The 112,360-nt window shown below is 63.6% G+C and carries 103 protein-coding genes, 1 tRNA gene and 1 pseudogene (2 of these 105 cut by a window edge); 62 read left to right on the plus strand and 43 right to left on the minus strand.

The genetic code is table 11. From position 1 onward, the window contains the following. Positions 1–852: the start of a S9 family peptidase gene (locus ACR64R_RS02625; protein WP_487360143.1), read on the minus strand. Its footprint begins 1,260 nt before the window's first position; 852 of the gene's 2,112 nt are visible here — the first part of the coding sequence; it begins with the start codon at positions 850–852; its stop codon lies beyond the left edge, outside the window. Between the two features lie 133 nt (positions 853–985). On the opposite strand from ACR64R_RS02625, the gene ACR64R_RS02630 reads away from it, so the two are divergent. Then, positions 986–1,330 carry an SH3 domain-containing protein gene (locus ACR64R_RS02630; RefSeq protein ID WP_487360144.1) on the plus strand — a complete coding sequence of 115 codons (345 nt, stop codon included), beginning with the start codon at positions 986–988 and terminating at the stop codon, positions 1,328–1,330. 421 nt (positions 1,331–1,751) lie between these two features. Continuing rightward, entirely contained in the window at positions 1,752–2,177 is a 426-nt protein-coding gene (locus ACR64R_RS02635) for a Ros/MucR family transcriptional regulator (protein WP_487360145.1), read from the plus strand. Positions 2,178–2,268: 91 nt separating this feature from the next. Here the strand turns inward: ACR64R_RS02635 and ACR64R_RS02640 are convergent, their stop codons facing one another. Continuing rightward, on the minus strand, positions 2,269–2,697 hold the full coding sequence (locus ACR64R_RS02640; protein WP_487360146.1) for a SufE family protein: 429 nt from the start codon (positions 2,695–2,697) through the stop codon (positions 2,269–2,271). A 237-nt stretch (positions 2,698–2,934) separates the two neighbouring features. After that, on the minus strand, positions 2,935–3,324 hold the full coding sequence (locus tag ACR64R_RS02645; RefSeq protein ID WP_487360147.1) for a DUF5330 domain-containing protein: 390 nt from the start codon (positions 3,322–3,324) through the stop codon (positions 2,935–2,937). A gap of 555 nt (positions 3,325–3,879) precedes the next feature. On the opposite strand from ACR64R_RS02645, the gene ACR64R_RS02650 reads away from it, so the two are divergent. From ACR64R_RS02650 to ACR64R_RS02660, 3 genes are all read left to right on the plus strand, one after another. After that, positions 3,880–5,613 carry a sensor histidine kinase gene (locus ACR64R_RS02650; protein WP_487360148.1) on the plus strand — a complete coding sequence of 578 codons (1,734 nt, stop codon included), beginning with the start codon at positions 3,880–3,882 and terminating at the stop codon, positions 5,611–5,613. Continuing rightward, a complete protein-coding gene (locus ACR64R_RS02655) occupies positions 5,588–6,379 on the plus strand; it encodes a peptidoglycan-binding domain-containing protein (RefSeq protein ID WP_487360149.1) in 792 nt (263 codons plus the stop codon). Before ACR64R_RS02650 ends, ACR64R_RS02655 begins: the two co-directional genes overlap by 26 nt. A 72-nt stretch (positions 6,380–6,451) precedes the next feature. Continuing rightward, on the plus strand, positions 6,452–6,799 hold the full coding sequence (locus tag ACR64R_RS02660) for a DUF1491 family protein (RefSeq protein WP_487360150.1): 348 nt from the start codon (positions 6,452–6,454) through the stop codon (positions 6,797–6,799). Positions 6,800–6,804: 5 nt separating this feature from the next. On the opposite strand, the gene ACR64R_RS02665 is transcribed toward ACR64R_RS02660, so the two are convergent. The 4 genes from ACR64R_RS02665 to ACR64R_RS02680 form a co-directional block, all read right to left on the minus strand. Next, entirely contained in the window at positions 6,805–7,815 is a 1,011-nt protein-coding gene (locus tag ACR64R_RS02665; RefSeq protein ID WP_487360151.1) for a DUF2336 domain-containing protein, read from the minus strand. A gap of 395 nt (positions 7,816–8,210) precedes the next feature. After that, positions 8,211–8,759: a DUF1254 domain-containing protein gene (locus ACR64R_RS02670; RefSeq protein ID WP_487360152.1), complete on the minus strand. Its 549-nt coding sequence runs from the start codon at positions 8,757–8,759 to the stop codon at positions 8,211–8,213. Then, positions 8,752–9,336, minus strand: coding sequence for a DUF1214 domain-containing protein (locus ACR64R_RS02675; protein ID WP_487360153.1), 585 nt, complete (start codon positions 9,334–9,336; stop codon positions 8,752–8,754). Before ACR64R_RS02675 ends, ACR64R_RS02670 begins: the two co-directional genes overlap by 8 nt. 179 nt (positions 9,337–9,515) lie before the next feature. Continuing rightward, positions 9,516–11,672, minus strand: coding sequence for a transglycosylase domain-containing protein (locus ACR64R_RS02680; protein ID WP_487360154.1), 2,157 nt, complete (start codon positions 11,670–11,672; stop codon positions 9,516–9,518). 273 nt (positions 11,673–11,945) lie between these two features. On the opposite strand from ACR64R_RS02680, the gene ACR64R_RS02685 reads away from it, so the two are divergent. The 3 genes from ACR64R_RS02685 (at position 11,946) to ACR64R_RS02695 (ending at position 13,716) form a co-directional block, all read left to right on the plus strand. Then, on the plus strand, positions 11,946–12,281 hold the full coding sequence (locus ACR64R_RS02685) for an ArsR/SmtB family transcription factor (RefSeq protein ID WP_487360155.1): 336 nt from the start codon (positions 11,946–11,948) through the stop codon (positions 12,279–12,281). Further along, on the plus strand, positions 12,278–12,802 hold the full coding sequence (locus tag ACR64R_RS02690) for an SRPBCC family protein (RefSeq protein ID WP_487360156.1): 525 nt from the start codon (positions 12,278–12,280) through the stop codon (positions 12,800–12,802). Before ACR64R_RS02685 ends, ACR64R_RS02690 begins: the two co-directional genes overlap by 4 nt. A gap of 86 nt (positions 12,803–12,888) precedes the next feature. Next, complete coding sequence (locus ACR64R_RS02695) at positions 12,889–13,716, plus strand: alpha/beta fold hydrolase (protein ID WP_487360157.1); 828 nt, start codon at positions 12,889–12,891, stop codon at positions 13,714–13,716. Positions 13,717–13,743: 27 nt separating this feature from the next. Here ACR64R_RS02695 and ACR64R_RS02700 read toward each other — a convergent pair whose 3' ends face one another. Next, positions 13,744–14,382, minus strand: a complete 639-nt coding sequence (locus tag ACR64R_RS02700) for a TetR/AcrR family transcriptional regulator (protein ID WP_487360158.1) — start codon at positions 14,380–14,382, stop codon at positions 13,744–13,746. A 109-nt stretch (positions 14,383–14,491) separates the two neighbouring features. Here ACR64R_RS02700 and ACR64R_RS02705 point away from each other — a divergent pair, with 109 nt between their 5' ends. The 3 genes from ACR64R_RS02705 (at position 14,492) to ACR64R_RS02715 (ending at position 19,017) form a co-directional block, all read left to right on the plus strand. Continuing rightward, the gene (locus ACR64R_RS02705; RefSeq protein WP_487360159.1) at positions 14,492–16,900 is read left to right on the plus strand and encodes a GcvT family protein; all 2,409 of its coding nucleotides are present in this window, start codon (positions 14,492–14,494) and stop codon (positions 16,898–16,900) included. 12 nt (positions 16,901–16,912) lie between these two features. Next, positions 16,913–18,466: a trimethylamine methyltransferase family protein gene (locus ACR64R_RS02710; RefSeq protein WP_487360160.1), complete on the plus strand. Its 1,554-nt coding sequence runs from the start codon at positions 16,913–16,915 to the stop codon at positions 18,464–18,466. Between the two features lie 143 nt (positions 18,467–18,609). Continuing rightward, complete coding sequence (locus ACR64R_RS02715) at positions 18,610–19,017, plus strand: DUF3168 domain-containing protein (RefSeq protein ID WP_487360161.1); 408 nt, start codon at positions 18,610–18,612, stop codon at positions 19,015–19,017. A 15-nt stretch (positions 19,018–19,032) separates the two neighbouring features. Here the strand turns inward: ACR64R_RS02715 and ACR64R_RS02720 are convergent, their stop codons facing one another. Next, positions 19,033–19,419, minus strand: coding sequence for an ester cyclase (locus ACR64R_RS02720; protein WP_487360162.1), 387 nt, complete (start codon positions 19,417–19,419; stop codon positions 19,033–19,035). 223 nt (positions 19,420–19,642) lie between these two features. On the opposite strand from ACR64R_RS02720, the gene ACR64R_RS02725 reads away from it, so the two are divergent. The 13 genes from ACR64R_RS02725 to ACR64R_RS02785 all read left to right on the plus strand — a co-directional run bounded on the left by ACR64R_RS02725 (position 19,643) and on the right by ACR64R_RS02785 (position 34,025). Then, the gene (locus tag ACR64R_RS02725; protein ID WP_487360163.1) at positions 19,643–19,942 is read left to right on the plus strand and encodes a hypothetical protein; all 300 of its coding nucleotides are present in this window, start codon (positions 19,643–19,645) and stop codon (positions 19,940–19,942) included. A 63-nt stretch (positions 19,943–20,005) separates the two neighbouring features. Further along, positions 20,006–20,671 carry a response regulator transcription factor gene (locus ACR64R_RS02730; protein ID WP_320246578.1) on the plus strand — a complete coding sequence of 222 codons (666 nt, stop codon included), beginning with the start codon at positions 20,006–20,008 and terminating at the stop codon, positions 20,669–20,671. Next, complete coding sequence (locus tag ACR64R_RS02735) at positions 20,655–22,082, plus strand: ATP-binding protein (protein WP_487360164.1); 1,428 nt, start codon at positions 20,655–20,657, stop codon at positions 22,080–22,082. Before ACR64R_RS02730 ends, ACR64R_RS02735 begins: the two co-directional genes overlap by 17 nt. Continuing rightward, complete coding sequence (locus ACR64R_RS02740) at positions 22,079–22,249, plus strand: hypothetical protein (protein ID WP_487360165.1); 171 nt, start codon at positions 22,079–22,081, stop codon at positions 22,247–22,249. Before ACR64R_RS02735 ends, ACR64R_RS02740 begins: the two co-directional genes overlap by 4 nt. Continuing rightward, entirely contained in the window at positions 22,246–22,683 is a 438-nt protein-coding gene (locus tag ACR64R_RS02745; protein ID WP_487360166.1) for an RT0821/Lpp0805 family surface protein, read from the plus strand. Before ACR64R_RS02740 ends, ACR64R_RS02745 begins: the two co-directional genes overlap by 4 nt. 129 nt (positions 22,684–22,812) lie before the next feature. After that, positions 22,813–23,949: a c-type cytochrome biogenesis protein CcmI gene (gene ccmI / locus ACR64R_RS02750; RefSeq protein ID WP_487360167.1), complete on the plus strand. Its 1,137-nt coding sequence runs from the start codon at positions 22,813–22,815 to the stop codon at positions 23,947–23,949. A gap of 3 nt (positions 23,950–23,952) precedes the next feature. Beyond that, on the plus strand, positions 23,953–24,396 hold the full coding sequence (ccmE, locus tag ACR64R_RS02755; RefSeq protein WP_487360168.1) for a cytochrome c maturation protein CcmE: 444 nt from the start codon (positions 23,953–23,955) through the stop codon (positions 24,394–24,396). Beyond that, positions 24,396–26,381, plus strand: coding sequence for a heme lyase CcmF/NrfE family subunit (locus ACR64R_RS02760; RefSeq protein ID WP_487360169.1), 1,986 nt, complete (start codon positions 24,396–24,398; stop codon positions 26,379–26,381). The genes ccmE and ACR64R_RS02760 overlap by 1 nt, the downstream gene beginning before the upstream one ends. Continuing rightward, positions 26,378–26,842, plus strand: a complete 465-nt coding sequence (locus tag ACR64R_RS02765; protein ID WP_487360170.1) for a cytochrome c-type biogenesis protein — start codon at positions 26,378–26,380, stop codon at positions 26,840–26,842. The genes ACR64R_RS02760 and ACR64R_RS02765 overlap by 4 nt, the downstream gene beginning before the upstream one ends. A gap of 121 nt (positions 26,843–26,963) precedes the next feature. Further along, on the plus strand, positions 26,964–28,514 hold the full coding sequence (locus ACR64R_RS02770; RefSeq protein WP_487360171.1) for a Do family serine endopeptidase: 1,551 nt from the start codon (positions 26,964–26,966) through the stop codon (positions 28,512–28,514). A 371-nt stretch (positions 28,515–28,885) separates the two neighbouring features. Then, positions 28,886–29,560, plus strand: coding sequence for a response regulator transcription factor (locus ACR64R_RS02775; RefSeq protein ID WP_127867194.1), 675 nt, complete (start codon positions 28,886–28,888; stop codon positions 29,558–29,560). An 8-nt stretch (positions 29,561–29,568) separates the two neighbouring features. Further along, complete coding sequence (locus ACR64R_RS02780) at positions 29,569–31,047, plus strand: sensor histidine kinase (RefSeq protein WP_487360172.1); 1,479 nt, start codon at positions 29,569–29,571, stop codon at positions 31,045–31,047. Between the two features lie 11 nt (positions 31,048–31,058). Further along, a complete protein-coding gene (locus ACR64R_RS02785; RefSeq protein WP_487360173.1) occupies positions 31,059–34,025 on the plus strand; it encodes a bifunctional [glutamine synthetase] adenylyltransferase/[glutamine synthetase]-adenylyl-L-tyrosine phosphorylase in 2,967 nt (988 codons plus the stop codon). A 38-nt stretch (positions 34,026–34,063) separates the two neighbouring features. On the opposite strand, the gene ACR64R_RS02790 is transcribed toward ACR64R_RS02785, so the two are convergent. Together ACR64R_RS02790 and pepN are read right to left on the minus strand one after the other, a co-directional pair. Further along, a complete protein-coding gene (locus tag ACR64R_RS02790; protein ID WP_487360174.1) occupies positions 34,064–36,385 on the minus strand; it encodes a PAS domain-containing sensor histidine kinase in 2,322 nt (773 codons plus the stop codon). 178 nt (positions 36,386–36,563) lie between these two features. After that, positions 36,564–39,209, minus strand: a complete 2,646-nt coding sequence (gene pepN, locus ACR64R_RS02795) for an aminopeptidase N (RefSeq protein ID WP_487360175.1) — start codon at positions 39,207–39,209, stop codon at positions 36,564–36,566. Between the two features lie 203 nt (positions 39,210–39,412). On the opposite strand from pepN, the gene ACR64R_RS02800 reads away from it, so the two are divergent. Further along, positions 39,413–40,360, plus strand: coding sequence for a DMT family transporter (locus ACR64R_RS02800; RefSeq protein ID WP_487360176.1), 948 nt, complete (start codon positions 39,413–39,415; stop codon positions 40,358–40,360). A gap of 4 nt (positions 40,361–40,364) precedes the next feature. Here the strand turns inward: ACR64R_RS02800 and ACR64R_RS02805 are convergent, their stop codons facing one another. From ACR64R_RS02805 to ACR64R_RS02815, 3 genes are all read right to left on the minus strand, one after another. After that, a complete protein-coding gene (locus ACR64R_RS02805; protein ID WP_487360177.1) occupies positions 40,365–41,177 on the minus strand; it encodes a helix-turn-helix domain-containing protein in 813 nt (270 codons plus the stop codon). 213 nt (positions 41,178–41,390) lie between these two features. Beyond that, positions 41,391–42,332 carry a uracil-DNA glycosylase gene (locus tag ACR64R_RS02810; RefSeq protein WP_487360178.1) on the minus strand — a complete coding sequence of 314 codons (942 nt, stop codon included), beginning with the start codon at positions 42,330–42,332 and terminating at the stop codon, positions 41,391–41,393. 46 nt (positions 42,333–42,378) lie between these two features. Next, complete coding sequence (locus tag ACR64R_RS02815) at positions 42,379–43,017, minus strand: hypothetical protein (RefSeq protein WP_487360179.1); 639 nt, start codon at positions 43,015–43,017, stop codon at positions 42,379–42,381. A gap of 251 nt (positions 43,018–43,268) precedes the next feature. On the opposite strand from ACR64R_RS02815, the gene ACR64R_RS02820 reads away from it, so the two are divergent. Both ACR64R_RS02820 and ACR64R_RS02825 read left to right on the plus strand, forming a co-directional pair. Continuing rightward, a complete protein-coding gene (locus ACR64R_RS02820; protein WP_487360180.1) occupies positions 43,269–44,948 on the plus strand; it encodes an electron transfer flavoprotein-ubiquinone oxidoreductase in 1,680 nt (559 codons plus the stop codon). A 94-nt stretch (positions 44,949–45,042) separates the two neighbouring features. Then, positions 45,043–45,636, plus strand: coding sequence for a DUF922 domain-containing protein (locus ACR64R_RS02825; protein ID WP_487360181.1), 594 nt, complete (start codon positions 45,043–45,045; stop codon positions 45,634–45,636). Between the two features lie 58 nt (positions 45,637–45,694). Here ACR64R_RS02825 and ACR64R_RS02830 read toward each other — a convergent pair whose 3' ends face one another. The 5 genes from ACR64R_RS02830 to ACR64R_RS02850 all read right to left on the minus strand — a co-directional run bounded on the left by ACR64R_RS02830 (position 45,695) and on the right by ACR64R_RS02850 (position 49,345). After that, positions 45,695–46,705, minus strand: coding sequence for an endonuclease/exonuclease/phosphatase family protein (locus tag ACR64R_RS02830; protein ID WP_487362360.1), 1,011 nt, complete (start codon positions 46,703–46,705; stop codon positions 45,695–45,697). A 128-nt stretch (positions 46,706–46,833) separates the two neighbouring features. After that, positions 46,834–48,294, minus strand: coding sequence for an AMP nucleosidase (locus ACR64R_RS02835; protein WP_487362361.1), 1,461 nt, complete (start codon positions 48,292–48,294; stop codon positions 46,834–46,836). Between the two features lie 127 nt (positions 48,295–48,421). After that, entirely contained in the window at positions 48,422–48,616 is a 195-nt protein-coding gene (locus tag ACR64R_RS02840) for a hypothetical protein (RefSeq protein WP_487360182.1), read from the minus strand. A gap of 62 nt (positions 48,617–48,678) precedes the next feature. Further along, positions 48,679–48,813, minus strand: coding sequence for a hypothetical protein (locus tag ACR64R_RS02845; protein ID WP_487360183.1), 135 nt, complete (start codon positions 48,811–48,813; stop codon positions 48,679–48,681). 190 nt (positions 48,814–49,003) lie between these two features. Further along, positions 49,004–49,345: a DUF2147 domain-containing protein gene (locus ACR64R_RS02850; RefSeq protein ID WP_487362362.1), complete on the minus strand. Its 342-nt coding sequence runs from the start codon at positions 49,343–49,345 to the stop codon at positions 49,004–49,006. Between the two features lie 426 nt (positions 49,346–49,771). Between ACR64R_RS02850 and ACR64R_RS02855 the strand changes: the two genes are divergently transcribed. Next, positions 49,772–50,038, plus strand: coding sequence for a sel1 repeat family protein (locus tag ACR64R_RS02855; RefSeq protein WP_487360184.1), 267 nt, complete (start codon positions 49,772–49,774; stop codon positions 50,036–50,038). Between the two features lie 367 nt (positions 50,039–50,405). Then, a complete protein-coding gene (locus tag ACR64R_RS02860; protein ID WP_487360185.1) occupies positions 50,406–51,527 on the plus strand; it encodes an ABC transporter substrate-binding protein in 1,122 nt (373 codons plus the stop codon). A gap of 153 nt (positions 51,528–51,680) precedes the next feature. Here ACR64R_RS02860 and ACR64R_RS02865 read toward each other — a convergent pair whose 3' ends face one another. The 4 genes from ACR64R_RS02865 to ACR64R_RS02880 form a co-directional block, all read right to left on the minus strand. After that, positions 51,681–53,645, minus strand: a complete 1,965-nt coding sequence (locus ACR64R_RS02865) for an ATP-binding protein (RefSeq protein WP_487360186.1) — start codon at positions 53,643–53,645, stop codon at positions 51,681–51,683. A 49-nt stretch (positions 53,646–53,694) separates the two neighbouring features. Next, complete coding sequence (locus ACR64R_RS02870) at positions 53,695–54,072, minus strand: hypothetical protein (RefSeq protein ID WP_487360187.1); 378 nt, start codon at positions 54,070–54,072, stop codon at positions 53,695–53,697. 119 nt (positions 54,073–54,191) lie between these two features. Next, on the minus strand, positions 54,192–54,722 hold the full coding sequence (locus ACR64R_RS02875) for an O-acetyl-ADP-ribose deacetylase (RefSeq protein ID WP_487360188.1): 531 nt from the start codon (positions 54,720–54,722) through the stop codon (positions 54,192–54,194). Between the two features lie 2 nt (positions 54,723–54,724). Next, positions 54,725–56,332 (minus strand): carboxyl transferase domain-containing protein, encoded by a 1,608-nt coding sequence (locus ACR64R_RS02880; protein ID WP_487360189.1) that lies wholly within the window; start codon positions 56,330–56,332, stop codon positions 54,725–54,727. A 244-nt stretch (positions 56,333–56,576) separates the two neighbouring features. On the opposite strand from ACR64R_RS02880, the gene ACR64R_RS02885 reads away from it, so the two are divergent. Continuing rightward, the gene (locus ACR64R_RS02885) at positions 56,577–56,969 is read left to right on the plus strand and encodes a hypothetical protein (RefSeq protein WP_487360190.1); all 393 of its coding nucleotides are present in this window, start codon (positions 56,577–56,579) and stop codon (positions 56,967–56,969) included. A gap of 17 nt (positions 56,970–56,986) precedes the next feature. On the opposite strand, the gene ACR64R_RS02890 is transcribed toward ACR64R_RS02885, so the two are convergent. The 6 genes from ACR64R_RS02890 to ACR64R_RS02915 all read right to left on the minus strand — a co-directional run bounded on the left by ACR64R_RS02890 (position 56,987) and on the right by ACR64R_RS02915 (position 62,044). Then, positions 56,987–58,150, minus strand: a complete 1,164-nt coding sequence (locus ACR64R_RS02890; protein ID WP_487360191.1) for an isovaleryl-CoA dehydrogenase — start codon at positions 58,148–58,150, stop codon at positions 56,987–56,989. 49 nt (positions 58,151–58,199) lie between these two features. Next, positions 58,200–58,847, minus strand: coding sequence for a TetR/AcrR family transcriptional regulator (locus tag ACR64R_RS02895; RefSeq protein WP_487360192.1), 648 nt, complete (start codon positions 58,845–58,847; stop codon positions 58,200–58,202). Between the two features lie 96 nt (positions 58,848–58,943). Then, the gene (locus ACR64R_RS02900) at positions 58,944–59,225 is read right to left on the minus strand and encodes an acylphosphatase (protein ID WP_487360193.1); all 282 of its coding nucleotides are present in this window, start codon (positions 59,223–59,225) and stop codon (positions 58,944–58,946) included. Positions 59,226–59,308: 83 nt separating this feature from the next. Next, positions 59,309–60,421 carry a pyridoxal phosphate-dependent aminotransferase gene (locus tag ACR64R_RS02905; protein WP_487360194.1) on the minus strand — a complete coding sequence of 371 codons (1,113 nt, stop codon included), beginning with the start codon at positions 60,419–60,421 and terminating at the stop codon, positions 59,309–59,311. 95 nt (positions 60,422–60,516) lie between these two features. After that, entirely contained in the window at positions 60,517–60,804 is a 288-nt protein-coding gene (locus tag ACR64R_RS02910; RefSeq protein ID WP_487362363.1) for a hypothetical protein, read from the minus strand. A gap of 262 nt (positions 60,805–61,066) precedes the next feature. Continuing rightward, positions 61,067–62,044: an AraC family transcriptional regulator gene (locus ACR64R_RS02915; protein ID WP_487360195.1), complete on the minus strand. Its 978-nt coding sequence runs from the start codon at positions 62,042–62,044 to the stop codon at positions 61,067–61,069. A 249-nt stretch (positions 62,045–62,293) separates the two neighbouring features. Between ACR64R_RS02915 and ACR64R_RS02920 the strand changes: the two genes are divergently transcribed. The 7 genes from ACR64R_RS02920 (at position 62,294) to ACR64R_RS02950 (ending at position 71,589) form a co-directional block, all read left to right on the plus strand. Beyond that, a complete protein-coding gene (locus ACR64R_RS02920) occupies positions 62,294–63,334 on the plus strand; it encodes an OmpA family protein (protein WP_487360196.1) in 1,041 nt (346 codons plus the stop codon). Between the two features lie 403 nt (positions 63,335–63,737). Continuing rightward, entirely contained in the window at positions 63,738–64,193 is a 456-nt protein-coding gene (locus ACR64R_RS02925) for a hypothetical protein (protein ID WP_487360197.1), read from the plus strand. A 629-nt stretch (positions 64,194–64,822) separates the two neighbouring features. After that, positions 64,823–65,620, plus strand: coding sequence for a hypothetical protein (locus ACR64R_RS02930; protein ID WP_487360198.1), 798 nt, complete (start codon positions 64,823–64,825; stop codon positions 65,618–65,620). A gap of 424 nt (positions 65,621–66,044) precedes the next feature. Next, positions 66,045–67,550, plus strand: coding sequence for an arylsulfatase B (locus ACR64R_RS02935; protein ID WP_487360199.1), 1,506 nt, complete (start codon positions 66,045–66,047; stop codon positions 67,548–67,550). Positions 67,551–67,561: 11 nt separating this feature from the next. Next, positions 67,562–68,506, plus strand: a complete 945-nt coding sequence (locus tag ACR64R_RS02940) for a formylglycine-generating enzyme family protein (RefSeq protein ID WP_487360200.1) — start codon at positions 67,562–67,564, stop codon at positions 68,504–68,506. A gap of 69 nt (positions 68,507–68,575) precedes the next feature. Then, positions 68,576–69,802: an alpha/beta hydrolase gene (locus ACR64R_RS02945; protein WP_487362364.1), complete on the plus strand. Its 1,227-nt coding sequence runs from the start codon at positions 68,576–68,578 to the stop codon at positions 69,800–69,802. A 107-nt stretch (positions 69,803–69,909) separates the two neighbouring features. Then, positions 69,910–71,589 (plus strand): tetratricopeptide repeat-containing sulfotransferase family protein, encoded by a 1,680-nt coding sequence (locus ACR64R_RS02950; RefSeq protein ID WP_487360201.1) that lies wholly within the window; start codon positions 69,910–69,912, stop codon positions 71,587–71,589. A gap of 398 nt (positions 71,590–71,987) precedes the next feature. Here the strand turns inward: ACR64R_RS02950 and ACR64R_RS02955 are convergent, their stop codons facing one another. Further along, positions 71,988–73,148, minus strand: a complete 1,161-nt coding sequence (locus tag ACR64R_RS02955) for a porin (RefSeq protein WP_487360202.1) — start codon at positions 73,146–73,148, stop codon at positions 71,988–71,990. A gap of 442 nt (positions 73,149–73,590) precedes the next feature. Further along, positions 73,591–73,681: transfer RNA gene (locus ACR64R_RS02960), tRNA-Ser, on the minus strand. Between the two features lie 449 nt (positions 73,682–74,130). On the opposite strand from ACR64R_RS02960, the gene ACR64R_RS02965 reads away from it, so the two are divergent. Together ACR64R_RS02965 and ACR64R_RS02970 are read left to right on the plus strand one after the other, a co-directional pair. Further along, positions 74,131–75,300 carry a porin gene (locus ACR64R_RS02965; RefSeq protein ID WP_487360203.1) on the plus strand — a complete coding sequence of 390 codons (1,170 nt, stop codon included), beginning with the start codon at positions 74,131–74,133 and terminating at the stop codon, positions 75,298–75,300. Positions 75,301–75,541: 241 nt separating this feature from the next. Beyond that, positions 75,542–76,618, plus strand: coding sequence for a tyrosine-type recombinase/integrase (locus ACR64R_RS02970; protein WP_487360204.1), 1,077 nt, complete (start codon positions 75,542–75,544; stop codon positions 76,616–76,618). Between the two features lie 77 nt (positions 76,619–76,695). Here the strand turns inward: ACR64R_RS02970 and ACR64R_RS02975 are convergent, their stop codons facing one another. Then, the gene (locus tag ACR64R_RS02975) at positions 76,696–77,589 is read right to left on the minus strand and encodes an alpha/beta fold hydrolase (RefSeq protein ID WP_487360205.1); all 894 of its coding nucleotides are present in this window, start codon (positions 77,587–77,589) and stop codon (positions 76,696–76,698) included. A gap of 102 nt (positions 77,590–77,691) precedes the next feature. Further along, a complete protein-coding gene (locus ACR64R_RS02980; protein WP_487360206.1) occupies positions 77,692–79,725 on the minus strand; it encodes a lytic transglycosylase domain-containing protein in 2,034 nt (677 codons plus the stop codon). 411 nt (positions 79,726–80,136) lie between these two features. Between ACR64R_RS02980 and dapA the strand changes: the two genes are divergently transcribed. From dapA to ACR64R_RS02995, 3 genes are all read left to right on the plus strand, one after another. After that, entirely contained in the window at positions 80,137–81,018 is an 882-nt protein-coding gene (gene dapA, locus ACR64R_RS02985; RefSeq protein ID WP_487360207.1) for a 4-hydroxy-tetrahydrodipicolinate synthase, read from the plus strand. A gap of 25 nt (positions 81,019–81,043) precedes the next feature. Continuing rightward, on the plus strand, positions 81,044–81,523 hold the full coding sequence (gene smpB, locus ACR64R_RS02990; RefSeq protein WP_041002108.1) for an SsrA-binding protein SmpB: 480 nt from the start codon (positions 81,044–81,046) through the stop codon (positions 81,521–81,523). An 87-nt stretch (positions 81,524–81,610) separates the two neighbouring features. Beyond that, positions 81,611–82,348, plus strand: a complete 738-nt coding sequence (locus ACR64R_RS02995) for a glycoside hydrolase family 25 protein (RefSeq protein ID WP_487360208.1) — start codon at positions 81,611–81,613, stop codon at positions 82,346–82,348. Here ACR64R_RS02995 and ACR64R_RS03000 read toward each other — a convergent pair. Beyond that, complete coding sequence (locus ACR64R_RS03000; protein ID WP_487360209.1) at positions 82,317–82,973, minus strand: uracil-DNA glycosylase; 657 nt, start codon at positions 82,971–82,973, stop codon at positions 82,317–82,319. The genes ACR64R_RS02995 and ACR64R_RS03000 overlap by 32 nt on opposite strands. 12 nt (positions 82,974–82,985) lie before the next feature. Further along, positions 82,986–83,567, minus strand: coding sequence for a LabA-like NYN domain-containing protein (locus ACR64R_RS03005; protein ID WP_487360210.1), 582 nt, complete (start codon positions 83,565–83,567; stop codon positions 82,986–82,988). A 302-nt stretch (positions 83,568–83,869) separates the two neighbouring features. Between ACR64R_RS03005 and rpoZ the strand changes: the two genes are divergently transcribed. The 4 genes from rpoZ (at position 83,870) to ACR64R_RS03025 (ending at position 87,730) form a co-directional block, all read left to right on the plus strand. Continuing rightward, on the plus strand, positions 83,870–84,271 hold the full coding sequence (rpoZ, locus tag ACR64R_RS03010) for a DNA-directed RNA polymerase subunit omega (protein WP_487360211.1): 402 nt from the start codon (positions 83,870–83,872) through the stop codon (positions 84,269–84,271). 125 nt (positions 84,272–84,396) lie between these two features. Beyond that, positions 84,397–86,628 (plus strand): RelA/SpoT family protein, encoded by a 2,232-nt coding sequence (locus tag ACR64R_RS03015; RefSeq protein WP_487360212.1) that lies wholly within the window; start codon positions 84,397–84,399, stop codon positions 86,626–86,628. Between the two features lie 87 nt (positions 86,629–86,715). Then, positions 86,716–87,294 carry an orotate phosphoribosyltransferase gene (gene pyrE, locus ACR64R_RS03020; protein ID WP_487360213.1) on the plus strand — a complete coding sequence of 193 codons (579 nt, stop codon included), beginning with the start codon at positions 86,716–86,718 and terminating at the stop codon, positions 87,292–87,294. 67 nt (positions 87,295–87,361) lie between these two features. Then, positions 87,362–87,730 (plus strand): VOC family protein, encoded by a 369-nt coding sequence (locus ACR64R_RS03025; protein ID WP_487360214.1) that lies wholly within the window; start codon positions 87,362–87,364, stop codon positions 87,728–87,730. Here the strand turns inward: ACR64R_RS03025 and ACR64R_RS03030 are convergent. Continuing rightward, the gene (locus tag ACR64R_RS03030; protein ID WP_487360215.1) at positions 87,723–88,238 is read right to left on the minus strand and encodes a GNAT family N-acetyltransferase; all 516 of its coding nucleotides are present in this window, start codon (positions 88,236–88,238) and stop codon (positions 87,723–87,725) included. The genes ACR64R_RS03025 and ACR64R_RS03030 overlap by 8 nt on opposite strands. Positions 88,239–88,452: 214 nt before the next feature. Between ACR64R_RS03030 and ACR64R_RS03035 the strand changes: the two genes are divergently transcribed. The 5 genes from ACR64R_RS03035 (at position 88,453) to era (ending at position 91,917) form a co-directional block, all read left to right on the plus strand. Then, complete coding sequence (locus ACR64R_RS03035) at positions 88,453–89,040, plus strand: DUF2062 domain-containing protein (protein ID WP_487360216.1); 588 nt, start codon at positions 88,453–88,455, stop codon at positions 89,038–89,040. After that, positions 89,037–89,438, plus strand: coding sequence for a holo-ACP synthase (acpS, locus tag ACR64R_RS03040; protein ID WP_487360217.1), 402 nt, complete (start codon positions 89,037–89,039; stop codon positions 89,436–89,438). Before ACR64R_RS03035 ends, acpS begins: the two co-directional genes overlap by 4 nt. 91 nt (positions 89,439–89,529) lie before the next feature. Next, on the plus strand, positions 89,530–90,279 hold the full coding sequence (gene lepB / locus ACR64R_RS03045; protein ID WP_487360218.1) for a signal peptidase I: 750 nt from the start codon (positions 89,530–89,532) through the stop codon (positions 90,277–90,279). Further along, positions 90,266–91,000, plus strand: a complete 735-nt coding sequence (gene rnc, locus ACR64R_RS03050) for a ribonuclease III (protein ID WP_487362365.1) — start codon at positions 90,266–90,268, stop codon at positions 90,998–91,000. The genes lepB and rnc overlap by 14 nt, the downstream gene beginning before the upstream one ends. Further along, positions 90,985–91,917 carry a GTPase Era gene (gene era, locus ACR64R_RS03055; protein ID WP_487360219.1) on the plus strand — a complete coding sequence of 311 codons (933 nt, stop codon included), beginning with the start codon at positions 90,985–90,987 and terminating at the stop codon, positions 91,915–91,917. The genes rnc and era overlap by 16 nt, the downstream gene beginning before the upstream one ends. 231 nt (positions 91,918–92,148) lie before the next feature. On the opposite strand, the gene ACR64R_RS03060 is transcribed toward era, so the two are convergent. Continuing rightward, complete coding sequence (locus ACR64R_RS03060; protein WP_487360220.1) at positions 92,149–95,013, minus strand: tetratricopeptide repeat protein; 2,865 nt, start codon at positions 95,011–95,013, stop codon at positions 92,149–92,151. A 360-nt stretch (positions 95,014–95,373) separates the two neighbouring features. On the opposite strand from ACR64R_RS03060, the gene recO reads away from it, so the two are divergent. Then, positions 95,374–96,132 (plus strand): DNA repair protein RecO, encoded by a 759-nt coding sequence (gene recO, locus ACR64R_RS03065; protein WP_487360221.1) that lies wholly within the window; start codon positions 95,374–95,376, stop codon positions 96,130–96,132. Positions 96,133–96,246: 114 nt separating this feature from the next. Here recO and ACR64R_RS03070 read toward each other — a convergent pair whose 3' ends face one another. Further along, positions 96,247–96,711: an NUDIX hydrolase gene (locus ACR64R_RS03070; protein WP_487360222.1), complete on the minus strand. Its 465-nt coding sequence runs from the start codon at positions 96,709–96,711 to the stop codon at positions 96,247–96,249. A 271-nt stretch (positions 96,712–96,982) separates the two neighbouring features. Between ACR64R_RS03070 and ACR64R_RS03075 the strand changes: the two genes are divergently transcribed. From ACR64R_RS03075 to ACR64R_RS03110, 8 genes are all read left to right on the plus strand, one after another. Beyond that, positions 96,983–99,760 carry a DUF2339 domain-containing protein gene (locus ACR64R_RS03075; protein ID WP_487360223.1) on the plus strand — a complete coding sequence of 926 codons (2,778 nt, stop codon included), beginning with the start codon at positions 96,983–96,985 and terminating at the stop codon, positions 99,758–99,760. Between the two features lie 49 nt (positions 99,761–99,809). Next, positions 99,810–100,052, plus strand: a complete 243-nt coding sequence (locus tag ACR64R_RS03080; protein ID WP_487360224.1) for a type II toxin-antitoxin system VapB family antitoxin — start codon at positions 99,810–99,812, stop codon at positions 100,050–100,052. After that, positions 100,052–100,465 carry a type II toxin-antitoxin system VapC family toxin gene (locus tag ACR64R_RS03085; protein WP_487360225.1) on the plus strand — a complete coding sequence of 138 codons (414 nt, stop codon included), beginning with the start codon at positions 100,052–100,054 and terminating at the stop codon, positions 100,463–100,465. The genes ACR64R_RS03080 and ACR64R_RS03085 overlap by 1 nt, the downstream gene beginning before the upstream one ends. 160 nt (positions 100,466–100,625) lie before the next feature. Next, entirely contained in the window at positions 100,626–101,144 is a 519-nt protein-coding gene (locus tag ACR64R_RS03090) for a sigma-70 family RNA polymerase sigma factor (RefSeq protein WP_487360226.1), read from the plus strand. After that, positions 101,141–101,935 (plus strand): anti-sigma factor family protein, encoded by a 795-nt coding sequence (locus ACR64R_RS03095; RefSeq protein WP_487360227.1) that lies wholly within the window; start codon positions 101,141–101,143, stop codon positions 101,933–101,935. The genes ACR64R_RS03090 and ACR64R_RS03095 overlap by 4 nt, the downstream gene beginning before the upstream one ends. A gap of 207 nt (positions 101,936–102,142) precedes the next feature. Beyond that, complete coding sequence (locus tag ACR64R_RS03100) at positions 102,143–103,240, plus strand: peptidase C39 family protein (RefSeq protein WP_487360228.1); 1,098 nt, start codon at positions 102,143–102,145, stop codon at positions 103,238–103,240. A gap of 4 nt (positions 103,241–103,244) precedes the next feature. Further along, on the plus strand, positions 103,245–104,699 hold the full coding sequence (locus ACR64R_RS03105; RefSeq protein ID WP_487360229.1) for a RimK family ATP-grasp domain-containing protein: 1,455 nt from the start codon (positions 103,245–103,247) through the stop codon (positions 104,697–104,699). Between the two features lie 15 nt (positions 104,700–104,714). Further along, entirely contained in the window at positions 104,715–104,987 is a 273-nt protein-coding gene (locus ACR64R_RS03110; protein WP_487360230.1) for a DUF3303 domain-containing protein, read from the plus strand. On the opposite strand, the gene ACR64R_RS03115 is transcribed toward ACR64R_RS03110, so the two are convergent. Continuing rightward, on the minus strand, positions 104,978–105,931 hold the full coding sequence (locus ACR64R_RS03115; protein ID WP_487360231.1) for a LysR substrate-binding domain-containing protein: 954 nt from the start codon (positions 105,929–105,931) through the stop codon (positions 104,978–104,980). The two genes, ACR64R_RS03110 and ACR64R_RS03115, sit on opposite strands and share 10 nt — an antisense overlap. A gap of 84 nt (positions 105,932–106,015) precedes the next feature. Here ACR64R_RS03115 and ACR64R_RS03120 point away from each other — a divergent pair, with 84 nt between their 5' ends. Continuing rightward, complete coding sequence (locus tag ACR64R_RS03120) at positions 106,016–106,957, plus strand: fatty acid desaturase family protein (protein WP_487360232.1); 942 nt, start codon at positions 106,016–106,018, stop codon at positions 106,955–106,957. 198 nt (positions 106,958–107,155) lie between these two features. Here ACR64R_RS03120 and ACR64R_RS03125 read toward each other — a convergent pair whose 3' ends face one another. The 3 genes from ACR64R_RS03125 to ygfZ form a co-directional block, all read right to left on the minus strand. Next, positions 107,156–109,249 carry a putative bifunctional diguanylate cyclase/phosphodiesterase gene (locus tag ACR64R_RS03125; protein WP_487360233.1) on the minus strand — a complete coding sequence of 698 codons (2,094 nt, stop codon included), beginning with the start codon at positions 109,247–109,249 and terminating at the stop codon, positions 107,156–107,158. 112 nt (positions 109,250–109,361) lie between these two features. Continuing rightward, complete coding sequence (locus ACR64R_RS03130; protein WP_487360234.1) at positions 109,362–110,000, minus strand: HD domain-containing protein; 639 nt, start codon at positions 109,998–110,000, stop codon at positions 109,362–109,364. Beyond that, positions 110,000–110,875, minus strand: a complete 876-nt coding sequence (gene ygfZ, locus ACR64R_RS03135) for a CAF17-like 4Fe-4S cluster assembly/insertion protein YgfZ (protein ID WP_487360235.1) — start codon at positions 110,873–110,875, stop codon at positions 110,000–110,002. Before ygfZ ends, ACR64R_RS03130 begins: the two co-directional genes overlap by 1 nt. A gap of 85 nt (positions 110,876–110,960) precedes the next feature. On the opposite strand from ygfZ, the pseudogene ACR64R_RS03140 reads away from it, so the two are divergent. After that, a pseudogene (locus tag ACR64R_RS03140) lies at positions 110,961–112,293 on the plus strand (dihydroorotase). On the opposite strand, the gene ACR64R_RS03145 reads toward ACR64R_RS03140, so the two are convergent. Beyond that, on the minus strand, positions 112,290–112,360 hold the end of the coding sequence (locus ACR64R_RS03145; protein WP_487360236.1) for a hypothetical protein. 709 nt of this gene lie beyond the right edge of the window; 71 of the gene's 780 nt are visible here — the last part of the coding sequence; its start codon lies beyond the right edge, outside the window — the gene reads right to left on this strand; the stop codon is at positions 112,290–112,292. The pseudogene ACR64R_RS03140 and the gene ACR64R_RS03145 overlap by 4 nt on opposite strands.

A 112,360-nucleotide genomic window follows, 5' to 3' on the forward strand; every position in this document is an offset into this window, starting at 1 on the left:
CGCCACCAGCCTGGGAGTCGCGGATGGATCATTGGCGGGCAGCAGCCGGTATTCGGATGTCTCGTGATCGTTGATGCCGATCATGATCCAGTCGTTGGCGCGCGTGCCGCTGACGTCCATGAAGAAGCCGGGATCGGTCTCCTCATAGATCAGCCGGTCGTTCTCGGGTCTGTCGCCGAGCGCGTGGAAGAATACCTTCGACGGGCGATGGTTGTCGTCGAGGCGGGTGTAGAAGAAACCGTCATCCGAGGCGTTCCACACTCCCCCGCCGCCCGTGTCGGGGATCAGGTCGGCAAGGTCGGCGCCGCCGGCGAGGTCGCGCACGCGCAGCGTAAAGAATTCCGAGCCCTTGTCGTCGAAAGCCCAGATAAGCTTCTTGTGGTCCCCCGAATGATCGACGCCGCCGAGCCGGAAATAGGCCTTGCCCTCGGCTTCCGCGTCGCCGTCGAGCAGGATCTCTTCGGCGCCGCCATCACGCGGCATGCGAAAATAGCGCGGCTGCTGGCCGCCGAGCTTGAATGACGAGCCATAGGCATAGGGGCCGTCCTTCATGGGCACGGTCGAATCGTCCTCCTTGATGCGCGCCTTCATCTCGGCGAACAACTGGCCGCGCAGGTCCGCGGTGCCGGCCATGAGCGTGGCCTGGTAGGCGTTCTCGGCCTCGAGATGGTCGCGGATGCGCCCGTCGAGCAGGGAAGGGTCCCGGAACACGGCCTGCCAGTTTTCGGCCCGCATCCAGGCATAGTCGTCGCTGCGGGTGACGCCGTGATGCATGTCGGAAACGGGGTGTTTCTCAGGCGCCGGCGGGGTGGCGATCGGAAATGGGGAAATCAAGGCGGAGGTTCTGGTCATTACGTCTCGCTGCGGAATTTGCTTGAATGACGAATGAACACGCCGCTCAGCGGCGGTTCAAGGGGCGCGGTTCAAGGTGGTCTACGGAAACCAAGCTGAAGGGGGAAAGATGAAATCCTGTGTTTCTACCGCAATGGCTGCTGCCGTCATCGCCGCGGCTCTGGCGTCTTCCAATCAGTCTCATGCAACCGTCTTTGCCGCCTGGCAAGTGGCGGGCGTGCCGTTCGGCGATACGCTCAACGCGCGAAAATACCCCTCCGACGTGTCGCAGAAGCAGGCCGCCTATCCGAACGGCGCCGTGCTGCAGATGACCGGCCGCTGCACCGGAGGCGTAAATCTGCTCGATATCGCCCGGCAGCCGCATTGGAAGCAGCGTCAGGCAATCCGCTATCGCTGGTGCGAAATCTGGCACGACCCGGCCCGAAACGGTCATTTCGTCACCGGCTGGGTCTACGGCAAATACATCGCGCCCTATTGACGGATTCTCGTCACTTTGCCTTGTCGGCCCGTCCCGCTGGATTGGCCCTTGCGCTCCGTTGCGCCACAGGATTCATCGTGCTGGCGCAACAGGCATCCAAGCATTGACCAAGCATTGATTGCCACGTTGAATGGCGATTGGATGTCTATCATGTGCATGCCGTAACGTCACGGCATGCTGGTTTGACCAGAAAAATCTCGCGAAGTTGCACGACGCACGAATTTTTGAAGCTGAATCGGCAATATTTGAGGAATATCCGCGAACATAAGTCAATATGCGAATTGACTTACTTGTGATGCGGCGTCATTAAGATGACCCGACGCGAATCGCAGGGCTTTCCTGAATGAAATTCGCGCGATGCCCGATCCCGGAAAAAAAAGGGCGCAGTTTTAGAAACAACTCTCGTTGGGGCCTTAGCACTATGGAAATCGTCGAAACACCTTCGAAAAACGGTGATGCGCTGATCGAGCTGACAGCCGATGTCGTCGCCGCTTATGTCAGCAACAATCCGGTGCCGGTTGGGGAACTGCCGAACCTTATCGCCGACGTTCACGCCGCGTTGGGCCGCGTCGGTGGGGCGCCCGAGCAGCCGTCAGTCGAAAAGCAGAAGCCGGCCGTCAATCCGAAGCGCTCGGTCCATGACGACTACATCGTCTGCCTCGAGGACGGCAAGAAGTTCAAGTCGCTGAAGCGGCACCTGATGACCCATTACAATCTCACGCCGGAAGAGTACCGCGAGAAGTGGGGCCTGGACGCCAACTATCCGATGGTCGCCCCCAATTATGCGGCTGCCCGTTCGCAGCTCGCCAAGAAGATGGGCCTGGGCCGTAAGCGCAAGGGCCGGTGATCGGTCTCAGCTCACAGGCAATTCGACGGCGCCCTTGCGGCGCCGTTTCGCTTTCTTGGTGGGAGCGACATCGGCCGGATCAGGGGCCGGATCAGGCCGTCTGCTTCAACGCAGCTTCCGCGTCGCGCTTGATGCGCTTGACCATGGAGCGCAGCCCATTGGCGCGCTGCGGCGACAGATGCTCGTCGAGGCCGAGCTCCTTCAGTGTCGCCTCGGCATCCGTCTTCTGGATTTCGCTTGCCCGCCGGCCAGAAAACAGCGCCAGCATGATGGCGACCAGACCGCGCACGATGTGGGCGTCGGAATCACCCTGGAAGCTGATGACCGGATCGGCGCCCGCTCCTTGCTCGGTGGTCAACCATACCTGGCTGACGCAGCCGGGCACCTTGTTCGCGGCCGTGCGCTCTGTCTCGGGAAAAGGCGGCAGGCCTTCACCAAGCTCGATCACATAGCGATAGCGGTCCTCCCACTCGTCGAGCAGGGAAAAGTCGTCGCGGATCGTCTGGATCGGGGTGGTCATCGCCCCGCATATAGTGGGCCGGCAACGCCGCGTCACGGAAAAAGAAAGACGCCGCGGGCGTCGAGAGGTCGGACGCGCCCGCGGCGTAGAGCAATTCCAGGAAAAGTGCGAAGCGGTTTTCCGTCCGGAATTGCGCTGAAACTGAATAGGAGCAATTCCAGGAAAAGTGCGAAGCGGTTTTCCGTCCGGAATTGCGCCAGAACTAATAAAGAGCCGCGCGAACGGCTGAAGAAGGTCTCAGTTCTTTGCCATCACCGGAATGTTGACCTTGGCGGGCAGCACGATGTCCTCGGCTACGCTGCCTGTGGTCGTGACGGCGCCGTCATCCGCAACGTTGGTCGCGGGCGCGTCTGCCTTCCCGGACTGCTGGTCGTCGATCATGGCCGCGGCGATCTTGGCCGTTTCCTTGGCGCGAACGCTGATGGTGTACATGGCCGACTTGCCGGTTTCGCAGACATCGGGCTTGCGCTCGCAGAGCCCCGCAATGTCGCCGACCGCCTCGCGCGCCGCAAACAGCGCCTGGATCGGCCCGACGCTCTGCTGGCCGTTCTCGCCTGGGCCGACGCCGAGCGGCAGCGCCAGGAGCACCAGTGAAAACCAGAAAGCCATTCTGATCAGAAAGCCCATCTTACTTGCCTCTCATCCGGGATGGATGTTGCATCCATCCGTGACGGATCATGCATCCATCGGCATGACCTCTTTTATGGGCACGATAATGGCACGATCACGCAAAGGACGGCTTGCATCGAAGCAGCGAATTTGTCTCAAATTTTAGGCAAATTCGAAAGGATCAGTTTTGATATCGACTTGTCTCAAATCCCACTGACCGGATTAACTTTACAATAACCATATATCTAATTGTTATTAAACGATATAATCTGAACTGGCGGTTCGCCGGATCACGGTTCTGCCCATTTTGGCACAGGCCTCGCGGCTAACGCGCCGTTTACCATGGCGGCAACTCGGCCTGCTTTGGGCGGCGCGGCGTCACGATATTTGCCCGGGGCGGGCAGCCGGCTTCGCCAGCCTTATCCATTCCTTAAACGCTGGATGCGAGTTTCAAGCCGATTGATGAGTCACCTGCCAGGCAGGGCGTTTTTGCGACCGGGTACGCGTGCGTTGAGTTCTATTTCAGCCAGATACGTTCAATTGCCTGGCGCGGTTGCCGCCGGTTGCGAACGCATGGTTCACCCGACCGTGACGGGTGAGGCGGAACGCCTGCGCCAGCGCCGCTTCATCGGGGTCATGCTGGCCGCGCCGTTTCTTGCCGCGGGTGCCGCGGTCACGCTAGTCACGTCGAGCCTCGGCGCGGCCGTCACGGTGGCCGCGATCTTCGCCGCCTTCGGTCTGTGCTGGTTCGCCGCTCTTCTGGTGGCGGCCACCGGCCGGATGGCGCTCGCCGCCCGCCTGGCCGTGTTGCTGGGCGGCTTTACCCTTGCGGGCGCCATGGCGGCCGCTGGCGGACTGGCTTCGCCGGTCGCCCTGCTTGCCCTCGCATTTCCGGTTGAAGCCTGGTGGGTGTCAGGGTCGCGGCGCGCCGCGTTGTCTGGCGCCCTGGCGGCGATTGTCGCCATCATTCTGCAGCCCTTCGCCGGTCAGTTCCTGCCGCCCGGCGAAATCGCCGCCTGGCATTGGCTGCTGCCGCTCGCCTGGGCGCTGACGCTGTTGCCGCGTGCCGCCGCTTTCGCCAATCCGGCCCATTTGCGGCCGGCCGAGCCCGCCGGCGATCGTCTCGAGGACGTCATCGACGCCGTTGTGCTGCGCATGGGGCGCCAGGGAGAAGTGCTCGAAGCGTCCGCCAGGGCGCGTTCGATCCTGAAACTCGCGCCGGAGCTCCTGCTCGGAACCGGTCTCTTCGATCGCGTTCATCTTTCCGATCGCGTCGCCTATCTCACCGCCTTGGCCGATATGCGCGAAGGAGCGCCGAAGCGCCGGCTCGAGCTGCGCATCCGCCTTCCGCGCGAGGGTGCCGGCGCCGCCGACAATTTTCGCCCCTTCAGCCTCGACCTGCTGGCCGGCGAGACAGATCGCGACATCTTCACGCTGGTCCTGCGCGAAAACGAAGATGTCGCGGCGCTGCGCGAGGAGCTCGTGCAAGCCAGGGAGGCCGCCGCGGCGGCCGAAGTGGCCAAAGGGCGCTTCCTTGCGGTCGTCAGCCACGAGCTGCGCACGCCACTCAACGCCATCATCGGCTTTTCCGACATGTTGCTGCATGAGATGTTCGGCGCTTTCAAGGATCCGCGCCAAAAGGAATATGTCAGCCTGGTCAGGGATTCCGGCCAGCATCTTCTATCCGTCGTCACCTCGATCCTCGATGTCTCGCGCATCGAGGCGGGCGCCTATGCGACCGAGATGGAACCGTTCCGTTTCGTCGAGGCCGTCGACATGTGCCGCTCAATGATGCGGCCGCTGGCTGACGCCAAGAGCATAGTCCTTGCCACGCAGATCGCGCCTGATGCCGGCGAGATCAATGCCGACCGCCGCGCGGTGCAGCAGATCCTGATCAATCTCGCTTCGAACGCCATCAAGTTCACGCCCGATGGCGGCAGCGTGGTGATAGGCGCCAAGCGCGTCGGTTCGCGCCTGCATTTCTGGGTCAGCGACACCGGCATCGGCATCGCCGAGGAGGATATGGCCAATCTCGGCAAGCCGTTCATGCAGATCCAGAACGACTACACCCGTCGTTTCGAGGGAACCGGGCTAGGCCTGTCGCTGGTCAAGGGCCTTGTGGCGCTGCACGAGGGCACGATGTCGATCGAGAGCGCGCCCGGCGAGGGCACCACGGTGACGATCGGCTTGCCGGTGGCCGGTCCGAGGCGGCGCTCCGGCACGCCTTCAGGCGTGCTGGCCATGCCGGCCAAGCCGAGGGGGGATGCAGATGGGGAGAGAAATGGCTCGCTCCGCAAAACGGCCTAAGGTGGTCGAACCCGAACGCGGCGTCCTCGCCGAGGGCGCGGTTGCCGTCGGTCAGTTGATTGCAAGCAACCCGGTTCTGGTGGGCGGTTCGACCGCCTTCCTGGTGACGCTGTTCTATGTGTCCGCCAACGCGCTCTGGTACCAGCCGTTTCCGCACACTGGCGCCTTCTTCGCCACCCGCAGCGTCGAGAATTTTCCGCACACCGTCTCCCACGAGCCGGAGACCACCATCAACATCGTGCGTCAGCCGCCGGCGCAGCCGGTGGCCAAGCCGGATCCGGTTGTCCAGCAGGTGCAGGGTATCCTGAAAGACCTCAGCTTCTACGACGGCACGGTCGACGGTCTCACCGGGCCCGCCACGCGCAAGGCCATCCAGGCCTATCAGCTGAAAGTCGGGCTGCCGGGCTCGGGCGAGATCGACTCGGCGCTGCTCGACCAGCTTGGCGCTCGCCAAACCACTGCGGCCATTCCGCATCCGGCGCCCCGCCCGGCCGACACGGCAGCCGCACCGCCGTCCGCCAAGCCGTCGGTCATTGCGGTCTCGGCCCCGGCCGATGGCGCCACGCAATCGCCCGACGCCCGCATCGTCAAGATTCAGGCCGGCCTGAAAGCCTTTGGCAATGACGACATGCAGCTCGACGGCAAGGTCGGCGCTCGCACCAGGGCCGCGATCAAGGAATTCCAGGCCCTGTTCGGCCTGCCTGAAACCGGCGAGCCGGACGAAGCTGTCTATGTCAAGATGCGCGAGATCGGCCTGACCAACTGAGAGTCGGCACGGCACGTTTCGGTTCCTTCATCCTTGCTGTAAGAAGCCGCGCATGCCATCCGGAACCCTCCCATGCGCGTGACCACCGATTTCTGGGTCTCGGCCCTTGTCCGCCGCGTCTTCGCCGGCGGCGGCTTTGCCGCTATCGTCAAGCGCGGCGCGACGGAGGCAGGCGCCGTCTTCGTCCTGTCGCGGGGGCGGATGGGGGAGGTGGCCCTCTATGGGCCGGCGCCACAGACGAGCTACGATTCGGCCAAGCCGGACGAGCGTTTCTTCAGCTTGCTCGACGCAGGCGACGATGGCTCGGACGTCTATGCGCGACTGGAGCGGGAGAAGAAATTCGATCCCGACATTTGGGTGGTTGAGATCGAGGCCGGCACCGTTCCCGTCGAAGAGCTTCTTTCCGTGAAGACGCAATAGCCGCGTCAGGATGCCCTGAGGCCGGAGCTCGCCTCGTCTCTGTTCGACGCGTCGCGTTGCTCGTCACCGATCGCCGAGTCGGGGGCCTTGTCGCGGATCGCTCGCGACAGAGTCTCGGCCTTCCAGGCGCGCACCTTGTCGAGCGCCGCGTCCCGGTGCAGCAGCCTGTAGCGGTCGAGGAACAGGCGGATCGCCTGCGGATGCGGGAACTCGCCGGGATAGACCGCGACCGCGATCAGGAAGGCCCTGTCCTCGCTGAGGTCGAGGGCGCGCAGCGCCGCGAGCAAGGCGGTGTAGCTCGACTGCCCAGTCACCGAGCGGGCTGTCGCGAAGTCGATCTCCAATGCGTCGGCCAGGGCGGTCTGGAAGAAGGCCGCATTGCCGGTCAGGGCCGTTTCTCGCAACCTCACATAGGCCGGCTGGCCGAGGAAAGTGTTGACGTCGGCACTTCGGCCGGCCGGGCGCATCATCGAACGCAGGCGGCGCCGCGCGTTCTCCGCTGCCTCGCTGGGCGCGGGACCACCAGTGTCCACCTTGGCATCGGGCTCTGGCCTCGGCGCAAGCCTTGTGAGCGCCTCCGGCGGCCGCACCTTGACCAGCGTCGGCCTTTCCAGCGCGCGGATCAGGTCGGCAATCGTCGGGTTGAGCTCCTTGCGGCGCGCGATGGCGCGCGCATGCGGCAGCCCATGCCGGCCGATCAACGCGATGAGGTCGATGTCGCTCAGTGCGTTGGAGCGGGTAAGCAAGGGGGCCGCGATCTCGACCGGCTCCTCGGCCAGCCGTCTGACCAGTGCGGTTGGCGCATATTCGCATTCGGAAAGGGCAGCGGCGACATAGCGGCGCGATTCGACCGAGACCTCGTCGAACAGCGGCAGCGTCAGGTCCTCGATCTGGGCGATCTCGCGGCGCGATGGGCGCGTCAGCGAGCAGAAGGCCGACACGGCGGCGCGGAATAGCCTTTCGGCCTTTCCCGCTTCGGTCCGGATAGCGATTTGCCTGAAATCCGAAGATGACACGGAGGATACGCCCGACACTCGACACACACCCGAACCCGCGCAATCCGGCCGGACCGGTTTCGCATCTTCGGGAAAACAAACATCAAGTTAGCCGCGATACGTTAGCGCTCCGTTAACCCTCTACGCCTCTTAATCAGCTTTGGAGGCGTTGCGTTGTGCTCCGGGAACACCGAGAGGAATGCGCGAACCATGGGCATGGTCCTGTCTTTTGTGCCGCGTGCGGCACCTGTAAACAGAGCAAGTCACGACACCAGCACGGCGGCGGCGGTCATCATTTTCCCCGGCGTCCGCTATGAGTTGCATCCGCAGGCCGGCGAGACCCGGCCTGGCGATAGCGGCGCCGACAGGCCAGGCTCCCCGCCGCCTGTGAAGCCGCACCACTGATCGCGTCGTTCTCAGTAGTCCTGCAATTCGCAGGCGCTCTGCTCGAGGAAGCGTGACACGATCGGCTTCCAGCTCTCGTCCGGCACGAAGGCGCGGACGACGAAGATGCCTTCCTCGATCGGCGCCTCGACGAAGATCGCGCCTTGCAGATCCTCCGGAAGGTCGCGCCGCACTTCGATCATCTGCGCCGGCGTCAGCACCACCGCGTCGAGCTTTTCGTCATTGGCGTTGTGGTCGTTGAAGGAATAGATGTTGTGGCCGCTGCGGTCATAGACGGAGGCCGACCAGAACGGCACGTCGCCCGGCGCCCTGATCCGAACCAGGCCGTCGGCGAGGTCGAAGCGGCAGGCGGCGGCATAAAACAGCGGGTCGACCGATTTCACCACCGGCGCGCCGCCAGCCTCCGCGTCCAGCCGCGTCATCCTGTAGACGTCGGAGGCCATCGCCAGCCGCGACCAGGCATCGCGTTCGGAGAATTCCGGCACCAGGAACAGCACCACGATATGCACGATGCCCGCGCCAAGCAGGCCGACGATCAGGGCGTGCAGCAGGCTACGCATCGCAGCCCGCCTTCAGGATGCGCGGCAGCGTCACGTCGGAAAGGCCGGTGCTCGAGGCGATCGGCGTGTCGTAGAAGGTCAGCACGAAATACATCCTGCCGGAGCCGCCGGTGAGCAGCCAGTTGCCGGGGGCCGGGCGGCTGCCGACGGAAATGACGACGGAATTGTCTGGCTGGCGCAGCACTTCGAAGGACTGCAGCGCCGACTGCCTCGGCTTGCCGGTGTCGATCACTCCAAGCGACTGGTCGGCGGCATAGAGCGTCCAGAATCGGGCGGTCGGATACCCGCCCTCGATCGTATAGGTGCATTCGCGCTTCAGCGGCTCGCCTGAATCGTCGCGCTCGGCGACGAAGGCAAGCCCTTCGGCCTTGCCGAGCGCCAGCACGCCTTCGCGCGCCACGCGTGCCTTGGAGTAGGGGTCGGCGGCCAGCGTTCCGACTTCGGGGAAGGCGGTCCATTGGCCGATGCGGATCGCGCCGACACCGTCTTGCGCGTTGAGCGCGTACCAGACGCTGTAGCCGCCGAGCCCAATGGCGATGGCAAGCGAAAGCAGCGTCAGGATGGCGTTCTTGAGCATGAGATCCGCAAACAGAGGATGTTGCCCGGGATATCGCGGCGCGGGGTGCCGTGGCAAGCCGGCTCCACGCGAGGGTGGCTGGATCAGGATGACGTTTCGCTGAAACGTCATCCTGATCCAATTTGTTGTTGGAGCATGATCTTATCCGAAAACCGGTTCCCACTTTTCGGGATCATGCTCTAAAGCGCCGAAAGCGTCTCCGGCAGGGCGGGGGGATCGAGCACGGGCGCGGCCTGGAACGCCTTGGTCATTTCCCTCAACGTCTGGGTAGTCCTGCTGGAGAGCACCGGCGGGCGCTCGGCCTCCGCCTGCGCCGCCGCGGCGTCGGCTTCCTTCTTCGCCGCTTCCTCGGCCTTGGCCGCGACCTCCGGATCGACGAATGGATGATCGAGGCCGGGGATCGGCTTCAGGTCGATGTTTTGATGGGCATAGACCATCAGCCGCTGCCAGACCATCGCCGGCAGCGAACCGCCTGTCATCTTGTTGGTCGGTGTGAAGTCGTCATTGCCGAGCCAGACGGCCGCCGTGTAGTTGCCGGTGAAGCCGACGAACCAGGCATCGCGATAGGATTGGGTGGTGCCGGTCTTGCCGGCGACCACGATATTGGGAAGCTGGGCGCGCCTTGCCGTGCCGATCACCGGCACCGCGGCCAGCATTGTGTTCATGTATTTCAGCGCCTTTTCCGACAGCACCCGATGCGGCGGCTGGGCATCCTTGGTCCAGTCGTAGACCACCTCTCCGGTGCGGGTGACGAGCTGGGTGATGCCGTGCCTTGAGCCGACGAAGCCGTTTTGCGCAAAGACGCTGTAACCCGTCGCCTGGTCCATCACCGTCATGCCGGACGTGCCGAGCACCATGGTCTTGTGCGATTCCAGGGGCGATTCCACGCCCATCGATTCAGCCATGGCCTTGATCGGGGGAATGCCGAGATAATCCTTGGCCAGCCGCACCGGCACGGTGTTGATGGACTTGGCGATCGCGGTAAGCAGCGTGACGTTGCCCGCCGACCCGCCGCTGTAGTTGTGCGGCGACCAACTGCCCCAGCTGACAGGGCCCCCGGAAACCACCGAATCCGGCGTGAAACCATGTTCCATGGCGGTGGCGTAAACGTAGGGCTTGAACGATGAGCCGGTCTGGCGCAACGCCTTGGTGGCGCGGTTGAACTGGCTGGCGCCATAGTCGCGCCCGCCGACGATGGCGCGCACCGCCCCGTTGGTCTCGATCACCACCACCGCGCCCTCGGTGACGTTGTACTCCTTGCCGAACTGGCGCAGGTGGAACTCCATCGACTTTTCCGCGGCCTTCTGGATGTTGGCGTCGAAAGTCGTGTGGGCAACCAACGAATGCTGGCCGGGCTTGGCGATCTTCTTGACCTCGTCGAAGGCCCAGTCGAGGAAATAGTCCGGGCTCTTCAGCTCCCCGCGATCGACGACGTTTGCCGGATGCAGTCGCGCCTGCAGCACCTGGCCCTCGGTCATGAAACCGGCGTCGACCAGGTTGGACAGGACCACATTGGCGCGTGCGCGCGCCGCCGGCAGGTTGATGTGCGGGGCGTATTTGGTCGGTGCCTTGAACAGCCCGGCCAGCATCGCGGCTTCGGCAAGGTTAAGGTCCTTGACGCTCTTGCCGAAATAGAAATCCGCCGCCGCCTCGATGCCGAACGTGCCGCCGCCCATATAGGCACGGTCTAGATAGAGCTGCAGGATCTCCTTCTTGGACAGGTTCGCCTCCAGCCACAGCGACAGGAAGGCTTCCTTGATCTTGCGCTCGAGGGTGCGCTCGTTGGACAGGAAGAGGTTCTTGGCGAGCTGTTGCGTGATGCTGGAACCGCCCTGTACCACCGAATTGGCGCGCATGTTCTCGAAGAGCGCTCTCGACAGGCCCAGCACGTCGATACCGTAGTGGTCGAAGAAACGCCGGTCCTCGGTCGCCAGCACCGCCTTGATGACGATGTCCGGCATCTCGTCGACCGGCACGGAATCGCGCTGGATGATGCCGCGCTGGCCGATCTCGTTGCCATAGCGGTCGAGGAAGGTGACGGCGAAGTCGCCCTGGTTGCGCCAGTCGCCGGTGGTGATGTCGAAGGCCGGCATGGCGAGCGCGAGCAGCACCACAAAGCCGCCGGCGCCCATGGTGAAGCCTTCGCTCAGCACCTCGATGATTGCGCGGCGCCAGCCGTGGACGCGGAAACGGCGGGAGAAGATGGTTGCTGCTTCCCAGAATTCACGCGCCTTGAAACCGATCTCGTAGAGAGAGGTATCGAGCCACGCGTCCACAGCAAGCAGAGCCGAAGCGATCCGGCCTCTTCTCTTGCTCGGTTTCGAAGGACTTGCCATCCTAGACTTCCGTCCCAACGCACTTTCGCCCGGAAACTGCATGGACAGGTCCGAGCGCCACCCCCGCCAGACTAATCGACCATTTTAGCACTGCTCACAAGGGCGACGAAGCCACAGTGCAGGCTTTGTTGGAACACAGGGCCGTGCGGATCTCTGTCACAGCCACTTTACGGCGGCTCTGGAGGCATCACGACCGCGACGCTCTCCTTCGGCTGTTGACTTAGCCAAACGATTTTTATAGAACCGAATAGTTCCAGAACTAAATGGTTCCAAATGGCCATCTCTCTCGATCACACTTTCGCCGCTCTTGCCGATCCGACGCGCCGGGCGATCCTGGCTCGTCTGCTCGAGGGGGAAGCTTCGGTCGCCGAGCTCGCGCAGCCCTTTGCGCTCACCGTGCGAGCGGTTTCCAAGCATGTCGGTGTGCTGGAGCAGGCCGGCCTGGTTACCCGCAGCCGGGCGGCGCAGAAACGCCTGAGCCGGATCGAGATCGAGCCGCTGCGCGACATAGACGGTTGGCTCTCTGACTACCGGAGGCTCTGGGAAGGACGATTCGATCGCATGGAGGATCTTCTAAGGTGCGAGCAGACGGAAGGGGCGGGCGAATGAGCGCAAGTCAGCCCGCTGGGCGGCAAGCCGAACGCAGCTTCAAGATCGAGCGCACATTCGGTGCGCCGGTCGAACGCGTATTCAGGCTTTGGACCGATCCGCTGTCTGTCGCGCAATGGTGGGGCATCAAGGGCTGCACCATCCCGTATTGCGCGATCGATGCGCGGGTCGGCGGCAGATGGCGCATCGATATGCGCACCGCCAGCGGCGCGCTCTATCGCAATGAGGGCCAATATGTCGACGTGGTCGCGAATTGTCGGCTCATCTACACCGATGAACCGGCTGCTGAATTGCGGGAATGGGCCGGCAACCCGCCGGGACCAAGCCTTCACACGGTCACGTTTGACGCGGACGGCGCAAGAACTCATGTCTGCTTCGAGGTGATGCTGGCAAGTGCTGCCGACCGGGAGCGGCTGCTGGCGCTGGGTATGCGCGGCGGCTGGATGCAAAGCTTCGACAGGCTTGAGCGCGAGATCGGCCGGCTCGCTTCGCTGCAAGACGCCGCCATGCCCCCCGAGTGATTGGCTGACCAAAAATCCGTCGTAACAATTGTGGAGTGCATCCCATGCAACAGGCCGTGCAAACACCGCGGGATCGTGACGCGCCCATGGCCGGGCGCACAGTCCTTGCCGATGCACCAACGCAAAAGACTATTTCGGCCGACGGCACGCCGATCGCCTATGAACGCCGGGGAACAGGTCATCCGCTCATTCTCGTAGATGGCGCGCTCTGTTCGCGCAGCATGGGGCCGAGCCGTCCGCTTGCCGCGGCGTTGGCGGCGCATTTTACGGTGTTCATCTACGACCGCCGCGGCCGCGGCGAGAGCGGAAATGCCGTGCCTTACGCGGTCGAGCGCGAAGTGGATGACATCGAGGCCGTGCTCGCCGAGGCAGGCGGCGAGGCCTTCGTCTGGGGCACTTCGTCAGGCGCCATGCTGGCGCTGATGGCCGCTCAGCGTCTGCCAGGTGTCAGGAAGCTTGCGCTCTATGAGGCGCCGCTGATCGTCGATGACAGCCGCCCGACCACCGAGGCCGACTGGGCCGACATCCGGACAGCCGTCGCGGCGGGGTTTCGCGGCGACGCAACGCGCATCTTCCTCAAGTCGGTCGGCATGCCTCTCGCGCTTGTCTTCCTCATGCGGCTAACGCCGATCTGGTCCAAGCTCACGGCGGTCGCCCATACGCTACCTTACGATGGCGCCGTCGTGGCCAATGATCAGCTTGGCAAGCCGCTAGTCCCCGGCCGGTGGGCCTCAATGACGGCGCCGACATTGGTGACGGATGGCGGCAAGAGCCCGTCCTGGATGCGTCACGGCAACAAGGCGCTGGCGGATGCCCTCCCGAACGCCCGTTATCTCACGCTGGCTGGCCAGAACCACATGCTGAAGCCCGGCCCGCACGTGCCCGTTCTGTTGGACTTCTTTTACGGGGCATAGCGGCGACGCCGACCTTCCGTCTCTGGATCACCGCGCAGCGATGAAGCGCATGAAATGCGCCACGTCCGCCTCGCTCGGCTCCAGGCCGGTGAAGGAGCGCAGATAGGCGGCGAGGTGGCTGACGCGTGCCTCGACCGGTTCCTTGAGGTCGAGCACGTAATAGCCGATCTGCATGTAATAGAGGACGCGGGCGCGGATGAAGGCGTCCTCGTCGTCATAGCCATGCCGGCGGTACATGTCTCGGATGGCCGTGAGGCGATCGTCGTCGGCCTGGTCGATCATGCGCCGCACGTCAGCCGAGCGCCTGGCCCATTCGCGCACGGCGAAATCCAGCCTTGGGTCGAACAGGCGTTCGTCCGCCCAGCATTCGAACACGTTCATCACGCCCATGATGATGGTCTCGGCCGGACGCCGGGCGCGCTCCACGATCGCCGTGGTGTTTGTCTCGTGCCAATGCTTGAGCAACTGGTCGAGCAGGTCCTGCCGGCTGTTGAAATACCAGTAGAAGCTTGAGCGCGAGACGCCGAGCTTCTGGCCGAGTGTCAGCACGCGCACGTTGCCGATGCCGTCTGAAATCAGCGTCTCGAGCGCCATATTGATCCAGTCCGCGCGCGTCACCTTGATATTGCCGGGCGTCGGTTCGGGCTGGGGTGCAGTCATGGTCATGACCAACAAGTGGCATGGCGCGAAGCCGCGCGCAAGCTCTAGACATAAGTGTCTAGACACTAGTGTCCATCAGATTTAATGTGAGGCGTCCAACGAGAGGGAGAGGCTCGTGAAGTCGCATTACCGCGCGGTCGTCATCGGAGGAGGTGTGGTCGGCGCCTCGGTGCTCTATCATCTGACTCGCTTCGGCTGGAGCGACGTGGCGCTCGTCGAGCGCGCGGAACTGACGGCCGGCTCCACCTGGCATGCGGCGGCCGGCTTCCATGCCCTCAACGCCGATCCCAATGTCGCGGCGCTGCAGGATTACACCATCAAGCTCTATCGCGAGATCGAGGCGGAGTCCGGCCAGAATGCCGGCCTGCACATGACCGGCGGCGTCAACATGGCGAGCGACCCGCAGCGCTGGGAGTGGCTGAAATCGGCCTGGGCGGTGTTCCAGTCGGTCGGTATCGAGACGGCCCGCCTGGTGACTCCGGATGAGATCAAGGAAATCTGCCCGATCGTCGATGTCAGCGACGTGCTCGGCGGCCTCTACGATTCCAACGAGGGCCATCTCGACCCTTACGGCACGACGCATGCCTATGCGGGCGCCGCCAGGAAGCGCGGCGCCGAAATCATCCTGCGCAACCGCGTCGTCGAGCTGAAGCAGCGCGCCGATGGCGGCTGGGACGTAGTCACCGAGAAGGGCACGATCGTCGCCGAGCATGTCGTTAATGCCGGCGGCCTGTGGGCCAAGCAGGTCGGCCTGATGGCCGGCGTCGACCTGCCGGTGACCCCGATGGAGCACCATTATTTCGTCACCGAGGACATTCCGGAAGTCGCTGCCCTCGATAAGGAACTCGGCCTTGCCGTCGATCTCGACGGCTTTTCCTACCTGCGGCAGGAGCGCAAGGGCGTCCTGCTCGGCGTCTACGAGCAGAACCCGAAACACTGGAACATGGACGGCGCGCCCTGGGACTACGGCATCGAGCTGATCCCCGAGGACATCGACCGCATCAGCCCGGAGCTTTCCAAGGCTTATCAGCGCTTCCCCTGCCTGGCGAAGGCCGGCATCCGCAAATGGGTCAACGGCGCCTTCACCTTCACTCCGGACGGCAATCCGCTGGTCGGACCGGTGCGCGGCTTGAAGAACTACTGGGTCGCCTGCGGTGTGATGGCCGGCTTCAGCCAGGGAGGTGGCGTCGGCAAGTCGCTGGCCGAGTGGATGATCCATGGCGAGCCGGAGGCCGACATCTTCGGCATGGATATCGCCCGCTACGGCGCATTCGCCGCCAACCGGGAGTATCTGCGGCAAACGACGGGCCAGTTCTATGCCCGCCGCTTCGTCATGACCTTTCCCAATGAGCGGCTGCCGGCAGGCCGGCCCTTGAAGCGTCCTGGCGCCTATGACGGCATGAGCGTCGCCGGCGCCGAATGGACGGCATCGTGGGGACTGGAAGTCCCTGCCTATTTCGCGCCGGTGGGCTTTCGCGAGGAAACGACGCTGAAGCGCTCCAACGCTTTCGAGCTCGTCGGCGACGAGGTGCTGCAGGTGCGCCGCGCCGCTGGCCTCGTCGATACCACGGCGTTCTCGCGCTACGCCGTGTCGGGACCGGGCGTCGAGGCCTGGCTCGACCGGCTGCTCGCCTGCCGGCTGCCGAAACCCGGCCGCGCCAAGCTTGCGCCGATGCTTGGGTTCGACGGCCGGCTAAAGGGCGATCTCACCGTGCTCAATTGGGGCGGCGAGTACTGGATCATGGGCTCGTATTATCTGCGCGAATTCCACATGCGCTGGTTCGAGGCGCATCTGACGGATGGCGTTGCCGTGACCGACATTTCCGATGCCTTGTCCGGTTTCCTGGTCACCGGACCGAACGCAAGGAAGATCGTCGAGCGCACCACGCATCAGGACCTCTCGGCCAAGTCCTTCCCTTTCATGGCTTGCGGCGAGTTCGACATCGGCATGGTGCGCGCCCGGGTAGCAAGGCTCTCCATCGCTGGCGAACTCGGTTTCGAGATCAACTGCCCGGCTACCCTGCATGCGACCCTGCGTGAAACTTTGCTTGCCGCCGGCGAAGACCTCGGCCTGGCCGAGATCGGATACTACGCGCTGAATTCGCTTCGGTTGGAAAAGAGCTTCGGCATCTGGTCGCGCGAGTTCACCCAAGGTTACACGCCCGGTCAGACCGGGCTTGACCGGTTCATCGCTTTCGACAAGGGCGATTTCATCGGCCGGCAAGCCGCGCTCAAGGAGCGCGAGGCTGGCGTCTCGCGACGGATCGTGACGCTTGAGGTCGACGCTGTCGACGCCGATGCCAGCGGCTTCGAGCCGGTCTGGCGCGAGGGCCGGCGTGTCGGCTTCGTCACCTCCGGCGGCTACGGCTACAGGCTCGGCAAGAGCGTCGCTCTGGCGTTGCTCGATGACGATTTCGCCGGGGAGGGGACTGAACTTTCCGTACACATTGTCGGGGTCGAACGGCCGGCGCGCGTCATCGCGGCTTCGCCCTACGATGCTGAAGGCAAGGCGATGCGGCAATGAGGAGGACCCCCCATGACTGAGGAGGCCGCACGCGACCTGAGGCGCGAGCGCCGCCGCGGACGCACCGGCGAGGCCGGCAGCGAGTCGAGCCGGCACCCGAACTACAAGTCGTTGAAGAACCCCTTCCTGCCGCAGCCGGTCTTTTCCGATGACCAGGTCGCCGCGATCCACGATACGGCGCTGCGCGTGCTAGAGGAACTCGGCATCAAGGTGCTGCTGCCCGAGGCGCGCGCCATCTACGCCAATGCCGGGGCATTGGTGGACGAAGAAACCCAGATGGTCAGGATCGGCCGCGACGTGGTGGAGGCAGCCCTTGCCTCGGCGCCGCGCTCGATTCGCGCACTAGGTGGCGATCGCTCCAGCGATCTCGTGCTCGAACTCGGTTACATGACTTTCCTTGCCGGCTCCGGCGCGCCCAACGCCACCGATCTCGAGCGCGGCCGGCGTCCGGGGACGCTCGCTGCCTTCGAGGAATTCGTCAAACTGATCCAGCATTTCGACGTGCTGCACATGCTTGGACCTTGCGTCGAGCCGCAGGACATCGACAACCGCGTCCGTCACTATGCAGTCAACCGGGCGCAATTGACGCTGTCGGACAAGTTCCCCTTCATCTTCGCGCGTGGCACCCCGCAGGTCGAGGACGGTTTCGAGATGATCCGCCTCGCGCGCGGCCTCTCCGAGGACCAGTTCCGCGCCGGCGCCCATTGCTACACCGTCATCAACACCAACTCGCCGCGCCAGCTCGACATACCGATGGCGCAAGGCATCATCGACTTCGCGCGCGCCGGCCAGATATCGATCATCACGCCCTTCTGCCTGGCTGGCGCCATGGCCCCGATCACGGTGGCGGGTGCGCTGACGCTGCAGCACGCCGAGGCATTGGCCGGCCTGACGCTTGCCCAGATCGCACGTCCCGGCTCGCCGGTGGTCTATGGCTCCTTCTCGTCCAATGTCGACATGAAGTCCGGCGCTCCCGCCTTCGGCACGCCGGAACACATCAAGGCCACGCTTGGCGCGGGCCAGCTTGCGCGGTTCACCGGGCTGCCTTGGCGATCCGGCGGCGGCAGCGCCGCCAACATTTCGGACGCGCAGGCCGCGCATGAGACGCAGTTTGCGCTGTGGGGCTCGGTGCTGGCCGGCGCCACCGTCTGCATCCACGCCGCCGGCTGGCTGGAAGGTGGCCTGAGCGTTTCCCTGGAGAAGCTGATCACCGACATCGAGGCGCTGCAGACCGTCGCCGAGCTGTGCCAGCAAACGCCGGGCGACGCGGACGCCATCGGCTTCGAGGCCATCGCCGAGGTGCAGCCCGGCGGGCATTTCTTCTCCGCGGCCCACACGATGGCGCGTTACCGTACCGCCTTCTACGAGCCGCTGGTGGCCGACTGGTCGAATTTCGGCAACTGGACGCAGGCCGGCTCGAAGACGGCGACGGAGCGCGCGACCGGCATCTGGAAGCGGATCCTGGCCGATTTCCAGCCGCCTGCCTCCGCTGTCGCCACCGCGGGCGCCCTCGACGAATTCATTGCCAGGCGCACCGAACAGGGTGGTGCTGTCCCAGTCTCGTGAGCTGACGAAAACGTAATAAATCCGAGACCTTCGCCATTCACGTTGTAGCCAAGCGATTCGCGATCTGGCATCGGATCGCGAGCGCGGCTAGTTTGCCGGGGATTGGCGGCGGCGTGGAGAGATGTATTGGCGATGGACGGTAGATGACGGCGCCTGGCGATTTGATGCAGGCCTTGTTCCTTAGGCTTAAGACCGATGCGTCGCTGTCGGCGCTGCTTGGCGGGGCGGGTCTGCTCGAGCGGGTCAGCGACAAGGCGGCTTTTCCCTACGTCACCTACGGCCGGACTAGCGCGTTCAACCTGGAATCCGGCGCCGACAACGACAATGACCAGCTCGTCACCTTCCATGTGTGGTCGAAGACCCACGGCAACTCGGAAACGCTCTTGATCATGGAGAGCATCAAAACGCGGCTCGATGGCGCGGCCTTTTCCATCGGCTCGCGCGGCCAGACGCGCCTGTCGCTGGAATTCGCCGAGTCGCGCTATGACGAGGATCTGGCCGTCCATCACGGGTTGCTGCGCTTTCGCGCGCTGACGCAGGACGGCATCTGAAGCATCGGAGTTGTGCTAAAGCTGCGCCTGGATGGCCGCTTTGTCTATGACCGACCATACCTCGCTTATCCGCCTGCCTTGGAATTGATAGAAGACATTTTCGGCGAAGCTTACTCGCTTGCCGTGGACCGGCAGGCCGAACAGCATGCCCTTGGGCCGGCAGTCGAAATGCAGACGCGCCGCCACTCGCGGCGGCTGGCAGATCAGAAGCTCGATGTTGAAACGCAGGTCGGGAATAGCCTCGAAATCGCCCTCCAGCATGCGGCGATAGCCCGAAAGGCCGATCGTCTCACCGTTATGCCGCACCTCCTCGCCGACGAAGTGGCCGAGACTGTCCCAATCCTGGCGGTTCAGGCAGGCGATGTATCCCCTGTAAAGCTCTGCAAGATCATCTCCCGTCATCGCATGCTCCTGATGGTCGGGGAAGATTCTACATCAACTGGCGCCAGGCGGAAATTCGGCGGCAAAAAGCGTAGCGGATCGACTGTCTTTCCGGCTATCAATACGGGGTGGGCTGAGGGAGCCACGGCAGTGGCTGGATGTCGCGAAGGGGAAGCGGCGGGCATGGATTTCGATCGTTCACCGTTCATTTCACGTTCAGCCCATTTGCGTTAGAACCGTGATCATGAAGAACGTTGCCTCCCATCTCCGCAAAGCAGTGCTGGCCCTTGCCGCGGCTGGCCTGTTTGCGTCGCAGGCTGTTGCCCTGCCGGTCATCGAGCCTTCGGTCGAACAGCCGGTCGTGCTTGCCGCCGGCGATTGCTACGCCATAGGCCAGCAGGTTGCGGCGCAGAATGGGGGCACGCTGGCCAAGGCCTCGCAGGCGACGCGGGGCGGCCAGCAGGTCTGCGTCATCGTCGTGCTCGTCCCCGGCAAGGACGGCCAGCGGCCGCGCCGATCGGAAATCGTCGTCCCCATGGGCTGACTTCACTCGTTTCCAAGGCCGGCGGAATCGGCCTATACGTTCACCCAAAACAGGCTTCAACCCATGCGCGTGCTCGTCGTCGAGGATGACAAGGATCTCAACCGGCAGCTGGCCGATGCGCTGGTCGATGCCGGCTATGTCGTCGACCGGGCCTATGATGGCGAGGAGGGCCATTTCCTCGGCGACACCGAGCCCTACGACGCCGTGGTGCTCGACATCGGCCTGCCGCAGATGGACGGCATCAGCGTCGTCGAGCGCTGGCGCCGCGGCGGCCGCAAGATGCCCGTGCTGATCCTGACGGCGCGCGACCGCTGGAGCGACAAGGTGGCCGGCATCGACGCCGGCGCCGACGACTATGTCACCAAGCCCTTCCACATCGAGGAGGTGCTGGCGAGGGTGCGGGCGCTGATCCGGCGCGCGGCCGGCCATGCATCGTCGGAGCTCATCTGCGGCCCGCTGCGCCTGGACACCAAGGCGTCCAAGGCCGATGTCAACGGCGTGCCGCTCAAGCTCACTTCGCACGAGTTCCGGCTGCTTGCCTATCTGATGCACCATATGGGCGAGGTGGTGTCGCGCACCGAGCTTGTCGAGCATCTCTACGACCAGGATTTCGACCGCGATTCCAACACCATCGAAGTATTTGTCGGCCGGCTTCGCAAGAAGATGGGCATCGATATGATCGAAACCGTGCGTGGCATGGGCTATCGCATGCGTGAACCGGAGGCGTGACGCGGAACCGCTGAAGCCAACCATAAGCGCGCGGCTTTCGAGCCTGCGGCTCTGGCCGCGCTCGCTGACCTTTCGCGTCATCGCCTTTTCGACGATCTGGGCGATCCTGACGCTGGTCGTCATCTTCACCCTCATCACCACGCTCTACCGACAGGCCAGCGAACGCGGCTTCGACAGCCTGCTCTCGGCGCATCTGTTCAATTTGATCGGCTCGGTCGGCATTTCCGACAACGGCGCGCTGACCGGCTCGCCCGACCTCGGTGACCTGCGCTTCTCCGAGCCCAATTCCGGCTGGTACTGGTCGGTGGAGCCGGCCTCCGAAGGCGTGCATGGCGAAATCCATTCCTCCTCGATGACGAGCTCGCTCCTGTCGCCGAGCGTCGCGGAGGTTCCGTTCAACTCCAACTTCCAGCGCAGCTACTCGATGGAGGGCATCAAGGGCGAACAGCTCGAAGTCTTCGAGAGCGAGTTCGTCCTGGACGCCAAGAATCGCGCCGCACGTTTCCGCGTCATGGGCAACCACAGCGAACTCGAGCAGGAGATCGCCAGCTTCCAGCGCCGCCTGCTCACCTACCTCTCGCTGTTCGGCGTCGGCATGATCGCCATCAACGCCATCGCCATCCTGCTGGGGCTCCAGCCCTTGCGCCGTGTCCGCAATGCGCTTGCCATGGTGCGCGAAGGCACGGCGCAAAGGCTCGACGGCAGCTTCCCGGCCGAGATCGAGCCGCTGGCCAACGAGACCAACGCGCTGATCGAGAACAACAGGCGAATCGTCGAGCGCTCCCGCACCCAGGTCGGCAACCTCGCCCATTCGCTGAAGACGCCTCTAGCGGTTCTGATCAACGAGGGCCGCGCGCTCGGCGGCGCCAAGGGCCAGCTCATCGCCGAGCAGGCAGCCTCGATGCAGAAGCAGGTTGAACACTACCTGCAGCGCGCGCGCGTCGCCGCGCAGCGCGACAGCGTCGTCTTCCGCACGCCGGTCTCGCCGGTGGTCGAGCGCATGGTGCGCGTGCTGCGCAAGCTCAACCCGCAAACGGGGCTGACACTGTCCCTGCCGCCGGCCGAGATCGTCTTTGCGGGCGAGCGCGAGGACCTTGAGGAACTGCTCGGCAATCTGCTCGACAATGCGATGAAATGGGCAAAGAGCGCAGTCGCTGTGACGATCGCCACTATTTCGGGAAGCGGCAACCTGTTTGAAATCGTTATAGAGGATGACGGTCCGGGCATTCCCGAGGACAGCGCGCGGGAAGTGTTGAAGCGTGGCAAGCGCCTTGACGAAACGAAGCCGGGAACAGGGCTTGGGCTGGCCATTGTCGCCGACCTCGTCAACGAGTATGGAGGCTCGCTGGCGCTGGAACGATCCGGCATGGGCGGCTTGAGGGCGGTGGTGAGGTTGCGGAGCCTTCAATGATGTTCTTTATCGATTTGCAAGCGACGGCCGACGGCCAAATTTCCGACAAATATCAATACTATGGCCAAGGTCGCTCCCCTTCGGCGCGCGCCCCAAGCCATCTCGTTCAAGAAGTGTATTTCGCTCAGGAAGCTCGTCCCGCTCAAGAGAACCGGTTGTTGGCATGAAGATCCGCGTCGCGCTCGTTTCCACCCTGATCGCCGTCTCCGGCTGCACGACATTGGGCGGGGGCGGACCCGGCTCTCCCATCACGCCTGTGTCGACGCCGCCCACTGGCGGCAAGGTGTCGACCAGCATCGTCTCGGCCATGAATGGCGGGCTTGTCGGCGGATCGATCGGCTCTGGCCTGAGCGACGCCGAGAAGCGCAAGGGGCTGGAGGCGGAATACAAGGCGCTGGAATACAACACCAGCGGCCAGAAGGTGACATGGAAGAGCGACACCTCCTCCCATTACGGCGAGGTCGTCGCCGCCCAGCCTTACCGTGTCGGCTCGCAGGACTGCCGCCAGTACACCCACACCGTCTACACCAACGGCGCGGGCGTCACCGCGCGCGGCACCGCCTGCCGCAACGCGGACGGCAGCTGGACGCCGCTGACCTAGAAATCAGACCGCGCGAGCCCCATTATTCGACCGGGTTGACGCCGATCAAGGTCAAATGACCGATCGGCCGTCAAAGCGTCGCAGTATGCTTGTGTTGGCAGGGCATGGCTCTGCCTTTATTGGAGAGCCATGCTGTTCTGGGTCATAGCCGCAATCCTCACGCTGGGCGCTAGCCTGGCGGTGCTTCTGCCGCTCACCGGCGGCATGAAGGGCGTGTCGCCGGCCGGCGATCACGACCTCGAAGTCTATCGCGATCAGCTTTCCGAGCTGGATCGCGACGTGGCGCGCGGCCTGATACAGCCCGGAGAGGCCGAGGAGGCGCGTGCCGAGATCGGCCGCCGCATCCTGCGTCTCGACGCGGCTGAGCGGCGCGGCTCCGCCAATCCCGCATCCTCTCGCGGCGCCAGGTTGGTCGCCAGCGTGGCCGTGCTTACCGTTCCGCTGCTGAGCTGGGGGATCTACGGTATGCTGGGTTCTCCCGATCTGCCTTCGCAGCCACTGGCCGAACGTCTCGCCAAGAACCCCGCCGATGCCTCGGTCGACGAACTGGTCGCCCGCGCCGAAGCGCACCTTGCCGCCAATCCGTCGGACGGCAAGGGCTGGGACGTGCTGGCGCCGATCTATCTCCGCCTGCAGCGCTTTCCCGACGCGGTGACGGCCTATCGCAACGCCATCCGACTCGACGGCGACAGCGCGGTGCGCCAGTCGGGGCTCGGCGAAGCGATCGCCAATGCCGCCGGCGGCATCGTGTCGGCCGACGCCCAGAGCGCGTTCGAGGCGGCCCTGAAGCTTGATCCGGCAAACGCCAAGGCGAGTTTCTACCTGGCGGTCGGGCTTGCGCAGGAAGGCAGGAAAGCCGAAGCCGTCGCCGCCTGGCAGAAGATGCTCGACCAACTAAAGCCGGATTCGCCCTGGCGCAGCGCCGTCCAGCAGGCGCTCGCCGAGGCCGGCCAGCCGGCCGTCGCGGCGGGCGCGTCGCCGAGCGGCCCTGACGCGCAACAGATGGAAGCCGCGCAGCAGATGGCGCCGCAGGACCGGCAGGCGATGATCGAAACCATGGTCGCTGGCCTCGACGACAAATTGAAGCAGAACCCCCGCGATGAGGAAGGGTGGATGCGCCTCATTCGTTCCTATGTCGTGCTCGGCAAGGCCGATCAGGCGCGCGACGCGCTTGGCCGCGCCGTTGCCGCCTTCGGGGCGGACAGCGAGCAGGCCAGGAAATTCACCGCCTTCGCAGCCTCCCTCGGCGTGACGGCGACGGAGTAAGAGATGACGCGCAAGCAGAAGCGATTGTCGGTGATCGTGGCGGGGCTGGCCTTCCTCGCCGCGGCCGCCGGACTCACCTTCTACGCGCTCGGCCAGAAGGCCTCCTATTTCTACATGCCGGCCGAGCTGACCACGGCAAGCCTCCAGCCTGGACAACGCATCCGCCTTGGCGGTCTCGTCGAAAACGGCACCGTCGTGCGCGGCAACGGTGCGACCGTGGCCTTCTCGGTCACCGACACGCAGAAATCGGTCAAGGTGACCTATACCGGCATCCTGCCCGATCTCTTCCGCGAGGGGCAGGGCGTCATAACCGAGGGCGCTTTCGGCTCGGATGGAGTTTTCGTCGCCGACAGCGTGCTCGCCAAGCATGACGAGCGCTATATGCCCAAGGAAGTCGCCGACGGCCTGAAGGCCAAGGGCGTCTGGGTGGAAAGCAAGAGCCAATGATGGTTGAGACCGGACATTTCGCCCTCGTGCTGGCCTTCGCGCTGTCGCTGGTGCAGATGCTGGTGCCGCTCGTCGGCGCCCGCACCGGCAATCAGCGCCTGATGGCGGTCGGGGGCCCGGTGACCGTTACCGGCTTCGCGCTCACCGCGCTGTCCTTCGTGGCCCTGACAAGCGCTTACGCCGGCTCGGACTTCTCGGTGGCGAACGTGTGGGAGAATTCCCATTCGTTGCAGCCGATGATCTACAAGATCACCGGCACCTGGGGAAACCACGAAGGCTCTATGCTGCTGTGGGTGCTGATCCTGACCTTCTTCGGCGCGCTCGTCGCCGTTTTCGGCAACAATCTGCCGGCAACGCTCAAGGCCAATGTGCTGGCCGTGCAGGGCATGATCGGCGCGGCCTTCTTCCTCTTCATCCTGACGACCTCCAACCCGTTCACGCGCCTCAATCCGGCGCCTGTCGAGGGGCGGGATCTCAACCCGGTCCTGCAGGACCTCGGCCTCGCCATCCACCCGCCGCTGCTCTATCTGGGCTATGTCGGCTTCTCGGTCTGCTTTTCCTTCTCGGTGGCTGCGCTGATCGAAGGCCGGATCGATGCCTCGTGGGCACGCTGGGTGCGGCCGTGGACGCTGGTCGCATGGATGTTCCTCACCGGCGGGATCGCGATGGGATCCTACTGGGCCTATTACGAACTCGGCTGGGGCGGTTTCTGGTTCTGGGATCCGGTCGAGAACGCTTCTTTCATGCCCTGGCTTGCCGGCACGGCGCTGCTCCATTCGGCGATCGTGATGGAAAAGCGCTCGGCGCTGAAAATCTGGACGCTACTGCTCGCCATCCTCACCTTCTCGCTGTCGCTGCTCGGCACTTTCCTGGTTCGTTCGGGCGTGCTGACCTCCGTGCACGCCTTCGCCACCGACCCGGCGCGCGGCATCTTCATCCTGTGCATCCTGACGCTGTTCATCGGTGGCTCGCTGGCGCTGTTTGCGCTGCGCGCCTCCACCCTGACCGCCGGCGGCCTGTTCCATCCGATCTCGCGTGAGGGCGCGCTGGTCCTCAACAACCTCTTTCTCACCACCGCCACCGCGACGGTGCTGGTCGGCACGCTATACCCGCTGGCGCTCGAAGCGCTTACCGGCGGCAAGATCTCGGTCGGTGCGCCCTTCTTCGACCTCACCTTCGGCCCGCTGATGGTGCCGCTGCTGGCAATTGTGCCGTTCGGCCCGTTGCTCGCCTGGAAGCGTGGTGATGTGATTGCCGCCTCGCAACGGCTGATGGCGGCCTTCGCCCTGGCGCTCGCCGCGATGCTGGTAACCGGTCTGTTCATCGACGGCGCCTCGGTGTTCGCCGCGCTCGGTGTCGGCCTTGCTGTCTGGCTGGTTGCCGGGGCGCTGACCGACCTCGCCGTCAAATCCGGTGTCGGGTCGGTGGCGCCGGCCGTCATGCTTCGCCGCTTCGCAGGCCTGCCACGCTCGGTCTTCGGCACGGCGCTTGCCCATCTCGGCCTCGGGTTGACCTTGCTTGGCATCGTCGCCACGCTCTGCTTCGGCACCGAGAAGATCCTCACCATGCGACCCGGCGAGACGGTAGAGCTCTCCGGCCATACGCTGCGCTTCGACGGGATTTTTCCCCAGAAAGGCCCTAACTTCACCGAGGATCGCGCCCGCTTCCGGCTGATAGGGGCTGACGGCAATGCCTACGGCGAGATCTCTTCGGCAAAGCGCTTCTTTCAGGCCCGGCAGATGGCAACGACCGAGTCCGGCATCAGGACGATTGGGTTGAGCCAGCTCTATCTCTCACTCGGCGACGAGAACAATGACGGCTCCGTCGTCGTGCGCCTCTGGTGGAAGCCGCTGGTCACCCTGATCTGGGGCGGCGGCCTGGTGATGATGGCGGGTGCGGCCATGTCGCTGGCCGACCGCCGCCTGCGTGTCGGCGCGCCCGCAAGGCGGCGCAAGCCGGCCGCCGCGCTGGCGAGCCCGACATGAGGGCAAGATTTTCCCTCGCCTCCCTTGTCCTGCTGCTGGCCCTGGCTTTCGCCGGCGCCGCGCAGGCGGTGAAGCCGGATGAAGTGTTGCAGGACCCGGCATTGGAGGCGAGGGCGCGAGCGCTGTCCGAGGGCTTGCGCTGCATGGTCTGCCAAAACCAGTCGATCGACGAATCGGACGCCGATCTGGCCCGCGACCTGCGCATCCTCGTGCGCCAGCGCCTCGTCGCCGGCGACACCGACCAGCAGGTGATGGACTATATCGTCTCGCGCTATGGCGAATTCGTGCTCTTGAAGCCGCGCTTCAGCCTGCGCAACGCGCTTTTGTGGGGCACCCCAGCGCTCCTGCTCCTGGCCGGCGGCCTGTTCATCGTGCTCAGCGCGCGCTCGCGCCGACCCGTGCCGGACAGCACCCTCAGCGCCGAAGAACGCGCGGCGCTGGACAAGATGCTGCGTGACTGACCGCCGACATTACAAAACTTTCATGTACCGGAAATGGCGCCGTAATGTGCGCCTCTCTAATCCTTTTGCCCGAGGATGCTTCGCCTGAGCGCATCCGCGTCGATAGAGGATAAGAAACCCCATGAATAATGCCCCCAATTCATTTTTGAGCACCCGAAAGCGCCTGATGGCCGCCGTCGCTTCCCTGGCCGTTGTCGGCACGGTTGGCGCTGGCATGCTCGCAACCGGCACTGCCCCCGTGCTGGCCGATGCCGTGCGTGTCGAAGCCCCGCAGGTGCCGAGCTTCGCCGATGTCGTCGAGCATGTCTCGCCGGCGGTGGTCAGCGTCAAGGTCAAGGCCAAGATCCAGCCGACGGCCGATAACGGCTCCGACAATCAGGATGGCTTCGACAACCTCCCCGACAATCCGCAGATGCGCCGCTTCTTCAAGGAGTTCCGCGGCTTTGGCGACCAGGGCGGCCAGTTCGGCATGCGCCGCTTCGGCCATCGCGACCGCGGCAATGGCGAGCCGCGCCCGGTTGCCCAGGGCTCGGGCTTCTTCATCTCGGAGGATGGCTATCTCGTCACCAACAACCATGTCGTGTCGGAAGGCTCGGACTTCACCGTCGTCACCAATGACGGCAAGGAACTCGACGCGAAGCTGATTGGCACCGATCCGCGCACCGACCTCGCCGTGCTCAAGGTCGATGGCGGCGGCAGCAAGTTCACCTATGTCGACTTCGCCGACGACTCCAAGGTCCGCATCGGCGATTGGGTGGTTGCCGTCGGCAATCCGTTCGGCCTTGGCGGCACCGTCACCGCCGGCATCGTATCGGCCCGCGGCCGCGACATTGGCGCCGGCCCCTATGACGATTTCATCCAGATCGACGCTTCGGTCAACCGCGGCAATTCGGGCGGTCCGACCTTCAACCTCAACGGCCAGGTGATCGGTATCAACACCGCCATCTTCTCGCCGTCCGGCGGCAGCGTCGGCATTGCCTTTGACATCCCGGCCTCGACCGCCAAGCAGGTCGTCCAGGACCTGATGAAGAGCGGCTCCGTGCAGCGCGGCTGGCTCGGCGTCGAGATCCAGCCGGTCACCTCCGACATCGCCGAGTCGCTCGGCCTGAAGTCGGACAAGGGCGCGCTGGTCTCGAGCGCCCAGGACGCCGGTCCGGGCAAGAAAGCCGGCATCGTCGCTGGTGACGTCATCACCCAGGTCGACGGCAAGGACGTCGCCTCGCCCAAGGAACTGGCCCGCATGATCGGTGCATTCGCGCCGGGCAAATCGGTCGATGTCACGGTCTGGCGCAACGGCAAGAACGAGACGGTCAAGGTCGATCTCGGCACGCTGCCCTCGAGCGACAAGCAGGCCTCGAACGAGGACAGCAGCAAGCAGACGGCGCCCGCCGCCAAGGCGGACACGCTGGCTGATCTCGGTCTCACCGTCACCAAGGCGGAAAACGGCAAGGGCCTCGTAGTCACCGATGTCGATCCCGACAGCGACGCGGCCGACCGCGGCATCCAGCCGGGCGACGTCATCACCTCGATCAACTCGAACGACGTCAACACCACCGACGACGTATCCAAGGCAATGACGGACGCCGCGAAGGCCGGCCGCAAAGCGGTGCTGATGCAGATCACACGCGACAACTCGAACCGCTTCGTCGCGCTGCCGGTCGGCAAGGGCTGAGGTGCCGCGCATGGCCCCGAAAACTTCATGGGTTTTCGGAAAGGATCATGCGCCACTGGAAGACGTTCAGATTTTCCCTGCGGCGGTATCAACACCCCCGAGTCGCCGCCGGGAAAACATGGGGCCGAGCACGTAAGTCAGTCACCGTGTTTCGCTCCTGGCGGCAGCGGGTTTCCCATCACCCGCTGCCGCTTTGACTTCGCGCATGTCGCCCAAAAGTGGGGACCGGTTTTGGGATTACGACATGCGAACGAAATGCATGTTGCCCAAAGATGGTTGCCGGTTTTGGGAAGAAGACATGCGACCAACAAGGCAAGGCATGAAGAATGGCCGCCTCTCAAACTTCCAATGAAATCGCGTATAACGGCTCCATGAAGATTCTCGTCATGGAAGACGATCGCGAGGCAGCGGACTACTTGCAGAAAGCCTTCGCCGAGGCGGGCCACACCGCCCATGTCGCCGGTGACGGCGAGACCGGCTTCGCGCTCGCGGATGCCGGCGACTATGACGTGATGGTGGTCGACCGCCTGATGCCGCGCCGCGACGGCCTGTCGGTAATCGCCGCTCTTCGCTCGCGCGGCAATACCACGCCGGTGCTGATCCTGTCCGCGCTGGGCGAGGTCGACGACCGCGTCACCGGCCTGCGCGCCGGCGGCGACGATTACCTCACCAAGCCCTATGCCTTTTCCGAACTGCTGGCCCGCGTCGAAGTGCTGAACCGCCGCGCCGGCACGCGCGAATCCGAGACCGTCTACCGCGTCGGCGACCTCGAGCTCGACCGGCTGTCGCATTCGGTCAAGCGGGCCGGGCGCGAGATCACGCTGCAGCCGCGCGAGTTCCGTCTTCTCGAATACCTGATGCGCCATGCCGGCCAGGTGGTGACGCGCACCATGCTTCTGGAAAATGTGTGGGACTATCATTTCGATCCGCAGACCAACGTCATCGACGTCCATGTCTCGCGCCTGCGCGGCAAGATCGAAAAAGGCTTCGACAAGCCGATCCTGCACACGATCCGCGGCGCCGGCTACATGCTGAAGGGCGGGTAAAGCCGATCATGGCTCTTTCCCTGCCGGCCATTATGAAGACGACGGCGGCTCGGCTCTCGGCGCTTTATCTTCTGCTTTTCGCGCTCTGCGCGGTGCTGCTGGTCTTCTACATGACGTCGCTGTCGGCGCGCATGCTGACCGCGCAGACGCAGGAGACCATCAACGACGAGGTGCTGGGCCTGGCCCGTGCCTATCAGCGCGGCGGCCTTCCGGTGCTGGTGCGGGTGGTCGAAAACCGCTCGCGCCAGCCGGGCGCCAATCTCTATCTGATTGCCGACGCCAACGGCCAGATCCTGACAGGCAACGTGCAGAGCCTGGAGCCCGGGGTGATCGAGACGGAGGGCTGGACGACCGAGCCTTTCTCCTACCAGCGCTTCGGCGAGGGCGAGCTCGACCGGCTGCGCAGTGGAGCCACGGACCAGACCACGCCCCCAGCCGGCGATGGCAACAGTCCGCAGTCGACAGGGGAAAAGGGCCACAACGCCATCGCGCTGGTGCTGAGGCTGCCCAACCAGATGATCATGCTGGTTGGCCGCGACCTCGGCGAACCCGAGCGTTTCCGCGCGGTCATCAGCCGCGCGCTGACCCTGGCGCTGGGCATGATGGGCCTGGGCGGCATCCTGATCTGGTTCTTCGTCGGGCGCGCCGCCCTGAAGCGCATCGACAGCGTGTCGGACGCAAGCCGCCGCATCATGGGTGGCGACTTGTCCGGACGGCTCCCCGTGACCGGCGCCGGGGACGAATTTGACCGCCTGTCGGAAAACCTCAATTCGATGCTGGCGAGGATCGCCATGTTGAATGAGGGGCTGAAACAGGTCTCCGACAACATTGCCCATGATCTGAAGACGCCGCTGACCAGGCTGCGCAACCGTGCCGAGGCTACGCTCGCCGGCAAGCACAGGACGCAGGACTACCGCCAGGCGCTTGAACGCACGATCGCGGAGTCCGACCAACTCATCAAGACGTTCAACGCCATCCTGATGATCTCGCGCCTGGAGGCCGGCTATTCCTCGGAACAGACCGGTCCGGTCGATCTCGCCGCCACGGTGAGCGACGTCGTCGAGCTCTACGAACCGGTGGCGGAGGAGGCAGGCGTCGCGCTTGAAGCGACAGTGCCCGAAGGCTTCACGATCAACGGCAATCGCGAGCTGATCGGCCAGGCGCTGTCCAACATCGTCGACAACGCCATCAAATATTCGACCGATGCCGTCGAGGCGCCGAAAGTGCGGGTGACGCTGGAGCGTCTCGGCAACGAGATCAAGCTTACGGTCAGCGACAACGGCCACGGCATTCCCGACGACGCCGACCGCGCACGGGCCACCGAGCGCTTCGTGCGTCTGGAAAAGAGCCGGTCGCAGCCAGGCTCGGGCCTCGGCCTCAGCCTCGCCAAGGCAATCATGACTTTCCACAATGGCAGGCTTGATCTTTTGCCCGCCAATCCCGGATTGTCCGTGGTCATGAGTTTCCCGCTGCGGGAGACGCATTGATGGCGAGGACAATGGCGAAGAAACCAGTCGAGCCCGAATGGCGGCTTGCCCCCACCGTGGCGCTCCGTCCCCTGGACGCGAAACATGCCGGGCGCCAATTGTCGGAAATCGCCGATGCCGCCGAAGAAGAAGGGCTTTCCCGTCTCGCTGCATTCCTGGCCGACGAGGGGCCGCTGCAGAACACGCTGGCGGCCATCTTCGACCTTTCGCCCTTTCTGCGCGATGTGGCGCGCCGGCGGCCGGCAATTCTCAACACGCTGTTCGACGAGACGGTCGAAGCGCGGCTCGGCGCCATCAGCGCGGCGATTGGCGGCGCGGCAAAGGCTGACGACGCCTCCGAGCCGGGCCTGATGATGGCGCTGCGGCAATGGAAGACCGAAGCGCATTTCCTGATCGCGCTGGCCGACCTTTCTGGCGAGGCGGAGACTTCGGCGACGGTACGCCGCCTCAGCGATCTCGCGGACGCCTCTACAAACGCCGCCGTCGATTTCCTGCTTCTCGACGCGCATCGGCAAGGCAGGCTCAAGCTGCCGAATCATGCGGAACCGGCCAAGGGCTCGGGCTGGATCCTGCTCGGCATGGGCAAGCTTGGCGCGCATGAGCTCAATTTTTCCTCTGACATCGACCTCGTCGTCTTCTTCGACCCGGAGGCGCAGGCCGTCATCGATCCGCTCGACGCGACCGAACTGTTCTCCCGGCTCACCCGCCGTCTCGTGCGCATCCTGCAGGACCGCACCGAGCACGGCTATGTCTTCCGCACCGACCTCAGGCTGCGCCCCGATCCGGGCTCGACGCCGCTGGCGATCCCGGTCGAGGCAGCGCTTCGCTATTATGAGGCGCGCGGCCAGAACTGGGAGCGCGCGGCCATGATCAAGGCGCGGCCGGTGGCCGGCGACCTCGCCGCGGGCGCGGCCTTCCTCAAGGAATTGCAGCCCTATGTCTGGCGCAAATACATGGACTATGCGGCGATCGCCGACGTCCACTCGATCAAGCGCCAGATCCATGCCCACAAGGGTCATGGCGAGATCGCCGTGAAGGGCCACAACGTCAAGCTCGGCCGCGGCGGCATCCGCGAGGTCGAGTTCTTCGTGCAGACCCAGCAGCTCATCGCCGGCGGCCGATTCCCGGAATTGCGTGGCCGCGAGACGGTGCCGATGCTCGCAGCACTCGCCGCGCGCGGCTGGATCACCGCCGATGCGCGCGATGCGCTGACGCGCCAATACTGGTTCCTGCGCCGTGTCGAGCACGCCATCCAGATGGTGGCCGACGAGCAGACGCACATTCTGCCGGACAGCGATGAGGAACTTAAACGCATCGCCCTGATGCTTGGCTTTGCCGGCGAGGCGGACTTCACGCAGGCCTTCCGGGCTTCGCTGCAGGAGGTCGAGCGCCACTATGCGGCGTTGTTCGAGACAGCCCCCGAACTGTCGGCCGGCGTCGGCAACCTGGTGTTCACGGGCGATGTCGACGACCCCGACACGCTACAGACCCTGCACAGGCTGGGTTTCCAACGACCGAGCGATATCTGCCGGGTCATCCGCGGCTGGCATTTCGGCCGCTACCGCGTCACACAGTCGGCGGAAGCTCGCGAGCGGTTGACCGAACTGACTCCGGCGCTGCTGAAGGCCTTCGGGCAAACGCGGCGCGCCGACGAGGCGCTGATGCGCTTCGACGAGTTCCTCGCCGGCCTGCCGGCGGGCATCCAGCTTTTCTCGCTGCTGCAGTCGAACCCGGCGCTGCTCAAGCTGATGGCGACGATCATGGGCGCGGCGCCGCGGCTGGCTGCCATCATCACCAGACGCCCGCACGTTTTCGACGGCCTGCTCGATCCGGCGCTGCTTACCGAACTGCCCGACCGCGCCTATCTTTCGGCACGGCTTGCCGCCTTCATCGAGGGCGACCGCGCTTACGAGGACGTGCTCGACCGCCTGCGCATATTCGCCTCGGAGCAGAAATTCCTGATCGGCGTGCGCTTGCTTGCCGGCTCGATCGACCCCGCGCGGGCGGGGCGGGCCTTCTCCGATCTCGCCGATCTCACCATAGAGGCGGCGCTTCAGGCTGTGATCGCCGAATTCGCACTGCGCCATGGCAGGATCGCCGGCGGCAGGGTGGCACTGCTCGGCATGGGCAAGCTTGGCAGCCGCGAACTTACTGCGGGCTCCGACGTCGACCTTATCCTGCTCTACGACCACGATGCCGACGCGGAAGATTCCGACGGCGACAAGCCGCTGGCGCCGTCGCACTACTATACCCGCATGACGCAGCGCCTGATCGCTGCGGTGTCGGCCCCGACGGCCGAAGGCGTGCTCTACGAACTGGACTTGCGCCTGCGCCCTTCCGGCAACAAGGGGCCGGTCGCCACCCATGTCGACGCATTCAAGAAATATCAGCGCCAGGATGCCTGGACCTGGGAGCACATGGCGCTGGCCCGGGCCCGCGCCATCGGCGGCGATGACGAGCTTTGCGCCGAACTCGAGACGGAAGTAGCGGCGGTTCTGGCGCAGCCGCGCGATGCCCCCAAGGTCAAGGCCGAGGCCTCGGAAATGCGGGCGCTGATCGAGAAGGAGAAGCCGCCGCGCGATCTTTGGGACATCAAGCTGATCCCTGGCGGGCTCATCGATCTCGAATTCATCGCCCAGGTCGCAACCATCACCGGCAAAATCGAGCCCGGGCGCCGGGTGACGGCGACCGCTGATATTCTGGCGCGGCTTTCTCCGGATTTTGCCGCAGCCGATGTGCGCGAAGAGCTTGGCGAAGCCTACAGGCTCTATCTGGCGCTGACCCAGATGATCAGGCTTTGCCTGACCGGCGAGTTCCAGCGCGACGACGTCCCGCCGGGGCTTTCGGACCTGCTCCTCGCGGTCACCGATCTGCCGGATTTCGGCGTGCTGGAAGCACATCTCGAGGAGACGTCGCGGAACGTCAGGAAGGATTTTGACCTTCTTCTGCGGAATGCGGGCGCGCCGAAGCGCGGTTAAACTGCCTTCGACCCAGCGCTGCTTCTTTTCAACGAACCTTAGGCCGCCACCTTCACCGTTGGCGGCGCCTTCTTCAGCGGAATGCGCACCGACACGATCGTGCCGACGCCTTCGGTCGAGCGGATCTTCAGCGCGCCGCCCTGCAGTTCGGCCAGCGAGCGCGAAATGGCCAGACCGAGACCCGAGCCGGTATGGTTTTTTGAGAACTGGTTCTGCACCTGCTCAAAGGGCCGGCCGAGCTTGCTCAGCGCATGCTTGGGGATGCCGCAGCCATTGTCCTCGATGGTGAGCAGAAGCGCCCCTGAAGTGTTGCGTGCCCTCACCGTGATCTTGCCGCCCTGTCCGGTGAACTTCACCGCGTTGGAGAGCAGGTTGATGGCGATCTGCTTGATGGCGCGTCGGTCGGCGTAGAGCCGTATCGAGTCGGCGATGCGCGTCTCGACATTGATCGACTTTTCCGCCGCCTGCAGCGAGATGACCCGCACCGTCTCCTTGATCAGCGGGCAGAGGTCGATCTCCTCGCGGTCGAGCGAGAACTGGCCCGCTTCGATCTTCGACATGTCGAGGATGTCGTTGATGACGCCGAGCAGATATTTTCCGCTGCCGTTGATGTCGGTCGCGTATTCCTCGTAGCGCTCGGAGCCCAGCGGCCCGAACAGGCCCTGCTGCATCAACTCGGAGAAGCCGATGATGGCGTTGAGCGGCGTGCGCAACTCGTGCGACATGTTTGCGAGGAACTCCGACTTGGCGCGGTTGGCCGCCTCGGCGCGCTCGGTTTCCTTCATGTATTTGCGGTTGAGCTCCACAAGTTCGCTTGCGCGTTCCTCCTCGGCGCGGCGGGCGAGGCTGAGGTCGTGGATTGTCGCCATCAGCCGGCGCTCGCTGTCGACCAGCTTCTCCTGGTGCAGCTTGATCTGTGTGATGTCGGAGCCGACCGAGACGATGCCGCCGTCGCGTGTCCTGAGCTCGTTGACTTGCAGCCAGCGGCCGTCGGCAAGCTGGCGCTCCAGGGTAACGCCGCCATGCGGGCCGTTGGCGTTGGCGAGCCTGCGCTCCGAGGCGAAGGCCAGCATCCTCTCCTCCAGCGCGTCGCGACCGACGCCCGGCACGACGTCGCGGTCAGACAGTCCGTTGTCCTTCTGGAACTTCGAATTGCACATGATCAGCCGTTCGGAGGCGTCCCACAGCACGAAGGATTCGTTGATGTTCTCGATCGCGGTCCTGAGCCGCATGTCGGCCGCTTCCGACCGCAGCGCCAGGTGCCGCTGCTCGGTGACGTCCACGGCGATACCGATCAACTGGATTTCGGGCGCCTCCGGGTCGATCACTTGCGCCCGGGCCCGCATCCACACCCATTGCCCATCGGCATGGCGCATGCGGAAGACCTGGTCGATATGGTCGATCTCGCGTTCGACGATGCGGTTGGCGAGCTCGAACAGGTCGCCGTCCTCGGGGTAGATGATCTCGTCGACCTCGCCGAAGGATAACATCGCGTCGCAGGGTTCATAGCCCAGCATGTCGTACATCGAGCGCGACCAATACATCTTGCCGCGCACCATGTCCCAGTCCCACAACCCGCAGCGGCCGCGCACCAGCGCCATGTCGATGCGTTGATGCGCCTCGAGATAGATGCGGTCCGCCGCCTGGGCACGCGCCGCCTGACCGAAATACGCATAGAGGATGACGATCAGCACGCCCGCGGTCAGCACGAAAAGCGTGACGTTGAGCGACATCGACTTGCGCCAGTCGTCGAACACCGCATCCTGCGGCACGAGCACCGCGGCTGCATTCTTGCGGTTCCCGCTCAGGCTGACGGCGGCGAACCAGTCTTGCCCGGCGATGCTGACATCCATCACGCCGGCACGGTCGCCGAACATGAACAGCGGCTGGCCGCCCAGCACAAGGCTGTCGAGCGCACGGCCCTGCCATCCGGTAGAAAGCGGCGAAACGGCGGTGACCTTGAAGTTGGCGTCGGTGATGGCGAGCACGTGGGCGCGGCTCATGGCGCCCAGGCGGCTGGTGTTTTCCAGCAGGCTTATGGCATTGGCGCCGGCGGCGGTGGGGTCCGCGGTGACCGCCTGCGCCATCTGGCCGGAGGCCAGCGCCAGCACCGCCTTGGCGTCACGCTCGATCTGGTCATGCTGGTTCATCAACGACAGGAAGCGCAGCGCCGCGATGACGATGAGGAAGATGACGATCAACGCGGGGATCGAACGGCGCAGAATAGGTTCGGCGGCTAGCAGCCGCTGATAGGTGGGTTCGGCGATCAGGCGCGTATTGCCGGCAAGCCCATCGCTCCTTGACTTGCGACGCGCAAAAGCCTTCCCTCCGGGCGCGCCCCACGCGTCCGCCTTGGCCATAAATGGCACTCCCCGATCTGCCGTGTACTTGGATGACCCGGATACGCCGCACGCCCGAATCGCCATTAAAGAATCAAACGTGATTCGCCTTGTCCAGAGGCACGGGCGAAAAAGATTAAAAGTTGATTGAAATTCGCCTTTTTCCCTTCTTCCGCAAGGGTAGAAGGCGAGGGTCGTGCTACGCCAGCGTCCTTTCCACGATGTCGCGCAAATCGGCCGACAGGTTCTCGACCTTGGCCATGTCGAGCAGCGCCTCCCTTGCCTTGGCCTGGCGTCCGGGCTCCAGCGAGCGCCAGGAGCGCAGCGCCGTCGCCAGCCGCGCCGCCACTTGCGGGTTGCGCTTCTCGACCTCCAGCACCGTCTCGGCGAAGAAGCGGTAGCCTTCACCGTCGGCGCGGTGGAAACCGGTCTGGTTGGCGCTGGAGAAGGTGCCGATCAGCGATCGCACCCGGTTCGGGTTGGCGATCGAGAAGGCCGGGTGCCGCATCAACTCGCGCACCTTCTCTACGGTCCTGGCGCCGGGCACGCCAGCCTGGATCTGGAACCATTTGTCGAGCACCAGCGCATCGCCGCGATAGCGGGCCTCGAAGCCGGCCAGCGCTGCTTCCGCCTCGAACGTGCCGGAATGGCGATGCGCCAATACGGCGAGCGCGGCGGCGCGATCGGTCATGTTGGTGGCGGCGGTGAAGTGCTGTGCAGCGAGGCCGGCGCCACCCGTCATCAGCGAAAGATAGTCGAGCAGGATGTTGCGGAGGGCCCTGCGTCCCGCGCTCGCCGCGTCCGGTGTGAACGGGCCCTTGTCGGCGAGGCTTTCATAGAGCGCCTCGAAGGCATCGCGGTTTGCCTGGGCGATCGTCCGCGCCAGCGCCTCGCGCGCTGCAAAGATGGCGTCGGGGTCGATGTCCCTGCCGATGTCGCGGGCAATGTCGGCTTCGCCGGGCAGCGCCAGCGCCAGCGCCCGGTAGGCCGGTTCCAGCGCTTCGTCGCCGGCGATCCTGCCGGCAAGCTCGGCGAGCCGTGCCGCGAAGACCGGCTCCCTGCCGCCGAGGATCTGGCGGAAGGCGGCGATCAGCGCGTCGGTCAAAAGCGTGTTGAAGGCCTGCCAGCGCGAGAAGGCGTCGCTGTCATGCGCTGCGAGGAAGAATTGATCGTCGGACTTCTGCTGCACCGAAAGTGTGATCGGCGCCGAGAAGCCGCGGTTGAGCGACACCGAAGGGCGCTGCGAAACGCCGGAGAAGCGCACCGTGTGCCGGCGCTTGCGGATATGGATGACGCCGTCGTCCACCGTCGCGCCCTCGACCGCGTCCCAAGCGACAGGCTTGCCGTCGGCGCCGACAAGTCCGAACGCAAGGGGAATATGCATCAGCCGCTTGCGGCTTTCCGACGGCGTCGGCGGCACCGACTGTTCGATCTCCAGCGTGAACTCCCTGGCCGCCGCATTGTGCGTGTAGCTCACCGTCAGGTTCGGCGTGCCGGCCTGATGGTACCAGAGCGCGAACTGCGCCAGATCGCGGCCAGAGACGTCCTCGAACACTTTGAGGAAATCCTCGATGGTCGCGGCCTGGCCGTCATGTCGCTCGAAATAGAGGTCCATGCCGGCACGGAAGAGTTTGGCGCCGAGGATGGTGCGGATCATGCGCACCACCTCCGAGCCCTTCTCGTAGACGGTCGCGGTGTAGAAATTGTTGATCTCGCGGTAACGGCGCGGCCTGACCGGATGCGCCAGCGGTCCCTGGTCTTCCGGGAACTGATGCGCGCGGAGCGTGCGCACTTCGGCGATGCGCTTGACCGCTCGCGAGCGCTGGTCGGCGGAGAACTCGTGGTCGCGGTAAACGGTCAGCCCTTCCTTGAGGCAGAGCTGGAACCAGTCGCGGCAAGTGATTCTGTTGCCGGTCCAATTGTGGAAATACTCATGCGCGATGATCGCCTCGATATTGGCGAAATCGGCGTCCGTCGCGGTCTCCTCGTCGGCCAGAACATATTTGTCGTTGAAGACGTTCAGGCCCTTGTTCTCCATGGCGCCCATGTTGAAGTCCGACACGGCGACGATGTTGAAGACGTCGAGGTCGTATTCGCGGCCGAAGGCTTCCTCGTCCCATTTCATTGAGCGCTTCAGCGCGTCCATCGCGTAGCCGGCGAGCCGCTCCTTGCCGGGTTCGACATAGATGCCGAGCTCGACCTCGCGGCCGGACATGGTGGTGAAGCTGCCGGCAACCTTGCCGAGCGCGCCCGCCACCAGCGCGAAGAGGTAGGAAGGCTTGGGGAAGGGGTCGTGCCAGACCGCGTAGTGCCGGCCATTGGCGAGCGCGCCGCGTTCGACGGGATTGCCGTTGGAGAGCAGCAGCGGCGCCTCGTTGTGCGGGGCTTCGATGCGAACGGTGTAGACCGACAGGATGTCGGGACGGTCGAGGAAATAGGTGATGCGGCGAAAGCCCTCGGCCTCGCATTGCGTGCAATAGACGTTGTTGGAGCGATAGAGGCCCATCAGCGCCTCGTTGCGCGAAGGCGCGATTTCCGTCTCCAGGCGCAGCTCGAAGCGCGGCGTTGGCGGCGGCTTCAGGATCGTCAGCTGGTCCGGCGTCGCCTCATAATCGCTGGCCGACAGCGCCTGCCCGTCTATCGCCACGCCGAGCAGCGTCAGCCCGTCGCCGTCGAGCACCAGCGGCGCCGAAGCGGCGACACCTTCTCGCCGCTCGATCGTGAGCAGCGCGGTGACGCGGGTTGCGTCCGGCGACAGGCGGAAGTCGAGGCCGGTCACGGGGATGAGATAGTCACTGGGGCGATAGTCTTCGAGCTTGAAGATATGGCCGGTATCCGTGCGCATTCCTTGAACTTTTCCTGTCGATTTCGGGCGAGAGCGAGCTTGGCTGATCCAAGAATTTCGAGCTGCGCGCTCTTTACACGAAACGCCCACGCGACAAAACTGCGCGATAGGGTGTGTTTTCGCAATTCTGGTCACACACTTTTCCCGGAATTGCACTTAGGCTATTTCGCGGCTTCTTTTTGCGACCACCCTCACGAGGCGAGATGACCATCGATCATGCCGTCGGCCACGACACGCTGCGCGGCATCACGCTGAAGATCGTCTCGGTGGCGGTCTTCGTTGGCATGCAGACCTGCATCAAGGCGGCCGGCGACGTACCCGCCGGGCAGATCGTCTTCTTCCGCTCCTTCTTCGCCATCTTCCCGATCATCGCCTTCCTGGCCTTCAAGGGTGACCTCGCCACCGCATTCACGACCAGGCGCCCCTTCAACCACATTGCTCGCGGTCTCGTCGGCGTCGGCGCCATGGGGCTTGGCTTCTTCGCGCTGACCCGGTTGCCGCTGCCGGAGGCGATCACGCTGAACTACGCCCAGCCGCTGCTGGTCGTCGTGTTCTCCTCAATCTTCCTCGGCGAGACGATTCGCGTCTACCGCTGGAGCGCGGTCGCCGTCGGCCTTGCCGGCGTGCTGATCATCTCCTGGCCGGAACTGACGCTGCTCAATTCCGATCAGGCCCTCGACGACCAGGAGGTGCTCGGCGTCATGGCGGCGTTGATCGCCGCCGCGATCTCGGCGGTCGCCATGCTCCTGGTGCGCAATCTCGTGCAGACGGAGAAGACGGCGACCATCGTTCTATGGTTCTCCTCGACGGCTTCGGTCCTGTCGCTTTTCACGCTGCCCTTCGGCTGGCAGGCGCTGACGCCGATGCAGGCCGCGCTGCTTGTCGTTGCGGGCTTCTGCGGCGGGCTCGGCCAGATCCTGATGACGGCGGCCTATCGCCATGCCGAAGCCTCGGTGGTGGCGCCTTTCGAATACACCTCGATGATCCTTGGCGTCGTCGTCGGCTATTTCGTCTTCGGCGACGTGACCTCGCTCAACACGCTCGTCGGCGGCGTGATCGTGGTCGCCGCCGGCATCTTCATTATCTGGCGCGAGCGGCAGCTCGGCCTGGAGCGCACGCGCACCAGGACGGTCGCGCCGCCGCAGGGGTGAGGCTCTACGAAGCAGTCGCCCGCTCTTTTGCCAGCCGCACCAGCAGCGCTCGTGTCTGCTCGTCGGCCGGGAAAAAGGATTCGATCGCCAGTTCCGACAGGGTGACATCGAGCGGCGTGCCGAACACGGTTATGGTGCTGATGAAGGACAGCACCTGATCGCCATGCGCGAGCCGCAGCGGATGCACGATGCCGCTCGTCTCGACCGGCGCGGGCTTGGTGCTCTTGAGCCCCGAAGGATAGGTCCGCAGCTCGCGCTCCAGCTCGATCAGCACCGGATCGCCGGTCGCGTCGTTCTGGTGCTTCAGCCGTTCGAGCAGATGCGCGCGCCATTCCGCCAGATTGACGATGCGCGGCGCGACACCGCCTGGATGGAGGCTGAGCCTCAACACATTGACCGGCGGTGCAAGCAGGAACGACTCGGAAATGTCGGCGAGAAACGGCGCAATCGCGGTGTTGGCCGAAACGAGGTTCCAATGCCGGTCAACCGCCAGTGCCGGAAAGGGCTCGTGACCCTTGAGCACGGTCTCGACCGCGGCCATCGCCGGAGCCAGCGTCGCATCGGTGAGCGGCTTTTCGCTGAAGCTCGGCGCGAAGCCCGCCGCAAGCAGGAGCTGGTTGCGCTGTCTGAGCGGGATCGAAAGCTGCTCGGCCAGATGCAGCACCATGTCGCGCGACGGCTGGGCGCGGCCGCTTTCGACGAAGGAAAGATGCCGCTGCGAGATATCGGCCTCCATGGCAAGGTCGAGCTGGCTCATGCGCCGCCGCGTGCGCCATTCGCGGATAAGGCTGCCGGCGGAGATTTCGGAGGTGGTCATGGGGGAATGAATAAGGCGGCCAGGGGAGCAGTTCAATTACCTGGGAGGTTATGGCTCCTCCTTCTCACCTTGTGGGAGAAGGTGTCGCCGAAGGCGGCGGATGAGGGGTGCTCCAGGGAACGCCGACGTCTCGCTGCGCTGGAACACCCTAATCCGTCTCGGCGCTGCACGCCGATCCACCTTCTCCCACAAGGGGAGAAGGGAAAAGTGCGCTTACCCCGACGCCTTCAGCTTCGCCTTCACCTCGAGAAAATCCCGCCACGCCAGCTTTTTATGCGCGGGGGTCCTGAGCAGATACGCCGGGTGCAACGTGGGCATCGCCGGAATAGCGATGCCGGAAGCGGTCGTATGCACACGCCAGTTGCCGCGCAGGCGCAGGATGCCTTCGGTCGTGTTGAGCAGTGTCTTGGCCGACGGTCCGCCGAGATTGACCAGCACTTTGGGATTGACCAGCTCGATCTGCCTTTCGATGAAGGGCCGGCAGATTTCGGTCTCGTGCGGCGTCGGCGTGCGGTTGCCGGGCGGCCGCCACGGAATGACGTTGGCGATATAGGCCGAGTTGCGATCGAGGCCGATCGCGGCAAGCATGCGGTCGAGCAGCCGGCCGGAGCGGCCGACGAAGGGCAGGCCTTCGAGGTCCTCGTCCCGGCCAGGCGCCTCGCCGACCAGCATCAGCTCGGCGTTCGGGTTGCCGTCGGCGAAGACCAGGTTCTTGGCGGTGAATTTGAGATTGCAGCCATCGAAGGCGGCCATGTGCTGGCGCAGCTCTTCGAGCGTCGAAGCACTTGCGGCGAGCTGCCGTGCCGCGGCCGCCTGTGCCTCGTCGGGGACAGCGGCGGCAGCCGGCATCCGCGCCGGCGCGTCCGGAATATTGCGCGCGTCGAGGCCGGATGAAGGCGCGGGCCGGTCGGGCGCCTGGGCTCGCGCCGCGGCCTGCTCGGGTGCCGGCCGAGTCTCGGACCTGGTCTCGAGGCGGGGGCCGGCCGGCGCGCGCTCGGCGGGGCGTTCAGCCGGTCCGCGTCCAGCCGACCTTGCCGCCGCTTCGGCAAACCGGTTGATCGGCGCGTCCTCAAGCGCGTCGTCGACGCCGGCGCTGGCATAGAATGCGAGCAGTTCGGCGATCTCGGCGGGTGTGCTGGGGGAGGCGGCAGTCATGGCGACACCATCGTCCGCGCGGCGCCGATTTGCAACCGCGATCAGATCATCCTGTCGGGATCCGCGGATCCTGCACGATGTAGAACGTCCAGCGCGGCGTGTAGTCGGTGATCAGGAAATCGAAGGTCGCCGTCTTCAACGGGTCCACCGTGCCGTTCCTGAACAACAGCCGGTCATAGGGTTCGAACTGGCGATCGAAATCGACGAAGTTGCTCGACCAGATGTTGTCGGGCGTCTTGTTGCGCTGGTCGAAGGACAGGCCGTCTCCGAACACGCTCGGCTGGTCGAGGATCTCCTGCAACTCGAACTGGAATTCCACCCAGGGTAGCGCGCTGTTGTTGAGCACGTCGATGCGCATATACATCACGCCGTTGGCAACTTCGCCGGCCTTGCCGAACGGTTCGATAGGCTTGGTCGCGCGGATCGTCAGCGTCACCGGGGTCGCCGAGTTCAACTCCTCCTTGATGATCAGCGGGTCTTCCCTGGTGCCGATGCCGGAAGCGCCGGTGATGCGGAAGCCGCCAAGCTCATCGGAGAAGGAATAGGCGCCCGTCGCCCACACCTTCACCGGATCCGCCTGCGCCGGCGCGGCCAGAAAGAGGAGCGGAAGAACCGCGCGCCAGACCGCGCCTGGCGTGAAGAGTAAGCGCTTCGATAAAAAGCCGGCTGGCTCTGGACTGCGCATGGCGTGAAGTATTGCCGATAACCAAGCCGTCGAACAATTAAAAACATGCCCGCACCGCCTGGCCTGCCAACCAATTGGCGCTGGCCTATGCTTGGCCATGGCCTCAGACGCGGCCTTTTCGTAGGGAAAACCGCGACTTTTTGTCGAAATCGGCGTTGTCACGTCAGCGCCGGTTTCGCGTCGCGAATTGATGCGCTATGCAGCGCGTGAGCCAGCACAATGCGAGAATGCGGCAAGCCATAGAGGGGTCGATGAGCGAAATCGAACGCGAAAGCATGGAATTCGACGTGGTGATCGTCGGCGCCGGTCCCGCCGGCCTTGCCGCCGCGATCCGTCTGAAGCAGATCAATCCGGACCTCTCCGTCGTTGTGCTGGAGAAGGGCGGCGAGGTGGGTGCCCATATCCTGTCCGGCGCTGTCGTGGACCCGATCGGCATCGACCGCCTGTTGCCCGGCTGGCGCGAGGAGAGCGATCATCCGTTCAAGACGCCGGTGACGGCGGACCATTTCCTGGTGCTTGGCCCCGCCGGCTCGTTCCGCCTGCCGAACTTCCTGATGCCGCCGCTGATGAACAATCACGGCAACTACATCGTCTCGCTCGGCAATGTCTGCCGCTGGCTGGCTACCAAGGCCGAGGCGCTCGGCGTCGAGATCTATCCGGGCTTCGCCGCGGCAAGCCTCGTCTACAACGATGCCGGCTCCGTCACCGGCGTCATCACCGGCGACATGGGCGTCGAGAAGGACGGCACGCATGGCCCGGCCTACGCGCCCGGCATGGCGCTGATGGGCAAATATGTGCTGATCGGCGAGGGTGCGCGTGGCTCCCTGGCCAAACAACTCATCGCCAAATACCGGCTTTCCGACGGCCGCGAGCCTGGCAAGTTCGGCATTGGTCTCAAGGAGCTGTGGCAGGTCAAGCCCGAGAACCACAAGCCGGGTCTCGTTCAGCATTCCTTCGGCTGGCCGCTCGACATGAAGACCGGCGGCGGCTCCTTCCTCTACCATCTCGAGGATAACCAGGTGGCGGTCGGCTTCGTCGTCCACCTGAACTACAAGAACCCCTATCTATCGCCCTTCGAGGAGTTCCAGCGCTTCAAGACGCATCCGGCCATCGCCGGCACCTTCGAAGGGGCCAAGCGTATCGGCTATGGCGCGCGCGCCATTACCGAGGGCGGCTGGCAGTCCGTGCCGAAGCTGTCGTTCCCGGGCGGAGTGCTGATGGGTTGCGCTGCCGGCTTCGTCAACGTGCCGCGCATCAAGGGTTCGCACAATGCGGTTCTTTCCGGCATGCTGGCGGCCGAGCATGTGGCCGAGGCGATCGCCGGCGGTCGCGCCAATGACGAGCTTGCCGCCTATGAGGAGGCCTGGCGCGGCAGCGACATCGGCAAGGACCTCAAGAAGGTGCGCAACGTCAAGCCGCTTTGGTCACGCTTCGGCACCATCGTCGGCGTCGGCATCGGCGGGCTGGATATGTGGCTGAACTCGCTGTTCGGCTTCTCGCCCTTCGGCACGCTGAAGCACGGCAAGGCCGACTATGCGGCGCTCGAGCCGGCGGCCAAGCATCACAAGATCGCCTATCCGAAGCCGGATGGCGTCCTGACCTTCGACCGGCTCTCCTCGGTGTTCCTGTCGAACACCAACCATGAGGAAAACGAGCCGGTGCACCTGATCGTCGGCGACATGGCCCTGCAGCAGCGGTCCGAGCACGACGTCTTCGCCGGCCCCTCGACCCGCTACTGCCCGGCGGGCGTCTATGAATGGGTGGATAAGGACGGCAACGCCGCCGCCGATCCCTCGGCCAAGGACGTCCGCTTCGTCATCAACGCGCAGAACTGCGTCCACTGCAAGACCTGCGACATCAAGGATCCGAACCAGAACATCAATTGGGTGCCGCCACAAGGCGGCGAAGGCCCGGTTTATCAGGGCATGTGAGCGGCCGGGTCATTTCGACCGCTAGCTTGGGAACCGCCAAGCCCGTTGAAGCCGCGCGCCGAGTATGGTCTCTTCGCCGCGCAAGGAGACGGACATGCGGCGGATCGGCCTGGCAACAATAGCAGCTGCCTGCGTGCTTTCGTGCGGGGCCGCTTCCGCCGATATCAGGGTGACCGTTCATGCGCGCACCTATGACGTCTCCGGCAGGACCGGCGCGGAACTGGTCGAAGCGATGAACCGCCAAGGTCCCAAGCACGGCTTCATGACCCGCGCCATAGCCGACACCAGCTACGTCGTGAATTGGGACCTGGACGTTGACCGCGTCGACGGCGTCTGTCGATTGCGGGGCGCCGACGGGACGATGGAACTCAAATACACTTTTCCTCGCCTTGTTTCGCCGCCGACACCTAAGCTCGAGCGGCGCTGGCGGCGCTTCCTCGCCGGCGTCCACGCCCACGAGCACCACCACGGACGCATCGCCAAGGCCATGATGCGCGCCACCGATAAGTCCATTGCCGGCCTTGAAATGGCCGACAACTGGTTCTGCACCGCCACCCGTCGCGAGGCCAGGCGCCGGATCGACGACGTCTACGCGAAATATGAGGCGAGACAGAACGCCTTCGACGCGCGCGAGCACCGCGACGGCGGGCATGTCGATCGGCTGGTCCATGCGCTGATCAAGAACTAAGCCGGGACGCGGCTATTTCGCCGGAGCGCGGTGGCCGACACTGCGTGCGTTGGGGTGCCTATCCGCGCCGCATGCCGAGCGCCTCGTTCGCCGCCAGCGCCGACTGATGCTCGTGCTGGGGCGCGTTGCTGTCAGGCGGCAGCGTGAATTCGACCAGCACCGGCAGATGGTCGGAGCCGGTATCCTCCAGGCGGGTGGACGACAGGATCGTCACCCCGCCCTTGCTGAACACCTGGTCGATCGGCAGGCCCGCATAGCGGCGCAGGACGTCGGGCAAGGTCCGGTGAATCCAGGTCGGGCCGGCCGACGGCATCAACGTCATGCCGCTGAGCCGAGCCACCCGCTGCACCGCCGCGCTCCATGGCACCGCGTTGCAGTCACCTGCCATGATCGCGGTTTCGCCGAGGGCGGCCAGCGGCTCCGCCAGTTCGCCGATCTGCCAGTACTGCTCCTTCGGCCACGGCCAGCTCAGATGGATCGCGGCGACGTCGACAGGAACACCGTTGAAGTCTAGCGTGGCGGTCGCCATCGCCCCGCGCGGCTCGCAACGCGGCGCGGTGCCGGCCGCGAAAGGACGGCGCGAGAGCAGCGCCACGCCGAATATGCCGTTGGGATAGTCGCAAAGGATGCGGTAGGGGTAGGCGCTCGCAATATAGCCGAGCTCTTTCGCCCACATGCCGGACACTTCATCGAGTGTGATCACGTCCGGATTGGTGCGGCCGATCAGCGACAGCACCTTCTTCGGCGTCGGGTTGTTGAAGCGCAGGTTCATCTGCAGCAGGCTGTAGACAATCCGGTCGGTTGGCTTTGCGACCGCCTGCTGCTCAGACAATCTGGGCAGCGCGCTTGTCGTCGTGGCGAAGCAGGCGATGGCGAAGACCAGTGCCGCGACCGCCTGCGCCCGGTAGGAACCGGCAAGCAGTGCCAGCGCGAGCAAGGCCGTCAGCAGGCTCAGATGCATGCGGAAATGCGAGAAGGAATCGAAGGCCGGGTTTAGCGCGCCGAAGAACCCGGCCAGCAGCGCGACCGAGCATGCCGTCATCGCCAGGAATGTCAGCTGAGCCATCATGCTCAAGCGCGCACCGCCCGTTGTCATTTATTCCGACTGCTCCAGGCTTTCATGCGGACCGCTTATCGGCCGAATTGCGGCCCAAGCAAGACGACCGATTGCCTCGTCAATGGCTGGCCGGCACGCGCCTACTGGAACGCAGTCTCGGAAAAGCTCCTGAGCTTGCGCGAATGCAGCCGCTCCATCGGCATCTCGGCCAGCTTCTCCATCGCCCTGATGCCAATGGTGAGATGCTGCGCGACTTGCCGCTTGTAGAACTCGGTCGCCATGCCCGGCAGCTTCAGTTCGCCATGCAGCGGCTTGTCGGAGACGCACAGCAGCGTTCCGTAGGGTACGCGGAAACGGAAGCCATTGGCGGCGATGGTGGCCGATTCCATATCGAGCGCGATGGCGCGCGACTGCGACAGGCGCTGCACCGGTCCGCGCTGGTCTCGCAGTTCCCAGTTGCGGTTGTCGATCGTGGCGACGGTGCCGGTGCGCATGATGCGCTTGAGGTCGTAGCCGGAAAGGCCGGTGACTTCGGCGACCGCCTCCTGCAGCGCCACCTGAATTTCGGCCAGCGGCGGGATCGGGACCCAGACCGGCAGATCGTCGTCCAGCACATGGTCTTCGCGCACATAGGCATGCGCCAGAACATAGTCGCCAAGCGCCTGGGTGTTACGCAGGCCCGCGCAATGGCCGAGCATCACCCAGGCATGCGGCCGGAGCACAGCGATATGGTCGGTAATGGTCTTGGCGTTGGAAGGGCCGACGCCGATATTGACCATGGTGATGCCGCCATGGCCGGGCTTCTTCAGGTGATAGGCCGGCATTTGCGGCAAGCGCTGCGGCGGCGTGCCTTCGCTCGGCGCGTTTGCCCCGGCTTTGGTGACGACATTGCCGGGCTCGACGAATTCGCTGTAGCCGCCACCGCCCTTGTCCATCAGGTCGCGGGCCCGCGCCACGAACTCGTCGATGTAGAACTGATAGTTGGTGAACAGCACGAAATTCTGGAAATGCTGCGGGCTGGTCGCCGTGTAATGCGTCATACGGTGCAGCGAATAGTCGATGCGCTGCGCGGTAAACGGTGCCAGCGGCCTTGGCTCGCCCAGCGCCACCTCGAAAGTGCCGTTCGCGATCTGGTCGTCGGTGCCGTCGAGGTCCGGCACATCGAACAGGTCGCGGATCGGCCGCCTGATACGCTCCGCGGCCGATCCGTCGACATAGGTGCCTTCAAGGAAGGCGAAATGCAGCGGGATCGGGGTCGTCGATTCCGATACCGTCACCGTCACGCCGTGGTTGCGCATGATGAGGCGAAGCTGCTCGATCAGATAGCTCTCGAACAGTTGCGGCTGGGTGACGGTGGTGGCGAAATGTCCGGGCGTCGGCATATGGCCATAGGCCTGGCGCGAGTCGACCTGGCTGAACGAGGTCGTGGTGACGCCGATCTGCGGATAAAACGCTCGGTAGCGCTTGCTCTCGTCGGCGCCGGCGGCAAGTGCCGCGAAGGAATCGCGCAGGAATTTGGTGTTGCGGTCGTAGAGCGCCTGCAGCGCCGCTACGGCCTTCTTGGCGTCATGGAAGCTCTGCGCGCCGAAGGGCTCCGGCATGACGACCGATTCGATGGCTTGGGGATAGATTCGCTTTTCCATGGCTCAATATAGAGACTCAGGAGAGCGCTTGGGAGGGGGAGGCAGGCTCGAAGCGAGCGCGCGCCGTCGTTTTTCCGGCGCCGTGTTATCCGCGCTGCAGGCTGATCAGCAGCACGAAGCCGACGCTGGTGTTCCTTTGCGGCGGCGCCTCGATCCTGTGGCCCGTATCGGCGCGCATCATCGGCATGGCCAGCACCGGGACGGCGAGGAGCGTCAGGATGAGCATCGCCCGCGGCAGCAGTCTAACGATCTTCGTTGCGTTATCGGCGATGCGGCTCATTGTGGTGCCCCGTTGTAAGTCTGTTCGATTCTCAAGTTTGTCGTTTCGGCGCCTGAATTGGTTCACGAAGCCGGAAACGTGGCCACCGGCCGCTCCCACGAGCGGGTGGGATGGCCGGCCTCCGCCACCAGGATGGCGAAGAGCATGCCGAACAGGCTCATCAGCAGGCAGACGATGGTGAAGCGGCGGGCAAGCATTTCTTTCTCCTTCAATGCGGGAGAAAATGCCGGAATGCCTCTGAACCGGTCCTGAGACCGGTATTCATCCGCGGTTCAAAATGATTGACGAGGTCTTGAACAGGCGACAAGGGCCGGGCTGCGGAGCGCTGAGGCTCCAAACGAAGACGGGGCCGCGCGGGCCCCGTTTTTCATTTGATCGTCTGGGAGATCAGAGCTTATGCCAGGTCTGGCTCTTGCAGATCAGGCCGCCGAACACGCAGCCGCTCATCTTGAGCGAGGTGCCGGAAATCGTCGCTTTGCCGGAATAGGTCTTGTCGGTTTCCGGGTCGGTTATGGTGCCAGTGTATTTGTTGTCGCCGGCCGCCTTGAAGGAGCCGATGGTCTTGCCTGCATACTTGCCGGACTTCAGCGTGATCGAGAACGAACCGCTGCCGGCGATCGCCGCCGTCGAGCCGGCCTGCGTCTTCCAATCGCCCTCGATCGGGTCGGCCCACGCGGCGCCCGCCATGATCATGGTGGCCGCCAGGGCCAGACTCGTCACTCGAAACATCTTGTCCTCCTCCCAGTCGGGTTGCTGCGGGCTCCGGTCCGCCACTCGCCCTTTACGCAAAGGTAAAGCTAATCCAGCTCCCACCGAAAAAAAAGCGGTGCCGCCACGGAAGGTTGCAAGGATTTTAGCGCTCGCGATTGCCCGGAATAAACGAAACACGAAAAGCGCTTCGGTTTCCGTGGTTAGCGAAGTCTTGATTCCGCTCCAGGCAATTCTCATCGAATTTTACGCAAAACCGCGCAAATGCTGGATTCCCATGCTTAACGGTTTTTCGCGTTTACCTCTTGTTTTAGCTTTGTTTTCCTCAAATTAAGCAAGCCATTTAACGACGGATTCAAGGCCAGCCGTCATCCTCGGAAGCATCGAAAGAGCGGCCCGCCCAAGGGAAAAGGAGGCAGCTCTCGGGAGCCAGACAGGGGATTTGAAATGGCACGTTTTGAAATGCTTGAAGACGGCTTCGGCGCCATGGGGGCAACCGCCCAGGCCGACATTCTTTTCGAACTGGGCATGATGTATGCGACGGGCCGCGATTGCGAGACCGACGTCGTTGCCGCCCACAAATGGTTCAACATCGCCGCGATCAAAGGGTCGGTCCGCGCCGCGGAGCTGCGCTCGGAACTCTCGGCCACGATGTCGAAGGTCGACATCGCCAAGGCGCTGCGCGAAGCGCGCGAATGGATGACGATGCACTGATCCTGAGGGATCGGTCCGAAGGGTTCAGGGGACAAGGCCGCGACAAGACGGCCGTTGGACAAGACCAAGAACGCGGCAGGCCAACAAGCCAGAGCCGCGCGCCAGATACAGGGAAGCGAGCGGGTTTCGGGCGCGGGGGCCTCTGGAGAGCTCGACTGCAAAAGCCGCGACCGACCGAAACAAGGTCGGCGCGGCTTCTTGCTTTACGTTTGGTAATCGGCCGTGTGGCCCAAGAAATCCCCGCCTGAATGAACCAAAACCCTCCGACTTGTCCTCTCGACAGTTCCAGCGAAGGGTGAAATTGTCCCGGCTCTCTGGAACAAGCGCGGCCAGGTCGCCGCGCGCAAGTGGAGGAGTACTTATAGTCATGAAAAAATTAGGTATTTTGAGCGCGGCCGCATTTGGCCTGACGATGAGCGCCACGGTTGCCTTCGCCGACGACATCACCATTTCGGTGGTCGGTCCGATGACCGGTCAACTCGCCACCATCGGTGACCAATTCAAACAGGGCGCGCAGGCCGCCGCCGATGCCATCAACGCGGCCGGCGGAATCAACGGCTCTAAGATCAAGCTCGACATCGAGGACGACCAGTGCGACCCGAAGCAGGCGGTCTCCGTGGCCAACCGCATCGTTGCCAATGGCGTCAAGTTCGTCGACGGCCATGCCTGCTCGGGCTCGAGCATTCCCGCGTCGGCCGTCTATGCCGAAGCCGGCACGCTGATGATGAGCCCGGCCTCGTCGAATCCGGTGCTGACCGACGCCGCCGCCAAGGCCGGCTGGCCGACGATCATGCGCCTCTACACGCGTGACGACGCGCAGGGCGCCTTCATCGGTCCGTGGATCGCCAAGAAGTATGCCGGCAAGAACATCGTCATCCTGCACGACAAGAGCGCTTACGGCCAAGGCGTTGCCGACGCCGTCAAGGCGACCATGAATGCCGGCGGCCTCAAGGAGGTCGACTATGAAGGCATCAATGCCGGCGAGAAGGACTACTCGGCCCTCGTCACCAAGCTGAAGGAACTCAAGGCCGACGTCGTGTATTTTGGCGGCTATCACCCCGAGGCCGGCCTGATCCTGCGTCAGGCGGCAGAACAGAACGTCAAGTTCCAGCTGATCATGCCGGACTCGATCGCCTCTCCGGAATTCTGGCAGGTCGCCGGCCCGGCTGGTGAAGGCACCCTGTTCGTGTTCCCGTCCGATCCTCAGGCCAAGCCCGAGGCGAAGGACGCGGTCGCCAAGATCAAGGCCGGCGGCTTCACGCCTGAAGGCTTCACGCTCTTCTCCTATGCCGTGATCCAGGCTGTCGCCGAAGGCGTCAAGCGCGCCGGCACGGACGATCCGGCCAAGGTTGCGGAAGCGCTCAAGGACGGCAAGCCGATCAGCACCGTCGTCGGCGACGTCATCTTCGACGAGAAGGGCGACCTGAAGAACGCCAGCTACGACATCAACCAGTGGCACGACGGCAAATACGCGCCGATCCAGCCGTAAATCGGTTACGCAATCGAGGAAATGGCCGGGCTCGTCCCGGCCATTTTCGTTTAATGCATGTCGCCCAAAAGTGACCTCGGTTTTGGGAAAACGACATGCATAAAAACAAAGAGCTAAAGCGCGTCGCATCAATCCGGTTCAACGCGACGCGCTTTAGCCCTGGCCGTCCTCGGCGAACCGCACCAGCACCGTGCCGTCGCTCACCTGCGCCCCTTCGGCCGCGATCTCGGCGATCGCGCCATCATGTGGGGCGGCGATCGTGTGCTCCATCTTCATCGCTTCGAGAATCAAGAGCGGCTGGCCCTTGATCACGGCATCGCCCGGCTTGGCGCGCACCAGCTTGACCAGCCCCGGCATCGGCGCGCGCAGGCTTCCCGATGCGGCCCCCACCTCGTCGGCCTTGGCAAGCGGATCGGGAACCGTGAACGTATAGCCCGCCGCGCCTTCGAAGACCGTGACGTGGCCGGGCCAGCGGGCGGCATGCGGCATGGTCCGCAGATCATGCGTGTTCACCGCGTCATGCGGCGCCTCCAGCGCCACCTGGAAGCGGCCGTCCGGCCGGGCTGAGACCCTGGCCAGTATGGTCTCCTCGCGATAGTGCAGCCTGATGCGGCGCGCGAGCGCATGGAAATGCGCATAGCCCGAAAGCGCCGACCATGGATCGGCGGCCGCACTTGGCGCGCCGGCGCCCGCTGCGGCCAGCGCCGCCGCGGCGATCGTCTCGTCGCTCGGCGCGGGAATGGCGGTCAGCGTCTCCCGATGCCTGCCGATCAGGCCGGTATCGACATCGCCCGCCGCGAAATCGGCATCGGCCGCGAGCGCCGTGAGGAACGCGGTGTTGACGGTCGAGCCCGCCACTTCCGTCCGCGCCAGCGCTTCGCGCAGCGCGCCGAGCGCGCTGGCCCTGTCCTTGCCGTGCACAACCAGCTTGGCGATCATTGGATCGTAGAAGGGCGAGATCGCATCGCCGGCGCGCACGCCGGTCTCGATGCGCATCGCTGCACCCTCCGGGGCTGCGTCGGGGAATTTGAGATGATGCAGTGTGCCCGTCGCCGGCAGGAACCCCTTCGTGGCGTCCTCGGCATAGAGGCGCGCCTCGAACGCATGGCCGTCAAGCGCGATCTCGCCTTGCGTTTTCGGCAGTTGCTCGCCGGAAGCCACGCGCAATTGCCATTCGACAAGATCGACGCCGGTGACCATCTCGGTGACGGGATGTTCGACCTGGAGCCTCGTGTTCATCTCCATGAACCAGAAGCGGTCGGCTTTCAGGCCCTGGGAGGCGTCGACGATGAATTCGATTGTTCCTGCGCCCGAATAGCTGATGGCTTTGGCGGCCTTAACCGCGGCTTCCGTCATCGCCTTGCGCAGCGCCGGTGTCATGCCGGGGGCGGGGGCTTCCTCGATCACCTTCTGGTGGCGGCGCTGGGCCGAGCAGTCGCGTTCGTAAAGATGCACGACATTGCCAAAATTGTCGCCGAACACCTGGACTTCGATATGGCGCGGCTTGTCGACATATTTTTCCACCAGCACGCGGTCGTCGCCGAACGCGGCCTTGGCCTCGCGCCGCGCTCCGGAAAGCGCTTCCGAGAAATCATCGGGGTGGTCGACGCGCCGCATGCCCTTGCCGCCACCGCCGGCGCGCGCCTTGATCAGAACCGGATAGCCGATCTCGCGCGCCTTGGAGGCAAGCAGCACGATTTCCTGCGCCTCGCCGTGATAGCCGGGCACCACCGGCACGCCGGCCGTTTCCATCAGCCGCTTGGCGGCGTCCTTCAATCCCATGGCGCGGATCGAGGCGGCGGACGGGCCGATGAAGACAAGTCCGGCCGCCGTCACCTGGTCGACGAAGTCGGGGTTTTCCGACAGGAAGCCGTAGCCGGGATGGATTGCCTCCGCGCCGGTGTCCAGCGCCGCCGCCACGATCCTGTCGCCGCGCAGATAGCTCTCGCCGACGGGCGAGGGACCGATATGCACCGCCTCGTCGGCCATCTCGACATGCAGGGCCTTGGCGTCGGCGTCGGAATAGACGGCAACGGTGCGCACGCCGAGCTTGCGCGCGGTGCGGATGACGCGGCAGGCGATCTCGCCGCGATTGGCGATCAGGATCTTGCCGAACATGGTGCCCTCCCGTTTTTCCGCGGGTGGCGCCAGTCCAGCAGGCGCCGATTTACTTCGAAACCGCGATCGCGCAGCCGCCGCTCGCGGTTTTTACCTTCCACCTTTTGAAGCCGCTCTGACAGGCGCGCAAAGCAATATCTTCTGCGGCTTTCTGCGAGGGGGCGTTCAGCTTCACGCTGCAGAAAATGTGCAGATCCACGACGCGCGAATAGAACGTCGTGGCGTAGGCCGAATGTCCGCTCGCCGCGATATAGGCAAGGTAGGATTTGTAGCAGGCTTCCTTCGGATCGAGCGAGAGAGTGGGGGAGAAGCGCTTGTCGCCGATCTTGCCGGCCAGCGATTCCGCCGAGGCGACGCTTGGGGCTACGAATATAAGCAATCCTGCAAGTATCGAAGCAATCGCCTGCCGCGAGTATTTCAATGTCATTTTGACCCCGTCCCCATTTGGAAATGCAGGATGAGGAGTAACAAATATTTTTCGCCCGTGCTAGCCGCCTGGATAAGACCGTCGCTTGCCTGCGCCAAGGAATCCGTTGATCCATAAGTTCAGCCTTCCTCAGGAACAGCAACGGCACGCCGGTATAGTTCTGCCACTTGTTCGTCGAAACAGCAGAAAGTAACGGTCTCGATCAGCGGGTCTTGGCGCAAAATGTCAGCTACGGTGCCGACGGCGATTCCGGTCGCTTCATCCTTCGGATAGCCGTAGATGCCGGTCGAGATTGCCGGGAAGGCGACCGTGCGGCAGTCATGGGCATGGGCGATTTCGAGCGAGCGCCGGTAGCAGGAAGCGAGCAATTCGGCTTCACCCTTGCCGCCGCCTTGCCAGACCGGCCCTACCGTATGGATGATATAGCGCGCCGGCAGGCGGTAACCCTTGGTCAGCTTGGCGTCGCCGGTCTTGCAGCCGTGGAGCGTCCGGCATTCGGCAGCCAGCTCAAGCCCGGCCGCGCGGTGGATGGCGCCGTCGACGCCGCCGCCGCCGAGCAGCGACGAATTGGCGGCATTGACGATGGCGTCGACCGCGAGCCTGGTGATGTCGCCGGTGTGGATGCGGATCCTGTCGCCAAAAGCGCTCATCGTCACATCCTGAACACGCCGAACTTCGTCTCCTCGATCCCGGCGTTGAGCGCCGCCGAAAGGCTGAGCGCCAGCACCTCGCGCGTCCTTGCCGGATCGATGATGCCGTCGTCCCAAAGCCTCGCCGAGGAATAGAGAGGATGGCCCTCATGCTCGTATTTCATCAGGATAGGCTTCCTGAATTTCGCTTCCTCCTCGGCGCTCCATTCCCCGCCCTTGCGCTCGATGCCCTCGCGCTTGACCATGGCGAGCACCGTCGCCGCCTGCTCGCCGCCCATGACCGAAATGCGCGCGTTCGGCCACATCCACAGGAAGCGTGGCGAATAGGCGCGGCCGCACATGCCGTAATTGCCCGCGCCGAAGGAGCCGCCGATGATAACGGTGAGCTTCGGCACCTTCGCGGTGGCGACCGCCATCACCAGCTTGGCGCCGTCCTTGGCGATGCCGCCGGCCTCATATTTTCGCCCGACCATGAAGCCGGTGATGTTCTGCAGGAAGATCAGCGGAATGCCGCGCTGGCAGCAGAGCTCGATGAAATGCGCGCCCTTCAGCGCGCTTTCCGAGAACAGCACGCCATTGTTGCCGATGATGCCGACCGGCATGCCATGGAGATGGGCAAAGCCGGTGGTCAGCGTGGTGCCGTAATTCTGCTTGAACTCGTCGAACTCCGAACCGTCGACGAGGCGGGCGATCACCTCACGCACGTCATAGGGTTGGCGCAGGTCCGTCGGCACGACGCCGTAGAGCTCGCTCTGATCGTAAAGCGGTTGAATCGGCTTCCGCAAAGTCAGGCCTACGGCCTTGTTCCGATTGAGGTTCTTGATGATCCGCCGGCAAATGGCCAGCGCATGCTCATCGTCCATGGCGTAGTGGTCGGCGACGCCGGACAGCCTGGTGTGCACATCGGCGCCGCCGAGATCCTCGGCGCTGACATCCTCGCCGGTCGCGGCCTTCACCAGCGGCGGGCCGCCGAGAAAAATGGTCGCCTGGTTGCGTACCATGATCGTCTCGTCCGACATCGCGGGCACATAGGCGCCGCCCGCCGTGCAGGATCCCATGACGCAGGCGATCTGCGGGATGCCGGCGGCCGACATGTTGGCCTGATTGTAGAAGATGCGGCCGAAATGCTCGCGGTCGGGAAAGACCTCGTCCTGGTTGGGCAGGTTGGCGCCGCCACTGTCGACCAGGTAGACGCAGGGCAAATTGTTCTGCAGCGCGATCTCCTGCGCCCTCAGATGCTTCTTCACCGTGAGCGGATAATAGGTTCCGCCCTTCACCGTGGCGTCGTTGACGACGACCATTACCTCGGTGCCCTCGACGCGGCCGACGCCGGTGATGATGCCGGCGGCCGGTATGTCCTCGCCATACATCGACCACGCCGCGAACTGCCCGATCTCGAGGAAGGGCGAACCGGTATCGAGCAGTTGCGCAAGGCGCTCGCGCGGCAAAAGCTTGCCGCGCGAGACGTGGCGTTCGCGGGCCTCGTCGGAGCCGCCGCGCTCGACGCTCGCCGCCTTCTCGGAAATGTCGGCGACCAGCGCGCGCATGCGCTCGGCATTGGCGCGGAAAGTGTCGGAGGAGGGGGAGATCTGAGTTTGCAGCGTGGCCAATTTGTCCTCACACCTCTTGATGCCGCAGCGGAACCAGTGTAACAGGCCGCCCCCGGATGCCGCGTGCCAAGCGTGGCATCTTTTGTATGTATGACACCCTCAGGAGGCGACGATGGAAAGCATGAATATGCGTTTCACCAGATGTCTCCCTTCGGCCATGGCCTGACGCCGCCGAAGGGCGGCCTTCCACGTCCCGAATTTGAGCGGGAGGAACACGGCGCCCGCGGGCGCCGTGGGTGTCATCATGTATTTGCGGTTTGTAACGCCGCTGATCCATCCGAACAGCCGGGTGGAGACCGGCTTTTTCCATGCGTCCTGGTACCTGTACCGGAACGGATGCCCGGACTGGATCCATGACGAGTTGGGCGATCAGTTCGACTGGTTCAACCTGCATCTGCCCATTCCGGGCCGGGTTGGCCGGCATTTCAAGCGCCGGAATTCGATCTGGGGCATCTGCTGGTTCCATCCGGACGCCAGGGAAGCGATCAGTCGCGCGCGCTATTGCGCCTGGCTGATCGAGGAAGGCGGCTTGCCGGTGCGGCCGATCACGTCGCCGCGCCAGCGCGAGGTTCTGTGGCGCGACGCGCATCAGATCGTCGCCAAGCCAACCGATGACCTGCCGAAAGCCTTCGGCTGAAGTGGTGGAGGGGAGCACTAGACCCCCTCCGCCATGATCTCGCGGCCGATCAGCCAGCGGCGGATCTCGCTGGTTCCGGCGCCGATCTCGTAGAGCTTGGCGTCGCGAAGCAGCCGGCCGGTCGGGTAGTCGTTGATATAGCCGTTGCCGCCGAGCAGCTGGATGGCGTCGAGAGCCATCTGCGTCGCTTTCTCGGCCGCGAACAGCACGCAGCCGGCGGCGTCCTTGCGCGTGGTCTCGCCCCGGTCGCAGGCGGCGGCCACCGCATAGACGTAAGCCCGCGCGGCGTTCATCGTCGTGTACATATCGGCCAGCTTGCCTTGCACCAGCTGGAAGGTGCCGATCGGCTGGCCGAACTGCTTGCGCTCATGCACGTATGGCACGGCGACGTCGAGGCAGGCCGCCATCAGCCCGATTGGTCCGCCCGAAAGCACCGTCCGCTCATAGTCGAGCCCGGACATCAGCACCTCCACGCCGCGACCTTCCTCATGCAGCACGTTCTCGAACGGCACCTCGACGTCTTCGAAGACGAGTTCGCCGGTGTTGGAACCGCGCATGCCGAGCTTGTCGAGCTTCTGCGCGACTGAAAACCCGGCCATGGTTTTTTCGACGATGAAGGCGGTGATGCCGCGCGAATGGCGTTCAGGATCGGTCTTGGCATAGACCACCATGGTTCCCGCGTCGGGGCCGTTGGTGATCCACATCTTCGAGCCGTTGAGCACGTAGCGGTCGTTACGCTTTTCGGCGCGCAGGCGTAGCGATACGACATCCGAGCCGGCGCCGGGTTCCGACATCGCCAGCGCGCCGACCGTTGAGCCCGAGCATAGGGCGGGGAGGTATTTCTCCTTCTGAGCAGGGGTCGCCCAGCGGTTGATCTGGTTCACGCAGAGGTTCGAATGCGCCCCGTAGGAGAGGCCGACCGAGGCCGAGGCGCGCGAGATCTCCTCCATGGCCACGACATGCGCGAGATAGTTCATGCCCGTTCCGCCGAAATCGGGGTCGGCGGTGATGCCGAGCAGGCCGAGCGCACCGAGTTCGCTCCATAGGTGCGCGGGGAACTCGTTGGAACGGTCGATCTCCGCGGCGATCGGCGCGATCCTGTCCTGAGCGAAGCGCCGTACGGTGTCTCGCAACGCCTCGATGTCGGGATCAAATCCGAAGTTCAGCGTATTCGTGTACATGCCGTTCCTCCCTGCGCACGCCCCGGTCTTCGCGAAGATCGTGTCCGTATCAGAGCGCCACGGCGTCCTCGGCGCGTCCGTAGGAACGCGCGGTGCCATGGCTGGTTGTCGCGCCGACCAGGCGCATTGTCATCGAGAGATATGAAGTCGTGACTTCAGCGACCGACAACCGTTCGCCCGGCCGGAACCAGACGATGACGCCGGTCATCATCTGGATCAGCGCCATGGCCGTGAGTCCGGAATCGTCGATCTGAAACAGACCGGCATCAGCGCCGTCGCGCAGGATGGCGCGCAGTTCCTTCTCATAGGCCGTGCGCATCTTGAGGATCCGCGTCAGCCTTTCATGCGAGAGGCTGCGCAACTCCATGTTGGAGACATGGGTCGCCTGGCGTCGTTCGATATGGAAGGCGATGTGGTTCTCGACATAGGCGGCAAGGCGGGTTGCCGGATCGGCGCTCGCCGGTCGCGCCGCCTCCCAGGCCGCGAGCAGACCATCCATATGCTCGCGCATCAAGGTGAACAGCAGGTCTTCCTTGGTCGAAAAGTAGCGATAGAGCGCCGCCGCCTGCACGCCGACCTCCGCCGCCAGCTGCCGCATCGACATCGCCTCATAGCCCAGCCGCGCGATCAGCTTGACCGCAGCCTCGCGGACTGCGGCTTCAGTCTTTTCCCCGTCGGATCCTGTGGTGCGCGCCATGTTCGCCTCGTGTAGACGAAGTTAATAAAACGAACGTTCAATTAATTCAAGCATTATTGATCAGCGCGGCCAATGGCAGGGATGTGCCTGCCGAATCTAGACGACGATCCTGAAGTCGGCGGACACATCGGCGGCGGTATCCACTATCTCGACTTTCGAGACAGCCGCGCCCCGGGGCCCTTGCCACAGACGTTCGACCATCGCGGCAACGGCGCTGTCCGCGCCGGCGATCAGCGCCGACACCGAACCATCGCTTTCGTTGCGGACCCAGCCAGTCAACCCGAGCCGCACGGCCTCGCCGCGTGTCCAGATCCTATAGCCGACACCCTGTACCCTGCCGGAAATACGAGCTCGAACGACCCGTTGCTGGCTCCGCATCGCTCATGCTCCGTGCGTCATGCCAGAATCTGGCACAGGACCGGCTAAAGGCAACAGGCTGAAGCTGTCGGATGCGATCGAGCCTAATTACCCCGCGCGGCCGCCAGTGCGCCGGGCAGTTCCTCAGCGAAGATGTCGAGCTCACGGTCGAGCCCGACGCTCACCCTGATGCAGCGGTCGAGCCTTGGCGCCATCGGCTTGCGGATGAACACGTCGCGCGACAACAGGCCCTGCATCACTTTCAGCGCGAAGTCGCCGTCGCGGCCGCAATCGATGGTGACGAAATTGGTTGCCGACGGCAGCGGCTTGAGATCGTTCTGCCTCGCGATGGCTGAAATGCGCTCGCGGCCCGCGGCCACGCGCGCGGCCACCGACCGCAGGTAGTCCTGGTCGGCAAGCGCCTCGAGGCCGGCGATCTGCGCCATGCGGCTGACGCCGTAGTGGTTGCGGATCTTCTCGAAGTCGCGGATCACCTCCGCCTCCGCCACGGCGTAGCCGCAGCGTATGCCGGCCAGGCCGTAAGCCTTGGAGAAGGTGCGCATGCGGATGACGTTCGGCCTTGCGACGTCGATCGCCGGCAGCGCCGAGGCCGGTCCCAGCTCGCCATAGGCCTCGTCGAGCACCAGCATGGTGGTTTCCGGCAGCGCTTCGATGAAGCGGACGACGTCCGGCGCTTCCCACCAGCTTCCCATCGGATTGTCGGGATTGGAGAGATAGACCAGCGGCGCCTTTTCGCTCGCGACCTTGGCAAGAAGCCCTTCCAGGTCCTCCTTGTCGTTGGCATAGGGGATCGTCACGAGGCGGCCGCCGACGCCGGCGATATGGAAATTGAAGGTGGGATAGGCGCCAAGCGAGGTCACCACGGCATCGCCAGGCGCCACATACATGCGCGCCACCAGGCCGAGCAGGCCGTCGATGCCTTCGCCGACGACCACGTTCTCGACGGCGACGCCGTGATGCGCGGCGACCGCCACCTTCAGCTCGTAATTGTCGGGATCGCAATACATCCACTGGTCGCGCGCGACGCTCTCCATCCGGGCGATGACGCGCGGCGAAGGCCCGAAACTGCTCTCATTGGCGCCGATACGGGCGCGAAAAGGCCGCCCGCGCTCACGCTCCTGCGCCTCCGGGCCCACAAACGGCACCGTGGTGGGAAGCGCACCGACGATCGGTGTGAGGGAGGGGCGCTGGCGCATGGCAAAGCTCGCGTGAAAGGGCGTCCTTGCCTAGCGTGAGCGAAGGCCGGGTGCAAGTTCCCGCTTGCGATTGGAAAGCCGACGGGACGTTCCGCTCAATGTATGTGGACGACGACGTAGCGTCCGTTGTAGGCCTGATAATACGTGCCGCCGCAGTGCCACAGCACAACGCCGCTGACCGAGGTCTTCACGCACGCCGCTGGAAGCCTTGTCACGTAGATTGTTGAACGACGGATCGTTCGGCGTGTGGTCCTTCGCGCAACACCTGCGACACTGCCAGGCGTGAGCGGATTGCCAACGGTCGCTTGCGCCTCGCCGACGAACGAGGCGAGCGGCGCAACTGAGTCAATAAGGTCGCCGGACATCATAGCGACGACGGCCATGCCAGCACCGAGCAGCCTGAAGCCAAACCTTGTCATTGTGCATCCTTCCAAAAAACCGACGCCGCATGTCCTTGAGATCAGCCGCCTAGGCTAGCAGGCGGGGCCACCAATGATCTCGGTAAGGCCTGTACACTGTATGCTGCCGCAACTTGTCCCTTGTTCAGATGCTACTAATTCTCGAATGCGCCCTCTATCCGGATTGCGCAAATGCGTCCGACTGGTTCGACCCTGGCGATGGCAATTCCGCAACGCCAGGCATTGGTCAACGTTTTCGGGAACCAAGATATGTCTCCCGGGGGGACTCACCGAAAAGCGATCGATAGCTCGCGGCAAAACGCCCAAGATGAGTGACGCCGACCTCCATAGCGACTTTCGTCACACTCAACCCATTCTCACGCGCGGTGATCAGCATCCGCCTGGCTTCATTCAGGCGCAGTGTCCTGATGAATTCGAGCGGACTTATCCCGAACTTGGTACGAAACGCATATTCCAACTGTCTGCGGCTTACCCCGATTTCCTTGCAAAGCCGAATGATCGGGATTTCTTCGCGGATGTGAGCGCGAATGAAATCTTCGGCTGCCCGCGCTTGGCGGAGATGTCGGCCTGCAGAGCGGGTTGTCCAAGGCAGAAGACCCGTCGCGATCGCCTCGGCGTCAGCAATTGCACCTAGATATTCGAGAAGCATCGTCGGAGGCCGCTCTGGCTGAACCTCACTGCAGACAGATGCTGCGAGCGCGCCTGCCATTGGCTCAAGATGACTGCGAATCGCTTGAGCGTGACCTGGCGAGAGACGAACGGCGCTGGGACTATCGGTTGCCTGCTCGGCGATCGTACCCGCGGCAACCGTCTGGATGATTTCCGCCCAGATGGCTCCTGGAACAACGGCAGCAGCGTAGATGAGACCGGGATGGACGGTCGCCGTGACTGTGGTGCCGGCCGGAATCGTCACGATCATGTCGTCTTGGAGAGGAATGCCGCAGATCGTCGAATCGCACGCGCGTTGGACGGCGACAAGGGCGACGGAGTCAGGATTGAAGCTGCCGATGGCGCGGAAGGCGCAATTGAATTCAGAAAGGTCAAGCGCCCATCTACCCGGCGACTGGATCTGCCGAATTCGCGACGGAAGCCACCCGGACGAAAGCCTGTCGATCTTTACGGGAAGACCGGAGGCGGCACTGGTAAGCTCGTCAGGGCCAAGCTCAACGTCCCTGTACGAGGGCAATGGCGGCCATTTTGTCAAACCCTTCATCCTTTGCGCAAAGTGGATAGCCTGATGCTAATATGAGATGTAGCTCATACGCAAATTGCGGGCGGATCAAATTGGCGCGAGTGGCCGGCAGGCGGCGTGGGGGTTTACTGCCGCGAAGGTCCGTTCCTGACGGGTGTGCGGGCGATGCCAAGTCCACTGCCGTGGACTGCCGGTATGGGCAAGGTCGAGACGTGAACCTCGCTGGCCAATCTATAGTTGAACTGGAAACTGGACGGGGAAATGACTGGAAAACTCTTACGGCGCGCAGGCGTGGCCTGCACGTTTCTTCTTGCTTCTTATGCACTCGCGCAGGCGCAGGACGACCTGGGACCCTTCATGCCTCACACGGGCGCAGTGATGACCACTGCCTGGGACAACGCCCAGGGACCTGATGCCGAATCGTGGATTAAGTTCGCCGACGTGACTTCAGCGAAAATAGATATCGACTATTCGAGTTCGCGCGGCACGGTTGCGAAACGGCGCCTGATGATCTCCGACAGGGCTACGGCGCGGAGCATCGTCCTGGGCTACGGCAAGAACATGCCACTGGTCATTCCGAACACGACGTCGCTTGGTACTTCGAGCGCGGTTTTGGACGAACTGCGCTCGTCCGGTCACGCCAACGCCGGTCTGATCTACAACGATGCGCTACACGCCATGCAAGGGCAGTTCACGTTGGCGGAACCGCATGTGACGATGAAGGTCATGGTTGATGACAACGAGGTGGATGTCCCAACGGTTCACGCCCGCGGACAGTTCAAGAATGGGCAGAAATCCGCTCAGGGCGACTTTTACTTTCTCGACAACCGCAATAATCCGATCCTGATCCAGTACAGCGTGCAGTTCAGCGGCGAAAAGGAACCGCGCACGGAGCGGATCGTGCATATCTCGGTAGGCGCGTCCCAGCGCCCTGCGATGGAACAGGCACTGGCCACAATGAAGGCCTACGATCTGTACGGCATCCATTTTGATTTTGGCAAAGCCACCATTCAGCGGGACACCGCGCCCTTGCTCAAGGACATGGCCACCACGCTCAAGAACAACCCGCTGTGGACCCTTCGCATCGTAGGTCACACGGACTCAATTGGTGATCCCAAGTTCAACTTGAAGCTGTCCAAGGAGCGGGCGGCGTCGATCAAGGCTGAACTCGTGAAGCGCGGCATCGCCGCGGCGCGGCTTGAAACTGACGGCCAGGGTGAGAACAACCCCAAGGGTGGCAACGACACTTTGGAAGGCCGAGCCATCAATCGCCGGGTTGAACTGATCCGCACTGACCGCTGACGACCAACGGTCGGCGCCACAGTTCCGCGAACTGGCGATGGCGGGTCGAGCTCGGCCATTGCCTTGCGGCCAGGCGGTCGACCGGTGAAGTTTCAGCCGGCGATCCGCCTTCGGACGCGAGAGACCTTCCTGATTGACCCAGCCCACCCGGGCGGAAATGAAGATTGTTGCAGTCGAGTTGATGGCAAAACTTCACGAATGCTGCGGTAGCGCGGGTGACGGCAACCGGGGAAAGGCTCCTATTGTCAGATCGCAATCGGCCCGAGTTGAACCCACCTGCCAAATCCTCGGGGCGGTGTATGCGGTTTGGCCGGACCGTTTCCGTTCCCACAATTGACCCGCAATTGAAATGGCGCACTTGCCTGGCCGTCTCCGCTCCGCAGCCCTGCAATTTGGCAAACCAGTGCAATTCTGGATCTGGCTACTGTTGCAGTCCGTTGCCGACACGATCGTGCTGTGGGATGGAATTCCTTTTTACCGACGGCTGCTGTCGGCCGGTCAACAGTTCGACCCATCACTCTATCGAATTGCCGGTCTCTGCTCGATCGTTGGCCAGGTTGGTTACTGGTCAGCGATGTCGCTGCGCGGCCGAGTGACCTTGCCTCGTAGCGTCGTCGCGGGCCACGTGGTCCAGTTCTTGGCGCGGCTCAATTTCATCTATGCCAGCGCCATGTTCTCCGTAGTGTTTTTCGTCAAGTTCGACGAACTGGATATCAGGCTGTGGAAGGTTGTCCTTCTGGTGGCCGTGCTGTTCTCGATGTTCTGCTATTCCTCTCAGCTGGAGTGGATTGGCAAGGCGCTCACTGTGGGCACGGCGGGCAAGCAAGCAAAAAGTGAGGCCGTTCCGTCGAAAGGCTGAGCCGTCTTCCTCCGGCGGTACGCGTCAATGAAAAGCTCACCGCCGCCACAGCGGCGCCGCAGAGCCCGTTGCCCGAAATTCGAGCGCTGCGTTCGCTGGCTGCGAAAATCCGCGCGGGACTGACAAGGTCACCGCAGGCACGCTGCGGCCGTCAGATTTCCGCCCGATCGGGACGATGGCGGCGCCACAGCGGAGATTGGCTGGACGGTCGGCGTCGATGCCCTTGGGCAGTCGGTTTCCTGCCGTCTGTCTGCCCGCGGGTCCGCTGCTGGCGTCGGGCGCGCAGCCGCGCGCAATCGCCTGGGGGTCGTTAGCCCGTGCCCTGCTGGTCCGTTGGTGTCTGACTTGGTGAGAGCACGACATAGTTTGCGCAAAATGGATAGAAAGACAGGTGCTTGAGGAATAGCTTTCTTAGCAATTGCGCAAGGTCAATTGCGCGGCATCCATGACGCGCGGCCTGCGGGGGACCATGCACATAAATTCCGAGGACGGTGCGGCCGGAACAGCGGATAGCGTGTTCCGGACTGCGGCGAGTTACAGAATCGGTCCTGCTGGCGCGCCATGACGATGGACGGATGCGGGCGCGTACGCGCCGGCCGAGTTTAGAAGATCGAGCAGCACTTGAGGGGATGATCGTGAAAAGATTTCGTTTGGTAGCCTTGGGAACGGTTGTGATATCGGCGCTTTGTGCGGTCAACGCATCTGCGGCGGACATCGCCAAGCAGCAGTATGAGGGCTGGACGTTCACTGTCGCCCCGTATCTCTGGGCCTCGGGAATTAAAGGCGAAAGCGGACTCTTCGGACTGCCGCCTCAGGATGTCGATGTGAGCTTCAGCGACGTGCTGCACCACCTCAAATTCGGCTTCATGGGGCTCACGGAAGCTCGCAACGGGCCTTTCACAATCAGCACGGACATCGTGTACGCCAAGCTCGACGCCAACATAGGCACCCCGAGGGGAATCCTCGCCTCGAACATCGATGCGACGGTGAGCACTTTCATGGGCACGGCGCTGGGTGGTTACAGCGTTTACTATCAGGATGGGACGAATTTCGATCTTGTCGCCGGTGCCCGCCTCTGGTCGGTCGACAACAGTTTCGATTTCCACGGAGGTGCGCTGGATGGCAGGTCAGCGAGCGACGGCGATACTTGGGTCGATCCGGTGATCGGCGCCAAATTCAAGGCCGATGTCGGTAACGGATTCTACTTGGCTGGCTGGGGCCTCGTCGGCGGTTTCGGCGCAGGCTCCAAATCAATGTGGGATGTGATGGGAGGCGCCGGTTATCAGTTCAATGACAAGATGTCGATGTTCGTCGGTTATCGGGCCGTGCACGACAATTATAGCCACGACGGCTTCGTGAACAAACTCACTCAGCAGGGTCCGATGCTGGGGCTCACTTATCAATTCTCGCCAGCCCATTCGGGATAATGGCGGATTGACATGACGTGGTTGGCTCTCTGCGGCGCTTGCATTCGGTGTGCGGGGAGAGCGTCTGAGCCGCGGCGTGATAGCCGCAGCGATGCTCTCCTGGCACGGCCGGTCAGGATGACAAAAAATACCTCCTTTGCGCAAAGTGGATAGCGGTATGGTTTTCTTACCAATAACTTAAACGGAAGCGGCGCGAGACTAAATTGCGCGCAATATCGCCGATGCGCGGCGAGTGGGGAACATGAACAGGCGGGGCTATTCGCAGGCGTGCGCAGACGACATTGAGCGCGCCGCGGCAAAGGCAACGGCAGACGTGGATGCCGAGCCGCCGCGTTGGATTCCAGGCAAATGATTGGCGCCAGAAACACCAGACGCGCCACGGTTTTGAGCAGAACGGCGTGAATTAGCAGAGCAGGGGCATAATATGAGCAACGATCGAGACTTGTCGGCCGAGGCCGGTATCAACAAAATCACGCGGCGCGCGGCGTTGATGGCCGGCACGGCGGCCGCGGTCTCGCGGTTTGCGGCGCCGATCGGCCTGACTGGCGCGCTCGCCAGTCTTGCGGGCGTCGAAGAGGCGTCGGCCCAGGCGTTACGCCCCAACATTGTCTACATCATTACCGACGATCAGGGCTGGAAGGACGTCGGCTTCCACGGCTCGGACATCAAGACACCCAACATCGACAAGCTTGCCGCTGAGGGCGCACGGCTGGAGCAGTACTACGCCCAGCCCATGTGCACTCCGACCCGCGCGGCGTTGATGACTGGCCGTTATCCCTTCCGGTATGGCCTGCAGACCGCCGTGATCCCGCAGGGCGGTTCCTACGGCTTGGGGCTGGACGAGTATCCCCTGCCGCAAATGCTCAAGGATGCTGGGTACGCCACGGCGATGAGTGGCAAATGGCACTTGGGGCATTCCAAGACCGCATACTGGCCGCGCCAGCGCGGATTCGATTCATTCTACGGTGCGCTGCTCGGCGAGATTGACCATTTCACGCATAAGGCGGCAAACGGTAACCCCGATTGGTATCGGGACAACAAACCTCTCAAAGAGAAGGGGTACGACAACTTGTTGATCGGCGCCGAAGCGGTGCGGGTGATCAACAAGCACGATCAGAAGGCCCCGCTGTTCCTGTATCTTGCCTTTACGGCGCCGCACACTCCGTTCCAGGCGCCGGACGAATATCTTCGCCGCAACAGCCAGATCGCCGACGAGAGTCGGCGGAAGTACGCGGCTATGATTTCGGTGGTCGACGACCAGGTCGGCAAAGTCGTCGAGGCTCTCGAAAAGCGCGGCATGCGCGAAAATACCCTGATAGTCTTTCAGAGTGACAACGGCGGTGTGGTCGACGCGCAATTTGCCGGCGAAAGCGCGGTCAAGGGCAAGCTTCCCGCCGACAATGGGCCTTTCCGGGAGGGGAAGGGCACAACGTATGAAGGGGGCACGAGGGTTCCTGGCTTGGTCAACTGGCCGGGAAAGATCAAGCCGGCGTCGGTCGATGGAATGATGCACGTCGTCGACATGTACCCAACGCTTGCAGGCCTGGCCGGCGCCAAGCTCGGCAAGAACAAGCCGCTGGACGGAATGGATATGTGGCCTGTGCTCAGCGAAGGAAAGTCCTCGCCACGAACCGAACTCGTCTACAATATAGAACCGATGGCGGCCGCGGTGCGCGAGGGCGATATGAAGCTCGTTTGGAAAGCGACACTGCCGCAAAGGATTGAGCTTTTCGACCTTTCGAAGGATCACAAAGAAGCGAACAACCTGGCCGATCAGAATCCGGACATGGTCAAGAAGCTGCAGGGACGCATTACCGAACTCGCGACCCAGATGGCTCCCCCGCTTATAATGATGGATGCCGTGAAGATGGTTCTGCACTCGGACACGTTGCTGCCCGACGCGTCCGAAATGTTCAACGTGGGAGACTGATTTTCGTCACCATGGACACGCCGATCGGGGCGCTGACGCGCGAGGACATGGTATGGATTCCTGGTGGCGAGTTCCTCATGGGATCGGACAGCCACTATCCAGAAGAGGCGCCGGCGCACCGCGTGATCGTCGGCGGCTTCTGGATGGATCGCACGACGGTCACGAACAACGAGTTCAGGCGCTTTGTCGAGGCCACGGGCTATCGGACGCTGGCTGAGCATCCGGCGAACGCGGCGGATTATCCTGGGGCCAGCGCCGAGGCATTGGCCCCTGCCTCGGCCCTGTTCGTAAAACCCCCGCGCGGCATCAATCGCGACAATCATTACAATTGGTGGGCCTACGTTCGAGGAGCAAGCTGGAGGCATCCGCGAGGGCCCGCCAGCGGACTGAAGGGGCTTGAAAACCATCCAGTAGTCCACATCGCGTATGAGGATGCCGAAGCCTATGCGAACTGGGCGGGCAAAGCGCTGCCTACCGAGGCTGAATGGGAGTTCGCCGCGCGCGGCGGATTGGACGGCGCCGAGTTCGTTTGGGGCGACGAACTGACCCCGGGCGGCCAGCATATGGCCAACACCTACCAAGGGGAATTTCCTTACCAGAATGCCTGCGAGGACGGATACGAATGGACTGCGCCGGTCGGCTCGTTTCCGGCAAATGGCTACGGGCTCTACGACATGGCCGGCAATGTCTGGCAGTGGACCGTGGATTGGTACCAAGACCACCGCCAGATCGAGAGCCCATGTTGCACGATGACCGATCCGCGGGGGGGCGAGCGCGAAGCGAGCTACGATCCGGCGACGCCTGACATCAGGATCGCCCGCAAGGTCACTAAAGGCGGGTCCTTCCTTTGCGCTCCCAGCTACTGCCGGCGTTATCGTCCCGCCGCTCGGATGGCGCAGCCGGTGGATACTTCCACTTGCCACCTTGGGTTTCGTTGCATCCGGCGCGCGGGGTGATCGAGCCTTCTGCAGGCTCGGCGAGCGTAATGTGCGAAAGATCTGACGGTGAGTGTTGAGCAAGGCGTGATGAAGCAATCTCCGGTAAAGAACCGGCGGGTCAACAAAGTCATACCCGCTTTGCTTTTGCTTGCGCTCACGGCATGTGCAGGAAGGCCGGAAGGCGTTCTCGCGCCGATTCCCGCGAATTTGGTTTCACCGGCAGCCTCGGATGTGACGATGTTGGTGGCGACGAGCCGCAAGCCGTCCGGAGATCCGGCAACCTTGTTTACGGGCGAGCGCAGTCCGGCTCTGTCCCTTACCGACCTGACGATCTCGATTCCGCCGAACCGTGCGCCCGGCACGGTCGAGTGGCCGAAAAAGCTGCCACCAGACCCCCAAAAGGATTTCGCCGTCCTTGCAGCAAGGAACCTGTCGATTCCCGAAGCGCACAAATGGCTGCATGCTCATAATTCGAACGGCCGCGTTCTCGTCTTCGTGCATGGCTTCAACAACCGCTACGAGGATTCGGTCTTTCGCTTCGCGCAGTTTGTGCATGACTCCCGGGCAAAAGTGGTGCCGATACTCTTCACGTGGCCGTCGCGCGCAAGCGTGCTGGGTTACAATTACGATAAGGAGAGCACCAATTTCTCCCGCACGACATTCGAGCGGACACTGAAGGCCTTGGCGGACGACCGGAGCGTGACGGATATCACCGTCATGGCGCATTCGATGGGCAGCTGGCTCGCGATGGAATCGTTGAGGCAGATGGCGCTGGAGGACAAGCAGGTTTCGCCTAAGATCAAGAACGTCATCCTCGCGTCTCCCGATCTCGATGTGGAGGTCTTCGGTCGTCAGTGGACCGAGCTCGGACCGAAAAAACCCAAGTTCACCATCACCGTCTCGCGGGACGATCGGGCGCTTGCTCTCTCGCGTCTGATTGCAGGCAACGTCGATAGGGTCGGGCAGGCCGACCCGTCGAAGGAGCCGTACAAATCGAAGCTGCAGGCGGCCGGAATAACGGTTCTCGACCTGACCGACGTGAAGACTGCGGATAATTTGAACCACAGCAAGTTCGCCGAAAGTCCTGAAATCGTGCAACTCTTGGGGGGGCAGTTGGCTTCCGGCCAAACCCTGACGGACTCGAGGGTGGGACTGGGCGATGAACTGGGCTTGATCATTGCTGGCTCGGTCGACGCCGTCGGCAACGCGGCGGCAAAAACGGTCAGTGCGCCGGTCAGCGTGGAAGGAAAGAGTACCAATCTTCCGCCAGACGAACTCGCGACGATTCTGAGGGGTGACGCGACGACCCAGTGACGGGCCGTAGCGGCGCCGGATTCGCCTGGCGAAGACATCGGCTGGCGGTCTCTTCACGGCGCGGTCACAGGCTGGATTCTTTACGCCGTTTTTGCTAGCGAGGCGCCATGAACAATCGTCTGCCGCCTGCTTGGTCCAAGCACCTCAAGTCCGGCCCCGCGCCGAAGCCGAAATGGCCACAGGCAACTCCGCCACAGCCGAGCTTCCGGCAACCGAACTCGCTTGCCCGCGCGCAGGCCGATGACGCTTTGCTGATGAAAGCCTATGAGCATCAGCAAGCCAAACGGCTCGATGAAGCACAGGACCTGTGCTTCCAGGTGCTGGAGCGAACACCGAACCATCCGCTGGCCCTCTACATCATGGGCACCGTTTGTCTGGGTTACGACGACGAGGCGGCGTTGCGCTATTTCGCGCGGGCGATCGCCGAGGAGCCCAGGAACCCTTATTACCATCTCAGCCTCGGCGAGGCCTATGGCAAGCTGAGTGAATATTCGGCGGCTATCAAGCATATTCAATATGCCTTGGAAGTGCAGCCAGATTTGATCGAGGCGCTTTGTGCCCTGGGACGCGTCTACACCCAGTTCGACAAACCCGACCTGGCTTTGCCGCTTTACGAGAAGGCGATGAAGATCAACCGCGACCATCCCAAGGCGCGGATCGGGATAGCGGCCGCGCTCACCGGCCTTGGGCGCATGGATGAGGCTGCTTCCTATCTCGAGGAGGCGATCGAACGCCGCATCGACGTGGCGGCCGCCTACTACGACCTCGTGCAGACCCGAAAATTTACCGAGGAGCCCGCGGAACTCCAGTCGATCCTCGGCGAATTGAGCAGTCCTGGACTCACGCCTGAGGCCAAAGCCAGTCTCAACTACGCCGCCGGCAAGGTGGAGAACGACCTCAAACGCTATGCGGAAGCCTTCGACCATTTCAAGAGGGCAAAGCAAGCGGAAGGCCACAAGTTCGACATCGACCAGTATCGCCGCTTTATTGACCTGACGATTGAAACCTTCACGCCGGAGCTGTTTGCCGCAAGGTCCGACTACGGCAACCCGTCCGAAGCGCCTGTGTTCGTGGTGGGCATGCCACGTTCGGGTACGACGCTTACCGAACAGATCTGCGCCAGCCATCCCGAGGTTCACGGGGCGGGCGAGCTCAGCAAGCTGAGGCGGGTGGCGAACGCGATCGGCCTGCAAGCCTCGGCGGCCGATTTCAACAAACCGATCGCGACGATCACCGAGGCCTTGTCGAAGACTTTGGCCGAAGAACACCTTTCCTATCTGCGGGAGCGTGCCCCGACCGCGCAGCGCATCATCGACAAGATGCCGCACAATTTCGAACTGATCGGCCTGCTTACGCTTCTGTTCCCAAAGGCCCGCATCATTCATTGCCGCCGCGATGCAATTGACAATTGCGTATCGTGCTACGTCCTGCCCTTCAGCTCGGCGCACGGCTACAATACGGACCTGCAGGCGCTCGGCCTCTATTATCGTGAATATGACCGCCTGATGCGTCACTGGACTGAGGTTTTCCCGGACCGCATCTTCGAGAATCGCTATGAGACCCTTGTCGAGGATCAGGAAGCGCAGTCGCGACGGCTCATCGAATATCTGGGGCTGCCGTGGGATGATGCCTGCTTGCGCTTCTTTGAGAGGGAAGGGGCTGTCACCACGCCCAGCCGCTGGCAGGTCCGTCAGCCCATATACAAATCCTCCGTGAAGCGTTGGAAGAATTTCGAAGGCGAAATTGCCCCGCTGATCGAAGCTTTGGGCGACTTGGCAGCTACCTGATCTTCGGCAAGATGCGGTAAGCGGATGGCGGTGCGCCGGGAGGCATCGCCGTGAAAGTGCGTCGCCGGTTCTGTTCTGCGTGAGCCGATTCGAATGCCGCCATTCTATGAAGCCGGTTCCGGCACATCCATCAGCTCCGCCTCAACCAACGGGAAATCCATCGTCGAAAAATCCCGCTCTATCCCAGCGCCGGAGCGGGCTGTCGTCCGCATATTCGCGCGGTGTAGGCCCGTAGCCCGGCCCGGACCGAGCTAGAACATCCAGACAGCTTCACAGGCCGACTGCGGCACGGCGGCGAGCCGCAAGGCTGGGCGGCAAGCTCGCTTGAGATGGCGGATCCAATGAAAAACCCGGCGGTTGCCCGCCGGGTTTTCCTATTTGCCCAGAAATATCTGGCCTTAGAAGTCGCGCTGGAAGCGGAGCATACCGCCCCAGCTGTTCTTCTTGGTGGCATTGGTCCAGTTGGAATTGTCCGCGTCGTTGAACCTGCCGTCGTGGAGGAAGTCCACTTCGGGCGTGATCGTCAAGCCGGGAACGACGGTGTAGGCAATGTTAGCTGCAACGCCGTAGTTCTTGAACTGATCGCCCGACACCTGAAGGTTGAACGAAGCCTTGTCGCTGAACTTGTAGGTGCCACCGGCCCAGAAGCCCCAGTGACCACCCCAGGCCTTGTAGAAGTCGCGAGCGAGACCGACGTCGCCGAGCTTGCCGTCGCTGCCGTAACCGAACATGCCGAACAGCGTCAGTTCGTTGGACACGTTCACATCCAGGCGAACCTTGCCGGTCACGTTTTCGTAGTTGCTGTTATAGGCAACCACGCCGGTGATCGCGCCCCAGCCCTGCGTCCACTTAACGCCGCCGACGACATGCGGGACATAGCTGTCGATCGTGTTCACGCCATAACCATTGTAGTTATGAAGAGCGCCAAAGGCGGAACCCGAACCCTCTTCAAGCGAGACCACGGCCGAGAAACCATTGCCGGCATCGAAGTAGTACTGGACGACGTTGGTGTCGAAGCCGCCGTAAGGAACCAGCGTATCCTGGATGACGTTGCCCGCGTAGCCGATGAACGTATCGAAGGCCGATTCGTCCTTACCGACGCGGAGACCACCGAGCTGGATCCACGCAAAGTTCAGCGAAACACCGCTGTTGCCAGCAATGTTCGGGTACGCGTCGCCCTGGATGTTCTGGAAGTTGAAACGGGTCTCGGTGTAGGTCTTCAAGGTGCCGAGCTCGGTTTCCTGGCCGGTCCAGGTCTTCAGGGTGAAGCGGGCATGCTTGTAGAAGGTGCCCTGGTCCTTGCCGTCGATGACGTCGTGGGCACGGGCGCCGTCAAACGAGCCGATGTCGCCAACGCCGATGTCGTAACGGACATAGCCGCCGATGCGCAGGCAGGTCTCGGTGCCCGGGATATAGAAGTAGCCGGCACCGTAGACGTCGCAGATCTTGACGTATTCGGCCGGTTCCGGCTCGGCGACGGTCACAGCGTCGGCGGCGCGAGCACCGGAAACTGCGATCAGGGCCGCAGCGGAGCCGAGAAGAAGGCTCTTGATGTTCATTTTCTGACCTCCAGTCAGAATCGAACACCAGAGTCGAGTGAGCCGCGCTTAAGCACCCTCTTTTCCTTTTTATTTCAGATGGATAGACATTGACTCGGTTAGCAAGGTTCCGTCCGCCAAAACCGCTTGCTGGCGAAGACCTTGCCGGATCCGGTCTTGAAATATTGCTCGAGTTGGCGCGTTGCCTCGGTTTCGACCCCGATATAGGCCTTCAAGATCACAGGCAGATAAGCCTTGGTCGAGGTGACGCGACCCGATCGACGCGATTCGAAACGACGCCGGGAGATCGTCTGTCGACCCGAGACAGACATCGCCGCTCTGGAGCTGCAGGAGATAGACGCACCACAATAGCCCCGCTACGTCGTAACTTCGGGCGACATTTCCAGGCCCAAAATGCGGTTCCGGGCGACCTGCCACCCAAAGCTCGAAGAGCGAAGCAGGATGGCGGAGAGGATGGGATTCGAACCCACGAGAAGCTTTTGACCTCTACTCCCTTAGCAGGGGAGCGCCTTCGACCACTCGGCCACCTCTCCGTCGCGCCGGTGGATAAAGAAAAGCGCCGGCACAATCAACAAGCCGGCGCCATAATCAGCGAAAATTCGGCAGTCCCATGCGCTCCCCCCCTCTTCGATGGCGATTCTGAGGCAATTGCCTGGCGGCCGACTCGCCTGCGCGTCGCAATTCGGTCGACCCTTTGCCGGATTCGACCGGATTCAGGCGCCACAACGGCCTCGATGGTTAACGAGAGCTTTCTGAGTGAGGCCAAATCGTGTCATTTGTGCAACAACCCTCGGCGATAGCGTCCCGACAGTCCTTGCGCCGATACGATCCTGGTTGAACGGCGGCGGCTCATGGGTAATGTCAGCTTCGAAGGAGCGGCGCGGTGCGCATCTTTTTCGGTAGTGGGGATGGGGCAGGGAACGCTGTCCTTCAGCAAAAAATACCCAGACCCGTTTTTTAACTTTTGACTGGAGGTCAGAAAATGAACATCAAGAGCCTTCTTCTCGGCTCCGCTGCGGCCCTGATCGCAGTTTCCGGTGCTCGCGCCGCCGACGCTGTGACCGTCGCCGAGCCGGAACCGGCCGAATACGTCAAGATCTGCGACGTCTACGGTGCCGGCTACTTCTATATCCCGGGCACCGAGACCTGCCTGCGCATCGGCGGCTATGTCCGTTACGACATCGGCGCTGGCGAAGTCGGTTCCTTCGATGCCGCGCGCGCCACCGACGTCAAGGACGGGTCCGAACAGGGAACGTGGCAGAAGAATGCCCGCTTCACCCTGAAGACCTGGACCGGCCAGGAAACCGAGCTCGGCACCTTGAAGACCTACACCGAGACCCGCATCAACTTCGGCAATACCCTGTCGAGCGGTCTTGCCAGGTATGATACCGTGAACGACGTTTATGTTTCCGGCCCCGGTGCCTTCAACAAGGGTGTCTCGCTGAACTTCGCCTGGATCCAGCTTGGCGGCCTCCGCGTCGGTAAGGACGAATCGGCCTTCGATACGTTCATCGGCTACGCCGGCAACGTCATCCAGGATACGCTGGTTCCCTATGGCGGCTTCGACACTAACGTCGTCCAGTACTACTTCGATGCCGGCAACGGCTTCTCTGCCGTGGTTTCGTTGGAAGAGGGCTATGGTCGCTTCACGATCGACAGCTATGTTCCGCACGTCGTCGGTGGTGTGAAGTGGACGCAGGGTTGGGGCGCAATCACCGGCGTCATCGCTTATGACAGCAACTACGAAGAGGTCGCTGGCAAGGTCCGCTTGGATGTCAACGTCAATGACGCGCTGACGCTGTGGGTGATGGGTGGCTACGGCTCAGATGGCAACTACAAGGACGGCGGCTACTTCCTTCCGGGTGGCGATCGCGGCATGTACAAGCTGTGGGGTGGCAACTGGGCAGTGTGGGGCGGCGGCACCTACAAGTTCAACGAGAAGACCTCGTTCAACGTCCAGGCTTCTTATGATGAGTCGAAAGACTTCGGTCTCGCGGCGAACGTTGCCTACACCGTCGTTCCTGGCATGACGATCACGGCCGAAGTTGATTGGGCTCGTACTGACCACTCGACCTTCGGTAACTGGACCGGCATCCCCGGCGACAAGAAGAACGCAGTCGGCGGTTTGCTCCGCTTCCAGCGCGACTTCTAAGGGCTGAAACCCTACAGGTGAAATCCGGCCCGGGCGTTTCCATGCCCGGGCCGTTTTGTTTTCGCGGCTGTGGCAATTCGAACGAAAGGATGGGGGTGAAACGGTAAGCTGAAGATCCGTGGGATGGTTTCGTGGAAGCCGCCTGTTGGTGGATGAAATCACAACCGCGTGATCGAAACTCTTGAAAGGATGCTCCCAAACGGTTAGGGCTGGTTCCTTAACCACGGGGGTGTGGCTAAGAATGTCGAACGAAGCGGTTCAAGAGGCTGATGCCTCTGGTCATTTTGCGTTCTTTTCTTCTCAGAATTCGAAGTTCAACTACACGTTTAACAAGATCAGAGAAGTAAAGTCCTTTAGGATCGGGGAGCTTTTCGCAGCTTATCGAGATATACTCTGGGATGATGGGCGGCATAAATACAATGTCAGCTCTTTCATCGGTGAAATAGACGAGATCCTCCTTGGGGAGCGTTTCAGCACCTTCGACCAGAACACCCTGGACAATCTTGTCGGTACATTGCGCCAGCGCGGCAACAGCAACGCAACCATCAATCGCAAGATGGCTGCCCTCAGCAAATTGCTGCGCAAGGCTCATAAGATGGGAGATATCCACAGCCTGCCCGAGTTCCGCCGCCAGAAGGAGCGGGCCGGACGGATTCGTTTCCTCGAACGGGACGAAGAGGCGAGGCTGTTTGCGGCTATAAGGAGCCGCAGCGAGGATGCCTACAGGCTTTCCGTCTTCCTGGTCGATACCGGCTGCCGCCTCGGCGAGGCGCTCGGCCTGATCTGGAACGATATTCAGGAACATCGGGTCTCCTTCTGGATCACCAAGTCCGGTCGCAGCCGCACTATTCCGATGACCGAGCGGGTCAAGGAGGTGATCAAGCTGCCACCGAACACGGAAGGGCGCCGGCCGAAAGGCCCGTTCACCAAGCTGACCCAGGCACAGTATCGCGCGATCTGGAATGAGGCGAAGACGGAGGTCGGTCTCGGCGCCGACGAGCAGGTGGTGCCCCACATCCTGCGTCACACCTGCGCTTCACGCCTCGTCCAGGGCGGCATCGACATAAGGCGCGTGCAGATGTGGCTTGGCCACCAGACGCTGTCGATGACCATGCGTTACGCCCACCTTGCCACCAACGATCTCGATGGCTGTGTCGTCGTTCTCGAGAAGCCCCGCGCAGATGAAGCGTCGTCGCGCTCGGCGGAAGGCTCTGTGTTTGCTTCACCCCTCACCACGCCGACTTCTGCCACGTCGTCTAGCAAATCGAAGCGGCCGGAGCCGGCCAAAGCGCCCCGCAAGCGCTCGAAAGGCGAATAGGCCGGTCGGAAACGACCCTGCCGGTAGGGCAAATCTATATTTAAGTGGAAGGCTCGGGGCTGGTATAGAATCGGGCTTTATTTCATTTCGCCTTGATTTTCGACCCGATCGAGAAACGCGGCGATCTTCTCCGGCAAGTCACCGGTTTCGAGGAAGGGCGCGTGGCCCTGTCCTTCGACGATGATCGATTCCATGCCGGGATGACGTCTGTGCATCTCCCCAAGCGTGGCCAGGGACAGAAGCTTCGAGTTTGCGCCGCGAATGGCAAGCAGCGGGATGGCGGCCAGAGCGTCGAACTGCGGCCAAAGATCCGGCAGCGGCTTGGAGAGATCGACGCCGGCCAGCGTCTCGACCAGGGCGGGATCGAAATCCGGCAGCCAGCCGGCCTCCGTTTCGCGGCAGATCGCGGCCACCATGCGCGCCCAGTCGGCATCCGCGAGCATTGGAAAATCGGCGCCATGCACGCGCCGCTGGGCGTCCATCGCTTCGGCGAAGGTCCTCGGTTTCGGCGCGCGATCGAGATAGCTGCTGATATGGATGAGGCCTTCTCTCTCGATCACTGGGCCTATGTCGTTCAGCACGACCGCCCTCAGCGCGGCCGGCTTCAGCGCGCCGAGCACATGGATGATCAGCCCGCCGCGCGAGGTGCCGATGAAGGTGGCCTGTTCGATACCGAGCGCCGACAACCCGGCAAGCACGTCGCCCGCCTCGACCCCTACGTTATAGTGGCCGCTATCGGGATCGTAGTCCGACTGGCCGCGGCCGCGATAGTCGAAGGCGATGACTTTGCGCGGCTGTGGCGCTCCGCTCGAAAGATGGAGCGCGAGCTCATGGAAATCGCGGGCATTGCGGGTGAGGCCGGGCAGGCAGACGACAGGCCAGCCGGCTGAAATTGCCCCACCGTAGATGCGGGCGTGAAGCCTCAGCCCGTCATGCGATGTATAGAAGAAGTCGGAAAAATCGCCCGCCATCGGTGCTGTCCTTGCCGGATTGACCTGACAGCTACAGGCGAGGGGGAAGATCGTCAAATCGTCGAGGCTCGCCCTGCTCGCGGGAGGGGAGGAGTGGGCCTTTCAGCTCCGCCCGTTCACGAGATCCCCCACGATGTCGTATTTGCCTGAAATACGCATCTTGTAGACCTCGTAATTCTCCATCACGCGCTGCACGTAACTCCTTGTTTCCGTGTAGGGGATCCGCTCGATCCAGTCGACCACCTCATCGACCTGCTTGCCGCGCGGATCGCCGTATTTGGCCACCCATTGGGCGGCGCGGTTGGGGCCGGCATTGTAGCCGGCGAAGGTCAGCACGTAGGAGCCGCCGAACCGGTCGAGCTGTTCGCCGAGGAAGGCCGAACCCAGCGTCGCGTTGTAGCCGGCATCGCTCGTCAGCCTCGCTTGCGAGAAACTCATGCCGGCCTTCTTGGCCAGTTGCCTGGCCGTACCCGGCATCAACTGCAGCAGGCCGCGCGCGCCTGCGCTGGACACCGCGCCGACATTGAACTCGCTTTCCTGGCGGGCGATGGCATAGGCCAGCGCCTTGCCGGACCCGGAAATATTGGCCGAGTCGGGAATGACGCCGAGCGGATGCGACAGCGCGCCGACATCGATGCCGCGTTGGGCGGCGATCTTGCCGACCTTGAGCGCCATGAAGTGGTTGCCCTGTTTTTCGGCCAGCAGCGCGAGCAGGGCCAGTTCGCCCGGACTGGTCAGCTGTCCGGCAAGGTCGCGATAGAGCGTCTCGGCGTAGCGGTCATAGCCCGCTTCCTGTAGCCGTTTGATCGCGCTCACCGCCTCGCGGCCGTCGAAACTCTGGCGGTCCGCGTTGCTCGGCTTCGGATAGGCGATGTTGAGGGTCCTCAAGCCCACGCGCTCGCCCGCGAGCTGGCCGTAGAACGTCGTGCCATAGCTGGCAGCGCGTGTGAAATAGTCCCTAGCGCTGCCCGGACCTCCGACTTCCGCGGCGCGGCCGAGCCAGTAATAGGCGCGCGACAGCGACACCGGCCCCCGGGCGAATTCGGTGATGCGATTGAAGTGGCTGGCTGCGGTTGCGGGATCGTTGAGACCGCGCAACGCGTACCAGCCGGCATGGAACTCGGCTTCGGCGGCGTTCAGCGGGCTCTCGGCGGCGTGCATGGAGACGATCTTGTAGGCGGTCTTCATGTCGCCGAGGTCGACCAGCTCGCGCGACAGCACGCGACGCTCGACCCACCAGGCGTCGGGGTCGACCAGGGCCTTGCCGTCGGTCGGCGCTTTCATCACGACCGCCGCGGCATCGGCGAATTTCTGCTGCTTGCGCAGATATTCGGCCTCGGCGAAGAAGTAACCGGCCGAACGCTGAGCCGCGGGCACCGCCTTCAACAGTTTGGCCGCGTTCTTGTCGCCCCTGTCGGCCGCCGCCCAGGCATCCGCCAACTGCTGCGCTCCCGCAAGGCCGGCGACGCGCAGGGCCGAGGAGGGCCGGTCGGCATAGAACATGCGCTCCATGCGGTAGCGGTGGTCGGCGGCCGGAATCAGCGCGCCGAATTCCTTGATGACGGTCGCCTCGTCCTTCGCTTCCAGCTTCTCGGTGCGCCAGAACGGCACCAGCACCGCGCGCGCCGCGGCCTGGTTGCCCAGCGCCACCTGCGAGCGGGCAAGGATGATCACGCCTTCCGGCGTCAGCGGCTGGCTGCGGCCGAAGGCCTGCACCACAACTTGCGGCGGCGGGTTCTCGCGATAGAGCGCGCGCTCGCTGTTCTTGCGCAGCGCGATCGTGCCGGGCCACCCGGGCAGCATCCTGGCCGCGTCGGCGATCTCGCCGCTAGGCACCTGATCGCCGCCGTAAAGCGCGATCGCCCAGGCAAGGATGTGACGGTCGAGCGAAGTGGCGGGCAGTGTGTCGCGCGCATTGCGCGCGCCTACGATGTTGTTGGCGGCAAGCGCATCGAGCCCGCTCTTCAGTTCCGCAATGTCGGGGGCGATCGGCGTCTGGCCCGGCGCCTGTGGTGCGTCGGGGGCCGGAATCGAGGCCGTCGCGCGCACGTCGACGCTGCCGCCGAGCGCCATTGTTGGCGTCAGCGCGGCGATCGCGCCCAAAAGCGCGAAGAAATGAGGCCGCCTCATCGGCATATTCAATCCTAGCACATCGTCAGCGGGTACGGCGTCAGAAGCCTAAACGGACTCTAAACATAGGTGGTGAAGGGCTCGTAAACAAAAGGTTATCGAGGCCGTTCGAATTGCACCCGCCCGTGTCCCGGTTCCGAAATTCGCAATGACTTTGGCATCGGGCGCGGCGCGAATTTCAGAACCGAAAGGACACCGGGCGACCGTAGAACAGTGTCGTGGTTCTCGAGGCTCGCTCCGAACTCGATATCGACGTCCAGCGAACATCGAAAACCACGACACTGGCTCTATTGCGATCCTTGCCGCCGAACCATGTCGAGACTATGGTGCGCGGCTTCGCTTTCGGTTAGAAGGCGCGCAGGTAACCCAACCGACAAACCTGACACGTTCCTGAGAGTTCCAAGGAGTTTGGAAGACATGCTGAGAGGCTCGCTGACTGCGCTCGTCACACCGTTCGAAAAGAGCGGGCGTTTCGACGAGAAAGCCTTTCGCGCTTTCGTCGAATGGCAGATTGCGGAGGGTACCAAAGGCCTCGTTCCGGTCGGCACCACCGGCGAGTCGCCGACGCTGTCGCATGATGAGCACCGTCAGGTCGTGAAGGTCTGCATCGAGGTGGCCAAGGGCCGGGTCCCGGTCGTTGCAGGCGCAGGCTCCAACAACACCGAGGAAGCGGTTGGGCTGGTGCAATATGCCGAACAGGCCGGCGCCGATGCCGCCCTTGTCGTCACGCCTTATTACAACAAGCCCACGCAACGTGGCCTTTATGAGCATTTCGCCGCCGTTGCCCGTGCAACCAAGCTGCCGATCATCATCTACAACATCCCGCCGCGTTCGGTGATCGACATGACGCCCGAGACGATGGGCCGCCTGGCGCACGACTTCAAGAACATTGTCGGCGTCAAGGATGCCACCGGCAAAGTCGAGCGCGTCTCCGAGCAGCGCATGACCTGCGGCAAGGATTTCATCCAGCTTTCCGGCGAGGATGCGTCGGCGCTCGGCTTCAACGCCCATGGCGGCGTCGGCTGCATTTCGGTGACATCGAATGTCGCGCCGCGGCTCTGCGCCGAATTCCAGGAGGCCACGCTCTCCGGTGACAGTGCCAAGGCGCTCGAGCTGCAGGACCGGCTCTTGCCGCTGCACAAGGCGATCTTCCTGGAGCCTGGCGTTTCCGGGTCGAAATATGCGTTGTCGAAGCTGGGCAAGGTCGAGAACGTGGTCCGCTCGCCTTTGGTGACGGTCGAGGCCTCGACGGCCGAAAAGATCGACCAGGCGATGAAGCACGCCGGCTTGATTAATTAGGGATGAGGCGCCACCTCTCCGCATTATGAATCAAGTCAAGAAAGCCGACCCCAACAACAGGACGGTCGCCGAGAACCGCAAGGCGCGCTTTTCCTACGAGGTTCTCGACACGATCGAGACCGGCCTGGTGCTGACCGGCACCGAGGTCAAATCGCTGCGCCAGGGCCAGGCCAACATCCAGGAAAGCTACGCGTCAGCCGAGGGCGGCGAGATCTGGCTGATCAATTCCTATCTGCCGGAATATCTCCAGGCCAACCGCTTCAACCACGAACCGCGCCGCCGCCGCAAATTGCTGGTCTCGAAGCGCGAAATGGCCAAGCTCTCGCAAAGCGTCGAGCGCGAGGGCATGACGCTGGTGCCGCTGAAAATCTATTTCAACGACCGCGGCCGCGCCAAGCTGCTGCTCGCGATCGCCCGCGGCAAGAAACTGCATGACAAGCGCGAGACGGAGAAGCAGCGCGACTGGTCGCGCGAGAAGGGCCGGCTCTTGAAAGAGCGTGGCTGAGCTTTCGCCGGCGGAAAGGGGCCGCCTGAAAAAGCAGCCGGCCGTTTCTGGTCCGGCGCAATCTCACTTTCCGACGGGGGATGGGTCTTGGGGAAGCGGATTGTTTTCTGGGGCCTTGCCGGCGCGGTTGCCGCCTGCGTCGTCGTCGCTGGCGCCTATTTCTGGTTTCGTGGTTTTTCGCCGGATCGCTCGGAGTTCCCGATCCGGGGCATCGATGTCTCCCACCATCAGGGAAAGATCGATTGGCGGCGCGTCGCGGCCGACGACGTCGCCTTCGCCATCATCAAGGCGACCGAGGGCGGCACCCATGTCGACACCCTGTTCGCGACGAATCTGCGCGAAGCGCGCGCTGCGGGTCTTGCGGTCGGCGCCTATCACTTTTTCACCTTCTGCCGGCCGGGCGCCGATCAGGCGAGGAACTTCATGGCGGTGGTGCCGTCCGGCGAACCACTTCTGCCGCCGGTGGTCGACATCGAGTTCGGCGGCAACTGTCCGCAGCGCCCGTCTCCGGAGCAGTTGAACAGCGAGCTTGCCGCTTTCCTGGGCCCGGTCGAGACGGCGTTCGGCAAGCAGGCGATCCTCTATCTGACCGACGAGGCGGCCGCCGCCTATTCCGGCAGCATCATTGCCCGCCGGCGCTGGGTGCGCTCATTGGCGATGAAGCCCAGCGAGAACGACTGGATCTATTGGCAATACCACAATATGGGCCGCGTCGACGGCATCGAAGGCGATGTCGATCTGAACGTTCTGAAGGGCAGCCGCGAAACGCTGGCCGGGTTGTTCGCGCCGACGCCTAGTCCTTCAGGAACGCCGCGATCTCCCTGAAGACATTGACGAACATCTCTTCCGTCAGCACGCCGGTATTGGTGTTGTAGCGCGAGCAGTGATAGCTGGAGAAAAGCGTGATGCCGCCGGCCTCCTGCCGACCGCCATGCCGGAACGGAAGGGCTGCGACGCGCCCGCCCAGCGCCCGCACCGTCGACTGATGCGCGATCGAGCCCAGCGTCAGGATGGCGCGCAGATTGGGAAAGCGCGCGATGGTCGGCCTGAGGAAGGTGCGGCAGGTGGTGATCTCGGCGCCGACCGGCTTGTTCTGCGGCGGCACGCAGCGCACCGCATTGGTGATGGCCGTTGCGATGAGCTCCAGCCCGTCATCCGGTCTCGCCTTGAATTCCCCGCGCGCCAGCCCTTGGGCGATCAGCGTGCCGTAGAGCAGGTCGCCGGCATAGTCGCCGGTGAAGGGGCGCCCCGTGCGGTTGGCGCCGCGCAGGCCGGGCGCCAGCCCGACGATCAGCAACCGTACGGAGTCTTCACCCTCCGGCGGCAGGAAGGTCGGCACCGGTGCGTTGAACCAGGCGGGTTCGCGCACGCGCCAGCCCGCGATGAAGTCATGCAGCCGCGGGCAGAGCGGGCAATCATGGCTGGGCTCGGGGGAGGGCAAGGCGGTCAAGGCCGCCGCCCGTCAATAATCGTCCCCGTCGACTTCGGCGGGTTCCGGCCGGCGCACCGGTCGCTCGGAGGGGTCGCGGCCGACTTCGCTCTTCAGCGTCATCAGGTCGATGAAATGATCGGCCTGGCGGCGCAGATCATCAGAAATCATCGGCGGCTGCGAAGCCATTGTGGATATGATGGACACCTTGCGGCCGCGCCGCTGCAGCGCCTCGACCAGCGTGCGGAAGTCGCCGTCGCCGGAGAAGATCACGTAATGGTCCACCACATCGGCCAGCTCCAGCGCGTCGACGGTGAGCTCGATGTCCATGTTGCCCTTGATCTTGCGGCGCCCGGTCGAGTCGGTGAATTCCTTGGCGGGCTTCGTCACCACCTTGAAGCCGTTATAGTCGAGCCAGTCGATGAGCGGCCGGATCGAGGAGTATTCCTGATCCTCGACCAGCGCGGTGTAATAATAAGCGCGTAAGAGATAGCCGCGCTTCTGGAAGCTCGACAGAAGCTTGCGGTAGTCGATGTCGAAGCCCAGCGCGCGCGATGTGGCGTAGAGATTGGCGCCGTCGATGAAAAGAGCGATCTTTTCACGGGGATCGAACATTGAAAAACATCCCTTTCAAAAATGTCTGTCGTCTAAAAGCATTCGACGAGCAGGTCCGACAAATGGCCACGGTGCCGTCACACCCGAGATAACGCGCAATTTATGGATATCCAAGGGCACGGCCCGCATTGCAAGCAATTGTGATCGCAACCATGTGAGCCATGTCATGGCGCGGTCCGATCATGAGCCATGCTTGGACCCGTAAAGCCGACGCCGACGCCATTAAGCTTGTATTTCGGGCGCGCCCGCGTTATGGAGCGCGCCAGCTTTCCGTCAAATCCATCGCATGAAAGGGGCAGTCCATGGCCCGCGTAACCGTTGAAGATTGCATCGACAAGGTCAACAACCGTTTTGAACTCGTGCTGCTCGCCGGCCACCGCGCCCGCCAAATCAGCCAGGGCGCGCAGATCACCGTTCCGCGCGACAATGACAAGAATCCGGTCATCGCTCTGCGTGAGATCGCCGACGAGACGCTGTCGCCGGATGACCTCAAGGAAGACCTGATCCACTCGCTGCAGAAGCATGTCGAGGTCGACGAGCCGGAGGCCGAAGGCGAGGCGATCGCCGATCAGACCGGCGCGCCCGCAGCTGCGGCCGACGCCGACGATGCCGAGGAGAACATCGCTTTCGACCGCATGAGCGAGGAAGACCTGCTCGCCGGCATCGAGGGCCTGGTACCTCCGGAAAAAAGTGACGACTACTAAGCTTCGACAGAACCCGCCTGGATCAAGCATCCGGCACTTCCGTCCCGTAAGTTTCGTGGCTATCTATGGGATGCGTCGCACGTCGGTGCGGCGCATCAATCATTTCAGCACCGCGAGATCCCGCCATGATGCGTCAGTATGAGCTTGTCGAGCGCGTCCAGCGCTACAAGCCTGACGTGAACGAGGCGCTGCTCAACAAGGCCTATGTCTACGCCATGCAGAAGCATGGCCACCAGAAGCGCGCCTCGGGCGATCCCTATTTCTCGCATCCCCTCGAAGTCGCCGCCATCCTTACCGACATGCATATGGACGAGGCGACCATCGCAGTCGCCCTGCTGCACGACACGATCGAGGACACGACCGCGACCCGGGCCGAGATCGACGAGCTCTTCGGTCCTGAGATGGGCAAGCTGGTCGAAGGGCTCACCAAGCTGAAGAAGCTCGACCTCGTCTCGAAGAAAGCCGAGCAGGCGGAGAATCTGCGCAAGCTCCTGCTCGCGATCTCCGAGGATATTCGCGTGCTTCTGGTCAAGCTCGCCGACCGCTTGCACAACATGCGCACGCTCGACCACATGCCCGAGTCCAAGCGCCTGCGCATCGCCGAAGAGACGATGGACATCTATGCGCCCCTGGCCGGGCGCATGGGCATGCAGGGCATGCGCGAGGAACTGGAGGAAATCGCCTTCCGTTACATCAATCCGGAAGCCTATCGCGCCGTCACCGCGAGGCTGGCCGAGATTTTCGAGCGCAACAAGGGCGTCCTGCAGGAGATCGAGACGGCGCTGTCGGGCCTGTTCGAAAAACATGCCATCAAGGCGAGCGTGAAGAGCCGGCAGAAAAAGCCGTGGTCGGTGTTCCGCAAGATGGAGGCCAAGGCGCTCTCCTTCGAGCAACTCTCCGACATTTTCGGCTTTCGCGTCATCGTCGATTCCGTCGACGACTGCTACCGCTCGCTGGGCGCCATACACACCACCTGGTCGATGGTTCCCGGCCGCTTCAAGGACTATATCTCGACGCCCAAGCAGAACGACTACCGCTCGATCCACACCACCATCGTTGGCCCGTCGCGCCAGCGCGTCGAACTGCAGATCCGCACCAAGGAGATGAACAAGATCGCCGAATACGGCGTCGCCGCGCATTCGATCTACAAGGATAGCGGCGGCAAGATGAACGGCGCAGGCCATGCCATCTCCAAGGAGACCAATGCTTATGCCTGGCTCAGGCGCACCATCGAGCAACTGGCCGAAGGCGACAATCCGGAGGATTTCCTCGAGAACACCAAGCTGGAGCTGTTCCAGGACCAGGTCTTCTGCTTCACGCCCAAGGGCATGCTGATCGCCCTGCCGCGCGGCGCTACCCCCATCGACTTCGCCTATGCCGTCCACACCGATGTCGGCGACACCTGCGTCGGAGCCAAGGTCAATGGCCGCATCATGCCTTTGATGACGGAACTGAAGAATGGCGACGAGGTCGAGATCATCCGCTCCAAGGCGCAGGTGCCGCCCGCTGCCTGGGAATCGGTCGTGGTCACCGGCAAGGCGCGCGCCGCCATCCGCCGCGCCACCAAGAACGCGATCCGCAAGCAATATTCCGGCCTCGGCGCCCGTATCCTGGAACGCGCCTTCGAACGCGCCGGCAAGACCTTCACCAGGGAGAGCCTGAAGCCGGTGCTGCACCGGCTGGCGCGCAAGGACATAGAGGACGTGCTTGCTTCCGTCGGCCGTGGCGAGCTGAGCTCCACCGACGTCATGAAGGCGGTTTTCCCCGACTATAAGGACGAGCGCGTCACGGTCGCGGCGCCCAAGCAGCGCGAGGAGGGCTGGTCGAAGATCAGGAACGCCGCCGGCATGCTGTTCCAGATGCCCGGCACCCGCGCCGCGCGCAAGGACAAGAGCCAGCCGCGTGACGGCGCGGTGCCGATCCGCGGCGTGCGCGGCGACCTGCCGGTGCGCTTCGCGCCGGAAGGCGCGGTTCCCGGCGACCGCATCGTCGGCATCATCCAGCCGGGAACCGGCATCACCATCTATCCGATCCAGTCGCCGGCGCTGCAGGCCTTCGACGATCAGCCCGAGCGCTGGATCGACGTGCGCTGGGACATCGACGAGCGCACCAAGGAACGTTTCCCGGCGCGGATCTCGGTCACCGCCATCAATGCGCCGGGGTCGCTGGCCGACATCGCCCAGGTGGTGGCGTCAAACGACGCCAACATCCACACGCTGTCGATGATACGCACGGCGCCCGATTTCACAGAGATGCTGATCGACCTGGAGGTCTGGGACCTGAAGCATCTCAACCGGCTGCTGTCGCAGCTCAAGGACAATTCGAGCGTCAGCGATGCGCGGCGCGTCAATGGGTGAATGGTGAATGGTCGTGAGTAGCGAGCGCACCTTCTTTCACCATTCACTATTCACCATTCACCGTCCGCCACGGACATGGAGCGAACAATGAACACCGATGAAGTGCTGGGCATTTTCCGTGAGGCCGGCGCCGTTCTCGAAGGTCATTTCATCCTGACGTCCGGCCTGCGCAGCCCGGTCTTCCTGCAGAAGGCGCGCGTCTTCATGCATGCCGACAAAACCGAACGCCTGTGCAAGGCGCTGGCGGGGAAGATCCGGGAAAGCGTGCCGGGCAGGATCGACTATGTGGTGGGCCCTGCCATCGGCGGCCTGATCCCGGCCTATGAGACCTCGCGGCATCTGGGTGTCCCGGCAATCTGGGTCGAGCGGGAAGGGGGCGAATTCAGGCTCCGCCGCTTCGAGATCGCCAAGGGCTCGCGCGTCGTCATCGTCGAGGACATCGTCACCACGGGCCTGTCGATCCGCGAGACGATCGCCTGCCTGCGTGAGCTCGGCGCCGAGGTTGTGGCGGCCGCCTGCATCATCGATCGCTCGGCCGGCAAGACCGATGTCGGCGTGCCGCTGATCGCGCTTGCCGAATATGAAGTGCCGGCCTACCCCCCCGACCGCCTGCCGCCGGAACTTGCCGCCATTCCGGCCGTTAAGCCCGGAAGCCGCAACATCTGAGGTCATAATGCGCAAAAACAGGCGCTTGGGCGGTCAGGTTGAATCATTGTCGGAGCTCTGAGTATCGATGATCACCGGCATCGATCACTTCGTGCTGACGGTCCGTTCGGTCGAAGCAAGCTGCGACTTCTACGGGCGTGTGCTCGGCATGAGGCGTTTGGACCAGCCGGACCGGCCGACGGCGCTTCTGTTCGGCTCGCACAAGATCACCCTGCATGAGGTCGGCCGGACCTTCGAGCCGAAGGCAAGGACGCCCATGCCGGGTTCCGGCGATTTCTGCCTCGTGGCGGCGGTGCAGGCCAGCCTCCAGGCCAACGGCGTGGCGATCGAAGTCGGACCGGTCGAACGCACCGGCGCGCGCGGCCAGATGATGTCGGTCTATTTCCGCGACGCGGACGGCAATCTGGTCGAGATCAGCGAGTATCCGCTTACCTGAGATCGAGACGCATGGCGCAACGCTGGTCCAACGCCATGCCGTGCTCGGCCTCGTCGCCGAGCAGGCTTGCCAGCCTCTCGTCGATCTCGGCGCCTTCCAGGACACGAAACCCGAGCTTGCGATAGAAGGGCGCGTTCCAGGCGACGGCGCGAAACGTGGTCAGCGTCATCGCGGCCAGGCCGCGCCGCCTGGCGTCCGCGATCGTCCGTTCAAGCAAGGCCCGGCCGATGCCCGAGCCCTGCCGGTCGAGCCGCACGTCCAACTCCCAGACATGCAGCGTATCGCCCTCGATCCCGGCGCTCAGGAATCCGATCGGCCGGTCCTGGTCGTCGGTGGCAATCCAGCATGCGCCGTCGGCGATCAGCTCTCGATGCCTTTCCGCGCTGACATTGTCTCCATCGGCGAGCCATGCCAGTTCCGCGATGGCGCGAAACGCCAGTCCGGCGGACTGCTCGATCTGCGGCAGGGCCTCGGCGTCCTCGGTTCGCGCCGGTCGAATAGTGATCATTGGCTCTGAATTCCCGCTTGTTTTCCTCAGTTTCGCCAGAATGAGGCTCTTGTTACAGCCTGCGGCAGACAATCGCGGCGGCGTTTCGTTGTTGCGCGGCCTTGTCGTCGCTATATCAAAGTCTTGTTGCCTTAGTGCGCCCTCGGAGCGCAAGATATGTTGGCGCGACCCGGTGGGCAGGGGCAGCGCGTGTTGGACCGGGAACGGGAAGAGAGTGCTTTTTCGACGCCGAGAGCCTGATGGCCTCCTTGAGCGGGTGCGTACTTACCTCTGGCCGCGCCGCTCGTTCTCGCGTTCCGTTCAGTATCTCTCCAAGCGCATTCTCAGGCTGAAGGCGACGCCGCATTCCGTGGCCGCCGGCGTCGCGGCGGGCGTGTTTGCTTCCTTCTTCCCGCTGGGCATTCATTTCGTCGTTGCCGCCGTGCTTTGCTGGGTGATCGCCGGCAACCTTGTCGCGGCAGCGCTCGGCGCCGTGTTTTTCGGCAATCCGCTGACCTCTCCGCTGCTGTGGGGCGCGTCCTGGGAGACCGGCAAACTGCTCCTGCAAGAGCGCCTGCCCAAGCACGGTTCGCCCGAGCATCTTGGCGAAATGATGCATAAGCTCTCCTTCGCGAAGCTCTGGCATCCCGTTCTGGAGCCGATGCTCATCGGCGCGGTGCCGCTCGGCCTGGTCTTCGGGCTGGTGTTCTACGGCGTCACGCGCTGGGGCATGACGGTGTTCCGCGCGCAGCGCAAGAAGCGCATGGCCGAGCGTGAGGCGAAGAAACCGCCGCGGGGCGGGCGGGAATTGCCCGCGCAATGATCATCGGCATCGGCAGCGACCTGATCGACATCAGACGCATCGAGAAATCGCTGGAGCGGCATGGCCAGCGCTTCGTCCAGCGCATCTACACCGAGGTCGAGCAGGCCAAGTCAGAAAAGCGTGGCGCGCGCGCGGCGTCCTACGCCAAGCGCTTCGCCGCCAAGGAGGCCTGCGCCAAGGCGCTGGGCACCGGCATGGCCGAGGGCGTGTTCTGGCGCGACATGGGCGTGATCAACCTGCCGAGCGGCGCGCCGACCATGGCGCTGACCGGCGGCGCCGCGGCCAGGCTGAAAAAAATCCTGCCGAAAGGCCATCGGGCGCTGATCCATCTCACCATCACTGATGATTTCCCGCTTGCTCAAGCCTTTGTGATCATCGAGGCAGCGCCCGCCGAATAAGTGCCACATTCATTCCATCTGACCACGAGCGGCATGACGTTGCCCAGCGCGCGCCGAGACTCTATACCAACATCGCACAACTGAGGACGACATGAGCGTGGCTGAAAAATCGCAGAAGAAATCCGGCGGGCTGGGTGAAACCTTCTCCGTCATCATCCAGGCTCTGCTGCTCGCGCTCGTCATCCGCACGCTGCTCTTCCAGCCTTTCTCCATCCCGTCCGGCTCGATGCGGCCGACGCTGCTCGAGGGCGACTATCTCTTCGTCACCAAATGGGCCTATGGCTATTCGCGCTATTCGCTGCCGTTCGGTCCGGATATCTTCTCGGGCCGCCTGTGGGGCTCGGAGCCCAAGCGCGGCGACGTGGTGGTGTTCAAGTTCCCGCCGGATCCGTCCGTCGATTACATCAAGCGCGTCGTTGGCCTCCCCGGCGACAAGATCCAGATGAAGAACGGCCAGCTCTTCATCAATGGCGTGGGCGTGCCGCGGGTCAAGACCGGCCAGATCGAAAATCCCGACATCACCGAAGTTCCGCAGCCGGTCGACGTCTACCGCGAAACACTGCCCAACGGCGTCAGCTACGACACGCTCGACCTCACGCCGAATTCGATCGGCGACAACACGCGCGAGTTCGACGTTCCGCCGGGCCACTACTTCATGATGGGTGACAATCGCGACAATTCCTCCGACAGCCGTTTCACCGTCGGCTTCGTGCCGGCCGAAAACCTGGTTGGTCGCGCCAATCTCATATTCTTCTCGATCGCCGGCAAGGCGAGCCCGCTCGAGATATGGAAGTGGCCGTCGCTCATGCGCGCCGGCCGCCTGTTCCATTTCGTCCACTAAGGCCATGGCGGCCAGCAAGCGTTTGACCGCCGATGCGCTAGCCGAAGCGCTTGTCGAGCGTACCGGCCACGTCTTCGCCGACCGCCAGCGCTTGCAGCGCGCGCTGACCCATGCCAGCGCGCGTTCGACGCATGCCGGCGTCGATTACGAGCGCTTCGAGTTCCTGGGCGATCGCGTTCTCGGCCTTGTCGTGGCCGACATGCTGCTTGCCGCCTTCCCCGATGCCGCCGAGGGCGAGCTTTCGCTGCGCCTCAACGCGCTGGTCAATGCCGAGGCGCTCTCCGACATCGCCGAGGAGATCGGCCTGCCGGAGCTGATCCGCGCCGGTTCCGACGTGCGCAACCTCGATGGGCGCAAGCGCACCAATCTGCGCGCCGATGCGCTGGAATCGCTGATTGCCGTGCTTTACCTGGATGGCGGCCTTGAGGCCGCCCGCGCGTTCATCCACCGCTATTGGCGGCCGCGCTCGCAAGCGATCGGTGCCGCGCGGCGCGACGCCAAGACCGAATTGCAGGAATGGGCGCACCAGGCTGCTGCAGGCGCAACGCCGGCCTACCGCGTCGACGGCCGCGAGGGGCCGGACCACGATCCGCTGTTCACCGTCAGCGTCAAGGTCGGTGATTTCGCGCCGGCGACCGGCAGCGGCCGCTCGAAGCGCGAGGCCGAGCAGGCCGCGGCGGCTACTCTTTTGCTGCGCGAGGGCGTATGGAGCGCGGCATGAGCGCAAACCAACCCCCCGAGACCCCCGTCACCCGCTCCGGCTTCGTCGCGCTGATCGGCGCGCCCAATGCCGGCAAGTCGACGCTGGTCAACCAGCTTGTCGGCGCCAAGGTGTCGATCGTCACCCACAAGGTGCAGACCACGCGTGCCATCGTGCGCGGCATCGCCACGCATGACGACGCGCAGATCGTCTTCGTCGACACGCCCGGCATCTTCAAGCCGAAGCGGCGGCTGGACACCGCGATGGTGACCACCGCCTGGGGCGGCGCCAAGGATGCCGATATCGTGGTGCTGTTGATCGATGCCGAGCGCGGCATCAAGGGCGATGCCGATGCCATACTCGAGCGGCTGAAGGACGTCCGCCAGCCGATGCTTCTGGTTCTCAACAAGGTCGACCGCGTCAAGCCGGAGACACTTCTTGCCTTGTCCGCGGCAGCGAACGAGAAAGTGCCGTTCAAGCGCACTTTCATGGTGTCGGCCCTGACCGGCTCCGGCTGCAAGGACCTGCTCGACTATCTTGCCGCGACGCTTCCCTCAGGCCCTTGGTACTATCCGGAAGACCAGATCTCGGACCTGCCGATGCGCCAGCTCGCGGCCGAGATCACGCGCGAGAAGCTATATCTCAGGCTCCATCAGGAGCTTCCCTATTCCTCGCATGTCGAAACCGAGAAATGGGAAGAGAAGAAGGACGGCTCGGTGCGCATCGAGCAGGTCATCTATGTCGAGCGCGACAGCCAGAAGAAGATAGTGCTCGGCCACAAGGGCGAGACGATCCGCGCCATCGGCCAGGCCGCGCGGATGGAAATCGCCGGCATCCTGGAACAGAAGGTGCATCTCTTCCTGTTCGTGAAGGTGCGCGAGAACTGGGGCGACGACCCCGAGCGCTACCGCGAGATGGGGCTGGAGTTTCCGGGGTAAGCCGGGCAAGCCGCGCTCATCCACATTGTGACCTGTTGGACGACGCGCAAAGGTGCGAGCCGAAAAGACCGCCTAGAGCCGAGAGGTTAGCCGCCGATGGGCGCCCAACGTCCTGATTGGGGCCGCAAGCGGTCGGTCAGCTTTCGGTGCGACACCAGTTGCTGCATCCAGCTCAAGCTTTTGCAAGCTTCACGAACTTCCTGCTTTGCACCTTTGCCAAATCTTCTGGGCCTATGGCGACGCGCTCAACTCGCGCAGCGCGGCCTTGGCCGCGTGGTATTCGTCGAAGCTCCGGGGGCAGTCGCTGGCGGCGACCCGGTAAAGGCGCAAGGCTTCATCCCCCAGATCGCGCAACCGGCTGAACTCGGCCGTATAGAAATTGGCCTCGCAGACCTGTCCAGTTTTCGTGGTTGCATCCGGATTTTCGGCTGCCCTCAACGTGTCGGCGGGGGTGCTGGCGCCCAGCAGCATGCGGACAACGGGCGCCGGCCACTTCGTCATATCGAGCCTGCCAGCCGCGTCTTGCAAGTGGCCCGCCTCGCCGGCGCGCCGGTCGGCCAGATCCAGCCAAATCGCTAAATACGCATTGTCAGGGATCAGGGCGGCGGCCTCTCCGAAATCGGCCCGTCCCTTGGCCAGCGATCCCGAATAGAAGTATTCAAGGCCCCGATCAAAGTGGGCGAAGGCGTCTTTCGGATCGAGGGAAATCGCCCGGCTGAAATCATCCAGGGCGCGGGTATGATCGCCTTGGTCGCTCCATACCTCGCCACGGTGCCGGAAGTACTCGCCGTTTGACGGCGCGAGCGCGATCGCCTGGTTGAAATCGGCCAAGGCTCGATCGTTCTCCCCTTTGTCTGCCCAAGCCAGGCCCCGGTTGGCATATGAGGCTACGTGCTTAGGATCGAGTGTGATCGCTCGATTGTAGTCAGAGATCGCGCCGTCTCGGTCACCCTTCTTGTACCGGGCTGCGCCACGGACGCCATGTAGCCCGGCATTTGACGGATCGAGGAGGATTGCCTGGCTGTAGTCGGCAATCGTGCGGTCATAGTCTCCTTTGATGAACCAGGCTTTGCCTCGGTTGGCATAGGCGGTGACAAACTTGGGATCAAGACCGATGGCCTTGTTGTAGTCGGCTATGGCGCGGTCATTGTCGCCCATCTGCGCCCATGCGATGCCTCGGTTGGAGTAAGGGATGGATTGCATGGGATCAAGGTTGATGGCTTGGCCGTAGTCGGCGATCGCTCTGTCGAATTGGCCCTGCCCAACCCAAAGCACACCCCGGTTGACGTATGCGGCGACAAACTTGGCGTCGACCGTGATCGCCTGGCTGTAGTCCGCCATCGCACGATCCTTGTCGCCCTTTTGCGCCCACGCCAGGCCTCGATTGTAATAGGTGCGGGGTTGCTTCGGATCGGAGGCGACCGCCACGTCGAAGTCAGCGATGGCGCGGACAACTTCTCCCTTGCCTAACCACGCCAGTCCTCGGCCATTGTGCGCTCCGGCATGGTTTGGATCGAGGCTGATCGCCTTGTCGTAATCGGCAATTGCAAGGTCGTAGTCGTTCTTTCGTGCCCGGATCATGCCGCGGTTCACATGGGTGTCTACTTGGTCGGGGTCGAGGCTGATCGCCTTGTCGAGATCAGCGACAGCGCGGTCAACATCGCCTTTGGCCAGCAAGGCGGCGCCTCGGTTGCCGTAGGCGTTCGCGAACTTTGGATCGATGCCGATCGCCTGATCGGAATCGGCGATGGCTTGGTCATAATCGCCCGCTTTCAGCCTCACAAGGCCACGATTGCCGTATGGATAGGCATCTTTCGGATCGAGGCGTATCGCCTCGTCGAAATCTGCAAGCGCGCGGTCGGCCATGCCCTTGCGCAACCAGGACAAGCCGCGGTTGTTGTAGATGATCTCGGATTTTGGGCTGATACCAATTGCTTGGTCGAAGTCGGCAATGGCGCGATCGTCCTCTCCCTTTTTGTGCCAGGCCATGCCACGGTTGGTGTAGGCCCTGAAATTCTTCGGATCGAGGGTGATTGCCTGGCTGTAGTCGGCGATCGCATGATCGTTGTCGCCCTTGGCAAACCACGAGTTGCCCCTGTTGTAATAGGCGTCGCCTAATTTTGGATCGAGGCTGACCGCCTGGTCGTAGTCGGCGATTGCACGTTCATGATCGCCCTTGTGCGCGAATGCCAGGCCCCGGTTGGAATAGGAGATGGCGATTTTCGGATCGAGGCTGATCGCCATGTTGTAGTCAGCGATGGCGCGATCATGGTCACCCTTGGTGTCCGACAGCAGTCCACGATTGACGTAGGCGTAGGTAAATTTCCGATTGAGCGTGATTGCCTCGTCGTAGTCAGCGAGCGCGCCGTCATTGTCGCCCGCCTTACCTCGAGCACCCGCACGCCTGTAAAAGGCCTCGGCGTCCTTCGGATCCTGGCTTATAGCGGTGTCGAAGTCAGCGATAGCCTTTTGATTGTCGCCCTTGTTTACCCAAGCGCTGCCGCGATTCAGGTAGGCATAGGTAGCTCTAGGATCGAGGCTTATCGCCTGGCCATAGTCAGCCAAAGCGTGGTCATAATCGCCCTTGCGTTCCCAAGCGATACCTCGGTTGTAGTAGGAAATCGAATGCTTCGGATCGAGATCGATCGCTTGATTGTAGTCATTGATGGCGCGGTCATTCTCGCCCTTGGTAACCCACTGCAAGCCACGATTATTGTAGGCATTGATGTTCTTGGGGTCGAGATTGATCGCCTGGTCGTAATCAGCGATCGCCCGATCACTGTCACCTTTGTGTGCCCATGCCACGCCTTGGTTGTATAACGCTGTGCCATTTTTCGGATTGAGGCTGATCGCCCTGTCATAGTCCTCGATGGCACGGTCATAATCCGCATTTGCGGACCAGGCATTGCCGCGCATGAGGTAAGCGGCGCTGCGCTTGTCCGCGCCTTGAGCACCATCACTGATGATCTTCGTGCAAGCCTCGATTTGCCGGTCCGCGCCAACGGGCTGACCAACACAGTCGGCATAATCTTGGTCAACCCGACCACAGCCGGCCAGCCCCAACAAAATGACTACGCCGCTCAGCAAGCGCGACATCAGCATATTCCCTCCCCCTCACCGAAGCGGTCATCTACTGATACTTGAAGCAAGAATAGTGTACAAATATCTGCGAACGGCTGTAGTCGCACGCCCCGAAATAAGACGTCTCAGGCGCACATAGTGACTGCCGCAGCCAACCGAATTGCCCGTTTGCCGCCGAAATTTTCGAAGTGGGCCAACCGCTGCGAAAGTCCGCTCTCAGGCGACGCACAACCTGATAAACACGGCCGTGATAGGGCGCATTACCGCCATTCTCGACACAGCCAATGAAAATCGCCAACGAGCCCGAGCCGACAATCAGCCGGCGGGCCGCTCGTGTCCTTGATTTCGCCGCGCAACGGGTGAAAAGCTCGGCGCATGGAATGGCGCGACGAGGGAATCGTTCTCGGCACCCGCAGGCATGGCGAAACCAGCGCCATCCTCGAGGTGATGACGCGCGCCCATGGCCGCCATCTCGGCCTGGTGCGGGGAGGGCGCTCGCGCAAGCAGCAGCCGGTGCTGCAACCCGGCAACCGCGTCGAGCTTATGTGGCGGGCGCGGCTCGACGAGCATCTCGGCGTCTTCCAGGCTGAAGCGATCGAGATGAATGCCGCGCGGCTGATGGACAGCGCGGTCGCCGTCTACGGCCTGCAGACCATGGCCGCGCATCTGAGGCTCCTGCCCGAGCGCGACGCCCATGGTGGCCTCTATGAGGCGCTTGCCGTGATGATCTCCCATCTCGACGATGCCGATGCCGCGGGCGAGCTCGTGGCGCGCTTCGAACTGCTCATCCTCGATGAACTGGGCTTCGGCCTCGATCTCAGCCAATGCGCGGCGACCGGCACCAGCCAGGACCTCGCCTATGTCTCGCCGAAATCCGGACGCGCCGTCTCGCGCGGGGCCGGCGCCCCATGGCACGACAAGATGCTGGCGCTGCCGGCCTTCCTGCAGCGCGGCTCCGGCCTGCGCGCGGATGCGGCGTCGCTCGAGGCGGCGTTCCGGCTGAGCGGCTTCTTCTTCACCCGCCATGTCTACGAGCCGCGCGGCCTCGAGCCGCCCGACGCCCGCGCCGGCTTCCTGGCCGCGCTGCGCCGGCATCATGCTTCAGTAAGGGCGCTTGCGGGCGAAGCGGGATAGCAGGGCAGGCCGCCAAAAGCGGTTCAGCGTTTCGCAGAATCGGGGACCGTTCCAAGTCTCTGTTTTTTCGCAGTTCCGGACGGAAAACCGCTACGCACTTTTCCTGAAATTGCTTTAGCCGGCGCCGCGCCGCTCCAGGAAATCGTCCAGCATGGCGCGCTGGCCTTTCAGGATCTTGAGGCCGGCTTCGGGCAGCGTGAACCAGCCGGCCCGATCCACCTCGGGAAACGCCTTCATGCTCCCCGATTTCGGCGGCCACTCCATGGTGAACATGTTGCTCTTGATGGCATTGGCGTCGAGATCGGCCTCGACGCTCCACGCCACCACTATCTTGCCGCCCGGCTGCCTGTAGCTGCCGAGCGGCTTGAAGTCGCCGTCGATGGCGACGCCGAGCTCCTCCTCGGCTTCCCGCCTGGCGGCTTCGAGCTCATCCTCGTCGTCGCCGATCAGTCCCTTCGGGATGGACCATGCGCCCTCATCCTTTCGCGCCCAGAACGGACCGCCCGGATGGACGAGCAGGAATTCGAACACACCGCTTATGTGCCTGTGAATCAACAAGCCCGCGCTTTTCTGCGGCATCGGTCACCTCGCGGCATCTATTCGCCCGCGTGAGAATAGCACGAGTATTTCGCCGCGCAGGTCACGCAATCTCGCCGGCAGCCCCTGCGGTCTAATATTGGATAAGCCGGCAAGTTGCTGGCATTCGGCCGCGAAACATGCTCGATCTTGTTAGCCGGCCCGATCTTGTTAGTCGGCCCGATCTTGCTAGCCGGCAAGGCGCTGATTTGGGTCAGCCGTCTCATCGCCGCATTTGTTGGCCACGCTTGGTCTGGTTTTGAGGGAAACCACCATGTTTTTCAGCCTGATCTCCATTGCCGCCGTCATAGCTCTTTTCGTCATCGTTTCGCGCCAGCAGAACCGCATCGCGCTGGTCGAGCGCGAGGTCGGCGTCCTGCGCGGCTTGGTGCAGTCGGGCGCTTCGCTGTCCGCGCCCAAGGCGGCCGCCGCCGCGCAGGAAGGTCTTGCTGAGAAGGCCAAGGCAGCCGTGGCGCCTGCGGCGCAGTTGGCTGGCGGAGACATCGCCGCGAAGCCGGAGCCGGCCGAAGAGGAGATAGCAGCGGGACCCTGGACGAAGGCCCAGGCGGCCGCGGCGCAATCCGTTGAGTCACCAGAATTGGTAGAATCGGCGCAACCCGCCACCGTCGCCGAGACGCCCGCAGCAGCGGCGCCCGCAAAAGCGGCGCGCCAGACAGACGTGGAGACGGCGCTGGGCACGCGCTGGGCGGTCTGGGTCGGCGGCATCGCGCTGGCGCTGGGTGGCCTGTTCCTGATCCGCTACACCATCGAGGCCGGCATTTTCGGTCCCGGCGTGCGCCTCGCCATGGCCGGCATCCTTGGCCTAGCGCTGATCGCCGGCGCCGAATTCATCCGCCGCACCGGCTTCAAGGTGCCGGTGCAGGGCGCGGCCGGCGCTTACATCCCCTCCATCCTCACGGCTGCCGGCGCCTTCATCCTGTTCGGCACGGTCTACGCGGCACACGGCATCTATGGCTTCATCGGTCCGGCGACCGCCTTCGCGCTGCTTGGCGTCATCGGCGTCGCGACCATTTGCGCTTCCCTGGTGCATGGCCTGGCGCTGGCCGGTATCGGCCTCGTCGGCGCCATGGTCACGCCGGCGCTGGTCGCCTCGCAGGCACCCAATCCCTGGGCGCTGTTCGTCTATCTGGCGATCGTGCTTGCGGCGAGCGCTGCAACCGCCCGTATCCGCGACTGGAAAGCGCTCATGGCGGCTGCGTTCGCCGGCACCGGCATCTGGACCATTCTCTACATGGTCGACGCGCCGGAGGTGAACCTCGCCGCCGTCCTGTTCATCAGCCTGGCCACGCTCGCCGTGCTTGCCTTCGTCTGGCTCGGCCTTTTCCTGGCTGCTGGCCGCGACGCGCCGGCGCGTGGCTTCGACTGGCCATCCATCGTGCCCGGTTTCTTCATTGCCTTGAGCGCGCTGGGCCTGTCCGTCGATCCGGCGTTCGCCGGCGCCGGCGGTGCCTGGCACGGCGCCGTCCTGCTGGTTGCGCTGGTCGCGGCCGCGCTCTACCGGCCGCGCGCGCTTCCGCTGGTCTTTGCCGCCGGTGTCGCGACAGTGCTGATCTACCTCGGTATCATCCCGCCCGCCACGCTCGGCGCCGATGCGCTCGATGTCGGGCTGGACGCTCAGCCCCTCGCGTCGGCCGACACGCTCACATTCCGCATCGGCATCGCGCTTGGCCTGGTCTTCCTTGCCGCCGGCTTCTGGGCGGCGCGCCGCTTCGCCGCCACCGCTCCGATACGCGCGGCCTGCTGGGCAGCCTGGGGAGTCATTGTCCCCCTGGCGGTGCTCACCGCGCTGTGGGTGACCTTCGGCGATATCGACCGCGACCTCGGCTACGCATTGCCGGCGCTGTTGCTGGCGCTGGTCTTCACTGCCGGCGGGGAATGGATCGCGCGCGCGGAGGAGCCGCCGCTGACCGGCGGCCCGGCCGTGTCATTCGCGCTGGCCGGCGCCGGTATCGCCGGCCTGCTGATGCTGCACATGGCCTTCGGCTCCGGCTGGACGACCGTGCTGCTCGGCGCCGCCGCGATTGTTCCGGCGCTGGCCACGCGCCGGCGCTCCTACCCGGTGCTGGGCTGGATCGCGGTGGGCGCGGCGGTCGCCGTGCTTGCCCGCGTCGCCTTCGATCCGACCATCGTCGGCGCGGCGTTTCTTTCCAGAACACCGGTCTTCAACTGGCTGCTGCCGGGCTATGGCATTCCGGCGCTCGCCTTCGGCTTCGCCGCCTGGCAACTCGCCCGCACCACCAACGGACGCCCGCGCCTTGCCATGGAGGCGGCCGCGGCGCTGTTCGCGCTGCTCACCATCGCCATGCTGGTGCGCCACGCCATGCATGGCGGCGTCATCGACACCGGCGCGGTGACCCTCGCCGAACAGGCTATCTACACGCTGATCGCGCTCGGCGCCGGCGCCATGCTGGTCGCCATCGACATGCGCTCGCCAAGTTCGGTGCTGCGCTATGGCTCATTGGCTGCCGGCGTGGTCTCGGCGGGCTTGATCGCCGTCCAGCATTTCGTGGTGCTGAACCCGCTGCTGACGGACGAGTCGACCGGCACGATCCCGGTCTTCAATCTCCTGTTCCTCGCCTACCTGCTGCCCGCGATCGCGGCTGGCGCGCTGGCGCTCTATGTCCGCGACAAGCGCCCGCGATGGTATTCCGCGATGCTGGCGCTGATCGCCGCGCTGCTTGCCTTCGCCTATGCGACGCTCTCGGTGCGCCGCCTGTTCAAGGGAGAGTTCATCGCCTTGTGGAGCGGCCTCGGCCAGGTCGAGACCTACACCTATTCGGCGCTTTGGCTGGCCATAGGCGTGGGGCTGCTGACCGCCGGCGTATGGCTGAAATCGCAGGTGCTGCGCATCGCCTCCGCGGTGCTGATCGCGGTTGCGGTGGTGAAGGTCTTCCTCTTCGACATGTCGGAGCTGGAAGGCGTGCTGCGCGCGCTCTCCTTCATCGGCCTCGGCGCCGTGCTGATCGGCATCGGGCTGTTCTACCAGCGGCTGCTGACGCGGGCGGCAAGGCAGAGCGGCGAGAATTCTTGAATGGATATTCGTTATCGTATATAGAGAATATTCATCGGAGGATATTCGGATGCCGCTCTACATACGGGACGATGAAGTGGACGCGCTGGCCGCAAAACTGCAGCGTGAGACGCAAGCGCGGAGCAAGACCGAGGCAGTGCGGACAGCTCTTTTGAATGAACTGGAACGCCATCGGGCCAAGATTCCGCTGCGTGACCGGATCATCAGGCTGCAAGAGGAGGCGAAGAAAATCGGTCTGCCCAATCTCGATTTCGACATGAAGAAATTCACCGATGAGATGTGGGAAGATTGATGTTTGTCGATGCTTCGGTGATCGTCGCCATCCTCAACCAGGAAGCTGGCTGGGAGGGGCTGTCCAAAAGACTTTCCGAGTCTGTCAGCTTCCACGTCTCCGCGATGGTCCGTTTTGAGGCGACGCAGGCTCTGGCCAGAGCCGGCGCGGGTCCTCGCAAGCCGACTGCTGAAGCGCTCCTGAAGGCTCGCGATCTGGTAGATCAGCTTATTGTCGAAATCGGCGGTGAAAATGTGCCGATCGGCGACGAGATCGGTTCGCAAGCTATCGACGCCAGCGCTCGCTACGGCAAGGCAGTCGGTCACGAGGCTGATCTGAATATGGGCGACTGTTTTGCCTATGCCTGTGCCAAGGCGCTCGATATTCCGCTTCTCTACAAGGGTAACGATTTCCAGCTGACTGATTTGAGATAATTGGCTTTCTCGCTGATTGGCCGGAATAAAACGGCCTACGCCATCGTTGTTCTCGTGCTTGGGTAATCGCAGCGGTTCGGCCGCTTAGCGCTGACTGCTTGCGCCGCGCCGGGAAGGCGCGTTCAATCGGAATGCAAAGCGACCTCGAAACAAAGCGGTCATGGACGACAAGAAGGCAGCGATCCTGAGCGAAATACCGCGGTTGCGGCGCTATGCGCGCTCGCTGCTGCGCGACCGCGATTCCGCCGACGACCTTGTCCAGGATTGCCTGGAGCGGGCGCTGGTGCGGCTCGACAACTGGCAGACTGGAGAAAACCCCCGGAGGTGGCTGTTTACGATCATGCATCACTTGTTCATCGACCAGATGCGCAAGGTCAACCGGCGCGGCGAGGCGGCGATGCTGCCTCTCGAAGCCGGTGAGGCCCAATCCGCGCCCGCCGATCAGGTCGAAAGCATCGCCTCGCGCGAGATCATGGATGCCCTGCAGGCGATCAGCCCCGATCGCCGCGCGGCATTGGTGATGGTCGCCATCGAGGGCTTTTCCTATGCCGAGGCCGCCAACATCCTTGGCGTGCCGGCCGGCACGCTGATGTCGCGAATCGCCCGCGGCCGCGAGGAATTGCGAGGCCTGCTCGAGGACACATCGCGCCGCCGCTCGATAAGGATCGTCGAGAAATGACCCGCCGCGATTTCACCGAACGCGATATCCACATGGCCATCGACGGCGAGCTGCCGGGCGAGGAGCGCATGGCCTATGACGCCTGGCTCGAAGCCAATCCCGAGATGAAGGCGAAGTCGGCGCGCTACATTGCCGATCGCGCCGCCATGCGCGCCGCCTTCGCGGGCGTGATGGACGAGCCGGTGCCGGCGAGGCTGCGGCAGGCAGTATTTGGCGAGGCGTCCGCGAAGGCGACTGCCTGGCGCTCGCGCTGGTGGCTCTCGGCCGCCGCCGCCTTGGTACTGGCCGTCGGTGGGCTCGGTGGCTATGTCGCCGGCATGGACGGTATCGGCCGCGGCCACGACAGCGACGATCAGCTCGCCGAGCAGGCGATCGCCGCTCATGTCATCTACGCCGCCGAGAAGCGGCATGCCGTCGAGGTCGCGGCGAGCGACAAGGACCATCTTCAGACCTGGTTGTCGAACCGCGTCGGGCTGAAGCTGGTTGCGCCGGACCTTGCGGCCGAAGGCTTCGAACTGGTCGGTGGCCGGCTGCTGCCGGCCGGCAATCAGGGCAAGGCGGCGATGCTGCTCTACGAGGACGCCAAGGGCGAGCGGATTTCGCTCTTCGTCACCGCCGATTCGTCCGCGACCTCCAAGGGCACCTACGCGGCCGAGGCAGGTGGGCCGGAGGCGGTCTACTGGCTGGACAAAGGCTATGCCTGCGCGGTCGTCGGCTCGTTACCGCCGGATCGGCTCTCGGATGTGGCAAAGAGCGCTTATGGCCAGCTCGTGGCAGGCATATCGAGCTGAACCGGCTGCGTTTTTCGGCGGCCGGCAGCCCTTTGAACGTCAATTCCGTTCAAAGGCTTCCTCCTTTCCTGCCGTGGCGGAAACTGTCACAATTCGGCCCTAATCAAGGAGCGATAGCGCTTGATGGAGACCGGCATCTTGGCCGGTGTTCGCGACGCATCCACCGGGGCCGTTTCCACAACCCAATCGAGGTTCTCCCAAGCCCTTATGCCTGCCGAGATTCGCAAGGCCCGCGCGTCAGACGTCGATGACCTAGCCGCCATCGAGAAAGCGGTGTTTCCGGGCGACCGGCTGTCGCGCCGTTCCTTCCGTCAATTCATCGAACGCGAAACCGCCGAGATGCTGGTGGCTGAAAGCGAGGGCCGGGTCGCCGGCTATGCGGTGGTGTTGTTTCGCAAGGGCAGCGGCGTGGCGCGTCTTTATTCCATCGCTGTCGGCCCTTTCTTCGGCCGCCTTGGCGTCGGCCGCCTTCTGCTCGCCGCCGCCGAGGAGGCAGCGTATGAGCATGACCGGCTGTTGCTGCGCCTCGAGGTGCGCGAGGACAATGATCGCGCCATCCATATTTACGAGCAAGCAGGCTATCGAAAATTGGGCCGGGAGCCCGACTATTACGAGGATGGCGCCACGGCGCTGCGCTACGAGAAGACGCTGCGCGGCGACACACCCACGGCGACCAGGGTGCCGTTCTACCAGCAGACCTGCGAGTTCACTTGCGGCCCATGCTGCCTGATGATGGCGATGGCCAATTTCGACCCTGGCTTCGTGCCGGACCCGGTTATGGAGATCCGCCTGTGGCGTGAGGCCACCACCGTCTTCATGATGTCGGGACCCGGCGGCTGCGAGCCTTTCGGCCTGGCGGTCGCCGGCTATGAGAGCGGGCTCGCCGCCGAGATATTCGTCTCCTTCTACGGCGCGCTCTTCCTGCAATCGGTGCGCAGCGAGGACAAGCGCCGGGTGATGGAACTTGCCCAGGTCGATTTCCGCCGTCGCGCCGAGCTTTACGGCATCCCCGTCAACTACCGTCCGTTCGGCATCGGCGACATCCGTGACGCCTTGGCCGAGGGCAAGCTGGTGGTGGTGCTGGTCAGCGGCTTCCTCATGTTCGGCAAGAAGGTGCCGCATTGGGTGCTGGCCATCGGCGACGATGGCGACCATATCCTCATCCACGACCCTTGGGTCGAGGATGAAAGGCAGGAAACGATCCTCGATGCCGCGAACATTCCGGTGCCCTACGACATCTTCATGAACATGGCGCAGTTCGGCCGCGACGGTTTGCGCGCCGCCATCACTCTGGGAAAACGCTGAGACAATGACCTGGGTAATCCTGACAGGCAGGCAGAACGATCTCGACCAGGTGGCCACGCCCCACAAGATCATCACCAATCGCGACTATCTCGCGCATCCGGCGCTGTTCCGCGGCCAGCGGCCGAAGGTGATCAACCTGTCGAACAATTACGCCTACCAGAGCCGCGGCTACTACGCCTCGCTGCTTGCCGGCTCGCGTGGTCACCGGGTGATCCCGACCGTCGAGACCATGATCGACCTTTCCGAGCGCAAGCTCTACGAGCACGCGCTGCCGGAGCTCGAGCTTGCCTTGAACAAATGCCGCAAGGACCTTGGCGGGTCTTTTCCGGCCAAGGTCGCGATCTTCTTCGGCATCGGCCCGTCCAAGGTCTGGGACCGCTTCACAAGGCTCCTGTTCGACTGGTTCCGCGCGCCGGCGCTCGAGGTCCATATCAAGGACAGCGCCGAATGGGCCTCGATCCGCAAGATCGGCTTCCTGCCGCTCGCCCGCATGACGGAGAGCGAGGAAGAGTCCTTCCTGCAGTGCCTGGAGACCTACACCAGCCGCGAGTGGCGCGACACGAAGGGCCGCACGCCCGCGCGCTACACGTTCGCCACGCTGGTCGACCCGCATGAGGAACTGCCGCCGTCGGAGATCTCCTCATTGCGCTACTGGGCGAGGATCGCCGAGAAAATGGGGGTCGAAGTCGAGCCGATCACCAGGAAGGATCTCGCCAAGCTCGCCAACTACGACGCGCTGTTCATTCGCGAGACCACCTCGATCTCCAACCACACCTACCGCTTCGCGCGCCGCGCCCAACAGGAGGGCATGCCGGTGATCGACGATCCGCTGTCGATGATCCGCTGCACCAACAAGGTCTATCTCAACGAGTTGATGACCTACAACAAGGTGCCGGTGCCGCCGACGGTGATGATCGCCGGCTCGTCCGACCTGGAGCTCGCGGCGCAGACGCTGGGTTTCCCGCTGGTGCTGAAGATCCCGGACTCCTCCTTCTCGCGTGGCGTCAAGAAATGCGAGAACATGGCCGAGCTGACCAAGCTCGCGACCGAATGGCTGGAGGACTCCGATCTCCTGATCGCGCAGAAATTCATCCCGACAGAATATGACTGGCGCGTCGGCGTGCTCGGCGGCCAGCCACTGTTTGCCGTGCATTACCTGATGGCGAAGAAGCACTGGCAGATCGTCAACCACAAGGCGAGCGGCAAGCCCGACCAGGGCGGCATCAAGACCTTCACGCTGAAGCAGACGCCGCCGCATGTCGTCGAGACGGCTGTGAAGGCGGCCAAGTGCATCGGCGACGGCCTCTACGGCGTCGACCTCAAGGAGACCAAGGACGGCGTCTTCGTCATCGAGGTCAACGACAATCCCAATCTCGACCATGGCTGGGAGGATTCCGGCGAGAAGGACGAGCTTTGGATTCGGCTGACGCAGTGGTTCCTGGAACGCCTGGAGCGGTAATCATTTGGGGGAAGGATGCTGTTTTTCGTCATCGAGGATTTTCACGGCTCGGACCGCAAGGAGATCTACCGCCGCTTCCGCGACAAGGGCCGGCTGAAGCCGGAAGAGCTTGTCGTGCACCACAGCTGGATCGCCGGCGATATGAGCCGCTGCTTCATGGTGGTGGAAACCGATGACGTGACGATCCTGCAGCGCTGGGTCGTGGAATGGGCGGATCTCGTGGAGTTCGAGATCGTTCCCGTGGCCAGCAGCAAGGACATGGTCGCGGCGCTTGCCGGTCATCTTTGAACGGGCATGCTTTGCTGCCGCCAGGCTGGCGTCGCGACAAGCGCCGGCGATCCGACGTCGCGCCGGCATTCCCCGATCAGCCATTCGCGGAACGCCGCCACGATGTCTCGCCTTGCGCTGCGTTCGGGGATCGTCAGGCAATAGGGCTGGCGCAGCGCCAGGGACCGGCTAACCGGCCGGACCAGGAGGCCCGCTTCCAGGGCCTTGGCGCAGTAGACCCCTTGCGCCAGCACCACGCCAAGACCCGAGATGGCGAGATCGAGCGCCGCGCGCGACGAGTTGGCCGACAGGCCGCGCCGCGCCGCGCGACCCGGCTCGTTTCCCGCCGCTTCGAACCAGTTGCGCCAGGATGGGAAGGATGCTCCGGTCGGTCCCCAATCGGTGTGGATGAGTGGCAAGCCGGCAAGGCTGTCGGATCCGGTCGTGCCCGCGAGCGTCGGCGCGCAGACGGGATAGACGGCGTCCCTGACGATCTCCTCGGTCGGATGCTCTCGGTAATGAGGACCGTAAGAGAGGCGGATGTCGATCAGTTCATGGTCGAACGGCGCCGGATCGTCGTCGCCCCTCAGCGATATGTCGGCGGCGCCATGGCGGGCAACGAAGCCGGCGAGGCGCTCGGAGAGCCAGCCCATCGCCATTGAGGGCGGCACCGAAACGACGAGCCTTGGCCGGAATGCACCGCCTCCGACATCCCTCGCGACACTGCTGATTTCCCTGAAGGCCATGCTGAGCCTCGGCAGCATCTCCACCCCGGCCTCGGTAAGCACCGCGCGGCGGTTGACCCGGTGGAACAGTTTTCGTCCCATCTGCTCCTCGACGGTGCGGATGAGCTGGCTGACGGCTGCGGCCGAAACCGACAATTCCTCGGCGGCCGCGGCGAAGCTGCCTGTGCGGGCCGCCGCTTCGAAGGCCTGAAGTCCGCGCAAGGAGGGAAGGGCGACCATGACAAACCAAAAGATAAGCTGACCTTACCTGTTTTGCAGAAATCTTCGTTTTTCGAAAGGTTTCTTTCTGGGTAACGTGATCCGATGAACTCAATCGCCAACGACGACACCGTTGACCATCGCCAAATCATAGCCTCGCTGACGAATGAGGAGCGCGGCCGGCTGACCGGAAAGTCCGACGGGCCGGGCCTTGTCCAGTTCGCTCTCCATCTTGGCGCGATAGTCCTCCTGGGCGCGCTGATCGCCGCCAGGGTGCCGTTCTGGCCGGTCCTGATGCTGCCGCAGGGCATCCTCATCGTTTTCCTGTTCACGCTGCTGCATGAAACGGTGCACAGGACGGCCTTCGAAACGCAGTGGCTGAACGATATCGTCGCGCGTTTCTGCAGCCTGGCGATCGCGCTACCGGCCGATTGGTTCCGCTATTTCCACTTCGCCCATCACCGCTTCACCCAGGACCCGGAAAACGATCCTGAGCTGGCTTTCCCGAAGCCCGAGACCGTGCGGCAATACATCGTCCACGTCTCCGGCCTGCCGGTCTGGTGGGGGCATTTCAAGACGCTTAACAGCAATGCACTGGGGCGCTGCCGCGACAGCTACGTGCCGCCCAAGGGCCTGCCGAAGGTGAAGGCCGAGGCGCGGGCGATGATTGCCTTCTATGTCGTCCTGCTGGTGCTAGCGGTCTGGTTCAAGGCATCGGTGCTGCTCTATGTCTGGATCGTGCCGGCGCTGCTCGGCCAGCCCTTCCTCAGGCTCTACCTGCTGGCCGAGCACGGTCGCTGTCCGTTCGTCGCCAACATGCTGGAAAACACCCGCACCACACTCACCAACTGGTTCGTGCGCAAGCTTGCCTGGAACATGCCTTATCATGCGGAGCATCATGCCTATCCCGGCGTGCCGTTCCACCAGCTGCCGGAATTCCACAGGCTGATTGCGCGGCATCTCAAGGTGGTCGAGCCCGGCTATGTGAGCTTTCACGAGAAATATGTCGCGACGCTGCGCCAGAGCAATTCCAGCAGAATTGCGTAGCGGTTTTCCGTCCGGAATTGCGAAAAAGGACTTGGAGCGGTCGCCTCAGCTGCTCACAAATACGCTCCGCCCTGGCCTTCGCCGGCAGAAGCCGTCCTTAAGGGTCTCCGCTCCATGAAGGTTCCGGCCGGCGTAGGCCGGTTCTCGCAATCCCCCATTTCCGGCGCAGTCTGACCTCAATCTCGACAAGGGCCGGAATCAGCCCTGCTGGTGCAGCAGCGCCTGCGCGCGCAGCAGCCGGCGTATCTCGGTCTCCTTGGTCGGCACGCCGATCAGATAGCCTTGCGCCTCGCCGCAGCCGGCCTTGCGCAGCATGTCCAGCTGGGCTTCGGTCTCGACGCCTTCGGCGGTGACAGTGATGCCGAGTTCGGCGCCAAGCCCGATCACGGTGCGCACGATCGCCGCCGTGTCGCGCTTGTCGAGGTCGTGGATGAAGGAGCGGTCGATCTTGATCTTGTCGACGGGGAAGCGTCGAAGGTAGCCGAGCGAGGAATAGCCGGTACCGAAATCGTCGAGCGCGATGCGCACGCCGAGGGCGCGCAATTGGCTGAGCGTCTTCAGCGCCGCGTCGCTTTCGTTCATCATCACCGTTTCGGTGATTTCGAGCTCCAGGCGGTCGGCCGGCAGGCCGGAAAAGGCGAGCGCCGACATGACACCGCGGGCGAAGCCCCCGCTCTTGATCTGCGCGGCCGAGACATTGACGGCCATGCGCACGTCCGGCGGCCAGTTGGCGGCCACGTTGCAAGCCTTGCGCAGCGCCCAGTCGCCGAGCTGCACGATCAGTCCGGTTTCCTCTGCGGCGGCGATGAAGTTCTCCGGCGACACCAGGCCGCGCGACGGCGAGCGCCAGCGCATCAAGGCTTCCGCGCCGACAATCCTGCCGGAGCCGATGTCGAAGATCGGCTGGAAATCGAGCTCGAACTCGCGCTTGGAGAGTGCTGTTTCGAGATCGATTTCAAGCGCACGGCGCTCCCGCACCAGGGCGTCCATGCCCGGCTCGAAGAAGCGGTAGACGTTGCGGCCCTCGCTCTTGCCGCTGTAGAGCGCCATGTCGGCGTTGGTGAGCAGCGTGTCGGCGTCGTGCCCGTCGCCGGGATGGAGCGCAATGCCAAGGCTCGCGCCCACATGCATTTCGCGTCCCTTGTCGCGATAGGGCTTGCCGACGGTCTCGATGATGCGCTTGGCAAGCTTTTCGGCGTCGGCGATGCCCTTGATACCGAACTGGATGATCGCGAACTCGTCGCCCCCGAAGCGGGCCACCACGTCCTTGTTGCTGCGCACGCAATGCTGCAACCGCTTGGCGACGCATTTCAGCAGCCAGTCTCCCGCCGGGTGGCCGAACGTGTCGTTGATGGCCTTGAAGCGGTCGAGGTCGAGCGAGAAGATCGCCAGCGGCCGGGCCTCGGCTTCGGCCAGCGTCTGGTCCAGCCGTTCGCGAAACATCGAGCGGTTGGGCAGGTTGGTCAGCGTGTCGTGATGCGCAAGATGGGTCATGCGCTCCTCTGCGCGCCGACGCTCCGTCACATCCTCGAAGGTCGCCACCCACCCGCCGCCGGTGAGCGGCCGCCTCAGGACGAAGAGCGTTCGGCCGTCGACCAGCGCGCGATAGCTCGATCGCGACTGACCGGCCTTCAGGCTGGCCTGCGTTTCGCTGATTTCGACGTCGACTTCGACCGGCGCGAAGATGCCGAGGCGAATGAGTTTGTCCAGCATCTGGCGATGTGTCATGCCGAGCGGGAAATCCGCCGCCTTGGCGTTGCACAGATCCAGAAAGCGCTGGTTTCGCACGATCAGGCGGCCGTTCTCGCCATACATCAGCAGGCCTTGCGACATGTTGGCCAAAGCGGCGTCGAAGCGGCGGTGTTGTTCCTTCAGTTCAGCCTCGTCGCGCCGCCGGCTGGTCACATCTTCATAAATCGAAACCCAGCCGCCGACGGCGATGGGCCGGTGCGAAATGACGATGATGCGTCCGTCCGACAAGACTTCCTCGTAGGTCGAAGGCTTGGCGCCGTCGATATAGGGCTTGCGGATGGCGTAGAGCTCGCTGGCGCTGTGCGAGGCGATGCCGAGATCGACGCTGTGCTGCAGGATGTCCAGGAAAGGGATTCCTGGCTGCACCACATTCTCATCCAGGCCGAAGAGGTCGATATAGTTGCGGTTGCAGATTATCATCCGCTCATCGGCGTCGAACATGCATAGCCCGTGCGACATGTTCTCGACAGCCGCCGCGAAGCGCTCGTTCTGAGCCCGTAATTCTTCCGCGATCAGCCGCGTCGGACCGGTGTCGGCCATTTTTCGCCTGCCGGCGATGGAAGCAGTCTTGATATGTGCGCCTGGCATGAGAACGCCTTCAGACCGTAACCGAACGCGATACTGTCCGGCAGCCGGTTAATTTAGCGTTCTTTCACGGGGCGGAACTCGCGGCAGGCGAAGTCTGGCGCCTGGCCTCCAGCGTCGTGAAACGTTTGAGGAAAGCCGTTTGCGCCCAGGTCACGGATCTTGGCGTGAAGTCGAAGCGGTCGGCTGAGAAGCCGCGCGGTCGGCCGAAATACTCGGTCGCTTCTGCCGTCGAAAAGCCGGCGAGCAATGTCGCTTCGAAATATGCGGCTATCTGGTCGGCGCGCTTGATGTCCTTGCGCAAGGGGGCGCCGAGTTCGGCCGGCAGCGAGAAACGCAGGTGTATGGCGCGCTGCAGGCGCAGTTCGCAGTCCTTGTAGGAACCGCCCATCACCGATTTGAACGGCGAGATCATGTCGCCGATGACATATTCGGGCGCGTCGTGCAGCAGCGCGGCGAGGCGCGCTTCGGCCGTGGCCTCGGGCGCCAGTTCACCGTAGAGCGTCTCGACCAGCAGCGAGTGTTGCGCGACCGAGAACGCATGGTCGCCGCCAGTTTGGCCGTTCCAGCGGGCGACGCGCGCAAGGCCGTGCGCGATGTCGGCGATCTCGATGTCGAGCGGCGATGGGTCGAGCAGGTCGAGCCGGCGGCCCGACAGCATGCGTTGCCAGGCGCGCGGCGGCGCGCCGGCCCGGTCGGCCGCCATCAGGCCTCCTCCGCGCTGGCCGCGTCCTGCGGGAAGGAGAACTTCGCCCAGCCGGGAATTGCGAGCTTGACCGGAACCGCGCCCGCCATGATCGCCTCGCCGGCATCGAGGGCCGCCTTGACGCGGTCGATGCGGGCAATGGCGAGACCGGTCCGGCCGCCGACGGACCCGAGCGCGCCCACCGGCCGGCCGGCAACGGTGAGTTCCGTCCCCGGAGCGGGCAGGGGACCATCTGCCGATGCGATCAGCACACGTCGCCGCGCGGTGCCGCGGTGCTGCATGCGCGAGACCACCTCCTGGCCGATATAGCAGCCCTTCTTGAAGCCGACGCCGCCGGTCTCGTCGAGCAGCACGTCGTGCGGAAAGGCGTCGCCAAGCTGGTAGTCCGAACCGCTTTCCGCGATACCGTTGCCGATGCGCAGCGTCCGCCATGCCTCGGGGTCGCCGCCTTCCGCCGAGCCGCCATGAACGCGTCTGACAGCCACGTCGAGAAAACGGGCGTCGACGAGCGATGTGGAACCGGCCCCGAATGAATCAAAAGGTGAAGCGATTGAATCATCGCCCCACGCGATCGTGACAAGCGCTTGGTCCTGCTTGGCAATCTCGGCTTTTGCCCTCAGCCGATAAAGCATCAGCCGGCGTACGAAATCGTCGGCGATGTCGGACCGGCATTCCAGTTGGAAGCCGTTCTCGCCGGCGCGCGAGATCAGGAAATCGAACAGGATCTTGCCTTGGGGCGAAAGCAGCGCGCCGGGCTTTGCCTCGCCGGGCTTCAGCGTGTCGAGGTCAGTGGTGAGGATGTTCTGCAGGAAATGCCCTGCGTCGGGGCCAGATACGGAGATGAGCGCGCGGTCTTTGAGCTGGGCAAAGGGCATGGGCGTGAAATCGGCCTGATCTTGCAAAATGGTCGGTCATTACGTAAGCCGGCCACACTCCCCCCGCAAGAGATTGGACCTGCCCATGGCAACCACCTTCGACCTCATCCTGACAGGCGGCACGGTGGTCAACCATGACGGCGAGGGGCGGCGCGACATCGCCGTGAAGGCCGGACGCATCGCGCGCATCGGCGATCTCGGCCAGGCCTCGGCCGGCGAAACCATCGACTGCACGGGTCTGCACATCCTGCCGGGCGTCGTCGACAGCCAGGTGCATTTCCGCGAGCCGGGCCTGGAACACAAGGAGGACTCTGGAGACAGGTTCCCGCGCGGCGGTGCTGGGCGGCGTCACCGCCGTCTTCGAGATGCCCAACACCAATCCGCTGACCACCAGCGAAGCGGCGCTCGCCGACAAGGTGCGCCGCGCCACGGGCCGAATGCATTGCGACTTCGCCTTCTGGGTCGGCGGCACGCGCGACAATGCCGGCGATGTCGGCGAACTGGAACGGCTGCCGGGCGCCGCCGGCATAAAAGTGTTCATGGGTTCGTCCACCGGCGACCTGCTGGTCGAAGACGACGAAGGCGTCGCCTCGATCCTGCGCAACACCCGCCGTCGCTCGGCCTTCCATTCGGAGGACGAGTTCCGCCTGCGCGAGCGGCTTGGGCTGCGCATCGAGGGCGACCCGTCATCGCATCCCGTCTGGCGCGACGAGACCGCAGCACTTCGGTGCACGGAACGCCTGGTGCGCATCGCAAGGCAGACACGCGCGCGCATCCATGTGCTGCATATCTCGACGGCCGAGGAAATCCTCTTCCTCGAACAGCACAAGGATGTCGCCACCTGCGAGGCCACGCCGCATCATCTGACGCTGAGCGCCGACGACTATGCGCGGCTGGGCACATTGATCCAGATGAACCCGCCGGTTCGCGCCGCCCGCCACCGCGACGGCGTCTGGCATGGCGTTTCGCAGGGCATCGTCGATGTGCTGGGCTCCGACCACGCGCCGCACACGCTGGCGGAGAAGGCAAAGGCCTATCCGGCCTCGCCTTCGGGTATGACCGGCGTACAGACGCTAGTCCCGATCATGCTCGACCACATCAATGCCGGCCGGCTCACCTTGCAGCGCTTCGTCGACCTTTCCAGCCACGGTCCGCAGCGCATCTTCGGCATGGCCAGGAAAGGGCGCATCGCCGCCGGCTACGATGCCGATTTCACGATTGTCGACATGAAGCGGCGCGAGACCATCACCAATGCGCAAGCCGGCTCCAGGGCCGGCTGGACACCCTATGACGGCAAGGAGGTCACCGGCTGGCCGGTGGGCACCGTCGTGCGCGGCGCGCGCGTCATGTGGGAAGGCGAGATCGTGTCGCCCGGCCAGGGCAAGGCGGTCGAGTTTTCCGAGGCGCTGCCGGCTTAATCACCGGCGACGAAGAACAGCCACTGTCCCGTCGGCGTGATGCCGACGCGGTAGAAGATGTAGGCCC

Source organism: Mesorhizobium sp. MC2-1-1, assembly GCF_057597255.1.

What these genes read in the sequence shown, in the direction of transcription:
- ACR64R_RS02630 (WP_487360144.1), top strand. Translation starts at nt 986, where the DNA reads ATGGCTGCTGCCGTCATCGCCGCGGCTCTGGCGTCTTCCAATCAGTCT.
- ACR64R_RS02635 (WP_487360145.1), top strand. Translation starts at nt 1,752, where the DNA reads ATGGAAATCGTCGAAACACCTTCGAAAAACGGTGATGCGCTGATCGAG.
- ACR64R_RS02640 (WP_487360146.1), bottom strand. Translation starts at nt 2,697, where the DNA reads ATGACCACCCCGATCCAGACGATCCGCGACGACTTTTCCCTGCTCGAC.
- ACR64R_RS02645 (WP_487360147.1), bottom strand. Translation starts at nt 3,324, where the DNA reads ATGGGCTTTCTGATCAGAATGGCTTTCTGGTTTTCACTGGTGCTCCTG.
- ACR64R_RS02650 (WP_487360148.1), top strand. Translation starts at nt 3,880, where the DNA reads ATGGTTCACCCGACCGTGACGGGTGAGGCGGAACGCCTGCGCCAGCGC.
- ACR64R_RS02655 (WP_487360149.1), top strand. Translation starts at nt 5,588, where the DNA reads ATGGCTCGCTCCGCAAAACGGCCTAAGGTGGTCGAACCCGAACGCGGC.
- ACR64R_RS02660 (WP_487360150.1), top strand. Translation starts at nt 6,452, where the DNA reads ATGCGCGTGACCACCGATTTCTGGGTCTCGGCCCTTGTCCGCCGCGTC.
- ACR64R_RS02670 (WP_487360152.1), bottom strand. Translation starts at nt 8,759, where the DNA reads ATGCGTAGCCTGCTGCACGCCCTGATCGTCGGCCTGCTTGGCGCGGGC.
- ACR64R_RS02675 (WP_487360153.1), bottom strand. Translation starts at nt 9,336, where the DNA reads ATGCTCAAGAACGCCATCCTGACGCTGCTTTCGCTTGCCATCGCCATT.
- ACR64R_RS02680 (WP_487360154.1), bottom strand. Translation starts at nt 11,672, where the DNA reads ATGGCAAGTCCTTCGAAACCGAGCAAGAGAAGAGGCCGGATCGCTTCG.
- ACR64R_RS02685 (WP_487360155.1), top strand. Translation starts at nt 11,946, where the DNA reads ATGGCCATCTCTCTCGATCACACTTTCGCCGCTCTTGCCGATCCGACG.
- ACR64R_RS02690 (WP_487360156.1), top strand. Translation starts at nt 12,278, where the DNA reads ATGAGCGCAAGTCAGCCCGCTGGGCGGCAAGCCGAACGCAGCTTCAAG.
- ACR64R_RS02695 (WP_487360157.1), top strand. Translation starts at nt 12,889, where the DNA reads ATGGCCGGGCGCACAGTCCTTGCCGATGCACCAACGCAAAAGACTATT.
- ACR64R_RS02700 (WP_487360158.1), bottom strand. Translation starts at nt 14,382, where the DNA reads ATGACCATGACTGCACCCCAGCCCGAACCGACGCCCGGCAATATCAAG.
- ACR64R_RS02710 (WP_487360160.1), top strand. Translation starts at nt 16,913, where the DNA reads ATGACTGAGGAGGCCGCACGCGACCTGAGGCGCGAGCGCCGCCGCGGA.
- ACR64R_RS02715 (WP_487360161.1), top strand. Translation starts at nt 18,610, where the DNA reads ATGACGGCGCCTGGCGATTTGATGCAGGCCTTGTTCCTTAGGCTTAAG.
- ACR64R_RS02720 (WP_487360162.1), bottom strand. Translation starts at nt 19,419, where the DNA reads ATGACGGGAGATGATCTTGCAGAGCTTTACAGGGGATACATCGCCTGC.
- ACR64R_RS02725 (WP_487360163.1), top strand. Translation starts at nt 19,643, where the DNA reads ATGAAGAACGTTGCCTCCCATCTCCGCAAAGCAGTGCTGGCCCTTGCC.
- ACR64R_RS02730 (WP_320246578.1), top strand. Translation starts at nt 20,006, where the DNA reads ATGCGCGTGCTCGTCGTCGAGGATGACAAGGATCTCAACCGGCAGCTG.
- ACR64R_RS02740 (WP_487360165.1), top strand. Translation starts at nt 22,079, where the DNA reads ATGATGTTCTTTATCGATTTGCAAGCGACGGCCGACGGCCAAATTTCC.
- ACR64R_RS02745 (WP_487360166.1), top strand. Translation starts at nt 22,246, where the DNA reads ATGAAGATCCGCGTCGCGCTCGTTTCCACCCTGATCGCCGTCTCCGGC.
- ccmI (WP_487360167.1), top strand. Translation starts at nt 22,813, where the DNA reads ATGCTGTTCTGGGTCATAGCCGCAATCCTCACGCTGGGCGCTAGCCTG.
- ccmE (WP_487360168.1), top strand. Translation starts at nt 23,953, where the DNA reads ATGACGCGCAAGCAGAAGCGATTGTCGGTGATCGTGGCGGGGCTGGCC.
- ACR64R_RS02760 (WP_487360169.1), top strand. Translation starts at nt 24,396, where the DNA reads ATGGTTGAGACCGGACATTTCGCCCTCGTGCTGGCCTTCGCGCTGTCG.
- ACR64R_RS02765 (WP_487360170.1), top strand. Translation starts at nt 26,378, where the DNA reads ATGAGGGCAAGATTTTCCCTCGCCTCCCTTGTCCTGCTGCTGGCCCTG.
- ACR64R_RS02770 (WP_487360171.1), top strand. Translation starts at nt 26,964, where the DNA reads ATGAATAATGCCCCCAATTCATTTTTGAGCACCCGAAAGCGCCTGATG.
- ACR64R_RS02775 (WP_127867194.1), top strand. Translation starts at nt 28,886, where the DNA reads ATGAAGATTCTCGTCATGGAAGACGATCGCGAGGCAGCGGACTACTTG.
- ACR64R_RS02780 (WP_487360172.1), top strand. Translation starts at nt 29,569, where the DNA reads ATGGCTCTTTCCCTGCCGGCCATTATGAAGACGACGGCGGCTCGGCTC.
- ACR64R_RS02785 (WP_487360173.1), top strand. Translation starts at nt 31,059, where the DNA reads ATGGCGAAGAAACCAGTCGAGCCCGAATGGCGGCTTGCCCCCACCGTG.
- ACR64R_RS02790 (WP_487360174.1), bottom strand. Translation starts at nt 36,385, where the DNA reads ATGGCCAAGGCGGACGCGTGGGGCGCGCCCGGAGGGAAGGCTTTTGCG.
- pepN (WP_487360175.1), bottom strand. Translation starts at nt 39,209, where the DNA reads ATGCGCACGGATACCGGCCATATCTTCAAGCTCGAAGACTATCGCCCC.
- ACR64R_RS02800 (WP_487360176.1), top strand. Translation starts at nt 39,413, where the DNA reads ATGACCATCGATCATGCCGTCGGCCACGACACGCTGCGCGGCATCACG.
- ACR64R_RS02805 (WP_487360177.1), bottom strand. Translation starts at nt 41,177, where the DNA reads ATGACCACCTCCGAAATCTCCGCCGGCAGCCTTATCCGCGAATGGCGC.
- ACR64R_RS02810 (WP_487360178.1), bottom strand. Translation starts at nt 42,332, where the DNA reads ATGACTGCCGCCTCCCCCAGCACACCCGCCGAGATCGCCGAACTGCTC.
- ACR64R_RS02815 (WP_487360179.1), bottom strand. Translation starts at nt 43,017, where the DNA reads ATGCGCAGTCCAGAGCCAGCCGGCTTTTTATCGAAGCGCTTACTCTTC.
- ACR64R_RS02820 (WP_487360180.1), top strand. Translation starts at nt 43,269, where the DNA reads ATGAGCGAAATCGAACGCGAAAGCATGGAATTCGACGTGGTGATCGTC.
- ACR64R_RS02825 (WP_487360181.1), top strand. Translation starts at nt 45,043, where the DNA reads ATGCGGCGGATCGGCCTGGCAACAATAGCAGCTGCCTGCGTGCTTTCG.
- ACR64R_RS02830 (WP_487362360.1), bottom strand. Translation starts at nt 46,705, where the DNA reads ATGATGGCTCAGCTGACATTCCTGGCGATGACGGCATGCTCGGTCGCG.
- ACR64R_RS02835 (WP_487362361.1), bottom strand. Translation starts at nt 48,294, where the DNA reads ATGCCGGAGCCCTTCGGCGCGCAGAGCTTCCATGACGCCAAGAAGGCC.
- ACR64R_RS02840 (WP_487360182.1), bottom strand. Translation starts at nt 48,616, where the DNA reads ATGAGCCGCATCGCCGATAACGCAACGAAGATCGTTAGACTGCTGCCG.
- ACR64R_RS02845 (WP_487360183.1), bottom strand. Translation starts at nt 48,813, where the DNA reads ATGCTTGCCCGCCGCTTCACCATCGTCTGCCTGCTGATGAGCCTGTTC.
- ACR64R_RS02850 (WP_487362362.1), bottom strand. Translation starts at nt 49,345, where the DNA reads ATGTTTCGAGTGACGAGTCTGGCCCTGGCGGCCACCATGATCATGGCG.
- ACR64R_RS02855 (WP_487360184.1), top strand. Translation starts at nt 49,772, where the DNA reads ATGGCACGTTTTGAAATGCTTGAAGACGGCTTCGGCGCCATGGGGGCA.
- ACR64R_RS02860 (WP_487360185.1), top strand. Translation starts at nt 50,406, where the DNA reads ATGAAAAAATTAGGTATTTTGAGCGCGGCCGCATTTGGCCTGACGATG.
- ACR64R_RS02865 (WP_487360186.1), bottom strand. Translation starts at nt 53,645, where the DNA reads ATGTTCGGCAAGATCCTGATCGCCAATCGCGGCGAGATCGCCTGCCGC.
- ACR64R_RS02870 (WP_487360187.1), bottom strand. Translation starts at nt 54,072, where the DNA reads ATGACATTGAAATACTCGCGGCAGGCGATTGCTTCGATACTTGCAGGA.
- ACR64R_RS02875 (WP_487360188.1), bottom strand. Translation starts at nt 54,722, where the DNA reads ATGAGCGCTTTTGGCGACAGGATCCGCATCCACACCGGCGACATCACC.
- ACR64R_RS02885 (WP_487360190.1), top strand. Translation starts at nt 56,577, where the DNA reads ATGTATTTGCGGTTTGTAACGCCGCTGATCCATCCGAACAGCCGGGTG.
- ACR64R_RS02890 (WP_487360191.1), bottom strand. Translation starts at nt 58,150, where the DNA reads ATGTACACGAATACGCTGAACTTCGGATTTGATCCCGACATCGAGGCG.
- ACR64R_RS02895 (WP_487360192.1), bottom strand. Translation starts at nt 58,847, where the DNA reads ATGGCGCGCACCACAGGATCCGACGGGGAAAAGACTGAAGCCGCAGTC.
- ACR64R_RS02900 (WP_487360193.1), bottom strand. Translation starts at nt 59,225, where the DNA reads ATGCGGAGCCAGCAACGGGTCGTTCGAGCTCGTATTTCCGGCAGGGTA.
- ACR64R_RS02905 (WP_487360194.1), bottom strand. Translation starts at nt 60,421, where the DNA reads ATGCGCCAGCGCCCCTCCCTCACACCGATCGTCGGTGCGCTTCCCACC.
- ACR64R_RS02910 (WP_487362363.1), bottom strand. Translation starts at nt 60,804, where the DNA reads ATGGCCGTCGTCGCTATGATGTCCGGCGACCTTATTGACTCAGTTGCG.
- ACR64R_RS02920 (WP_487360196.1), top strand. Translation starts at nt 62,294, where the DNA reads ATGACTGGAAAACTCTTACGGCGCGCAGGCGTGGCCTGCACGTTTCTT.
- ACR64R_RS02930 (WP_487360198.1), top strand. Translation starts at nt 64,823, where the DNA reads ATGATCGTGAAAAGATTTCGTTTGGTAGCCTTGGGAACGGTTGTGATA.
- ACR64R_RS02935 (WP_487360199.1), top strand. Translation starts at nt 66,045, where the DNA reads ATGAGCAACGATCGAGACTTGTCGGCCGAGGCCGGTATCAACAAAATC.
- ACR64R_RS02940 (WP_487360200.1), top strand. Translation starts at nt 67,562, where the DNA reads ATGGACACGCCGATCGGGGCGCTGACGCGCGAGGACATGGTATGGATT.
- ACR64R_RS02945 (WP_487362364.1), top strand. Translation starts at nt 68,576, where the DNA reads ATGAAGCAATCTCCGGTAAAGAACCGGCGGGTCAACAAAGTCATACCC.
- ACR64R_RS02950 (WP_487360201.1), top strand. Translation starts at nt 69,910, where the DNA reads ATGAACAATCGTCTGCCGCCTGCTTGGTCCAAGCACCTCAAGTCCGGC.
- ACR64R_RS02955 (WP_487360202.1), bottom strand. Translation starts at nt 73,148, where the DNA reads ATGAACATCAAGAGCCTTCTTCTCGGCTCCGCTGCGGCCCTGATCGCA.
- ACR64R_RS02965 (WP_487360203.1), top strand. Translation starts at nt 74,131, where the DNA reads ATGAACATCAAGAGCCTTCTTCTCGGCTCCGCTGCGGCCCTGATCGCA.
- ACR64R_RS02970 (WP_487360204.1), top strand. Translation starts at nt 75,542, where the DNA reads ATGTCGAACGAAGCGGTTCAAGAGGCTGATGCCTCTGGTCATTTTGCG.
- ACR64R_RS02975 (WP_487360205.1), bottom strand. Translation starts at nt 77,589, where the DNA reads ATGGCGGGCGATTTTTCCGACTTCTTCTATACATCGCATGACGGGCTG.
- ACR64R_RS02980 (WP_487360206.1), bottom strand. Translation starts at nt 79,725, where the DNA reads ATGCCGATGAGGCGGCCTCATTTCTTCGCGCTTTTGGGCGCGATCGCC.
- dapA (WP_487360207.1), top strand. Translation starts at nt 80,137, where the DNA reads ATGCTGAGAGGCTCGCTGACTGCGCTCGTCACACCGTTCGAAAAGAGC.
- smpB (WP_041002108.1), top strand. Translation starts at nt 81,044, where the DNA reads ATGAATCAAGTCAAGAAAGCCGACCCCAACAACAGGACGGTCGCCGAG.
- ACR64R_RS03005 (WP_487360210.1), bottom strand. Translation starts at nt 83,567, where the DNA reads ATGTTCGATCCCCGTGAAAAGATCGCTCTTTTCATCGACGGCGCCAAT.
- rpoZ (WP_487360211.1), top strand. Translation starts at nt 83,870, where the DNA reads ATGGCCCGCGTAACCGTTGAAGATTGCATCGACAAGGTCAACAACCGT.
- ACR64R_RS03015 (WP_487360212.1), top strand. Translation starts at nt 84,397, where the DNA reads ATGATGCGTCAGTATGAGCTTGTCGAGCGCGTCCAGCGCTACAAGCCT.
- pyrE (WP_487360213.1), top strand. Translation starts at nt 86,716, where the DNA reads ATGAACACCGATGAAGTGCTGGGCATTTTCCGTGAGGCCGGCGCCGTT.
- ACR64R_RS03025 (WP_487360214.1), top strand. Translation starts at nt 87,362, where the DNA reads ATGATCACCGGCATCGATCACTTCGTGCTGACGGTCCGTTCGGTCGAA.
- ACR64R_RS03030 (WP_487360215.1), bottom strand. Translation starts at nt 88,238, where the DNA reads ATGATCACTATTCGACCGGCGCGAACCGAGGACGCCGAGGCCCTGCCG.
- acpS (WP_487360217.1), top strand. Translation starts at nt 89,037, where the DNA reads ATGATCATCGGCATCGGCAGCGACCTGATCGACATCAGACGCATCGAG.
- lepB (WP_487360218.1), top strand. Translation starts at nt 89,530, where the DNA reads ATGAGCGTGGCTGAAAAATCGCAGAAGAAATCCGGCGGGCTGGGTGAA.
- era (WP_487360219.1), top strand. Translation starts at nt 90,985, where the DNA reads ATGGAGCGCGGCATGAGCGCAAACCAACCCCCCGAGACCCCCGTCACC.
- ACR64R_RS03060 (WP_487360220.1), bottom strand. Translation starts at nt 95,013, where the DNA reads ATGTCGCGCTTGCTGAGCGGCGTAGTCATTTTGTTGGGGCTGGCCGGC.
- recO (WP_487360221.1), top strand. Translation starts at nt 95,374, where the DNA reads ATGGAATGGCGCGACGAGGGAATCGTTCTCGGCACCCGCAGGCATGGC.
- ACR64R_RS03070 (WP_487360222.1), bottom strand. Translation starts at nt 96,711, where the DNA reads ATGCCGCAGAAAAGCGCGGGCTTGTTGATTCACAGGCACATAAGCGGT.
- ACR64R_RS03075 (WP_487360223.1), top strand. Translation starts at nt 96,983, where the DNA reads ATGTTTTTCAGCCTGATCTCCATTGCCGCCGTCATAGCTCTTTTCGTC.
- ACR64R_RS03080 (WP_487360224.1), top strand. Translation starts at nt 99,810, where the DNA reads ATGCCGCTCTACATACGGGACGATGAAGTGGACGCGCTGGCCGCAAAA.
- ACR64R_RS03085 (WP_487360225.1), top strand. Translation starts at nt 100,052, where the DNA reads ATGTTTGTCGATGCTTCGGTGATCGTCGCCATCCTCAACCAGGAAGCT.
- ACR64R_RS03090 (WP_487360226.1), top strand. Translation starts at nt 100,626, where the DNA reads ATGGACGACAAGAAGGCAGCGATCCTGAGCGAAATACCGCGGTTGCGG.
- ACR64R_RS03095 (WP_487360227.1), top strand. Translation starts at nt 101,141, where the DNA reads ATGACCCGCCGCGATTTCACCGAACGCGATATCCACATGGCCATCGAC.
- ACR64R_RS03100 (WP_487360228.1), top strand. Translation starts at nt 102,143, where the DNA reads ATGCCTGCCGAGATTCGCAAGGCCCGCGCGTCAGACGTCGATGACCTA.
- ACR64R_RS03105 (WP_487360229.1), top strand. Translation starts at nt 103,245, where the DNA reads ATGACCTGGGTAATCCTGACAGGCAGGCAGAACGATCTCGACCAGGTG.
- ACR64R_RS03110 (WP_487360230.1), top strand. Translation starts at nt 104,715, where the DNA reads ATGCTGTTTTTCGTCATCGAGGATTTTCACGGCTCGGACCGCAAGGAG.
- ACR64R_RS03115 (WP_487360231.1), bottom strand. Translation starts at nt 105,931, where the DNA reads ATGGTCGCCCTTCCCTCCTTGCGCGGACTTCAGGCCTTCGAAGCGGCG.
- ACR64R_RS03120 (WP_487360232.1), top strand. Translation starts at nt 106,016, where the DNA reads ATGAACTCAATCGCCAACGACGACACCGTTGACCATCGCCAAATCATA.
- ACR64R_RS03125 (WP_487360233.1), bottom strand. Translation starts at nt 109,249, where the DNA reads ATGGCCGACACCGGTCCGACGCGGCTGATCGCGGAAGAATTACGGGCT.
- ACR64R_RS03130 (WP_487360234.1), bottom strand. Translation starts at nt 110,000, where the DNA reads ATGGCGGCCGACCGGGCCGGCGCGCCGCCGCGCGCCTGGCAACGCATG.
- ygfZ (WP_487360235.1), bottom strand. Translation starts at nt 110,875, where the DNA reads ATGCCCTTTGCCCAGCTCAAAGACCGCGCGCTCATCTCCGTATCTGGC.